A 101783-nucleotide genomic window follows, 5' to 3' on the forward strand; every position below is an offset into this window, starting at 1 on the left:
CACACCCCCCTATACTTTGTCAACACCTTTTTTCGGATTTTTTGACAAATTTTGAGGGAGGTATTTGGGCAAGGTGTATATTGCGGAGATGGGGAAGTATGACTACTAAATGTGGGTGCGGAGGGTTCAGTGGTTTACCGGTAACAGCAGATATTGGGAAACAACCGGGCCGGGCACGCCCGGCCCCTACCGGGGTGGCTATACGGCAAATTCTGCTTGCGGAAAAGCTGCGGGCCGGGCCCCTACGATGTGATAATGGGTTTACGGTATCTGCCATTTCATTGTGCTTCCAACAGTTGTTCCCTCATCCATTTCAAGATGCGGCGTTCGCGGCGGGAAATCTGTACCTGCGTTGTGCCGAGAACGCGGGCGGTTTCGCTTTGGGTGCGGCCCGCGAAAAAGCGCAGCCGGATAAGCTGGCGGTCGCGGGTATCCAGCCTGTCCATCACCTCGGCCAGTCCAATGCGGTCGGAGAGTGCCTCTTCCGGGGAATCCACCGGCACATCAAACTCCCGCAGGCCGTCCTCGTCATCGACCGGCGTCAGGCTCAGAGTGGGCAGTGCGGCGCGGATAGCCAGTGCAATCTGCTCCGGGGTTGTGCCCAGCGTCTCTGCCAACTCGGTCACAGCGGGCTCACGGCCGGTACGCTTCAGACAGCGTTCACGCTCGGCGTTTATCTTCAGGCTCAACTCCTTGAGTGACCGGCTCACCTTTACCGTGCCGCCGTCGCGGAACAGCTTTTTTATCTCCCCCAGTATGACCGGCACGGCATAGGTGGAAAAGCAGACACCGCGCCCGGTATCAAACCCATCGCAGGCCTTGACCAGGCCCAGACAGCCTGCGGCGTACAGCTCCTCGTACTCTATCCCCCGCCCCTTGAAGCGCCCGGCGCAGGCGTGCACCAAGCCCAGATTCCTCTCGATAAATTCTTCACGCGGCTGCAGCTCTGCGGGCATGACTGTCCCCTCCTTTTATATATGTAGGGCACTCACGTCCGCGCCTCCAGCCGTTTTGTCAGGGTCACACGGGTGCCGCGGCCCGGCGTGGAGGAAACCTTGACCTTGTCCATAAAACTCTGCATAACCGCAAAGCCAAGCCCGGCGCGCTCCTCGGCGTCCCCGGTGGTGAACATCGGCTCCATCGCTTTTTCGATATCCGGAATGCCGACACCGCGGTCGGTAATTGTGATGCGCACCACGCCGCCCTCATAGATGGCCGCCGTCATCGTGATGGGGCCCAGCCTGTCCGGGTAGGCGTGGACAATGCAGTTGGTCACGGCTTCTGACACAGCGGTCTTGATGTCGGCCAGCTGGGGGACGGTGGGGTCCAGCTGCACCAGAAACGCCGCCAGCGCGGCGCGGGCAAAGCTCTCGTTTACGGAGCGTCCCGCAAAGGTAATCTTGACCTGATTGAGCATTTTCATCGGTGGTTTCCTCCGTTTAGGCGTAGGTTATGTGTGCCAGATCCAGCATACGGCGCACAGCGCGGGGCGGGTTCTGCACCGTCAGCCGCCCGCCCAGCGCGTCAATATGACGACCGCGCCCCAGAATCAGCCCCACGCCGGAGGAATCCATAAAGGTCACACCGGAGAAATCCAGCGTCAGCAGCTCCGGCAGGCGGTCATCCACCTGTGCATCAATTTCCCGCCGCAGTGACTGGGCCGCGTGGTGGTCTATCTCGCCGCTGAGATAAGCCGCCAGCGTGCCGGTACCGGGCACAAAGGTTACTTTGGCCATAGGTTCGTCCCCTTTTACAAAATAAAAAGCCTGTATCGTCCATGATACAGGCTTCGGGGTGCATATTTTGTTGGAATGACGCCGACGGGCTTATTTTTCTGCTTCCTTTAAAAGAATGGGCCGGGCTTCGGCAGCGAGATAGAGCGAGCCGCAGACAACAACGCCCGCAAGGTTATTTTCGTCCGCGAAGTCAACGGCCTTGCGGATGGCATCCGCCACGCTGTCAGCTGCTTCCGCTTCGGTGTGAAAACGCGCCTCCTTCTGCAAATCCTCGGCACTCAGGGCGCGGGGGCAGTTGGGGGTGACAGTATAGACCTTGGCAAAGCAGGGTGCCAAATCGGACAGCATATCCTTATAATCTTTATCCGCCAGCACGCCCAGCACACCGACGAGGTTTTCCTCAAAGTCAGCGCGGGTCAGGGTCGCGGCCAGCATCTTGGTGCCGTCCGGGTTGTGGCAGCCGTCCAGCAGCAGCAGCGGATGGCGACGCATTACCTCAATGCGGGCGGGCATCCGGGCATTTTCCAGCCCCTGCAGAATGGCATCATCGGAGATGTCATACCCGAACTCCCGCCAAAGAGCCAGCGCAATCTCCACCGCCATGGCAGCGTGGTTGGCCTGGTGGGTGCCTGGCAGACCCAGTGCGACGCGGTAGCCGCCGTAGTCGATACGGTTTTCCAGCCGTTTGCCACGCAGCATCGTCAAATCATCCTTGTCCGGCGTGATGATGCTGGTGTGTGCCTCGTCGGCAGCGGTCAGAATCGGGCCCATTGCCTCCGCGGGCTGGTCGGGATAGTTGACAACCACAGTGCCCTCTTTGATGATACCGGCCTTTTCGGCGGCGATTTTGTCCAGCGTGTCCCCCAGAATCTCCATATGGTCATAGCCGATTTTTGTGATGGCCGCCACCAGCTTGTGGGGCACGATGTTTGTGGCATCGCAGCGGCCGCCCAGGCCGGTTTCCAGCACCACCAAATCACACTTTTCGCGGGCAAACCAGAGCAGTGCCAGCGCGGTGACAGCCTCAAACTCCACCGGCTTCTCGCCGCCCTCGGCCACGATGGCGTCAATGGCGTCCATCACCTTCTGGGTCAGGCCGGCCAGCGTGCGCGGGGGTATCATCTCGCCGTCAATCTGGAAACGCTCCCGGAAGTCCACCACATAGGGGCTGATGGTCAGGCCGGTCTTGTAGCCCGCCGCCGTCAGGATGGACGAGGTCATGGCCGCAAGGCTGCCCTTGCCGTTGGTGCCTGCAATGTGGATGCACTGCAGTTCTTTTTCAGGGTTGCCCAGATGGTCACAGAGGTTCTGCATCCGGGCCAGCCCCGGCTCTCCCTTGCCCATGCGCGGCAGGGCGTGCAGGGCCTCAATTGCCTGTTGGGTTGTCATTCTTCGTCCTCCTCATAGCTTTGCAGTTTCTGGTTTTCGCAGGCACGGCGGGCGGCGCGGCGGGCCAGGCGCTCATGCTCACGCTGGCGCAGTTCCTCACGTTCGGCACGCAAAGCACGGTTTTCCCGCGCCATCCGGGCATAGGCAGTTATGCCGCGGACAATCAGCAGGATGATGAGCGCCGCCAGCAGTCCTGCTACAACGCCGGACATATCAATCCAAACATCCACAACGGAAGAGGTGCGGCTGACGCTGCGCAGCTGGATGGTCTCGTCCATCAGGGCGGTGGTCATACCGCCCAGCAGCGGCCAGCTCATATGGCGCACGAAATGCCGTGTGTAGACGCGGATGCAGAGCATCAGCAGAAAGCCTTCCAGCGCAAATTCAGAGAAGTGCGCGAGCTTTCGTATTAAATGCTCCGACAGCGGGCCAAGGTGCAGCTTTGCAAGAAAGCTGTTCACCATCTGCATTACAGCCTGACTGCGGGCCGAGGATTCCGCGCCGGTCTCCAACGAATTGTGAAAAATAAACAGAATACAGCCAATCAGCGCCGCGGTGAACAGCACGCGGAACACAATCAGCAGCGGGCTTGTCTTTTCTCTTTCCATATTTTTCCTCACTGGTACTATACTCCTCTATGAATTGACATTATAGCACCCGCCGGACACAAGAGCAAGCGTCCGGCGCAAAAAACACGCCCGCAGGCGGCAAAACGGGCTTTTGGTGGCCGTTGCCAAGCCGGAGGGAATGTGCTATCCTTAAAGCAACACTGCAATTCCAGAGGAGGAAACGGTTTTGAACATCCAGATTTTCGGCACCAACAAGAGTTTTGATACCAAGAAGGCCCAGCGCTGGTTCAAGGAGCGCAATATCCGGTTCCAGATGGTGGATATGAAGGAAAAGGGCATGAGCCGCGGCGAATTTGACAATGTCTGCCGCGCCGTGGGCGGCTGGGAAAAGCTGGTCGATGAAAAAGCCCGGGACAAGGACACACTGGCGCTTCTGCGCTGGCTGGACGAGAGCCAGCAGGCCGACAAGCTATTTGAGAACCAGCAGCTGCTGCGCCAACCTGTTGTCCGCAATGGAAAGAAAGCCACCGTGGGGTATTGCCCGGAGGTCTGGCAGGGCTGGGAATGACCCCGCCCACTGTGCGGTGAGGCGCGATTGCCCCCTTGACAAATCCGCCCGCCTGCTGTACATTATAAGGTACAAATGCAGTGCGAAAGAGTGTGCCCGCATCGTACTTTTGCAGCAAGCCGGGGGTTGATGCAAGCCCGGCAGAGCGCGGCGGGTGCTGTCACTTTCAAGCAGGCGCGGTGAGAGGGGCTTCTCCCCTGCCAGCCGCGCCCGGGGTTGCCGCCGTTATCAGGGCAGGCGGGCTGTTCGGCCTGCCGCAAAGCGGCCCGGGAGGGCAACTTGGGTGGTACCGCGACTTGAATTTTTCAGGCCGTCCCATGATAAACTCATGGGGCGGCTTTTTCATTTGCAAAAAACGCCCCGCACATTCACTAGGAGGTCACAATATGCCGAAAGAACTCGCCAAGCAGTATGCCCCGCAGGGCACCGAGGACCGCATCTACCAGAACTGGTGCGACAAGGGGTATTTCCATACCCAGATTGACCGCAGCAAAAAGCCGTTTACCATCGTTATGCCGCCGCCGAACGTCACCGGCCAGCTGCACATGGGCCACGCGATGGACGAAACCTGGCAGGACATCCTGACCCGCTACAAGCGGATGCAGGGTTACGCCGCCCTGTGGGTGCCCGGCACCGACCACGCCTCGATTGCTACCGAGGCCAAGGTTGTGGCCAAAATGCGCGAGGAGGGCCTGACCAAGGAGATGGTGGGCCGCGACGGCTTTTTGGAGCGCGCCTGGGACTGGAAGAACACCTACGGCAACCGCATTGTCAGCCAGCTGAAGAAGCTGGGCTGCTCCTGCGACTGGCAGCGTGAGCGCTTCACGATGGACGAGGGCTGCTCCAACGCCGTCAAAGAGGTTTTTGTCCGCCTGTATGACCAGGGCCTGATTTACCGCGGCAACCGTATGGTCAACTGGTGCCCCCACTGCAACACCTCGATTTCCGATGCCGAGGTCGAGTACGAGGCCAAGGAGGGCAGCTTCTGGCATCTGCTCTACCCGGTCAAGGAGACCGGCGAGCTGCTGGAGCTGGCCACCACCCGCCCCGAGACGCTGCTTGGCGATACCGCCGTTGCCATCAACGTGGATGACCCGCGCTATAAGCATCTGCACGGCTGCCATGTTGTGCTGCCGCTGGTGGGCCGCGAGATTCCCATTGTCTGCGATGAGCACGCCGATATGGAAAAGGGCACCGGCGTTGTGAAGATCACCCCCGCCCATGACCCCAACGACTTTGAGGTCGGCAAACGCCACAATCTGCCGATGATTCGCGTGCTGACCTATGACGGCCATATGACCGGCGCCGCCGACAAGGCCGCCGTGGATGCCGAGAAGGCTGCCGGCCGCGCCGCTGCTGATGAGCCCGATGTGCTGGACTGCGGCAAGTATGCCGGCATGACCGCACTGGAGGCCCGCAAGGCCATTCTGGCCGATCTGGAGGCCTGCGGTGCCCTGAAGGAGACTGAGCCGCTGACCCATGACGTGGGCACCTGCTACCGCTGCCACTCCGTCATTGAGCCGATGGTCTCCAAGCAGTGGTTCGTCAAGATGGAGCCGCTGGCCAAGCCCGCCATTGAGAGCGTGGAGAAGGGCGAAATCAAGTTTGTGCCCGAGCGCTTCACCAAGAACTACATCAACTGGATGAAGGGCGGCCGCGACTGGTGCATCAGCCGTCAGCTCTGGTGGGGCCACCAGATTCCCGCCTGGTACTGCGATGACTGCGGCGAGACCGTGGTTGCCAAGGACGCCCCCGCCATCTGCCCCAAGTGCGGCAGCGCACATCTGACGCAGGATCCCGACACGCTGGATACCTGGTTCAGCTCCGCGCTGTGGCCGTTCTCCACCCTCGGCTGGCCCGATGAGAACGCTGCGGATTACAACTACTTCTACCCCACCAACACCCTGGTCACCGGTTATGACATCATCGGCTTCTGGGTGTCCCGCATGATTTTCTCCGGCCTTGCCTACACCGGCAAAGCGCCGTTTGACACCGTGCTGATTCACGGCATCGTCCGCGACAGCCAGGGCCGCAAGATGTCCAAGTCGCTGGGCAACGGCATTGACCCGCTGGAGGTCATTGAGCAGTACGGCGCGGACGCGCTGCGCATGATGCTGATTATCGGCTCCACCGCCGGCAACGATATGCGCTACAGCGACGAAAAGGTGCTGGCCTGCCGCAACTTTGCCAACAAGCTGTGGAACGCCTCCCGCTTTGTGCAGATGAACCTGCCCGAGGACTTCCAGCCCGGCCTGCCCGCCGAGGAACTGCTGGACATGAGCGACAAGTGGATTCTGTCCGAGCTGGCCAAGGTTGCCGCCGAAGCAACTGCCAACCTTGACAAGTATGAGCTGGGTCTGGCCGCCGAGAAGGTTGAGAACTTCATCTGGGAGGTCTACTGCGACTGGTATATCGAAATCTGCAAGACCCGCCTGAACGGCGAGGACGCAGCCGCCGCCGACACAGCTCGCAAGGTTCTGGTCTACGTGCTGGACAAGGCCCTGAAACTGCTGCATCCCTTTATGCCGTTCATCACCGAGGGAATCTATCAGGCTCTGCCTGGCAGCGCCGAGACTATTATGAACGAAAAGTGGCCCGGCGATGAGAATATGAAGGTCTGGGCCGAGGACTGCGCCGACTTTGAGAAGCTGGTGGACTACATCAAGGCTGTCCGCGCCATGCGTGCCGAGATGAACGTCCACCCCGCCAAAAAGACGAGCATGGTCATCGAGACCGCCAGCCCCGCCGCCTTTGAGAAGGGCGGTGCCTATCTGGCCCGCTTCGCCTTTGCCACCGATGTGACCGTGACCGCGAAGTATGAGGGCAGCACCGACGGCATGGTGAACGTGGCCACCCCCGACGCGAAGGGCTTTATCCCGATGATGGAGCTCATCGACCGCGAGAAGGAGCTGGCCCGCCTGAACAAGGAGCTGACGAAGGCCGAGAAGGAGCTGGGTATGTTCACGAACCAGCTGAACAATCCCAAATTCGTTGAGAAGGCCCCCGCCAAGCTGGTGGAGGAAACCCGCGCCAAGCTGGCCGCCGCGCAGGAGAAGGCCGCCAAAATCAGGGAGAGCATCGCCGCACTGGGCTAAACGCAGCGCCCCTGCCCTGCCGCGTGTAAGCACGCCTTACCCATAAAAACAACCCCGCCCCATCAAGTGAAGTGCTTGATGGGGCGGGGTTTTATCGTTACAGCATAAAAATTGCAGAGGTAAAATTACAAGTACCGATTACTTGCGGCGCTTGCCCTTGCCGCCCTTGCGGGCGTTGGTCTTGGCGGCGGCAGTCTTAGCGGCCTCCACAGTCTTTTCGACCACAGGCTTGGCAGCCTCGACAGCCTTCTCGACAACCGGCTTTGCGGCCTCGACGGTCTTTTCGACAACGGGCTCAGCGGCCTTGACGGCCTTCTCCACAACCGGCTTAGCAGCCTTGACAGTCTCCTCGACCACGGGCTTGGCGGCCTTGACGGTTTCCTCGACCACAGGCTCAGCGGCCTTGACGGCCTTCTCCACAACCGGCTTAGCAGCCTTGACGGCCTTCTCGGCAACAGGCTTGGCAGCCTTGGCAGCCTTCTCAACCACGGGCTTAGCGGCCTTGACGACCTCCTCAACAGCCTCGGTGGCGGCCTTCTCGGCAGCGGCCTTGGCCTTGACGGCGGAAGCCTTCACGCTGGTCTTAGGCTTGCGGGTGACCTCGTCGATGGTCCAGAACTGGTTGTCACCGTTGACATCAGCCCAGATCTGCAGCACGGTGCCGTTCTCGGTAGCCATACCGGGGTCCAGCAGCTTGCCGGCCAGGTTGGACTTAATCTTGACGCGGCCGTCATTGGTGGGCTCCACAACCCACAGCTGGCTGGAGGCCTGTGCGCCCTCCCACTGGTGGACGCGGGTGCCGTCGCTCACGCCGCCCATATCCAAGTCGAGCATCTTGCCGGTAAAGCGGTTCTGGATGCGGTAGACGCCGTCACCGGCGGCCACGAAGTTCCACTGCTGCCACTCGGCGTTCGCGTTGTCCCACAGCTGAATCTTGGCGCCGTTGTCGATATTATAATCGGCAACCTCCACAACCTTGCCATTGGCAGCGCTGATAGTGTAGAACTTACCCTCGGTAAGAACGGTCTGTGCGGTTTTCTTTCTGGGTGCCATAATGCAATCCCCTCCTGTTTATATTCAAAAAATAGCTTATGTAAGGCGGCCGGTTCTTCCCTCAGGCCGCAGGCAGGCACAGCTTTCTGCGTGTCTACGTATCCTATTATAACCATTTTTTCCCTGCGCGTCAACTTTTTCGCGCTGTTGCGGCGTTTTGCACAAAAACTGCCGGGACGGCAGATGCTATCCCAGCAGTTTTGATTGATTTTAAGCCCTTTTGCGGCTTTTTACGACTTGTGCGCTATCAGCTGTTCTCGGCAAAATTGCCGGTGTACAGGCGGTAGTAGCGGCCCTTCTGGGCAATCAGTTCATCGTGGGTGCCGCGCTCGATGATGCGGCCCTGCTCCAGAACCATAATGCAGTCAGAGTTGCGCACCGTGGACAGGCGGTGGGCAATCACAAAGGTGGTGCGGCCATACATCAGGCCGTCCATGCCGTCCTGCACCAGCTTCTCGGTGCGGGTATCGATGGAGGAAGTTGCCTCATCCAGAATCAGCACCGGCGGGTCAGCAACGGCAGCGCGGGCAATGGCCAGCAGCTGGCGCTGGCCCTGACTCAGGTTCGTGCCGTCGCCGGTCAGCATCGTGTTGTAGCCATCGGGCAGATGCTTGATGAAGGTATCGGCGTTTGCCAGCTTGGCGGCGGCCATACACTCCTCATCGGTGGCAGTCAGGCGGCCGTAGCGGATATTCTCCATAACCGTGCCGGTGAACAGGTGGGTATCCTGCAGCACGATGCCCAGCGAGGAGCGCAGCGCGTCCTTCTCAATCGCCTTGATGTCCAGACCGTCATACAGAATCCGGCCCTTCTGGATGTCATAGAAGCGGTTGATCAGGTTCGTGATGGTCGTCTTGCCGGCACCGGTGGAGCCGACAAAGGCAATCTTCTGGCCCGGGCGGCCGTACAGATTGATATCGTGCAGGACAATCTTCTTCTCGTCATAGCCGAAGTCCACGTCCTTAAAGACGATATCGCCCTTCAGCTCGGTGTAGGTGGGCTTGCCGTCCGCACCCACGTGCTTCCACGCCCAGGTACCGGTGGACTCGTTCGTCTCGGTGACGGTGTCATCCGCCTGATACTTGGCGTGCACCAGCGTGACATCGCCCTCGTTGACCTCGGGCTTCTCGTCCAGCAGGGCAAAGATACGGGAGCCGCCGGCCAGTGCCATAACCACGGAGTTCAGCTGCATGGAAATCTGGCTGATGGGCTGGTTGAACTGGCGGGTCAGCACAAGGAAGCTGGCCAGACCGCCCAGCGTCAGGCCACCGAAGCCGTTGATGGCCAGTGCACCGCCCAGAATGGCGCAGAGCACATAGGACAGGTTGCCCAGCTGGCCGTTGACCGGCATGGCCACCAGAGAGTAGGCGTTTGCCTTGTCGGCACTGTGGAACAGCTCATCGTTGAGCTTGTTGAATTCTTCAATGGCAATGTCCTCATGGCAGAAAACCTTGACGACCTTCTGGCCGTTCATCATTTCCTCAATATAGCCGTTGACCTTGCCCAGCTCCTGCTGCTGCTTGACGAAAAACTTGCCGGAGTTGCCAGTCAGGTATTTGGTGGCCAGCAACATCACGCCGACCATCGCCAGCGCCAGCAGCGTCAGGGGGATGCTGAGGTAAATCATCGAGGCCAGCACGCCGACCAGTGTGATAATCGTGTTGACCAGCTGGGGCAGGCTCTGGCTGATCATTTGGCGCAGGGTGTCGGTATCGTTGGTGTAAATCGACATAATATCGCCGTGGGCGTGGGTGTCGAAATACTTGATGGGCAGCGTCTGCATATGGGTAAACATCCCATCGCGGACGCTCTTCAGCGTGCCCTGCGTAATCTTAGCCATCAGGCGGTTTTGCACAAAGATGGCAATGATGCCCACCGCATAGAAGGCGGCCACCCGCATAATGGCGGCGGCAAGGCCGGAGAAGTCATTGCTGCCGTCCTTCAGAAGGGGCAGAATGTAGCCGTCAATCAGCGTCTGGGAGAACATGGTGCCCTGCAGCTGGGCAAAAACCGCCAGCAGAATACAGCAGAGCACAACAATGACCTGCACCTTGTACAGATTCATCACATAGGCAAGGATGCGCTTGAACACCTTGCCGGGGTTTTCGACCTTGGGGCGGGGGCCGTTGCTGCGCCCGCCGGGGCCAACTTTGACAACCTTAGGCTGCTGTGCCATTATGCCTCCCCTCCCTTCTCATCAAAATCGCCGGAGCCTTTGGTCTGGCTGTTGTAAACATCCTGATAAATGGCGTTGGTTGCCAGCAGGTTGGCGGGGGTGTCAAAGCCGCTGACATGGCCGTTGTCCAGCACCAGCACCTTGTCCGCATTTTCCACGGAGGAAATGCGCTGCGCCACGATAAAGACCGTGGTGCCGGGAATCTTCTCGGCAAAGGAGTGTCGGATTTTGGCGTCCGTGGCGGTATCGACCGCAGAGGTGGAGTCATCCAGAATCAGGATATGGGGCTTCTTCAGCAAAGCGCGGGCAATGCACAGGCGCTGCTTCTGGCCGCCGGAGACGTTGTTGCCGCCCTGCTCAATGTGGGTTTCGTACTTATCGGGGAAGCGCTCAATAAATTCATCGGCGCAGGCCTGCTTGCAGGCCTCCTCAATCTCGGCATCGGTTGCCTCGGGGTTGCCCCAGCGCAGGTTTTCTGCAATCGTGCCGCTGAACAGCTCGTTCTTCTGCAGCACCATGGCCACGTTGTTGCGCAGAGTTTCCAGGTCATACTTACGCACATCCACGCCGCCGATGGTCACGCTGCCCTCGGTCACATCGTAGAGGCGGGGCAGCAGCTGCACCAGGCTGGACTTTGCCGAGCCGGTGCCGCCGATGATGCCGATGGTCTCGCCGGATTTGATATCCAGATTGATATCCTCCAGCGCCTTCTCGCCGTCCTTCTTGTAGGCAAAGCTGACATGGTCAAACTTGACAGAGCCGTCCTTGACTTCCATGACGGGATTTTCGCCGTTCGTCAGGTCGGACTGCTCGTCCAGAACCTCGGCCACGCGCTTGGCGGAGGCCATGGACATCGTAATCATAACGAAAACCATCGAGAGCATCATCAAGCTCATCAGGATGTTCATGCAGTAGCTCAGCATACTCATCAGGTCGCCGGTGGTGAAGGTGGTTGCGCCGGAGCTGACAATGAGCTGTGCGCCCACCCACGAGATGATGAGGATGCAGCTGTACACCGTCAGCTGCATCAGCGGGGCGTTCCACGAAAGAATCAGCTCGGCGCGCATCAGCAGGTTGCGCACATCGCCGCTGGCCTTCTCAAACTTTTCGCTCTCGAATTTCTCACGCACATAGGCCTTGACCACGCGGATGGCGGAGACGTTCTCCTGCACACTCTCATTCAGGTCATCGTACTTGCGGAAGGCCTCGCCGAAGTACTTCGTGGCGCGGTTCATAATAAAGAACAGCGCGCAGCCCAGCAGGATAACGGCAATCAGATAGACGTTGGCCAGCTGGCGGTTGATGGTGTAGGACATAATCAGCGCCGCCACCATGCTGGCGGGGGCACGCACCGACATACGCAGCAGCATCTGGTAGGCGTTCTGGATGTTCGTCACGTCGGTGGTCATACGGGTGACAAGACCCGCGGTGGAATACTTATCAATGTTGGCAAAGCTGAAGGTCTGGATGTTTGCAAACATCGAACGGCGCAGATTACGGGCAAAGCCGGTGGCCGCATGGGAGCCGGACACCGCGCCCAGAATACCGAACAGCAGCCCGAACAGCGCCGCCACAAGCATCTGTGCACCGATGGTGTAGATGACCTGCATATTGCCCGGCGTAACGCCGTCATCAATGATGGAGGCCATGAGCTTCGGGATGATCATTTCCATGACGACTTCCATAATCATAAAGATGGGCGTCAGCACGGAGACCAGGCGAAAGCCCTTGGTTTCACGTCCAAGTGTTTTTAACAAGTGGTATTTCCCCTTTCCTGGTTGGTGTTTTCCGTTTTCAAGATATGCTGTGCATTTTTCAGCGTCAGCTCCAGCACTGCGCGGGCCGCGGCTGCCTGCTGCGGGTCAATCCCCGCCTGCAGGTCATCCTCAAACCGGGCAATGCAGGCTTCAATTTCTGCGTGGCAGGCGCGGCCCTTTTCGGTCGCCACCAGCCGCTTTAGGCGGGCGTCCTTCTCCACAGCACACCGGGTGATGAAGCCGTCCTGCTCCAGCCCCTGCAGCATGGCCGTCACGCTGGAACGGCGGATGTTGAACCACTGCTCAATATCCCGCTGGTAGACGTCCCGCCCGCTGCGGTTGGCGCGGACGATATCGCCCAGCACCATGCCGCGTGCGCCGGAAAGCTCCGGCGAAACATCCGCTGTAATGCGGGCATCGAGTGCGCGGCGCACAACCCGCGCGGTCTGATTGACCAGCGCGCCGAAATGCTCTGACGCACAGCTTCCACATTCATTTTGCAGTTTATCGCACATTTCTTCCCTCCTGTTCCGATTTTCTCTTCCGGGCCTGTTAGAATCCGGATTGTTCAGAATCTAACAGTTCGTTTGCGTACTTTACAAGTATAGCACCGAATGTGCGAATGTCAATAGTGCTTTTTTTGATATTTTTATGTCGATGTCTGCGGCGCGTACCCCAGATACGGCAGGGCCTTTTCCAGCACCTCGGCGCAGACCGGACCGGAGAGTGCGCCGCCGCTGGTGGTCCAGCTGTGGGGCTCATCCAGACAAATCAGCACCGCCAGCCGCGGCGCGTCTATGGGCGCCACCGACACAAAGCTGGCAATGCGCGCGCCCTCGTTGGCGCTGTCCAGCTTCTGGCTGGTGCCGCTTTTGCCGCCCACGCGGTAGCCCGCCAGCGCCGCATATTTTCCGGTGCCGTCCGTGACCACGCCCTCCATCAGGCGGCACATTGTGGCGGAGGTTTCGGCGCTGATGACCTGCCGCTTTACCGTGGGTTGTACCTCTTTTATGACTGTGCCGTCCGGGGCGGTGATTTTTGCCACCACATAGGGCTGCATCAGCCTGCCACCGTTGACCACCGCGCAGACCGCCGTGAGCATCTGCAGATAGCTGACCTTGCTGCTCTGCCCGAAGGAGCAGGACGCCAGCTCCACCGGGCCCATCCGGTCGGCGGTGTAATACTCGCTGCGCTTGATTTCGCCCGGCAGGTCTATGCCGGTGGCCTCCCGCAGGCCAAACGCCGCAAAATAATCGCAGAAGCGCTCCTTGCCCAGCCGCGCCCCGATTTGGATAAAGCAGGGGTTGCAGCTGACGGCCAGCCCCCGGGCGAAGGTCTCGCTGCCATGGATATGCCCGTTTGCGCAGTGGAACCGTGTACCGGCCACGGTGATTTTGCCCGCGCAGGTGAAGTAGTCGGTAGCCTTGCACGCACCGGAATCCAGCGCCGCCGCGGCCGTGATGAGCTTGAACACACTGCCCGGCTCATACAAATCGCTGATGGCCTTATTGCGCCACTGCGCCTGCTGGGCCTGCTGCAAAGCGGCGCTGCGCTCTGCGCCGGTCAGGGCATTCACGGCGTCGCGGACTTCCTTATTTATAAGGGTGCGCGGTGTGTTGGGGTTATAGTCCGGCTGGCAGGACATTGCCAGCACCGCCCCGGTCTGCACGTCCATCACAATGCCCACGCCGCGCTCGGCTACGTGGTGTTCAGCCACCGCCGCGGACAGGGCGCTTTCCAGCCAGTGCTGAATGTTGGCGTCAATTGTCAGTGTCAGCGTATTGCCGGGCACGGCGTCCACCAAGGTCTGGTAGTGGGTGGGCATATCATAGCCCCACGCATTTTTGGCGGTCAGGATGCGCCCATTTTCCCCTGTCAGCTCGTCATTGTAGCGCAGCTCCAGCCCCCACAGCCCGGCATTGTCCACATCGGTAAAGCCCAATATCCCGCCCATAAAGCTCCCTTCCGGGTAGACACGCTTTGTGTCCTGCCGTATCTGCACACCGCTGACGCCGTTTTCCCGGCACCAGTCGCGGACGGCATCGGCCATTTCGCGCCCCACGCGGCGGCGCAGCAGGCAGTCATTGGAGGTGCGCTGGCTAAATTTTGCCAGCGTATCGGCGTAGTCCAGCTCCAGAATTTCACTCAGTGCCCGGGCGGCAGGCTCCACATCCGCATCGGCCATCTCACGCGGGGCGGCGCGGATGGTCCAGCAGGTCTCACTGGCCGCCAGCAGTGTGCCATCCGCGGAATAGATTTCGCCGCGGGCGGCAGGCAGCGTGGCCCCGCGCAGCTGCTGGTCGGCGGCACGGGCCGCATAGCCGCCGGGGTCGCACAGTATCAGCACCGCCAGCCGCACGGCCAGCCCGCCCAGACATCCGGCCGCCAACACGGCGGCCAGCAGCCGCGTGCGCAGGCGCATGGCTGCATTTTGCTGCGGCGTGATGTGACGCATACCCCCGGCCCCCTTTCCCCTTCTCATAAGGCTATGCGGCAGCTCTTGGCAAAATGACGAATTATCGGCGTGAAATTCTCCGTATTGTCGATTGACCATTTAGACACATTGGGTGTATACTGTATATAGTCTGTTTTGACATTTAATTATCAAAGTCCTAAAAGAGCATTTTATTATATTAAGGAGGCATACCCTATGGCTAGATTTACTTTACCCCGTGACTTGTATCATGGTCCCAACGCGCTGGAGGCTTTAAAGACCCTGCCCGGCAAGCGCGCCATGATTTGCGTCGGTGGTGGTTCCATGAAGCGCTTCGGCTTCCTGGACCGTGCAGAAGCCTACTTAAAAGAGGCCGGCATGGAGGTCGAGCTGTTTGAAGGCATTGAGCCGGACCCGTCCGTGGAAACCGTCATGAAGGGCGCTGCCGCCATGGAAAAATTCCAGCCCGACTGGATTGTGGCAATCGGCGGTGGCTCCCCCATCGACGCAGCCAAGGCCATGTGGATTAAATATGAATATCCCGACATCACCTTTGAGGATATGTGCAAGGTGTTCGGCATCCCGCCGCTGCGCCGCAAGGCTCATTTCTGCGCCATCTCCTCCACCTCCGGCACGGCTACCGAGGTCACGGCCTTCTCCATCATCACCGATTATGAGAAGGGTATCAAGTACCCCATCGCCGACTTTGAAATCACCCCCGATGTCGCCATCGTTGACCCCGAGCTGGCCCACACCATGCCCAAGAAGCTGGTGGCCCACACCGGTATGGACGCCATGACCCATGCGATTGAGGCCTACGTCTCCACCGCCAACTGCGACTTCACCGACCCGCTGGCCCTGCACGCTATCGAGATGATTCAGGCTGACCTCGTCGGCAGCTACAACGGCGATATGGCCAAGCGTGACGCTATGCACAACGCGCAGTGTCTGGCCGGTATGGCCTTCTCCAACGCGCTGCTCGGCATCGTCCACAGCATGGCCCATAAGACCGGCGCAGCCTTTGCGGACTATGGTGCCCACATCATCCACGGTGCGGCCAACGCCATGTACCTGCCCAAGGTTATCGCCTTCAACGCCAAGGATCCCACCGCCAAGGCACGCTACGGCGTCATTGCCGACAAGATGCATCTGGGCGGCGAGAATGACGATGAGAAGGTTGCCCTGCTCATCCAGTATCTGCGCAGCATGAACGATGACCTGAACATCCCGCACTGCATCGGCCACTACGGCGCTGACTCCTACCCCACTGAGCAGGGCTTTGTGCCGGAGAATGTTTTCCTCGAGAGACTGCCCGAAATCGCCAAGAATGCGATTGCCGACGCCTGCACCGGCTCCAACCCGCGCCAGCCCAGTCAGGAAGAGATGGAAAAGCTGCTGAAGTGCTGCTACTATGACACCGAGGTTGACTTCTAAAATCAAACAAGCCCACAGCGTGTAAAACCGCTGTGCCCCTGCCCCGGCCGCGTCCCTCCGCGGCTGGGGCTTTTCTATACCGAAAAGTGCGCAATATCCTTGCGATTTGATTTTTTGCCATTTTGCCGCAAAACGCTTTTGTTATGCTCTTTTGCAGTCATTTTTGGACACGTGTCAAAACGTTGATTTCGTATAAATTTTGCTGTATACTATTGGTACATTCTATGGAAAGAGGCTTTTTACAATGGCAGTTAACACAACGCCGCAAGCACCCCTGTTTACCAAGCGGGCGCTGTTTACCCTGATTTGGCCCCTGCTGCTGGAGCAGACCCTCAGCGTCACCATGGGCATGGCCGACACGCTGATGGTAGCCGGTGTAGGCGAGGCCGCCGTCTCCAGCGTATCGCTGGTGGACACACTGAACGTTTTGATTATCCAGATTCTTTCTGCCCTTGCCACCGGCGGCGCGGTCATTGCCAGCCAGTATCTGGGCCGCCGGGACACCGAGAACGCCTGCCGCAGCGCCGCCCAGCTGTACAGCGTGCTTGGCATTTCCACCGTGGTGGTGGGCATTGTCTGTATGCTGCTTTCCCGCCCGATTCTGCGCGGCGTCTTTGGCAGCATTGATGAGGATGTTATGCGGTTTGCCCAACAATATTTCCTCATCAGCGCGGTGTCCTACCCCTTCATCGGGCTATACAACGGCGGTGCGGCGCTGTTCCGTGCGCAGGGCAACAGCCGCATCAGTATGCTGGCCAGCCTTGTGATGAACGTCATCAACATTGCGGGCAACGCGCTGTTGATTTACGGCTTTGGCATGGGGGTCATCGGCGCGGCGCTGGCCACGCTGATTGGCCGCGTGTTTGCCGCCGTCTTTATCCTGTGGCAGAACCAGAACCTGAGCAATCCCCTGCGCGTGCAGGAGCTGGCCGACCTGAAGCCCCGCAGCCAGCCCATCCGGCAGATTCTCTCCCTCGGCATCCCCTCTGGCCTTGAAAACGGTATGTTCCAGATTGGCAAGCTCTGTGTCAGCAGCCTGACCTCCACGCTGGGTACCTCGGCCATTGCGGCCAACGCCGTGGCCAACTCGGTCTCCACGCTGGCGAACATTCCCGGCAACACAATGAGCTTGGCCATGATTCCGGTTATCGGCCAGTGCCTGGGTGCAGGCGACAAAAAGCAGGCCAAGCACTACTCTGTCACCCTGCTGGGCATTGCCATCAGCGGCTTGGCCATTGCCAACGCCCTCGTTTTTGTGCTGATGCCCGAGATTGTAACGTGGTTCAACCTCTCGGCGGAGGCCTCGGTGCTCTGCACAACTGTGGTGCATATGTTTAACGTTGCCAGTGTGTTCTTCTGGGCCACCAGCTTTACCCTACCCAACGCCCTGCGGGCGGGCGGTGATGCCAAATACACCATGACGGTCAGCATCATCAGTATGTGGCTGTTCCGCGTGATTCTGAGCTATGTCTTTGTGCTGCAGTTCCAGCTGGGTCTGGCCGGTGTCTGGCTGGGTATGTTCTGCGACTGGGTTTTCCGCAGTATCTGCTTCCTGATTCGCTTCGTCCGCGGCAAGTGGATGAACCACAAGGTGATATAATAACAAGCACCCTGCCCATTGCGGGCAGGGTGCTTACTGTTTTCGGCGGAATTACTCGACCATATACTCAAAATCAATGCGGCCCAGCGCCACATCGGCGGCGGCGACCTGAATCTTCATGGAGGAGCCCAGCATCCAGCTCTTTCCGGTCAGCGGGTCCAGCATACTGACACCGTCAATCACCTGCGGCTCGCCCTTGCAGAGCTGCGCGGCGGGCACAAAGCCCTCCACCGTGTTGTCCAGCTCAACAAAGACACCGCGGGGCGTGATACCGGCCACCGTGCCGGTGTAGACCTCGCCCAGATGGTTGTGCATATACTCTGCCTTGTACAGATCCTCCACATCGCGCTCAATGCGCACGGCTGCAACCTCCTGCTTGCTGGACTTCTCGCTTGCCTGCTGGGCAAACTCGTTGAAGTCCTTCTGCAGCTGGCTGTTGGAAACACCCTGCAGCATCTCACTCAGGATGCGGTGGATGGCAAGGTCTGGATAGCGGCGGATGGGGCTGGTGAAGTGCGCGTAGTCCGCCAGCACCAGACCATAGTGGCCCAGCGGCTGCGGAGCGTAGCGGGCCTTCTGCATACTGCGCAGGATACCGGTGTGCACCGGAATCTGGATGGGCTGCCCGCGGGTCTCGTCCAGCAGGGCGGCCAGCTCCAGCTGGGTGGGGATGGGGTTCTTGAACTTGGCGTTCAGGCCGCAGGCCAGCAGCGTGGCGGACAGCTTCTCCATCTTCTCAGCATCGGGGGCCTCATGCACACGGTAGACGAACGGCACCTTGTTGGTGCGGCCCGCGTTGGCGGCGCACTGGTTGGCCAGCAGCATGAACTCCTCAATCATACACTCCGAGGTGCCGCGGTCGCGCTTGACGATGTCGACACAGCGGCCGTTCTCGTCCATGACGAGCTTAGCCTCGTTGGATTCAATCTCCATGCCGCCGCGGGCCTTGCGCAGCACCAGACGCTTGCGGTACAGCTCGTCCATCGTGGGCAGCTGCTCCAGCACAGCGGCGTACTTGGTCTGCAGCTCAGAGAGGTCTGCGCCCTCCTCCGGCTCCAGCAGGGCGTTGATTTCCTTGTACACACCCTTGACACGGCTGCAAATCACGCTCTTGACGAACTTGTAGCTGTGGATCTCGCCCTTCTCGTCCAACCGCATCAGGCAGGAGAACGCCAGACGATCCTCGCCCTCATTCAGAGAGCAGATACCGTTGGACAGCTGGGTGGGCAGCATCGGGATAACCTTGTCGGCATAGTAGATACTGGTGGCGCGCTCAAAGGCTTCCTCGTTCAAGGCAGAGCCGGGGCGGACATAGTGGCTGACATCCGCGATGTGAACGCCGAGCTCATAGCCGTCCTCCAGCTTCTGCAGACTGATGGCATCGTCAATGTCCTTCGTCTCGGCAGAGTCGATGGTGAAGATGGGAATACCGCGCAGATCCAGACGCTTGGCAACCTCAGCCGGGTCAACCACTGCGTTATCGTAGGCACGGGCCTCCTCCAGGACCTCGGGCGGGAACTCCTGACGGACATTGCGGCCGTACAGAATGGCCTTGGCGCACTCGGAGGCGTAATCCGAGGAGCCGAATTTTTCCACAACGGCGGCGCGGTGGTCGCTGTGGCGGTTGCCGCGGTGGGTAATCAGGAAACCGACCTTATCCCCCAGATGGACGCCCTCGCTCCCCTGCTTGGCCAGCAGGAACTTCACATCGCGGCAGCCGTCCGGCTCCACGGCCATACGGCCGTCCTCGGACAGGCAGACCGTGCCCGCAAAGCGGTTGTTCGGCACGGTGACCTCCACAACCTCACCCTCGGAGGAACCCTCCACGCGGGGATGGTCGAACAGTTTGACGTTGATTTTGTCATTGGGCATCGCGCCATGCAGCGCACGGCCCGGAATGAAGATATCGCCCTCTCCGTCATCACGGCTGGCAAAACCGAACCGTGCCGCCAGCTTGACCAGCGTGCAGGGAATCGTGTCCGGGGCGTTGGTGTTCTCATAGGTGGCAAAACCGGGCACATAGGTGCCGTTGCGCATCGACAGCTCGCCGGTGGCCACCATGGCAGAGACGGTGGTGCGCAGGCGGGAATTATCCACCTGCAGGTTGTTCTGCAGCTCGCGCAGCGTCATGGGGCGGCGCTTAACTGCATTCAAAATAGATTTCTGTAAGGGTGTCATATTTACTCCTTTAATTTACGTCGCACCGCCATCCGGCGGTGCCCTTCCTACAGCTTTCTTTATATCTTTCCACAAAAAACGGCCCGCCGGGGCGCTGCCTGCAAAGGCCTGAAGCGCTTGGCGGACCCTTTTGTTTTTAGCTTACGCTGTCAGCATCACAGACGTGCGCTGAGGACGCAGACGACCAGCGTAACGACGAAGAAAACAACGCCGCAAATCTTGGTCAGCTTGGCCAGCTTAGCGTCAACGCCGCGCTCACGCCCGGCAGCCATCGTTGCAGAGCTCTCGCCCATAATGGCACCGGAAAGGCCCTGACCCTTCTGCTCCTGTGCGAGGGTGAAAACGATAATCAGCACGGACACAACGACGAGGACAACGCCGAGAGCGATCTCATACCAGTTCATTGAATAGCACTCCTTCTATTTCTATCCACGCCGTCATAGACGTGAAAAGTCTCATGTGAGGTACAGTATAACATAGATTTCCCCGCGTTGCAAGGGCTTTTCCCACGTTTTGCGCATAAAATTTGCGTAGCGTGCGGGATTTTCCCCTTGCAATCCGGGTATAAAACAGGTATAATTAGGAAGATATTCACACGTTATATGTCTCAGTAGCTCAGCTGGATAGAGCACACGCCTCCTAAGCGGCAGATGGTTCGATTCCTTCGAGCAGTGAAAATTGCATAAATCTTAAAAATGTCTCAGTAGCTCAGCTGGATAGAGCACACGCCTCCTAAGCGTGGGGTCGGAGGTTCAAATCCTCTCTGGGACGCCACAGCAGCGCTGCAAGCCCTTTTTCGGGGCTTGCAACGCTTTTTGCTTCTCCTTCTCCCGGTAATTCCACTTCCATTACCGGGAGATTTTTATGCGCCGCATGATGTATATTTGCTAATTGGACTCGAACGCTTTTTAGAAATTTGCTAAGAAAATTCTGCGTTTTGCTAATTCGATTTTTCGGATCACTTTGCCGGGGCTTGCGCCGCTATCAGGGCTGCGAGCGCACTTGCAAGCTCCGGCGACTTCTGAAGCTGCTCCACAAGGCTTTCAAGGTCCAGGGTCGCAGGCTCCGATTTTGCCGGTTCTTCCGGCGGACGGACATTGCGAAGATCAGGCTTGGCATAGAAGGCTGTCTCAAATTTCTGAGCATTGACCTTTCTATCCTCGTCCAGAATGTGAGCATAGATACCGGTTATCATGTCGATCTCAGCATGGCCTGTATCGCCCTGGGTGGCTTTCAGATCGCCGTGGTTCAGTTTCAGCTTGTAGGTGGTACTGGAATGACGGAGAGAATGAAAGACCACCTTCGGCAGCCCTGCGTCCTCACGGAGCTTTGCAAACTCTTTGAGGATGATCCGATCCTCGCAGGGGCGGCCATTGGGAAGTGCCACCACCAGATCGAAGTCCTGATACTCGTCACCCAGGAAGCCTTTCAGCTCGTCCTGGGACTTCTTCCATTCCCGCAGGATGTAAGCCAGCGTTTTCGGCAGCCACACCTTACGGATGCTGGAATCGGTTTTCGGCTTTTTCAGAATAATTCTTGTGCTGGTGTTCGGCATGAGCGGAGTGAAGATGTAATAGATATCCTTCTCACCCAGCGTTTCAATCGCCCGTTTGGAAGCCCTCGTCAGCTCCTTGTCGATGTAGACATAGGCATTATCCGCCGCAATATCTTCATCGGAAATATGGACGTTCTCCCAGGTCAGCCCCAGGATTTCACCCATACGCAGAGAGCAGGCAAAGGAAAGGTTCATTGCCACATAGAGCTTGCTGTCCGTGCATTTGTCCAGGGCAAGACGGATCATATCCGCTGTCCAGATATCCCGTTTCGCATACTCCGTTTTAGGGAGGATCACATTGTCAAAGGGATTTCTTGCAATGATTTCCCATCGTACCGCCTGCTTAAACGCACACCGCAGGAGCTTGATGATCTTTTCAATGGTCTTGTCGCTGACATAGGTGGTAACAGCCTTTCGGGTCTTGGTAGACACCGACTTGGTTTTCTGCAAGGTCTGGATATAACCGTCAACCGCACGGGGAGTAACCGCCTGTACCTCCATATCACCGATGATCGGATTGATATAGTTCGCAATCAGCGCCGTTTGGCTGTCATACATAGACACGCCCCATTTCTTTTCTCCGTAAAGAGATACGAAGTCATAAAGGAACTCGGTAATCGTCTGATTGCTTGGCGGGAGAAAAGTTCCCGTGTGCTGCTGATTTTCGATTTCCGCCTTGCGCTTCAAGGCCTCTTTGTGGGTATGCCAGGTTTCCCACTTCTGTTTGGTTTCTCCGTTCTCGTCCACATAGTTGTAAACAACGGAATAGTTTTTCTTTCGCTTGATAATAGATGCCATATCGTTCTTCCTTTCTTGGATCACAGGTCGAGGGAGTCAAGCCACTCGTCAAATGACCGCTTGGAAATGCGTATGGCGTTACCAATTCGCACGATTTTGAAGTGCCCTTCTTTTACAAGGATATATGCGGAAGTTCTTCCGATGCCCAGAATTTGAGCAATATCGTCAACCGTATACGTCCTTCTTTCAGGGGTTTCTTTCTTCGTGCCGTTCCATGTTTGAGACATGAGAACCCCCTTTCAGTTATGAAAAGGAACAGCACGAATATGTGTGGGTAATATAACTTCCACCATCATTTTACCGTGCTGCTCCATGTTTGTCTGCTGCTAATTGAAAAGTTTACGATCTATCCATAAACTTTCAAAAAGGAAAAGTAGGCTTACGGACGGCTGCTGGCACAGCTCCACGGGAGTCTAACCCCGGCCCATGCTGATGGGTGCGGCGCACAATGCTTTGTGGGCGTTCAATGCGCGAGTATCTTTAACCCTGCCCGTGTGTCATCGCCCACAAGCTGCCACGCTTGCTTTGCGGTCTGGTGCTGTTCGCTCGCCCGTTACAGTGGTCCCGTCCTGCGGACTTGAAACGAGGTCATGGCGCACCGACCGTATGGCTCGGCACAAACAGGAATGTATCCGTTTGCCTTATACTGCGGCGTTGGCCTCCCAACGGGCTTTCTTTGTCAAGGTGCTATATAGGGGCGCCGCGTGGAAAGGGGGAAAACACGCAGCGCCCGGCCCTGGGTCAGTTCAGATCAAAGCCCAGGATGGAGATAATCAGCTTCGTTTCCAGCCGCCGGCGCAAATCTTCATCTACCTGGGGACGAGGAAAACCGTCAAGGTCATAGCTTGTCCTCGTAGACAGCGCGGCGATATAGCCGGAATAGTGCCGGACTACCCGGTTCACCGCTTCGGGGTTGCCCCCGACAGCGGCGGCGATCACCGGATAAGGGATCAGCGACGCCCGCGTGCACGCAGATTTAATCATCCGCTTCACCTCCCATCAGCTCCTTCAGCAGCCGATAGGCTTTCTGCCTGCGGGTGTTGACCGTCCGGCGGGCCATGTTCATGTACTCGGCGATCTCGCGGTCTGCCATGTCCAGGAACCAGTACATCAGGAAGATGTCCCGGTTATTCTGGGGCAGGGCGTTCAGCGCCTCGGCCAGCCGGTCATCCTCAATCAGGATCACAGCGCCTCCCACGGGGAAGGCCGTGTATTCCCAGGAGTAGCGGTCATAAACCGCAAGCTGGGCCAATTTCTCCTCCGACAGTTCGCTGAACAATGCCTCACACTTCTGGCGGCGGCTGATCTCACGATAGCCATTGTACGCCTCGTATTTCAGCACCTTCTTGCAGTAGCTGTCAAAGGCGTGCTGCTTGTGCTCGTAGTGGCGGTCAGGTTTCAAGTTCTCACCTCCCTTCGTGCCGGGAGGCAGTTCTTTTCTTCCCCTTTCGCTCACTACTCGTTCAGCGATAGGCCGTTTTGGCTTCGTTGCGGGGGGATTATATGTAATTTTCTTGCCGCTCATAGATAAGCTCCTTTCGTTTCGTTCAGGCCAGTGGGTCAGAGCGAAACGGGGCGGGGAGCGGCACCGGGGGCAAGGTTCGGGCCATGATGGCCCGATGTTCCAGCCCCATAGGTATGAAAAAGCGCCCGGACAGCGAAAAGCCATTCGAGCGCAAAAAATACGGTATTCAGTTACATTTTGAAAATTTTCGCGCTGCCTGCCAGACGGGGCCGGTTCGGTGGCCGGGCTTTTTTGTCGATAGTGCAAATATCGTCTGAATTTGTCGGTGGTCAGTGTGCTTCATGGCGGCTCCCTCCTAAAGCCGCCATGTCAGCGTATGGGCATCACTCCTTTGTTGAGGGCATAAAGAACGGCGGCCTTGATTTGTTCAAAGCCGCCGCAGCGATAAATAAGCATGGGTAGTGTCTGTCGAACGACGGCTTTTTTTCTTTTGCCGTCGTCCGGCAGATGAATGAAAAATTATTGGATTTCGAGTGTCACAGTCAATACATTGGATTTAATTTCAGCAGAAACATTGCCGCCTAGTTTATCCGTCAGTAACTTTACAACCGCAAGTCCTACTCCTGTACCACTGTTGTGTCTGGATGCGTCCCCTGTATAAAATCGTTCAAAGAGGCGGGCGGGATTTATTTCAGTTTTGCTATCTATCGGATTTTTAATCGTGAAAATAGCCCTATTTTTCCTTGTCTGCTTTAAGCCCATTTTTATGTCGCCGGATGAATAACGTATCGCATTTGTCAGTAGATTTTGTAAAATCCTTTCCACCATGCTGTAATCAGAATTGAGATAGACAGAATGGGGTGGCAAATCAATTTCAGGTGATATATTTTTTGCTTCCAATGCAGGAGCATTCTCTGTAATAAGATTTATCAGCAAATTAGACAGGTTAAAATCTTCTCGCCGGGGTGTTATCTGCTCGGCATCCAAAATAGACAGGTCATAAAAAGTCTGTACCAATTCTTTCATTCTTTCTGCTTTGTGAAAAATGGTTTCTATTCGCTGTTCCTGCTTGTCTGTCAGAGTTTCTTTTCTTAATAGCTGTAAATGTCCGAGTATAACGGTCAATGGTGTCCGTAGATCATGTGAAATATTTGCAATCGACTCTTTCAGATAGTTTTCGTGGCGAAGCGTACTGGCAATCAACTGCCTTTGATTATCGTTATACTGGTTTAGTATTCCTGCCAGTTGTTCCAAATCTTTGTCAATTAAAGAGATGTCCAGCATTTTCTCGGATTTGCCATTTACCAATTCAGCTATCTGTTTTGATAGATTGCGGATTTGCCGTTTTGTTTGAAGATATTTGAATAGCAAGATAAGCAACAGCAAAAATACAATCAATAGCAGTAGCTCTATTTTAGACACCTCCTTCTTTCCGTTTTCTAATTGAAATCTATTTTAATTCACATTTCCGAAAGCTGCACCATGATAAAATCAACAACGTAACAACCCAAACAATTCCAATCAAAATCGGGAATGGTTGGAAGATTGCTGTGCTGGTAACTGCCTCCCTTATTTGATAAGTTGGCAAAAAAGCTACTGGAAATTTCAACATCATTCCAAAACCCAGATAAAGACTAAGTACAAACGTTGTAACGGCTGTAACAGCAATCGCTTTTGCAGAATTACGCAGTGAAAAGCAAATCCAGATTGCAATGAAAAAAGTAGCACTGTTCAAAAGTAAAGAGTATAGAACCGCCTTAGCAGCCTGATAAATAAAGTTTCCTCCGTCAATAAATCCAAATCTGAAAAATTCTCTTATACACCCGGCAATGGGATAAACAAGAGCCATGACGTTAAACGCAATCAAATATGTGATTACCTTTGAAAAGAAGATTGATTTTCTGGAATGGCCCGCAGTTATTTCAAGATCTACTGTCCGATAAGAAAACTCCTGTCCTAAAATCAAAGCTAGAATACTGGACATCAGAATGAGAAGAAATGTAGAGTCATAAACCATTCCGTTAAAAATATCCGCAAGGGAAGTAGCCGCCCCGCCGGTTGTTCCCATAACTTCCGGGACATAAGTTTCTGCCGTAAAAAAGCCAATTAGAAAGATGCCTACCATGCCACACCAATACAAGAAATTATGTGATAATTGGTATCTTTCCATTTTTAATAGATTACTCATTTCGATACCTCCCTGTCACTTCAAATCGGAATGCCTAAATCCCAAATAAGCGCCAAAATATAAAATGAATATCCACAAAAAATCTGTGAAAACAAATTGTACCATAGATGGGGTAAATTGCTGCAATGCAATCAGTCGGAGCTGTCCCATTGGCAATATTCGCGAAATAAAGAGTGCCTGATCTCCATTCATCAAGAATATCATTAGGAAAAAGAGAACCATTGGGACAGCTAAAGTTTTTCCTATATCACGAAACAGAAGCGCAAAGAAGAACGGCAACAGGCACATTGCAAATAAAGAAACTACAACTGCCAAAACGGTATAGAGATTGCCGCTAACACTCACGAAACTTTCTTTGAAGCAAACCCTACCAATCAATCCATGTACCAGTAATGGTAAAGCTAAAATCGTTATGCAGGCTATTTGATAGGCAATCAGTTTTGCAAGTAATACTTGTCCTCGGTTATGGCCTGCAATGATATATGATTGCAGCGTTCTTTGTCCAAAGTCATTTCCAACAAACAACGCAGAAAAGACGATTGCCAGAAAAAAGAGAATAGGCACATTATATAGCGATGCAAAGAATAGACTGGATGTTTCTCCAATACTGTCTAACAGCAGCACACTGCTCAAAAAAAGATTAAACGTCACAATCCCCCAAAAGTACCGGCTATGAAACAGTTTATAAAACTCAGTATTTAGGAGATTTAACATTTTCTGAACCTCCTATCTTACTTAAAAAGTAATCTTCCAATGTATCGCCGGATACAGAAAGCCCTGTAACGAGAATATGCGCATCCGACAAAACAGCCGCGACTTTTTCCAAATCATCAAGATAATCGTACAGGCGAATTGTCCCATCCGGCATCAACTTGAAATTTTCTGTATGAAGTTTTTCTTCCAACACAAGCAGCGCCTTTTGCGGGTCGGTAGCCTTGATTGCAATATGCCGTTTACACCGTTCATTCAATTCTTGATCGGAGATTTCTTCAATGATTTTTCCTTTGTCAATTAAAATAAATTCTGTTGCAGTTTGGTATAATTCTTCCAAAATATGGCTGGACACCAAAATTGTCATTCCATATTCCTTGTTCAAGGATTTCAGCAAATTTCTGACTTCGACAATCCCGGCAGGGTCAAGTCCGTTGATCGGTTCATCGAGAATTAAAAATTCTGGCGTGTTCAAGAGAGCGATTGCAATTCCCAGCCGTTGCCTCATACCCAAAGAAAAATTGCGAACACTCTTTTTGCCAGTGTCCTTTAAGCCAACCACATTCAAAGTTTTTTCAATCACTGTTTTATCGGGGATGCCGCGTTGGATGCGTTGTATCTCCATATTTTGATAAGCTGTCATGGCCGGAAATAGTGCAGGTGTTTCAATCATGCAGCCAATCCGCTTTCTCTGTTCCTGCAAATCTTTTGCCGAACTCTTTCCCCATAAGCCTAAAGTACCGCTGGTCGGGAATGCCAGCCCTGTAACCAATCGCAGAAAAGTAGTTTTACCTGCTCCGTTCTGACCGATAAAACCGTAGATTTTCCCTTTCTCAATTTGCAAGTCAATATGATCTAAGGCAACAGTATGCCGGTATTTTTTTGTCAGACTATGTGCCTGTAAAATGATGGAACTCATGTTATCAACCTCCTTTATGATTGATTGTAAGAGGCAATCATAAAGAATTTCTTAAATCCAAACAGAAATCTCTAAAAAATGTCTAAAGCCAGAGGTCTAATCTCTGGCTTTGTGTAAACGGTATCCAATACCCCAAACAGTATCAATAAAGTCCTTGTCCGGGCAAACGGCTTTTAATTTGTTACGGAGATTACTTATATGAACATTTAATGTGTTATCCTCACTGATATACTCGGTGTTCCAAACACTTTGAAATAAATTTGCTTTTGAGAATATTTTATCCGGGTATTTCATCAGCAACTCTAAAATTGCAAATTCTTTTGCCGTCAAAGTCAATTCGCTGCCTTGCAAAAAGGCGGTATTATCGTTCAAATCCAAAATCAAATCGCCATGACGTAAATAGGTAGGAGTATCTTTTTGAAACTGCACTCGACGGAGATTACTTTCAATTCTGGCCAGAACTTCCTCCATATCAAACGGTTTTGTAATATAATCATCTGCACCGAGACGCAGTAAATCTATTTTGTTTTGCGTTGTTCCTTTGGCAGAAATAATGATGATTGGAACCGTAGAACATTCTCTTACCGCTGTAAGTACGGTATCACCATTTCGATATGGAAGCATAATATCAAGCAAAATCAAGTCGATATTATTTTCCCGCAGGCAATCCAATACATGAAGCCCGTCATATTGGCAAAAAACTTCATATCCATTTTCCTGCAAAAATTCAGCTAATAACTTGCTGATTTCCAAATCATCCTCAACCAACAGAATTTTCATTTTCGTTTTTCACCTGCTTTTTATATCGTCTATCAGCGGGTTTGTCTGTTTCCTTGGGGATCAACCAAACACCGGCCATTTTCACAGCGCTGGGAATACGGCCCTCGACGCAGTAATAGTTGACTTGACGGGACGAAACGCCCCATTTCTCGCTTGCCTCTTTGAGTGTCATATAGTCCATATTTGCACCTCCGACAACATTTCTTATTATATTTCATTTGTTCGAAGAATACAAGGCATGATATATCTATCATATATTTGTGCTCATATCTCGGTACAATGCAGCCAAAATCTCCGTTTCAAATTGTAGTATTGATAGAGGGGAAAACGAGGGAAGGGTTACGATAGCAAGCACAGCAAGCGAGTACCCGCTTGCGAATTTTGAGATTTTCAGGTCCCTTACCCGGAAATTCAAAATTGCTTGTTGGGATAGTCCCAAACCCTTATGAAGAACGGAGGCGGCGAATGGCAAACCGAAAGCGGAATATTCAAATGAAATTCTATGTCACGGAGGATGAAAAACGGCTCATAGACGAAAAAATGAGCCAGTTACCGACACGCAGATATGGCGCCTACCTCCGAAAGATGGCGATTGACGGGTATATCATCTACACCGACACCACGGAGATCAAAGCGTTTACCTCGGAACTGTCCGCCATCGGCAGGAACATCAACCAGATAGCCAAGCGGATCAACGCCGGAGGTCCTGCGTATCAGGCCGATATGGACGAGATACGGGAAAGGCTGGACGAGATATGGCAGTTACAAAGACGCATCCTATCAAGTCAACGCTGAAAGCCGCCATTGACTATATCTGCAACCCGGAAAAGACGGACGGAAAGCTGCTTGTATCCTCCTATGGCTGCGCCGCCGAAACGGCAGATATTGAATTTGCCTGGACCCGCCGCCATGCCATCGACAAGGGAACGAACCTGGGGCGCCACCTGATCCAAGCCTTTCAGCCTGGGGAGGTTACGCCGGAACAGGCCCATGAAATAGGCATGGAGCTTGCAAAAGAAATCCTGGGTGGCAAGTATGAATTTGTACTTACCACTCACATAGACAAAAATCATGTTCATAACCACCTGATTTTCAATGCGGTCAGTTTTGCGGATCATAAGCACTATCATTCCAACAAGCGGAGTTATCACTATATCCGCCGCACCTCGGATCGGCTTTGCAAGGAACACGGTCTGTCTGTCATCATCCCAGGACAGGACAAGGGCAAGAGCTATATTGAACATCAGGCTACGCAGAACGGCACCAGCTATAAGGCAAAGCTGAAAGCGGCCATTGACCGGCTCCTGCCAGCCTGTCCCGATTTAGAAGAACTGCTTCGCTGCCTGCAGAGAGAAGGCTATGAGATCAAGCGGGGCAAATATATCTCCGCCAGAGCGCCGGATCAGGAACGGTTTACCCGTCTGAAAACTTTGGGGATGGACTACACCGAAGAAGCCCTTGCCGCCCGAATTGCCGGACGCTCCAGACCTTCCCGCCAGCCGAAACAGCAAAACGGAAAAATCAGTCTGCTCATTGATATCCAGAACAATATCAAGGCACAGCAGAGCGCAGGCTTCACCCATTGGGCGAAGCTGAACAATCTGAAACAAGCCGCCAAGACCATGAATTTCCTGACCGAACACGGGATAAGCAGTTATGGAGAACTGGAAAGCAAATTGACCGCAATATCCGCACGCAGGGATACCGCTCATGCAGAGATCAAGCGGATAGAAAGTAGAAGTGCCGAACTTGCCCTTGTGATGAAGCATGCCGGAACTTACCGTCAGCTAAAGCCACTTTATGACCGATACCGTAAATCGAATGATAAAGAAAAGTTCCTGCGGGGGCATGAGAGCGAGATCATCCTTTTTGAAGCGGCCGCCAGAGAATTGAAACGGCTGGGGGCTGTACCGCTGCCGACAACGGAAAGCATGAAAACGGAGCTTGCCAATCTCAGCGCAGAAAAGGAACGCCTTCTTGCGGAGTACAAAACCGCAAGAACCGAAGCCCAGAAATACGAGACCGTCAAGCAAAATGTGGATGCACTGCTGGCCGTTCCAAAAGAATTAAACCATGCGCATGATTTTCAATTATAACAGAAATAATGGAAGCTATATTGACCTATCTTTCTAACCAAAGTATAATGATTATGGATTATTATATGTACTGGGGTGAGAAGATGTCGAACAAGGCTACTATTTCAAGGAGAGATGAGCGATTGCTACATACAAAAAGCGGAAATCGTTGTGCCATGTGCAAGACAATTTTGGTCGATGTTGGAAACCCTTCTGCTGCATGTGTTGGTGAAAACGCTCATATTTATGGTGAAAAGCCTGATGCTGCACGATATGACGCAACTAAAGATTCTTCTTTCGTAAATAGTGAACAAAATTTAATTTTTCTTTGCTGCAACTGTCACAAAAAGATTGATACGGATGTGGCTTCATATCCAGCAAATGAACTATTCGCTCTAAAAGCGCAACACGAACAATGGGTTACACAAAAATTAGAAGAAAAATCTATTTCTTACAGCTTTGCTGAATTAGAAGTACTGGCAAAGTATTTGGTATCATCAACAGCGTCTGCGCAAACAACATCATCTTTTTCTCTGTTGAAAATTGATGAGAAAATCAAGAAAAATTCTTTGATAGATGTTCAAGGATATATAACGATGGGGTTATCCAGCAATTTCACGATTGCAGATTACTTAAACAGACACCCGGACCCGTTATTTGCTGCAAAATTGACTAATATTATGGCTCAAAAGTATCGAGACCTGAAGTCGAGTGGATTAGATAACTATGAAATCTTTGATGAGCTTTGGACTTTTGCAAGCGGGAATAATTCTGATTTTTCCTATAAAGCGGCAGGTCTTGGCATACTAACCTACTTTTTCGAAAAGTGTGAGGTGTTCGAAAAATGATTTTGCCGGACAAAAATATAAAACTTGAGTATTCTTTATTAAACTGTGGTGCCATCGTATTAGATGAAATTTCTGAACCGCAGACCGTATCGTTACTATGGGATAAATCTAAAAATCATGAAACTTTAGCAAATTATGAGAAATTTTTGCTGACGTTAGATTTTCTGTATTTAATTGATGCCATTACTATAAAGGATGGTTTGATTGTGAGGTGTAAGAATGATTCACTCAGTTAGAAGCAATAATCCAAAATTCAAACCGGTAGTGTTTCATTCTGGTTTTAATGTTGTTTTGGCGGATCGTAAGCGTGGTAGTGATACCGAAGAAAAGCGTACACGAAATGGCGCTGGAAAAACAACATTAGTTGAGATCATACATTTTTGCTTGGGTTCTCAGGTGAATCGAAATTCCGTATTTAAGAATGAAAATCTTAAAGGCTGGTCTTTCATCTTAGAAATAGATATCAAAGGGAAAGCATATAGTATCGAACGCTTTACGGATTGTCCAGGAAAACTTTATATTGACGGAGATTTATCATCTCTCAACTTTGACTGTAAGTATGATAAATCCCAACATAGTTACTATGTTTCACCCGGCACTTTTAATAGAGCAATGCTATCTGAGTTCTATGGTATTGAAACAGTTGACAATAATCAGCAACATGTTCCATCCTTTCGAGAATTGATTTCTTATGCTATCCGCAAAAATGTTGAAGGATATAAAAGTGCATTTGAGTTTTTCTCCCGTCAAAAAGCTTCTAGCGTACAAGTATGCAATGCTTACTTTCTGAATCTAAGCATGGAATACGCCTCTCAATTTCAGAGTCTAAAGGAGAAGAAGAAAGGCATTGATGATTACAAACAAGCTGCAAAATCTGGTGTCATAGGAACATTTAGTCTAAACATTGGAGAACTAAGTACAGAAGTTATCACTCGCCAAAATGATGTCGATAAGCTCAAAGAACAGTTAGAATCTTTTCAAGTTCATCCCCAGTATGAGGATATTTCTAAGGATGCTAATAATTTGACTGAGCAGATTCATATATGCACAAATACGCTTGTTCTTCGCCAACAACTACTGGAAAGGTATCAGACAAGTTATAGTGATGAAACACCGAGCCTGCCCGTTGTTGATATTGAAAAAATATATGCTGAAGCGGGAGTCTTGTTTCAAGACTCAATTCTTCGACCACTTTCCGAAGTAATCAATTTTCACAAAGCGATTGTTACAAATCGTAAAGAATATCTCCATAGTGAAATTATGTCTCTGCGAAAAGAAATTGATGAGCTAAATGAAAAAATTGCGAATCTCAGTTCTCAGCGGGCGGAACGAATGAAAATACTGGAAACTCATGGTGCATTAGCTGAGTATATACTCATTCAAGATCGATATGCAAAAGCAAAGCAACTTTTGGAAGACGCAAAAAAGAGGCTCGAATCAGCAGAATATATTGAAGATAGTAAAAGCCACTTAAAAATTGAAAGTCAAGAGCTTTTGATAAAATCGCGCCAAGATTATAACGAAAGAATCCAAACTCGTGAACAAGCTATTTCTTTATTTAAGGCGAATACGGAATTTTTATATCGTGAAGCTGGTACACTGACGATTGATTTGAATGAAAATGGATATTCTTTTGGCGTTGATATTAAGAGCTCTCGAAGTCAAGGCGTAAACTACATGAAGGTTTTCTGCTATGATATGGTTCTTGCTGAACTTGGACATTCAAGGACTCAATATCCTGACTTTCTGGTGCATGATAGTACAATTTTTGATGGAGTAGATGAGCGGCAAGTTGCAAGAGCATTGATGCTTGCTCTGTTAAAAAGTAGTGAACTCGGATTTCAATATATATGCCTTATCAATTCTGATATGATACCATATCAGGAATTTGATGATGAGTTTACCCATCAATTCAACAGCAGTATTGTCCTTCGCATTTCAGACGAACAAGAGGATGGCGGTTTATTAGGAATTCGGTTCTGAAAATAAGCAAAAAAATGGGAGTACAGCTAGTCAGATGAATTGAGAAGCTGTACTCCCATTTTGCGTAATAAAAAGTGTTTGAATCGGGCTTTTTAGTATGGCAATAAAACGCATGAACATTCCAACAATACCCACTATGGCGAAATTTTCTTCTCATATGGAAATAGAAACACATTCATGTTAAAATTAAAATACATACTCTAAGGAGGTTGAAGCACATGGACGAGAATAATTCCATCCAGCTTTTTGAAGATAGAAAAATACGCACCGCATGGGACGAAGAACAAGAAGAATGGTATTTCTCTGTTGTGGATGTTATTGCTGTCCTGACAGATAGCTCTAATCCAACAGACTACCTCAAAAAAATGCGTAAGCGTGATGAACAGCTTGCAAGCTACCTGGGGACAAATTGTCCCCAGGTAGCAATGATGGGTGCAACAGGCAAAAAGCGTAAAGTGTTGGCGGCAACGGCTGAACAGATTTTACGCATTATTCAGTCCATCCCATCACCTAAGGCTGAACCGTTCAAACTCTGGCTTGCGCAGGTCGGCCGTGAACGCATTGAAGAAACGATTGACCCGGAACAGGCAATCGACCGTGCATTAGAGACCTATCAAAAAAAGGGATATGATACAGACTGGATTCATCAGCGACTTCTTTCTATCCGTGTCCGTAATGAGCTTACCGCGGAATGGCAGGAGCGCGGCGTACAGCAAGGCAAAGAATATGCCATTCTCACCGATGAGATTACGAAAGCATGGTCCGGCATGACTACTCGGCAATATAAGAAGCTGAAAGGTCTGAAAAAAGAAAACCTTCGTGATAATATGAGCACGATGGAAATTGTTCTGAATATGCTGGCAGAGGCAACAACCACAGAACTGTCAAAAGCACATCAGCCGGAAGGCTTTTCTGAAAGTCAAAAGATTGCCCGTCGCGGCGGCAGCTATGCCGGTCAGGTTCGACAGGATATTGAAAAGGATACCGGGCGACCAGTCATTACATCGCAGAGCGCCGCACAGCTTAATGCCGTAGTCGTTGACATGATAGAAAGTGTAGCGGAAACGGAAAAACCTGATAATGACGAAAACAAATAAAAAAAGTGGGAGTACAGCCAATCGGATGAACCGAAAAGTTGTACTCCCGTTTTGCGTGACAGAAAGTGTTTGAAATCAAGCCTTTTTCTTCATGTGCCAGCAAGCAGACCGACACATGAAAAATCATAAAGGCTCCCTTTGAAAATACGGATACAGGGGATTATTCTGCGGTTTCCCCACCCTTATCCTCACAAATTTTAGAGCGTTTGGAACTGTAATGCGGACAGACAACTATTCTATACCGGTCAAATTGCTGTTCTTAATGCGTAGAAATGGGCAAAAAAGAATGCCGGACGCAAGCGGGCATATGGCCGCCGTGCCCGGCGTCTGCTTTACCATTTGTCTATGAAATGGAACTTCTAACTGTCATAGTGTAAATATCAAATCCCATAAAATCAAACAAATCGGCATGCCAAAAAGAGGATATCCTCTATCTAGGATAGCATCTGCAAGTCATATAGGTTCTCTTTGAAACTGCGAATACAGGGGATTATTCTGTGGCTTTTCCACCCTTATTCTCACAGTTCTCAGCCCGTTTGGAACTGTAATGCGGGCAAGCGACCAGACACGCCCGGAAACTCTGCTTGCAGCCGTGAACACATTTTTTACAGATATGGTTATACTGCCGCCTGCCGTTCTCACCCAGGAAGAACGCCCATTCCAGCCGCCATTTCTTGCTTCGACTCATAGGCAGTCATGCTCCGGCACATCACGGCCGGTCTTCTTGCCCTCCGGGGGCTTGTGCTCGGCACACTCCCGTTTTGCGTCCTCCAACCTCTCACGGATGGAAGGCTTCTCCGGCGTTGTCCGCTCTGCATACTCCTGGGCTTTTTCCAATTCTTCGCCGCGTCTGCCGTTGTTGATAACGCCGTCGATCATGCCGTAGTCATCCTCCAGCGTCATTTCAGCGGTGCGGAGAGGATTGTCCTTTTCCGGCTGCTCCGCTGCCACGGCAAAGGCCCGTGTACCGTTTCCCATGATAAGATACTTTCCATCATCGGAAATATGGTGGACGCCATACCCGGCTGCCTCCATCTGCTCCCGGCTCATAGCCGTCACCTGAAAGCTGCCCCTCGGAGTCTGCACACGTTCGCCAGTTTCAAAACGGTCTGGCAGATAAGCGAGGTCTTGCTTCTCTGCCGGGACAGGGAGAACAACGATATTGCCATTGATCTGCATAAATCGTTCCGGCGTTTTGAACTGTTCCGTGTATTTCTGGATCAGTTCCGGGGACAGGGACGCAAAATCTTCCTCACCAAGTCCAACCACCAGGAAAGTCCCTGCTACGATATCATAAATTTCTCCATTTTCATCCCGCAGCCCACGGTTCAGATCAAGCCCTATGAGCTTTCCTTCATCATTGCAAACCAGCGCCACCGGGTCAGAATAGGGATAAGTTGCGCCAATGTCTCCGCCGACCTCCGCCTGCAGGGAATGAAGATCGGGGTTGATCTCCTTCACATAGGGTTCCTTCATAGGTTCCACTACAAGCACAGTCATCTTTTCCGAGGCAACCTTCTCCGCAGCGGACAGCATTTCATCCGCATGGGACTTCTCCGAGTCATCCAAAGCGGCCTTGACCTCCGCCGGATCAAAATCAAGAAATTCTTCATAGCCCGTGGCATCCTTGAACTTTTCAATCTCCGAAGGAAGATAGTCTTCCTGCGTCTGCCCCAGCGCCGCCAGCTTTTCATCCAGCGCAGAAATGCGTCCCACCATCAGGTTTTCGTAAAGTTCTTCCTTTGCGGCGTGCGCCTCTGGGTGCTCCGCTGCATACTGCGGATCGTTCTGACGGAAAAACTCATCCATGTCAAAGGCGATATCCATAGCCCACTCGGATTTTTCTTCTTCGGGAAGATCATCCTGGAAGGCCATCACCCGGTACTCGTCCGGGATACTGCCGCGATCGCCGTCATAATACTCATGGAAGCTATCGCCTGTATCACGCACATAGCCCTGATCCGTGAAGGTGCCGTTTTCCTCCAACGCAACGTCCCGGCCGTAGGCCTCATAGTCGATGTAATTCTGCAAATGCTCTGGCACCTGCATAACGTCCAGTTCTTCGATGTAATAGCGGCCCAGATCGTCATAGTCATGGATATCGGGGTAAACCTCATAGCAATCCAGATTCTCGGTGAGGTTGATGATCTCCTGCAGGCTGCCACAATGGTCGCCCATTTTCATACCGGCCTGAAACTGTGCGTATTCGCTTTCGCTCATTTCATCCAGCTTCGACGCCAGATAATTCAGTTCGTCCAGACTTTCATATTCACCCAGCTTGCTGTAAAGACCGTCTACATAGCAGTCATAGTCCGTGATGAACCATTCCTCATACGGCTGGCCGAAGTCATCCTTCTGGCCGATCCCGATGCGCTTGAACACTTCTTTCAGTTCCTCGGCGGTGGTGGGAAATTTCACCCATTCGCCCACAAGCTCGCCCTCGTTATATTTCCCAAGATTGGTGATAAAGGCGGCAAAGGGATAATCCTTGTCGTGATCGTAATATGGCATATCAGCACCTCCTTACAGTTCCGGCGCAGACTTTTCCTTGTGGGGCTGCGCCTTGTTTTTCTCCGCACATTCCTTCTTGCCCTGTTCCAGCCGTTCCCGGATGGAAGGCATTTTCTCCGGCTCCGCAGGGCGTTCATGGTTCCACTCGTCGCCGGAAAGAGAAATATATCCGTGTTCCGAAAAATGCCCCTGTTCCTCCTGCATGGCGTACTTGCCAAACGGAACAGGGTCGATTGCTTTCAGAAGTTCTGGGGGCAGCAGCATATCCATGTGCTGTGCCAGATACCGCCACCCCAGATCGTTCAGATCGTGGATATTGGGCTCAAATACGAAATAGTCAATGTTGTCCGCAAACTCCTTAAACTGCTCTGGTGTTGTCAGCTTGAAGGGCGAGGTCTGCACCGCCGCCAGCACCTCCCGGTCCTCCGGGGAGAGGACAGTCACCGCCGCCCTCACTTCGGGTAAATGTTCCAAAGTCTTATTTTCTGCCATTGACACCTTCCTTTCTTTTCGGAAATTCCAGTTTGAAGTTGATGTATTTGCCACCCGTGTCATCCAAGATCACCGCAGCGTCATAAGCAGCCTGTTTCTTTTCAGACCACATTCCCTTGACATTGGTACGTCCCTTTTTCAGAAGGTCCGTTGCCATCTTCTTTGTCAGCTCCTTCTTGCGGCTCGTCCAGAAGCGGTCATTTTTCCAGAGGACGAAACCGCAGGACCGATCCGAACACGCAAAGTTCTTCTTGCCCTCATAAACCGGCTGGCCGCAGCGGGGGCAGGTACCGATCACTTCCTTCTCCGGGGCAAACAGCTTTTTGCCATCCTCGGAAATGCAGGAATAGGTGGACACGATTTCCTGGACCATCGTACAGATACCGTCCATGAAAGTACCCGGATCAGCGCCGCCCCTTGCGATCTCCGTTAATTTCTGTTCCCATTCTGCGGTCAGCATGGGAGAGGTCAGCGGCTCCGGCAGGACCGTGACAAGGTTGATACCGGCTTTTGTGGGGATCAGGCTCTTGCCCTTGCGTTCCACAAATCCGGCTGCCACCAGCTTTTCGATGATTGCCGCCCTGGTCGCAGGCGTGCCAAGACCTTTTCGCTCCGCTTTATCGGGAATATCATCCTTGCCTGTGTTCTCCATAGCGGACAGGAGGGTATCTTCTGATACATATTGTCAAGGTGGTTTTAAGAAATTTTCCCGCAATCGTTCATAATGAGCCGCTTGATTTTATCGCTCATAGTTTCCTTGCTGGTGGTGCTGAAGTGGATTTTCACCCGATAGGTCGTGTTTCCGATTTTCTTCACAATATCGGGTTGCTCTGCTTCCTTTACGGTCAGAGGGGAAGCGTTTGCGGCGGTGCTGGTTTTATTGCTCATAGGCTCTCCTTTCCATGAAAAAAGCCCTTATGCTGCGGCGCACAAGGGCTTGTAGTCATTCTTCTAAAACTCTGAAAGCGCGAAAGTGCAAAGCGCAAAGGGTCTGCACTTTGCACTTTCAGCTTGCGGGTTCGGGTGGCTGCTTCCTCTTGATGAAGTTGTACCATTGACCGCCGACGCGCCTTGCGCCCAAAATGCCGCCCATGTTGCGCTTGGCGTTCTGCACCGTCCTTTCGGATATTCCGGCTTCGGCTGCGGCCTTTACAATGTCCTCGCTGGCAAGCTCTTTTCCGTCTGCCAACAGGTCAAGTATCAGCCGTTCCGCCTGTTCGGTCTTGGTGGCGGTGTTGCCGCCCGCGCCGGACAGCAGCTCATCGGCGGTAATGTCATACTCGCCTATCCACGAAAAGCCCGTTTCCGGGTCAAGGCAAAAGGCTATGGGCTTGCCCTCCGGCGCAAGGGAAGATTTGTCATGGACGATAACGCGCACATTCGGCTCCCGCTTCACGCGTCCGATCAGCAGGACGCTCCTTGCTGCGGCGCGGAAGTCGATAGAGCCTAAGCCCCGGTAGGCGCTTTGTCCTCCGGCGGCTTTGTTGAGGTGTCCGATTAGGATAACGGCGCACCCGGTACGCTCGGCAATCTCGGCAAGGCGGCGGAACATGGGGCGTATCTCATTGGCCTTGTTCATGTCGGTTTTCTCGCCCACATACGCCTGTATGGGGTCAAGGATAATCAGCCGCGCCCCGGTCTGCCGGATAGCCCTCTCTATGCGCTCGTCGGAAAGGGAAAGCCCCTGCTTGCTCTCGTCAATGACAAGAACGCGGTCAAGGTCTGCTTCGGCTTCCATAAGGCGGGGCTTGATTGTGTCGCCCAAACCGTCCTCGGCGGTCTGGTAAATCACATTGAACGGCTCATGCGCCGCCATGTGTGGGAACGGCTTGCGGTTGGTACAGGCGGCGGCAAGGCGTAGGGCAAAGGTGGTCTTGCCCTCGCCGGGGTTGCCCTGCACAATGGTTACTTTCCCAAAGGGGATATACGGCTCCCATAGCCATTCAACGGTCTGTGTGTCAACCTCGCTCATGCGGATAATCTCGACGGTTTTTTCCTGCGGCGGCTCTTTCAAGCCGTAAACCGCTTCCCGGATATACTTCCCGTCTGTGATTTCTGCCCGGTGCTGCAATACCTCGTTCCAGTCCTTAAACAGCGGCACAAGGCGGTGGACGGTATATCCCTCCGGCACAAGCTCCGCAAGGCGGCTGCAAGCGTCGTTTCCTGCTTGGTCGCTGTCAAGGCAGAGGTAAACGGTCTTGATGTTCGGGCGGTCAGAGAGGAAACGCAACAGGGCTTTTTCTCCCACGCCGCCCAATGACAAATAGCTCTGCTTCTGCCATGCCTTTTTGAACAGGCAGAGGAAAGAGAGCAGGTCAACGGGGGCTTCAAAGACAAAAAGCCTGTCGCCCTCGCCCCGGTAGCAGAAATTAAAGGCTTTGTCGCTGCTTTTCACATCAAGCCGGAAGTTTCCCGCCGTTCCTTTGCTGTGGGCGTAGCGCGGTATTCCGTCCTCGTCCCGCCCCACAAATACGGCGTTGTGGTGGGCTGCGTCCTCGTAAATATCGCCGCGGGCAAAGAAAAAGCCCGTCACATCTTCATCAATGTGGCGGGCTGCTGTAAGGTAGTTCCTCGCTGTTCGGTTGTCGCTGTTTGGGGGCGGTAGCCGGAAGTCGGAAAGGGACGCGGGGCAAGGTCTGTCCGGCGGCGGTGCGGCTCCCTTTTCTCCTGTGAGAAGTTCCACGGCTTCGGTAAAGCTCTTGCCGAAAAACTCCATGACAAAATCAACGGGGCCGCCGCCCTTACTCTGGCTGTGCCTGTACCATTTGTTTCCCCGGACGGTCAAGCTGTCGTGCCGTTTCCAGCGGTATTCATTCCCGGCGCGGGTAAGCTGCTCGCCCTGTGATTGCAGGAAGGAAACAAGGTCGGCTTGGTTCGCCCGGTCTATCTGTTCTTGGGTGTAATACATGGTTGATACCTCGCTTTCTTCGGTTGAATTGTTCATAGTTTCTAAGTATAATAAAAACAACAAATTGGAAGTTATCATAAAGATGGTGCGATATATGATTTTTAAGGGATTTCCATACTATTTGGGGGCAATTGCGACAACAAAATGTATAAGAGCGATTTTATTTGTGTTTGTGCCTGGCAAAAACGGAGATAGGGTTACCCTGGATTCTTGTACTGGATGGGTTAGGCACATGGGAAGATTTTACGAGAGCAGGACATATTCATTTTTGTTAGATACACAATTGTCGAAAGGGAATATAGAGGTCCTTTTGCTGGATAAGAAGAAGCACCCCATATTAAAACTCAATGAACACTCTCCATCCGGTACAATAGCCTTAGATGGAAAGAGCAGATATTATCTGCGTTGGGAATTTAGGAGTGCCTCTGGTAAATGTAAGCTACAATGGTAAAAGCAAATCCCGGTTTATCGGAAAGCATTTAGGACGGACAAGCTGGACAGCTTGCCCGTCCTTTTCCTTATCGCTCCTGTTCATGCCGCTTGGCGCGGGTCTGCTCCGGCTGGTCGGCTTTCAGCGCAATATCAACGCACTTGCGGATATTGTGCAGTTCGGCAACCTCGGCGCGGGTTTCTTTCAGCTTGGTATATTCCGCTGTTCTCTGCCCGCTGAGAGTGGCGTACTCTTTTTCCCATTCAGAGATAGGCAAGGTCTTTGTCCCTTTCGGCAGATTTGCATGGAGATAGCGGCTCGCTGCGTTCCATAGGGTCAACTCGGCGCGGTGGGCTTCCTCGTACTTGTCGCGCTTGTTTGTCCAGCCGTTTTGCAGCTTTTTCAGCTCATCGTGAACGGGCTTGTACTCGGTGTAGTTCTTCCCGTATTCAATCAGCTTTTGCAGCTTCTTCATGCGTTCCTCGGCGGTTTTCATTCCCGCCCGGATAGTGTCGGCCTGTTCGCTGACAGAGGAAAGGGCTGCGTCCAGCTCGTCAAGGGTCGAGATACCATGCTCGGAAAGATAGTTGACCGCTGCCGCTATGGTTTTCAGTTCATCGGCTGTGTGCTGTTGTTGCCAACGCTGCGAATACTTCCGGCTCTTTTCTCTCTGAACGCTCAAATACTTCATCAGCAGATTTGCAAGGCCGGGGGATTGTTGCGGCTGTTCCGGGGCGGTTTCCCGCGCTTTGAACAGGTCGGCAATCCACTCTTTGAGCTTCCCAACCTGCGCCCGGATTTCCCGGATAAGGCGGTTTGCCTTTTGGATATTTCGGTTCAGTTCGCCTTTCTCGGTGGCAATACCTTTCTTCTCCATCTGGCAAGCCGCCACGCCCATGTGGACGGTGGGTATCTCGTCAATGCCGCGCTCGGCGTTGCTGCGGTGGTCGATACGCTCCGGGCTTCCGTTCCTCTCCAAAAAGTCGTTGGTAAGGTCAGCCCATGCCTTTCGCCACAAGAGGGCGTTGCCCTTGTCGTTCCAGCCGGTCAGATCAACTTTGTGCGTCTTGTATCTGCCACTTGGCAAGCGAATACGCTCGCCGTTCCCGTCAAGGTCATATTCCTTTCTGGACTTCGCCGCCCACGCGCCGCGCTCGTCAAAGGGGCGCATGGTAAGCATGATGTGACAATGGGGATTGCCCTTGCCGGTGTCGTGAATGGCATAATCGACGCACATTCCTCTGGAAACAAATTGAGAGGAACAGTATTCCCGGACAAGCCGGATCTGTTCCTCTCTGGATAACTCTATGGGGAGCGCCGCGTCAATCTCTCTGGCAAGCTGGGCGTTCCCAGCTTTCTCGTAAAGCTCCACGCTGTTCCACAAGGTTGAACGGTCAGAGAAAGAGGGCGGGGCATGGGGCGGCAGCAGGATTTCGGTATGGACAACACCGCCTTTGCGGGTGTAGTCGTGGGTCATTCCGTCCCACTCGTTTGTCAGCTTTTCACCGCTTCGGTAGGCGGCTGCGGCAACGGCTGATTTGCCCTTGCCCCGGCTGACAATGCTGATGTTACAATGGTAAATGGCTATGGGTATCACCTCCCGGATAGGATAACAAAACCCGCAAAAATGGTACAGACGCCAAAGGCGGGTGTGCCGTTTTTGTGGGTGTGCAGGGATAGCCGCGTAAGCGGCGCAAGGGGTGCAGCCCCTTGTTGCGGCAAAGCCGCCATATCGGAGCGCGGGGAAAGTTCCCTGTGCGGAGATAAGCCCTCGGCAGAGCGCACACGCCCGCAAGGGTGTATAAGTGCGCCCTTGTTGCCAAGGGATTATTTAGCTTGTCGTTTTCTCGGCTCGTTTTTTCAAAAACTCCCGCGCTGGTTCACTCGTCAAAGCAAGTCGGAGAAGTGCTGTGGCTTCCTCGTCGGTCATGTTCTTTGCTTCCGGCACAATGCTCTCAAAGACTGCGCCCCGGACGATCAGCCGGTGGCTGCGCGTCCGGCGTTCCTCTTGAGACAGCTTTTGCCGTAGCACCTTTTCCCAGTTCTCAAACTGCAGGATTTTCTTCTTTCCGTCCTCAATCTCGGCGGTCAATTCCTCGCATGTTTTTTCTCTTGGTTTCGTCATAGCTGGTCGCTCCTTTCTGCTCATGGATATAGAAAAGGGGCAGTCGATTTCTCGGCTGCCCCTTGTTATATTTTTTGCCTTTATGGAAGTAAAGTAATATCCACAAATTGCTCTGCCCATATTGTTAGAATTGTTGCTGGCTCCCCTGTATATGTTACCTCTACACGGTCACCAAGCGAATATCCGTCAGCAGATTGTCCGTCTGGTAGATCAATCCCGTACCCGCGGCTGTATTCCGGGGCCTTATCCTCGTCCAAACGAATTCCTATATGATTTGCGTATGGGTCGATTGCCATAATTTCACCTGTGATAGTGTGGACAGAGTTACTGCTTTGCTGTGTTTTATTGACCAATGCTTGCAGGCATTTCGCATAATCCTCCGCAGATATATTTTCCGAACTGATTATGAAAGCAACATCATCTTGCAAGAATTCAGCATAATAACATTCTGCTCCGTTTTCATTTTTGTAGTGGAAAACAGCCAACTCCCTACCATTGATATCTGTAAACTTGAGTTCGTCATCACTTAAATCAAAAATATCATAAGTGTGCTTAAACACTTTTGACAGGACGATATTGACACTCTGCGTTCCATCGGAATTTTGGAACACAACAGAATTTCCATCATAATAAACATCACGATTTTCTGACTGGAAGATGCCAAAATCTTTGCTCTGGAGTGTAAGATAGGGGAGCGTTTCTGAAATCGGAAGAGATACATCAAAATAATTGAGCAGTTCTTCATAAGATATTGCGGTAAAATCGTCTCCGGAAAGATTGATATTACCAATTACGGTATCAGGAATGGCAATTTCATTGATATTAAGGCTTATAGCCTGTTCGGTATTGTCCGACTGTCCATTTGGGTTTGTAATGATTGGGGGATTATAATCTGGCTGTGGCATAGTTTGTCCCGGAAACTGTTTCCACAATGTCGCAAATGGTACTGCTAATACGATGGCGGCGCAAGCAGCTAAAGAGGCGAACTTTATCCACCTGTTTTTTGGGCAGTGGTAGTTTTCGGCTTCCTCATAATATTTGTCGTTGACTTCGCTCATGGCTTCGGAAAACAATTTAGCGTTCATACAAAAACCTCCTGTTCTATCAAGTATTGTTTCATCTTCTGACGGATCAGAGTGAGCCGGACGGATACATTTTTTTCAGAGATACCTACGCGCTTTGCTATGTCCGCATAGGTATCTGCATACGCATAGCGGCGCATGAAGATAATGCGCTGTTTTTCGGTCAGCGTATCCAAAAATGCCTCAATGATACGAGCTAACTCTCTGGCTTCAATTTCATCTTCCACAGTTTTCTGGTCTGCGATACAGCCCTCAATTTCGGCTAAGGCAATCGTATAGTGTCCGCTTCGTTTGGCCGCTTCCTTTCTCCAATAGATTTTGAGTGAAATGTTCCGAACGATTTTCACGATGTAGCTGAGCAGCGGGTTAGGGTGTACCGGGGGAATGGCGTTCCATGCGCCTAAGTAAGCGTCGTTGACACATTCCTCCGCGTCCTGCCTGCTGTTCACAATGTTGTACGAGAGATTGTGACAGATTTTTCCGTATTTAATGTCCAATTCCCGTATGGCTTGCTGGTCACGCTTAAAAAACAACTCGATAATTTTTTCATCATCAATCATCGCGCCACCTCCTTTCCGGCTTCACCTATATACTACGGTTTTAGCGGCAAATACTAAATGAAAGAGAAAAGTTTTTCAAAAAAATTATACCATGCCTTTGATAAAGCCGCTTGCGGCAGCTTTTGCCGCTTCACTGGCAGCTCTCCGGCGTTCCTCGCTGTATGGGGCGGTCAGACGGAAAGAGAAGCGGCCTTTCTCAATGTCAAACTCCATGCAGCCCGTTTCCGGGTCTGCGTCGGTCTGGCGGCACACATCGGGGTGCTGCTCGGCATAGGCGGCAAGCCGTTTCTTCAAGGCGGTGTTGTGGGTGCGGATATGGATAAGCGGGTCTTTCTCGTCAAACCAAATGTCGGTGGTCTTTTCCTGCTTGGTAAGCCCTGTTCGCATAAATGCTCCTTTCTGCGCCCTCGTTTGGAGAGAGGGGCATTTTTGATGGATTTTTCCCGGCTCTTGACTTTGGGAAAATGGGGATTTTCAAATAGAAACCGCCCCGGCGAACCATTCCTCGTCCGGGCGGCTCCTATCGTGTGATTTCCGTTTTTTCCGGCTCTTGACCGTCAAGCATGAATTAGCTCATGCTATGTGTTCTCCTTTCTGCTCGGCGGCAGGGGGCAGTTGCTTAGCTTGTTCCTGTTCCTGCTGTTCTTTCCATTGTCTGCGTTTCTTTTCCATATAGCGTCGATTGTATTCTGCTTTTTTTGCTCGGCGGCGTTCCTGTTCCGCTAACGCTGCCTTTTCTTCGTCGGTCAGTTCAACTGCCTTGTGAGGAATGTCCACCTTGCCAACGAAATTAAAGAAAATTTCAATTTCCTGTGTTCTGCTTGCTCCTTTGCCCTGGGCTTGGTGGACGAGGATTTTTTCTACAAACTCATTTATCATGGCAGGGGTCAACTCGGAAAAGTCTGTATATTTTCTGACAAGGGAAAGAAACTTTTCGGCGTTGATGGTTTCCCTGCTTATGCGTTCAAGTTCCTGCTGGTCTTGGGAAATGATTTCTGTCAAATCGCTTAACTCGGCTTCAAAATCGCAGAGCATTTGTTCAAAAAGGGTATCGGAAAGTCGGCCGCTTACATTGTCCTCATAGAGCTTTCGGATTAGGCGGGTCAGTTCATCGGTACGCTTCTCGTTGCGCTGCTTCCGCTGGCGAATGGCTCTTGCAGCTTTTTCCTGCCTGTCCTCGGAAGCGGAGCAGACCTGTGCCATAAACTCGGCTTCATTGTTCAACGCATAGTCGCAAACGCCCTTGATGGCTTCCAACAAAAGCTCGTTCACAACAGCAGTACGAATAAGGTGCGTCGTGCAGTATTTATCATAATGCTGGTTGCCCAAATCGTAACGGGAACAGTTGTACTCGTCACGATCAGGGCGCTTTTTCCCGTTGGGTCTGCCCGCCCAGTCACGCGCATTTCCGGCCTTGCCCCTGTGGTTATACATCTTTGCACCGCAATCCGCGCAAAACATCAAGCCGGTTAGTGGATTGGCCTTTCCTATGCTGTCTGTCCGGCGAATGGTTTTTCGTAGAGTTTGTACGCGTTCCCATGTTTCCTTGTCGATGATAGCTTCCTGTGTGTTCTCAAAAATGACTAAATCCTCTTTGGGGGTCATTTTGACGCGCTTATCTTTATAGCTCTCCTTGTAAGTCCTAAAGTTTACCGTATGCCCCATATATTCCTGCTTGGAGAGTATGTCGGCAACTGTACCGCCGCGCCATGTATAGGGGTCTGCGGCATTGTAGTTTGATTGATGGTTTCCCATGCCGCGTTGTGCAAGATAGTAAGAGGGGCGCTCAACCTTTTCCGTTGCCAATATGCGGGCAATTTCATACGGGCCTTTTCCCTCAATGGCCATGCGATAAATCCGGCGTACTACTTCGGCAGCTTCCTCGTCGATAATCCAATGGTCTTTGTCGTTGGGGTCTTTCTTGTAACCGTAGATACAATGGTTGCTTGTGTGCTTGCCGGACATACCTCTTGCCCGTAAAACAGTGGTTATCTTACGGCTGCAATCACGGATATACCATTCGTTCATAATGTTCAAAAAGGGTGCAAACTCGCTGCTTTCCCGTTTGTCGCTATCTACTCCGTTGGTAATGGCAACAAACCGCACACCTTTCTCTCTGAACATTACTTCGGTGTAAAAGCCCACCTGTAAATAATCTCTACCGACGCGGCTCAAATCTTTAACAAGGACAGCAGCGATTTCGCCTTTTTCAATGCCCTCAATCATGCGCTTCCAGCTTGGACGGTCAAAACTTCCACCAGACCAACCATCATCTGTGAAGTGGACGCAATTCGTAAAACCGTTGGCTTTCGCATAGTCCTCCAGCATTTTCTTTTGATTGATAATGCTGTTACTATCACCTGTAAGGTCATCGTCACGGCTCAATCTCTCATAAAGGGCGGTGATTTTTGCGTTGCCTAATTTCTTGGGTTTCATGGGAACGCTCCTTTCTATGGGTAATTTCTTATCCCCCTTTCACAGCATATATCTTCGGTGTAGGGCTTCGGCGGCTGGGTGAAATGCTCGGTAACAGCAACCTCCGCACCGTCAAAAGTCTGCCCTTCGGTGAAGTCCGGGAGCGTATCGCCGTCCCCATCCGCAGGCTTTTCCTTCAAGAAGGCACGGAAAATGCGGTCGATTTCCCGCCAGCCTTCGGAAATGACGCGCTTGCCCTTTGCGGTGAAGGAATGGCCGCAGCAGTCAAATGTGGCCGTGACCGTCTCATACACATACGGCTCTGCCGATGCACACAGCAGCTTGCAGCAGACCAGGAGGAACAAATTGCGCTCGCCCAAGGGCAGAGTCTTGATATCCGCTTTTTCAATCTCCATCGTGGGGATAATGGCGTGGTGATCGGATACATCTTTGTCGGAGATCATGGCCTCCACCAGCGGGAAGAAGTTGCCGCAGCCATCAAAAGGCGGCAGCTTTGCCGCCAGATGGATCACACAGGAGACCGTTTCTGCCATGTCGGAAGTCAGATATCGGCTGTCCGTGCGGGGATAGGTCAGCAGCTTCTTTTCGTAGAGGCTCTGGGCGTAGTCTAAGGTCTGCTTCGCCGTATATCCAAACAGGCGGTTTGCCTCACGCTGCAAGGTGGTGAGATCATAGAGCTTCGGCGGCTGTTCCTTCTTCTGCTCCTTCGTGACAGAGGTACAGGTGACGGTCGCACCCTTGCACATGGCCGCTGCCTGTTCCGCCGCTGCCGAATCGGTGAATTTCTCCGACACCGCCTCGGCTCCATCCAGCGTCAGGCGCAGCAAATGATATTTTTCCTTGTGAAACAGCGTGATCTTTGCGTCACGCTCCGCCAGCATTGCCAGCGTGGGTGTTTGCACACGCCCCACATTCAAGGTGCGGTGATAGAGAACGGAGAAAAGGCGCGTGGCATTGATCCCCACCAGCCAATCCGCTTTCTGACGGCAGAGGGCAGATTGATATAGGGTCTCATAATCGGCACCGGAGTGCAGGTCAGAAAAGCCCTCCCGGATAGCGCTGTCCTCCATTGAGGAAATCCAGAGACGAAGAACCGGCTTGCGGCATTCAGTCATTTCATACACCAGCCGGAAGATCAGTTCCCCTTCACGTCCGGCGTCGCAGGCATTGACAATGGTATCCACATCGGGGCGGTTCATCAGGGCGCGTAGATTTTCAAATGCGTCCTCCTTGCCCGGTGCCAGCACATAGCGGAACGGCTCCGGCAGAATGGGAAGATCGTCATAGCGCCACTTCTTGAAACGCTCGTCATAGCCCGCCGCATCCATGGGGGAAACAAGGTGCCCTACACACCAGGAAACGATCAGGGCGTTCCCCTGAAAATAACCATCGGCCCCAGATTTAGCACCCAGGGCCGACGCGATAGATTTTGCTACACTTGGTTTTTCTGTGATTATTAGCTTCATATTTTCTCCTTTTGTGGTATAATAATTACATGGGGTGATTGATTTGGTTCTGATGAATATGTATGGTAAGATACCGGAAACGATAATTTCTAAAAAATTAGGAATTGGTATTTGTAATCCTGCACCAGATTGGGTAGAAGGATTACAAGATGATTTTGAAGAAGAACTCTTAATTCATGAACATGAGATATCTTCATTCAAAAAATCAGGATATGATACTGCCTGGGTCGCTGACCATTATAATTTAGAACATTATAATTTAGAAAAGATAGTGTTCCAATTAGGTTGGCAAGAAGAAGGAAAAACTTCCATGCAGATTATTGCTGAACACTTAATTGAAATCCAAGTCTTAGACTTTGATAATTCGTTATTGCAGATGAAAAACGATCATTTAGATAGCCCGACATGCGAGCCTCAATATCCAAGAAAGTTTTTGAATTTATGTTGTAAAATACAGTCGTCACAATCGGCTCAAACAGTTATTCCAAATCGAATACCTTTCTCAACTTATAACTCCGATGATTTTCAGCAAAAGCCTTTGATACTTAATTTTTTAGGAGCAATGCTACATCCGCATCCTAATTATCCGATTTCAATACCTGACTATACAGCAGGAGGGATAAAGTCTCTAGAATATATAGGTAGTCTAATTGACAATTTCTTAGTCACAGATAAAGATTTTTGGCTGTTTGATTACATAGTCAATGCCGTGTTCAACGACGAATCTCATGATGCCTATCATATATTCAAAGTGATGTCCCTTATTGAAATGCTTATTATCACTCCTAAAGGAAACGGGAAAACTGTAGGAGAACTCGAACGTAAACTTCCGCAGTTCCTTCCAGATAGAATACCTGTCGAAGAACGCGCATTGTTCTCTGAAATTGTGCGTAAACTTAGAAATAAAATTGGACATGGTGATTTTGAGGCCGTACAGCAACTATTAGACCAGTATCGCAACTCTTTTATGCAAAACTTCTGGTACGATGAATTTGAATATAGCATTGAGAACTGGACATACGGCAACATATGTATTAATCTTGATTCGGCGTTAAATGAGATTTTATGGCTAATGTTATCTGATAGGGCGCAACTAGCATCAGTTCAAATGAGTTAATAATAGGCTCTCACCGTTAATGTTTGACGGTGAGAGCTATATTTTTTAACTATTTCGTTTCCTCGTCCTCGGTCAGATATTCTTCTTCATCCTCCAGGTCGAAATCATCCAGGTCAGCGGGAACTTTCTTGCCCTGCTTCGGTTTCAGCACCAGGAAATAGACCGCTGCGCCGCCTCCGGCTGCAAGAATCAGCAGCACCGCCAGGATTGCCCCGGCATTGCTTTTCTTTTCAGGTTCCGGATTCTCCGGTTCGGTGGGCTCCGCAGCTTTCTGTTCTGTGCCAACACATTCACTAAGATTTTTTACGCAGACCGGGCAAGCGGTATTGACCGCTCCGGCCTGGCACTTTTCCGTACAGGTGCAGACAATAGGTGTTTCCGCCTTTTCTCCATCCTCCGTGAGTGCCATGAGGTCGGCTTCATCCACCTGATTCAGAAAATGCACGGTTTCCTCGCCCTCGTCGTCACGGTCGATAATGAGATAGAACACATTGCCGTTCTTCGTTTCCACTGTAATAAACTGCTTGCCGCTGGCGGTCGGACTGCCAATATCGTCAATCAGCGAAAGGTTCCCGTTCGGAGTCAAGGCGGCACCGCCATTCAAACCACCGCCCAGCATACCCAGCAGATTTTCCAGTGTTTCCGCATCCAGAGAGAAAGAACCTTCCCCAGAGCCAGCCTCGCCGTCACTTACCGTCATGTAGCCGGAATAGACATAGCCAACTTTCTCCGGCAGGATGACCTTCAGCCAGTCGCCGTCCGTGCCGATCACCTTCACGGTCGTTCCATTGGGAAGCTGGGTGAAGGCGGTATAATCCATTCCAGCGCCCGTGCGGACATTCAGATTGCCGCCGCCCGTGGTGACGGTGCCGGTCTGCTCAGAGTCATTTTCGCCGGAACTGAACTGGATACCGTCCTCGGTGACGGATACCGTGACCTGGCTGCCTGCCAGAGCGGAAAGCAGATCAGAGACATCCCCAGCCGTTTCCTGTTCAGCCACGGACTCCGTGGTTTCCTCGCCGCTGCTGGCAAAGGCGGTGATAGAAAAAGCGGCAGTGCTGAGCACCACCGCCAAAAGAGCCGATACCATTTTTGTCATAAAGTTATGCTTCATCCTCGTATCCCTCCGTTTCCTCATTCTCGGTGCCATCCTCCGGCAGCATACCTTCCGGCAGGGAGATCATACCGCTGGCATAGGCTTTCAGGAAGGCGGTCAGTTCCTTGTTATCCATCTTCACGGCTTTCACCATGCGGACGATTTCCAGATTTTCTTCCTCCGCAAGCTGGGCCTCCAGCGCACGAAGGCGTTTCTGCTGTTCCGCGATCTTTTCTTTGGTTTTCGCAATGTCATTGCGAATCTTCTGTGTCGTTGCCATAATTCAAATTACCTCCATATCGTTTTTTAGTTGTAGGGCGGTCGCCCGAAAGCGTAAAAGTGGGATTGCCAGTAGCTTGTGTTGATATCTGCATACTGGATGGGGTCGCCGCAGTGCAGCATTTTTCCACCGCCCACATAGATACCCACATGGGAAACGCCCGGCGTATCGTAAGTGCCGATGAAAAAAATCAAGTCGCCGGGTCTTGCGTTGGCGGAGGATACCGGGGTGGAAATGTCGTAGAGCCCCTGGGCTCCCAGCCTTCCCGTATTGCAGACGCCGCTTTGCGTCAGCACCCAGGACACGAAGCCAGAGCAATCAAAAGAAGTGTTTGGATTGCTGCCGCCCCAGACATAGGGATAGCCAATGTACTTCTCCGCCTCAGTAATGAGCGCCGCAAAGGTTTCATCTTCCATTGCGGAAGGTGGGATATCATAGGTGGTGGGCGGTTTGGTGTACTTGTCTACATAGCCGGAGCCTGGGAATAAATCTTCCCGGTTCCCCAGCGTTGCCATATAGACCGCATACAGGGAAAGTGTTTCCTCGTCCATGATGTAGACCGGCACATGGGAAAGGTCAAAGTTTTCCAGCTTTACCTTGCAGATATAGTAATTGTACGGCACTTCCACATCATAGTCGTTTCCCTCACTGTCTGTCCGTGTCTCCGTCCGATAGCGTACCTCCACTTCCACGGTCTGCGTCAGGATATACTCCTTTTCAAAGAGCATTTGCAATTCAGCCTGAACCTCGTCGATGGTGAACACCCCTTCATGGAACGCTGTGAGAATGGAGGTCAGCACATAAGGGTCATGCTCGATCTCGTCCAGATCAAAACGGTATTCGTCATATCCGGGGTGCAGAGCCTCATAGTGGTCCAGCTTATATTGGAGCTCCTGCTCCAGTTCGCAGTAGGCCGCCTCCGCAGCCAGCATATCCTCATCCTCGGAAAGATAAGAGGAAGTAAATACGCTACCTATGCCGGAGCCCGCCATCATGGAACAAGAAGATACCCCGCCAAACAGCAGAGCAACACAGGCGCCAATGCCGATCACCAACAGCACCGCCCGGCTATGGTGTTTGATGTAGAGGAATGTTTCCTTGAAGGCGTCCTTTGCTTTCTGCGCCGCACTTTTCGCCGTGGCCGCTGTGTTCTTTGCGGTTTTCTCTGCCTGCCGCAGCTCCTTTGCGTAGTTCCGCTTGATCCGCTGTTTCTGCAGAAAGCGAGATACCGGGTTAGAAGCTGCCAATGCAGGATCATCATGCAGTGCCTTTTGGTAAAGGTACTCGGCGTTTGCCTTGACCGAAGCCTGCTCTGCCTTCGCCGCGTCACGCCAAGGCTTTGTGCGGTGATGGTGAACGGCGGCACGGACTTTGCCTTTTCCGTAGGCAAGCCCGCGTTCCGTCAGCACCTCGCCCTTGTGTCCGGTCTCAACACCCACATTTTCCTGTTCCACCTCATGCACCTTTGCATGGGCGGCGTGGACGATCTCATGAACCGGCCGGGAAAGCGGATTGTGCCGCAGGCGTCCGTTGGGGCGTTTCTCCACTTCTTCAAAGCGAAGCTGCGTTTTGCCTTTCCCGGCTGCCTCGTCAAAAACACGCTCGGTACGGAGAACTTTCTTTGTGGGGATAGCGGCCTTTGCCGCGTCCAGCCTATCCGCCGCACGGTCGGAATGGTCGATGTACTTTCCAAGTGCGGGATCGGCACGTTCTTCCTCGGTAAATTGCAGGCGGGAGGACGGGCGCTGCCTTGCGGCAGAACCATCCCGCACCGCCTGGGTGTCAGCCTTTTCCGCCTTTCGTGCGCTTTTCTTCTCATGGTGTTCCGCCGCACGCAGGGCAAGGTCAACCGCAGCGCCAGCGGATTCTTCCGAAGAAGCAGACAGTTCCGTTTCCGGCTCCCGGCTGCTGATATGTTCCACCTCGCCCGTGGCAAGGTTTTCCGATATCGCACCGTCACGGGTCATTTTCTGCGTGATCTTATCGGTTGCTTTCAGTTCCCTCATAGGCGGTCACCTTCCTTTCCATAGGGGCAAAAGCCGCCGCAGGTGCCATTTTCGATCATGGCGATATAGCGGAAAATGGGATAGGCCTGGGGCGGGCAGACCGCATTTCCCAATGTTTTCAGCCGCAGCGCCCGGTCATTCATGCGCTCGGTCATGCGGGGGATTCCTTCCGGTTCGGCGGCCCAGAGGATACGTCCGTCCATCCTTTCGGGAAGCCCATGAGCCATTCCACCCAATCCGGATTCAGCGCCGCCGTTTCGGACACCGGCCGCTCCTGGGAGATGATCTGCGCCGACAGGTTCCCGTCCTTCTTCGCCGGATCGAAGGCCGACGGCTTCAAGGTTGAGCGGAAACCGTCCGACGCCACCGGGGTCAGATAGAATACCGCCGCCGACAGGCTGAGGCTCCAGATCGCCCCGTTTCGGTTCCTCTTGCGGAATATCCCATTGTCCGACAGGAACACATCCAGGCTTGCCGCGTCCCTGGCGGTGTTGTTGTCGGAGGCAAGGGGTGTGGGAAACATCAGCCGCAACGATAAAAGTTCGCTGGCGCTCATGCCATGCGCCGACACCGCAAGCCGGAAATACGAATGGGAGAACAGCGTATCCCGCTTTTGCCAGGTCAAAGATCGTTTTGTCGAGCCCCATATTGATGAAGCCAGCAACATTTTCCCCAAGCACCCAACGGGGCCGCAGCTCGGTAATAACGCGGCACATTTCCGGCCACAGGTAGCGTTCATCCGCAAAGCCCTTCCGTTTTCCGGCGGTGGAGAAGGGCTGACAGGGAAAGCCGCCTGAGATAACGGTAACTGTTTCAAGTCCTGTTCTTTCAAAAAACGCCTCCTTCGTGAAAGTAGTAATATCCCGGAACCTGGGAACATCCGGCCATCGTGCGGAGAGGACGGAGTGCGGAAAATCCGCCCACTCACACTGGCAAACGGTTTCAAACCCGGCAGCCTCCGCCGCCAGGTCCAGACCGCCAATGCCGGAAAACAGGCTCACATGGGTCAGTTTATTCATGGTTTTTCGGCGCACGGAACGGTTCGATCTCACTTTCCAGCTCCGCAAGGACCGCCTCCATATCCGCCGTGACCGCCTTGTTTCTGGCGATCAGCCGGTTCATCACATCAAAGAAGGTTTCACCTTCCTGTTTTTCTTCTGTATGCAAATAGCGGGGATCATTCATGTTCGTTTTCTCCTTTCCCGGTTTCACCAAGTTTTGTTGTCATAATGCTGTAAAGTTCATTGTCCTTCGGGAAGTCATCCACAAAAGGCAGGATCACATTACCGAAGAAGATCAGCCCCTCGCCGGGGCCTGCGTTGCTGATATGCGCCGCCTGCTGGTTGGAGATATTCAGGCGCTCGCAGAGGATTTTCCTGTCTCCGCTGGCCTGGTTCAGAAGGTACACAAAATCGCTGTTTTCAAAGATGTTCTCGATCTCCGGGGAGGAAAGCAGGTCCTTAATATTCTGCGTGATCCCCGTGGGGATACCGCCCCATTTGCGAAAGCGTTTCCAAATTTCCACGCTCCAGGAACCAACCTCGCCCCGCAGCAGAAGGTGGAACTCGTCTACGAAGTACCAGGTGGATTTGCCCTGATCCCGGTTTTGGGAAACACGGTTCCATACCTGGTCCTGGATCACCAGCATACCCAGGCTTTTGAGCTGCTTTCCCAGCTCCTTGATATCGAAGCAGACAATGCGGTTGTTGATATCCACGTTGGTACGGTGGTTAAAAACATTCAGGCTGCCATGCACATACAGTTCCAGTGCCGCCGCGATCCGCTGTGCCTCCGGCTCCGGCTGCCGTTTGATCTCGTCATACAAATCTTCCAGCAGCGGCATATTCTCCGGGCGGGGGTCTGCAATATAGGGGCGGTACACGATCCGCACAGCACGGTCAATGACCGTTTTCTCCACCGGCTCCAGACCGTTCCGTCCGCCTGCCGCCAGTTCGCAGAACGACAGGATAAAGTCGGATTTCAGCGCCAGCGGGTTATCGTCCTCGCTATAATTGAGGTTGATATCCATAGGATTCACATACTGCGTGCTGGTAGGTGAGATTTTGATGACCTGTCCTTCCAGACGGTTCACCAACGGAAAATATTCAGCCTCCGGGTCGCAGATCAGGATATCGTCCTTTGTATTCAGGAACACACCCACGATGGAACGCTTTGCGGAAAAACTCTTGCCGCTGCCGGGCGTACCTAAGATCATGCCGTTGGGCGTTTTCAGCTTTTTGCGGTCAGCAAGGATCATATTACCGGAAGTGGCATTGAGCCCGTAGTAAAGAGCTTCGCCGCCGTGGAAAATCTCCTGTGTGGTGAAGGGAACGAACACCGCCACCGCCGAAGTGGTAAGCCCGCGCTGTATCTTAATGCGGTTGACACCCAGGGGCAGAGCCGACACAAAGCCGTCCTCCTGCTGAAAGTCCAGCCGCACCAGGGAGCAGTTATATTTCTGCGCCACGCTTGCCGCACGGAGAAGGTCATTTTCCAACTTTTGCTTGCTGTCCGCAAAGTTCACCACCAGAAAGGTCATCAGGAACATCCGCTCATTTCTGCTTTGCAGGTCACGGAGGATGTTCTTTGCCTCTCCTGCGTAGGTGGCAAGGTCGGTGGGGATGATATCCATATCGAAACCTTCCCGCACCGCCTTTTTCTGCGCGTCGATCTTCATACTGTCAATGTCGGTGATTTTCCGCTTGACCGTTTTGATCGCCTCGTTCTGATCCATGCTGCGGATATGGAGGCTGACAAGCAGCCCGCTGTCTGTATCCAGCAGTTCGGTGAGCATACGGTCATCCATTTCCGGTGCGCTGATCCGCAGAAAGGACACGGCGCAGAATTTATCTGCCATCGTGAACTTCCGTGCTTCACCGAAGCGGAAGGAAGATGGTGCGATAAAATCCTGGACCGACAGGCCGGAAGGGGCAAGCCAGTTCCATTCAAAGGCAAACCGTTCCCCGTCCGGGTGCAGGATGCCGTGGAGCATTTCCAGCCACTCCTTGCCGCCAAGCTCCTTTGCCAAAGCACCCATGACCTTGAAATGGTTAAGGGCGTCCATGACAATCCGGGAAAACCGTGCCCGTGCGGTTTTGCTGTCCCGTGCCTCGATGGTGAGGGTCAGATACTTCGTTTTGATAAGACCGTTGTTGCCCCGTTCAAGCTGCTTGCGGAGCATTTGCGTGTAAAGCTCACGGATATGGTCGAAGTGATCTCCCTGCGCCGCGATCTCGATACGCTTCACAAAATCCTCCCGGTTCATGCGGCGGCTCACAAGAGATAGCTGCATCCCGATAGAAGCGTCATGGGCGTTATACATATCGCAGAGGGCTTCAAAGATTGCCGTCTGGTCGTCAGGCTTTGCAAGCTGATAATTCACATCCTCGAACTCGATACACTTCGACCAGGTGTGGTCGTCCAGCTTGCACAGGCCGTCCGGGTACATCTGGCGGAACGGTAAGGTGTCCTGTGCGGAATGTACCTTGCCGTCGCCTCTGGCGGTTTCCAGGATACGGCTGATCTCACGCTTTTCTGCGGCGGTCAGTTTTACCGCGGCTTTTGCCGCCTGCCGTGCCTGCGGCTCTGGCTTTCGCTTTCTGAACAATGGCTTTCACCTCCTTTTCCGCCTGGGCCTGCCGCTCCAGGGCTACATAGAAATTGTTTGTCTGGTAAGGCCGTTCCTTCGTCCGCAGGAACATACAGCGGATGACTTGTCCGGCCACCACCTCCAGGGGTTGACCATGCCGCTCATACATGGCAAGCAGAAAGAACGGGAGCATGACGATAATCATGCAGAACGCGGCGGCGCTGTTGCTGGCCGTGCGTCTGAGCAAAAAGAAAAGCGGTACTCCGATGAGTGCCGCCGCTCCGAAACATATAAGCTGCCGTTTGGTAAGCCCAAACAGCACTTTGGATTTTACTTTCGTCAAATCCTTTGGAATGGTTACATACGCCAATTTATCAAGCCTCCTTAATGCGCTCCGAACAGGCTCTTAGAGAGGCTGCCGGTCTTGAACAGGGCGAAGCACAGCAGGACCGTGTAGCCCATGCAGGCCCATATCGCGCCTGAGATATTTCCGTCCGTGGCGATACTCTGTACCAAAACAGAGTAGATTCCCACGCACACCATGATTAGAAATGCCTGGAACGCCAATGCAAACAGGGATTTCAAGTAGTTCTGTCCTGTATGGCTCCAATCCCGGTTTGTCATAGTGGCAAGCGGAATCGGTCCAACGGAAGTTGTCAAATACACCTCAATCATGCGACCATAGATGACAAGCATGATACAGATGGAAAGGGCATTCATGGTAAGCCCCACGAAAAGGGACTGGAACCACAGCCCGAGCAGTTCTCCCGTGCCCAGGGCTTCAAGCTGCGCCTCCATATCCGTGATGACGCTGCTGATATCAATGGAGGTATTCCCAATGATGACGCCCGCGCTGCTGTTCACAACGCTTTGCCCCACATCGAAGATACCCATGACGATATTCCATGTGTTCGTCACAATGAGAACGGCACAGAAGGTCTTGAAAATCCACTTGAAGAACATCCAGGTGTCTACATCGTGCAGATTGTTTTTCTCTGTCACAAGCTGGATCAGCTCATAACACATTACGAATGTCAGGATAACCCCGGCGATTGGAACGATCACCGTTTCAGAGAGGTTTCGGATCATAGAAAAGACGCCGCTGTTCCATGCCAGCGGCGTCTGTCCCACTTCACCGGCGATCTCGCCTACTTTGGTATTGACCGTATCGAACATGCCCGACAGGTTTCCCGTGATCCCCTCGATGAGCAGCCCTCGGAGCCATTCATCGAGTTTGTCGAGTATGCCGCCCATAAGCGATCACCGCCGGACGATCAACCGAACAGTCCGGAGAGCAGAGGTACAAGGGTGATGCCGATGAGGGCGACACCGCCGCCGGCCATCAACTGTTTTATCCCCAATTAGGTGTAAAACTCTGCTCGATGGCGGGCGGCGGCGTACAAAAAATCTATATGGTATTTTTTAAGAGAACCGTCCCGGCGGGACAGGTCAGGCAGTGACCTGTTCCACCTCCGGGATGGGTTTGAGATTAAAATGAATTTCGATAGAAATGTGTCTTGTTTTATCTTCGTCAATGCGCTCATGCACGACGATTTCTTTGATTAAGCGGTTGAGGGTGGCTGCGTCCAGCTCTGTGATGTTGGCGTATTCCTGAATGGCTTCCACCCATTGTTTTGCGTCATTGGCAAGCTGGACTTCATCGGACAGCCGCTTTCTGCCCTCGGACACTTTTGTTTTAAGCTCCGTCTGCTCGGTCTGTGTCTTTTCCAGCATGGTGTTGAAATTCTGCTCACTGATACGCCCTGCAATCATATCCTCATAAAGCCGCATGACCATTTTGTCCAGAACCTCAATCCGTTCCTCGTCCCTTGTAAGGGAGCGTTCCATTGCTTCCCGCTGTTCCCGCTGCTCGGCTTCACAGGTATTGGTCAGGCGGTCAGCAACCGCTTCCCCGTCCATCAGGGCAGCTCTGGCACATTCCCGGATTTTCCGCAGCACATGGCTGTAAAGGGTGTCATAGTCAATCCGGTGCTGGGTGCAGTGGTTCTTTCCAAAGGCATTGTAGGTCTTGCAGGAGTAAATCCGCTGGGGATGTTTTGCGTTTGTGTAGCGTATCGTCAGCGACTTCCCACACTCGCCGCATTTTATCAGTCCGGCAAACAGGCTGATTTCATTGGTCTGCCCCGGACGCTGGCGGGATTTCAGCTTGTTCTGCACAATATCAAAGCTCATGCGGTCAATCAGCGGTTCGTGCTGTCCCTCAACCACAACCCAGTCCTCCGGTTTCTTTTCCCCAATCGTGCCGATTTTGAAGCGGTAGTCTTTTTTCTGGGAAGCAATCGCCCCGGTGTAGACGGGATTCATCAAAAGGTCTTTGATAACGGAGAAGTCCCACATATACCGCCCGTTTTCCGGGTCTTTCTTTTCCCATTTGGTGCGGGTATTGCGAAGCCCCCGTTCCCGGTTCCACCATGTGGGGCAGGGGATTTTTTCTTCCTCCAGCCGTCTGCGGATATAGTTCGGACCATGACCGTTTAGGGCATATCCGAAAATCAGCCGCACAATCGGGGCGGTTTCCTCGTCAATGAGCAGATGGTTTTTGTCCTCCGGGTCTTTCCGATACCCAAACGGGGCAAGACACCCGGTAAACTGTCCTTTCTGCGCTTTCAGAAGATAAGAGGAATGGACTTTCTTGGAAATATCCTTGCTGTACATCTCGTTCAGGATATTCTTGAACGGGGCAATGTCGTTGTTATCCCGTAAGGTGTCGATACCGTCATTCATGGCGATATAGCGCACCCCGTTTCTTGGGAAAAAGTCCTCAATCAAATGCCCGGTTTGCAGATAGTTACGCCCCAGTCGGCTGAGGTCTTTCGTGATAACAAGGTTGATTTGCCTGCGCTCAATGGATCTCAACATTCTCTGTAAATCAGGACGCTCCATATTAAGACCTGTGAAGCCATCGTCCTGATAGACTGCCACAACCTCCCATCCCTGCTTTTCGCAGTATTTTTCCAGCATATCACGCTGGTTTGCGATACTGGCACTTTCGCCTTGCAGGTCATCGTCCTTTGACAGTCTGCAATAGACCGCTGCACGATAGCCCCCGGCAAGTGCCGAACCGATTGTTCTGTATTCCATTTCGTTCATCATAGCCATTTACCCACACAATCCAGACGGTATCCGGCTCTTTTGAACCTCATCTTCATTATACTTCAATTCTTTCTTTTTAGCAAGATATTCTTTTGTATTTGACTTGCCGTATTTCTGGGAAATCAGGCTGACGAACACATCGGTGGCGTCCAGCTCCCCGTCAAATACAGTGGTCACATGAATCTCTGTTTTGTTTTTTGCCATAGGCAGTTATCCTCCATACATGAAAATAGCCAGACAGAGGGTGTCGGCAACGAAGTCCGGCAACGGGCTTCAAAAGACCTTGCAAACAATCTCAATCTGGCGGTGGTTACTATTTATACTTTTCTTTTATTTTTCTGTTGTTTTGGTTGTCATAGGGGAGAAAAGCCCGCAGTTATGGGTTTTTCCCCGGCAACCGGCTCGGCAACGGGATAGCAACGAAGTCGGCAACGGGCTGTCATTTTCAGAATGGAAGCTCCATCTGCTCCGTGACCTCCACAAAACCGTCCATAGATTTTTCGGGCGGGTTGTCGGTGTCCGTTGCCGGGATTTCACGCTCCCAGCCCTTTTGTCTGCCATATTCCGCAAACATTCTTGGATTGGAAAAGTAGTTCCACCCGGTAATGCACTGGTTCATTATCTCGTTGATTTCCCGGATTTCCCATTGCTTCGGCTCGTCAAAGGTGTGATTTAAGGCTTCCTTGTAGAGCTGCTTGGAACAGACCGTTTCCCCGGTGTACTTATCAAGGTAAGCCTGTATCATCCCGGCTTTGGTGTCCTCCGGCATAAAATCCCGCTGGTGTTCTTTGAGATACCGCTGCATGGCTGGGCTGAATGACAGCTTGTACCTGCCGCTTCGGTAAATCTCCATTGCTTCCGCCCACATCTGGCTGATATAGGCTCTGGAAGCGGCTTCGTCCTCCAAAATGTGAACCTCGGCTTGCTCCGGGTACACCATGACCGGGATAAATCGGCGGTTGCCGGAACGGTCAAGGGGGAGAAAGTCAAGGGCGTTGGAAGTACCGCCGAACACGCACTGACGGGGACGGTCTGCCGGGTGGGTTTCATAGGGTATCTTATAAACCTCTTTCTGTCGGCTTAGAAAAGACTTGATTTCCTCAATGCTCTTGGCATTGGCGGTTGCCATCATTTCCGACATTTCAATTATCCAGTGACCTTGCAGCTTGCGGTACACGTTATCATCGTCCAGCTTCCGCAAATCATCGGAAAACCACTCGTCCCGGACTGCCAGCAGACGGAAGAAGGTGGACTTGCCAGCCCCCTGACCGCCTACCAGACACAGCATGATTTCAAACTTGCTTCCGGGCTTAAATGCCCTTGTAATCGCCCCCAAAAGAAACAGCTTTAGGGCTTCATAGGTGTAATCGTCCACATCCGCCCCCAGAAAGTGCCGCAGACAGAAGCGGATGCGCTCCGTCCCGTCCCATGCAAGGCTGTTCAGAAAATCCCGGATGGGGTGGTACTTATTCTCATTCGCCACAATCCCGATGGCGGTTTCAATCTTTTTCTCACTGGTCAGCCCGTAGGTTTCCTCCAGATAGAGAAGCAGATACTTCATGTCTGTATCGGTCAGGGCTGTGCTTTCTCTGTGAAAACCGATGGGCTTTATGATGTCCTTTCGGTCGGTCAGGATGTTATAGGCGATTGCCCCGGCAAGCACCGGGTCACGCTGGAATACGGTCAGGCAGTTCCGTATGCTCTGGCGGACACCGCCTTTCTCGGTGGTTTCCAGAGTTGCCTTTACTTCCTCAACGCTCTGGGGCGGCTGCATGGCGTTCATGGTGTTTTTTAGTTCTTGCTGCGTCTGCGGCGGCAAGCTCTGCCATTCGCTGTTCAAGCTGTATCACATCCTTTCCATGTTCCGTAATCAGTGAAGCGATTTCCTCCGTATCCCCAAACAGCAGCACATCCAGCAGATATTCCACATGGGCTTGCTTCTGCAAGGCTTCCACGAACCGGGGATGAAACGCTTCCTCCGGGGAGTGCGGGGCATAGTCGGTTTTCCATACCCGTAAGAGGTGTAGATAATCGGCAAGGACACGGAAGCAATGTGCCTTTGCTTCCCGGAACTGTTCTTCCGGGGATTTCTGCCGGGGCTTGGGCTTCCTTGCCCTGCCCGGTGGCTTCCAGTCCTCATAGGCAAGCCCGAAGTCACTCGCCAACTGTGCGGCGGCTTCCTTTTTCCCCAGCCCGTACAGGGCAGCTACAAAATCAATCACATCCCCATCTGCACCACATCCGAAGCAGTGGAAACGCTTGTCCAGCTTCATGCTGGGGGTCTTATCGTTGTGGAACGGGCAGCAAGCCATCCCGTTTCTGTTTACCCGGATTCCGTAATGCTCCGCAGCCTGTCTTGTCGTAACGGACTGCTTCACAGCTTCAAATACATTCAAATCAATTCCTCCTTGTAAAAAAGAAAAGGCACTTATCATTCTCAATCTGAAAATGGCAAGTGCCTGTTAAAGTTCCATATCCTGTTGTTTGTGTTTCGTCTGCGCCGGGGCGTTTTTCTGTGCTCTCTTCTCGTCAGCCTTATCCTGCAAGACTTCTTTGAGGGGCTGCTTCTTGGGCGGCTCTTTGCTTTCCTCTGTGCCGGGTGTGGCTTTCCGTACCCAGTAGCGGATGTCCCACAGCTTCTTCAAATCTTCCTGCACCTCGGTCAACGGTACTTTCAAGTCTGCGATTTCGTCCACAAGCTTCGCCTGTTCCTGCAAAAGCTCCTTTTTCGTGCTGTCCTTATCGTCCGGGTGCTTGGCAAGGTAGGCACTGGCTTTCTCAAACCGGGCAACCTCCGGGTGTTCCAGCTTGAATTTTTCCTTAGTTTTCTTGAAAAATATCTTCTGGTATTTCTCATAAACGGGCTTACATTCCTTACAGTCCGTCCGGGCGGCAAGGATAGCGTCAATCACGTTGCTGCGGGTTTCCTTTGGCTTCATCTGCTTTCGGTAGTCGGCGGCAGATTTCCCGGACGTTTCTATAAAGTTTTCCAAATCCTCCACGGTGGAAAGTCCCTTTCTCTGGAGATAGGACAGGGCTTCGCTGACTGCCTTTAAGTCTTTGGAAGTCCCCCGGCTTTGTCCCGCCCGTGTCCAGCTGCTCCGTTCTGCCTTTCGTATCTCCATATACTTCATCAGCAGATTGGGAAGAAAGACCGCTTCCTCCGCAGCTTTTTGGGCAAGCAGTTCATTCCGCTTTTCGCTAAGCTCCGCAATCCAGCCTTTGAGATTTTTAATAAGCTGCCGGATGGACTTCATCAAACTATTGGCGGCTTTGATTTCTCGGTTCAGGTTGCCGATGTTCGTCTGAATCCCACGCTTTTCCATCTGCCGGACAGCAGCCCCTTCATGGACGGTAGGGATAATATCAAGCCCCTGTCTTTCGTAAGAACGGAGATCTACTCGTTCCGGGCGGTTGTTGGCTTCCAGATAGCGGTTTTGGATGACCTCCCATTCATGCCGCCAGATTTCGCCATATTTGCGGTCGTTCCAGTCAACCGTATCTTCCTTGTGGCTTTTCCACCTGCCGGACGGGAGCTTGATTCGTTCCCCGTTCTTATCAAGTTCATAGACCTTGCGGCTCTTGGGAAGCCATTTCCCACGCTCATCCATTGCCCGCATGGTCAGCATGACATGGGCGTGTGGGTTTCCGTCCCCTTTGTCATGGATGGCAAAATCCACGCACATTCCTTTGGAAACAAACTGCTGATTGCAGAAATCCCGGACAAGGGCGGCGTACTGGTCGGGCGGTATCTCTCTGGGAATGGAAAGCACCCACCGCCTTGCAAGCTGGGAGTTCCATTGCTTCTCAACAGCTTCGGCAGCGTTCCAGAGGGTGTTGCGGTCTGTGTACTCCAGGGGAGCGTTTGCCGGGAGCAGGATTTCATTGTGGACGATACCACGCTTTTCCGGGTAGTGTTTTACTTCCTGGTCATATTCACAGAACAGCTTTTCGCCGCTCTGGTAAGCAGCGGCGGCAACCGCAGACTGGCGGTGGCTGCGCTGCACAATAGAGATTTCGTTGTGTGGACAGGGCATTTTGTGTTCCTCCTTTCCGTTTTTGGACATAGAAAAAGCAGGATACCTTTTCAGATTTCCTGCTTGTTGTGCCGCTGGGGGCGGCGGGTATTTAGTAATACATTTACATAGTTTTGTGCAAGTACCAAAGTCGCACAATAAATACAATTTGTCCAATAGCATAAGCCCCAATAATAGTGAAACATGGGACTACTGTCATATATCCGGTGAAAATCAAAGCAAAAATAGAAACAGCAATCGTAACATTCATTACCTTGAAGCCACTTGCCATAGCAGCATTACTAAGCGAAATATTTCTCTCGTCATTTTCCTCTATTTCCATTTCTTTGGTTTTCTTAACGAACAAGTCGCACACACCAGATACAATCAGCAAAATTCCAATGAGAGATGTACCTACTACTATTAAGTCGGGACGTGGCACAGGTATTATTTCATGTACTCCCAAACCGTATGTTAGCAATCCTCCCAGTAGAATAATCATTCCTGTAACTGTCATTAAAATCAACAACCTTTTTTTCATAATCAATCCTCCTCGTAAATAAAAATTTCTTCAATACTCATGTTGAAATATCTGGCAATCTTAAATGCCAACTGAATAGATGGGTTATAGCGTCCGTTTTCCAAAGAGCCGATGGTCTGGCGTGATACTTCCAATGCATTTGCTAAATCTTCTTGCTTTATGCCTCGTTGCTTTCGTAATTCTTCCAGGCGATTTTTCATGTCATCCTCCTCTCTTATGGAAAGTTAACTTTCCATGCTTCCATTATATCACATAGTTCTTTTATGTCAAGTTAGCTTTCCATTTGCATTATATTTTATGAAACTTATCGGCTGGGAACAGCTTGCAACGCAAGGTGTCCCCAGATGGCAAGTCCACAAAAGGGTAGCTGGCGGCAGCCAGCGCAGGGGAAGCGTAGCGTCCCCTGTATGATTTGGAGCAGATCTTGACTGCGGAAAATCACAGCCCTCCGGCAAGGCGCCTTCGGAGAACGCAATGCACCAACCTCTGGGTGGTGTATAATTGCGCCCTTAGTAAACTAAGGGGTTTCCGGCTTCTCCCGTTCCAGCAGTTTTTTCAATAGTTCCTGCGTGTCCTGCCTGTGAAAAATGAGTTTCAACAACAGCATGACATCATCATCTGTCAGGCGTTCCGGCTCTTGCAGAAAACTTTCCAGCATACCGCCACGGGTACAGAGCCGGTGCGTTCGTTCCTTTCGGGTAAGCTGCTTTAACTGGTACTGCAATGCCTTTTCATCATTGATGGCTTTCTGCAGTTTCTTTTCGCTTTTCTCCAGCTCCCAGTTGAGTTTTTCCAGCTTTGAGGTCTCAGGCAAGGGCAGCGTCCTCCTTTCCCGGTATCAGCACATAAATCCGGTTTGGTTCTCCCACGCCCTGACGCACCCGCATGATAAGCCCAGCGGTTTCCAGTTCATTCAGAGAACGCTTGACCGTCATGGAGTTGCGGGACAGGACTGTAGCAATGGCTGTGACAGGGAAGCAGACAAACAGGATTCCGTTTTCGTCCTCCTGCCCTTTGGATAGCATAGCGTCCAGCATCCGGCAGTACATGACCTTTGCGGTGCTGCTGACTGGAAATCCTGTCAACGCTATGGGAAATGGCATACACGGCGGCAATGGTGTGTCTATCGTCATAAATTCAAAATTCATTCGGTGTGTTCCTCCTTTTTCTTTGCTCGTTTGGATAAATAACGGGGGCAGTCAACCACAACCGCCCGGAAGCTCTGCCTGCACCCATGCTGGCATTTCCGGCATAATTCGTTGTAAGTGACACGCCCCCGGTCATTGAGGTAAAAGGAAAGCTCATGCTTCCTCTTTTTGCTCATTCTCGGCATATTGCGCTTCCTCCCGTTTTTGTGTATGGTTTCGGGGCGATTTTCGGCAAAATTACGGTCATAGAGCCGCTTAAAATCTCCCGAAGTATCAGCGATAGGGTAGACTATCCCCCTATCAGATTGTCGTGTTTCGGTATCATTTCGGTGTCAGTTCGCCAGTTCTCCCCGGTGTCGTTCCTCCCCTGAATCTCACAGCGGCGTATCGCTCCCTTTGGTACGCTCGTTTCGGTCAGGGTTCCTCCATATCCCTGCCAAAATTCATGGCGCTACATCGCCGGGGAAGCATATCCCACACAGGCTGGTCATTCGATTGGAATAATCCATCGATGAACTACCTGTATCATAGAACATTTTTGTGCCCTGTGCCGTATGTCCACAAAGTAGGAATTAAGGGTAAAAATCAGAAATTTCCACGATTACGGAAAGTGTGATATAATCCAGATAAGCGGCAGCAATGAAACCGTTGGAAAGGAGCGTGTGCCCATGAAAGGAGCAACAAGCATACAGGAACGCCTTTGGGAACTCCGCAAGGACAAAGGCTTAAATCTGGAAGAACTATCAAAACTAACGGGTATTTCTAAATCAGCCCTTGGCAGTTATGAAAAAGAAGATTTTAAGGAAATCAATCATGGCAACCTTATCACGCTGGCAGACTTCTATGGGGTTTCCGTCGATTATCTGCTGTGCCGGACAGAGAACAGGGAGCAGATCAACACGCCACTGACGGAGCTGCATTTGAACGATGAAATGGTTGCACTTCTGAAAAGCGGACGGATCAACAACCGTCTGCTCTGCGAACTTGCCACCCATAAGGACTTTATCAAGTTTCTTGCGGACATTGAGATTTATGTGGATGGGATTGCCACCATGCAGATTCAAAACCTCAACACCCTTGTCGATACTGTCCGGCATGAAATCATAGAACGGTATCGCCCTGGCGAAGATGACCCACATTTGAAAGTGCTGCAAGCCGCCCATATCAGTGATGATGAATATTTCAGCCACATGGTTCTGGATGACCTAAACCTGATTATCCGGGATATTCGGGAAACCCATAAAAAGGATAGTGAGAGTGCGCCCCAGACCACTGTTGCCAATGAACTGAAAGAAAATCTGGAAGCGGTCGAAAATTTCAAGGGCAGCCGTTTGGAAAAACTGGCAGTGCTTTACTGCAAGCAGCTCGGTATCAACTATAAAAATCTGTCAGATGAAGAATTTCGCTGGCTTATTCGGATTCTCCAAAAATCAAAGAAAACGGGAACGCCTATCAACCAGAGGAAAAAACGGTAAAGGAAAACCGCTGTTGCATGGTTTGTTGGATTCCATGTAGCAGCGGTTTGTGCTGTGGTTATTACTTCATTCGTTTTCTTAATATTCGGCGATAATTTGTTTCTCCCTTTGGTGCGTCCTGTATAATTTCCAACACACCATCTTCAAGCATTTTATCAATGCGATTGGAAATCCATACATCACTAATTCCAAGTTGATATTTTCCTAAAACATTACCTATGACAATAGCCATTTTGAATTGCTCTGGCTGTTCCGCAATTTCACGAAGAATGAAACTATCATATATATCTTCTGAAACGCTTTGCAATTTACCATTTAACATTGCACGCAAAGGTGCATTTTCATTTTGAAGTTGATTCCATTTCATAGCACAAGCTGAAAGAAATACAGGATTAGCTTTCTCTTGTAGAGTTATATAGTTTCCCCATTCGCCAGGAGAGACCTCGCCCCATGCTATTTTGGATGTCATAGTATTTTCTTTTCCATATTCCCATGTAGGTAACTTAACCAAATAAATTGTTGTCTGGCAGTTTAAGGGTTGAAGTTGTTTCATAAGCCAATACATACCACAAAGCTCATCTGGATTATAGCTATACCAAATGCGAATTTCTTCCCCAGCTACATATCGTTCAATCACTGAGGTCAATGTAGTTTTAATTTTCTGTATTTTTTCTTCAACCTGATAATCTAAATCCTCTACAAAGCAGACAGACAGCATTTTCTTGAAAACATTTTTCCGCTGTTCGCCAATTCCATTATCAGAAATATCTCCCACACTAAGAGCCATATCAAAACAATAAACATCACAGCTCTTGCCTCCCAATGGAATAGCATTCTCCCAAGCAATGCGTTCTTGTTCCTGTGCTTGAAGCTGTGCTTTTTTCATTTCATCTGAAGATGGAACACTCCCGTCTTCATGCCTCATAAATATTGAAACAGCACTTCCTCTATACTTTCCCTTGCCGTAAGTTTGGGCAATTTTCAAACTTCCACAGGCACTTTCACCAAATACAATTTCAATCATCTTATATACCTCCGATTTAATTGCTCCCGTTATGAATAAATCATCTCATGCAAAACAATTTCTTCTGCCCGGTTATGAATGTTATTGCAACGCTGCACCCATTCCATTTGGTGGGTACGCTTCAATTCCTCGGTTACGCCCTCGGCAGTTTTCATCTGCTCCATGATGGTGTCTAACCGTTCCCGTGCCTGTTCGTTCAGGTCTGCAAGATATGTCCACAATTCCCCGGTCAGTATCAATGTATTCAATCTGGCTGGGTGGACTTCCCTTAAATATTCCCGGTGCATCCGTCCGTACTTTCCGATAGGGCGGTGTTCCTCCGGCAGTTTCAAGTCCGGGATGTAATAATCTCCGACAAGGATATAATCAATTCCGTTTTCCGTTATTCTTGGTTTCAATTCGCTCATGTTCCTTACCTCCTGTGGAAGCAGGCTCGTCTGGTACTAACTCAATCACATCAGTAATCTCACAATTCAGCGTTTCGCAGATACGGGCTAATGTATCCATGCTGATGTGCTTTCCCTCTTTGCTCATGTTGGCAATCATATTTGTTGTCATACCAGCGGCAAGCCTTAAATCCTCTTTTCTCATATCACGCTCTAACAGTGTGTGCCAGAGTGGTTTATAGCTGATGTGCATATTGTTTTCCTGCCTTTCTATCCATACCACCGGGGCGGCTGCCCCGGCAGGAACTTTTCTCTTATTATAGCACCAATCTTGTGAAATCACAATTTATTCTTGTAGCCTGCCGCTGATACCGTCTGGATTGTGCTCTTCCTTTCGTTTTTTGTTCCAACTAATTAGCCATGAACTGTTTCATACCCTGGCTTTTTGCTTATGTGTGATAAAGAAGCAATAGAAGTGCAAAAAATTTTGCCGTTCCTATCCGACACTTGGCCATTGTGTCGGATAGGTCGGGCGGTTATTCGGGCAAGTCAATCTTGCCGACAAAGCTGTAATAAATCTCAATGTCCTGCCTGCGGGTGCCGTTCTCATCATAGCTGCACTCATGCACCACAATTTTCTCGATCATTTCCCGCAAGAGAGTGGGGGTCAGTTCTTCAAAGGCAAGGTGCTTGCGGACAATGCCCATAAATTTCTCGGCGTTGACGGTAGCTGCCTGTGACTTGTCCAGTTCGGCTTGCAGGGCGGCGGCTCTCTTTTTCAGCTCCGCTTGCTCGGCTTCGTAGTCAGCCGACAGTTCCATGAAACGCTCATCGCTGATTTTGCCGTTTACATTGTCCTCATACAGCCGCTTGATAATGCGGCTGATTTCAGAAATGCGTTCCTGCGCCTGTTCAAGCTGCTTGATGGCTGCGGCGGTCTTTCGCTTGCCGCCGATCTCGTTCTGCTGGACAAGTAGTTTCACAAACCGGCTCTCATGCTTGGCTGCGTATTCGGTCACTTGCCGGAGATTTGCCAGGACACCAGCGGTCAACAGATCGGTGCGGATAAAGTGCGCCGTACAGTTGCGGGTGCGCTTCTTGTAGCTGCCGCAGATGTAGCAGTCCTGTTTGCGGTCTTTGTTCTGATACCGCTGCTGATACAGCACATGGCCGCAGTCGGCGCAGAACAAAATCCCGGAGAACAGCCCCACTTCATCGTAGCGGTTCGGGCGTTTGCGCTGTTTGCGTAACTCCTGCACCCGTTCCCATGTTTCCTTGTCGATGATCGGCTCATGGTGGTTCTCGAAAATGGCCTGCTTCTCGACGGGGTTCTCTATGCTGTGCTTGACCTTATAAGAAGGCTTTTCCGTTTTGAAGTTCACCAGACATCCGGTGTACTCTCGGTTTTCGAGGATATGAACGACGGTGTTGGTCGCCCATTTGCACTCATAGCCTGGGTGATAACGGCGGGTGCTGCCTGTCCGCTGATATTCCAGCGTCCCCGGCGTGGGGATTTGCTGCTCCGTCAGCATACGGGCAATCTTGGTCGGGCCGTTCCCGGCAAGGCAAAGCTGGTAAATCTGCTGCACCACCGGGGCGGCTTCCTCGTCTATAATAAAATTCTCGTCCTCGTCCATCACATAGCCGTAAACCGGCTTGCTGGTAACAGGCTTGCCGCTCATGCCTTTTGACTTTTTCACTGCCTTGATTTTCTTGCTCGTATCTCTCACCAGCCATTCATTGAACAGATTTCGCAGCGGGGTAAAATCGTTGTCCATGCCCTCGCTGGCACTGTCCACATTATCGTTGACAGCGATAAAACGCACACCCTTTTGAGGGAACAGCATTTCCGTGTAAAACCCTACCTGCAAGTAGTTTCGCCCTAACCGGCTCATGTCCTTGACGATGACCGTACCCACTTTCCCGGCTTCAATGTCCGCAAGCATGGCTTGAAATCCGGGCCGCTGGAAGTTCGCGCCGGAAAAACCGTCGTCGGTGTACCAGCGCAGATTGGTAAAGCCGTTCTGTTTTGCGTAGGTTTCGAGTATCCTTTTTTGGTTCGATATGGAATTACTCTCGCCTTGCAATTCATCCTCGTGGGACAATCTCGGATAAAGGGCGGTAATGAGGTTTTGGGTGGCTTGTCTTAACATAAAATCCTCCGTTTCCGACAGCCAGCCCCACTATTCCGTGGTTTCATTGTACCACGGAACGGCGGGGGCTGTACAGCGGCAAAAGCGTTAAATTTGCTTCTTTACAGCTTTTCAATTTTCCGATTTTTATGGTATGGGTTGTCGTCCCATATTTGCAGTAGAAAAGTTCATAACTCCGTGGTATACTCTGATTTAACAAAAAAATCAGAAGTTAAAGGAGAAAACATGAAGTATACAATAGATGAATTAACCGCGGCCAAAAGGCAAATTGATTCAACTCTGCACAAGCTAAGAGAAACAGTAAAAACATTTGAATCAAAGGATAATTCCGAGCGTTATAAATCACAAATCACATTGGCAAAGAGAAGAATAAAAGCCTTTGAAATTGCAAATTATTTTATAGAGAATGAGATTAAGAATTGCTAAAGCACTTCCGATTTTCGTTCCAGCGGTCATGCTCCCTGGCATGGCCGCTTTTCCATGCCCCGGTTCACGCCGGATAAGTCGGCTCCTGTGTAGCAGCGGCTTCCGCTTCCAGTACCCGCGCCATTTTGTCGGCGGCTGTGGTTGTGGTGTCTTTCTTGAAATAGCCGGACACGACAAGGACGGAATTGCCCATGCGGATTTCCGTCACACAGTCAGGGCGGCGGGTGGTGCGGGTGTCGTGCTGCTTGTTATCTGCCATAGGCAATACTCCTTTCAGTCGGTAATCAGTTTCTTCATGCTCTCCATTTTCCGCTTGGCGGTTTCCTGCCGGAAGTTGTCGCCGGTAAAGCGTACCGGGACGCACATGGAAAGCAGGCGGTCATAAATCCGGGAATGGGCGGTGTCCTCCGGGTTGTGCAGGTCGTCCAGCGTAAGGTTGGTCGTGACGATCAGCGGCTTGCCGCTGCGGTAACGGCTGTCAATCACATTGAACACCTGTTCCAGCCCGTATTCCGTCCCGCGTTCCATGCCGAAGTCGTCAAGGATCAGCAGCGGATAACGACAAAGGCGGGAAATGTACTCGTTGCGCCCCTCAAAGCTGGCGGCAAGGTCATTGAGGATAAGAGCAAAGTTCGTCATGCGGACGGGGATTTCTTTCTCCATGAGGGCGTTTGCGATACAGCCTGCAAGGTAGCTTTTGCCGGTGCCTACGCCGCCCCAGAACAGGCAGCCGATATTGTCTGTCCGCATATCTTCCCAATGCTCCACATACCGGCGGGCAAGCCCGGTCTGCGGGTTCCTGCCGTTGTCGTTCTCGAAAGTCCAGTCCCGCATGGTGGGGTCGGTAAAGCCCCGGCGTTTCAGTTCTTCCACGGTGTCAAGGTGTCTGCGCCGCTTTTCGGCGGCTTCCCGTTCCTCGCGGGCGGTTCTCTGGCAGTCGCACTCTGCCGGGTGGCGGTCGCGCCCGAAGATAGCGGCCTTATCCGGCGCAAAATAGGCTTCTTTCGGCTTGCGGCACTTGCCGCAGTACAGTAAACCGTCCTCGCCGGTGTAGTCCTCCGGCTCCGGGATGGTGGTCGTCATATTCTCCAAAACCGCGTTGATTTCATTCTTCATAAACTCTCGCCCTCCTTGCATGAGTAGTCTGGTATGCCCTTTTTAGGGGCTTCCTTTTTGTCGTTCCCCGCCCATATCCGCAGGGCGGCGGCATAGTTCTGGTAGCTTTTCCCGTTGGCGGCAAGGTAGCGGCTCATTTCCTCGATGAACCGTTCCAGCCTGTCAGGGTACTCTGCCTGCAACTCGTCGTATTCGGTCTGTGACAGAAAAATATTTCCATATCGGCCATAGGGCGCGGACGGCCCCCCACTCACTCCCTTTGTTTGGCTCTCTGTAAGGTTGTTTATAGTAGTTTGGTTAGGGGACGGTTTTCCGACCATCATAAGGTCGGTTTTCTGACCATCAGTAGGACGGTTTTCCGGCTCTATGAGGGGCGGACTTCCGGCCATCAGTTGGTCTGAAAACTGTACCTGTGGCACTGGCGGTACTTTGACATAAAGCCGGTTCGGTGCGGAGAAGCCGCCCCGTTCCCGTTCCAACAGCCCCGCCGTGTCCAGTTCATTAAGCGCCCCCTTGATGGTGGTGCTGCCTTTATCCAGTATTTCTGCTATCTCCGCGATGGGATAGATAATATAAATCCTGCCCTCGTCGTCCAGCCACTTGTTTTTCTGGGAGAGGGTGGAACGGTCTAACAGCAGCGAATACAGCAGCTTGGCGGTCTGTGAAATCTCCATTTTCAGCAGGAAACGGGGATACGGCAGATAGGCGGGCAGCCGCGTGTCTGCCCTGATATAATCAGCGATAGGATCACCTCCCTGTGTTCGGGTTGATTTTGGCGTATTGTCACGCATTAAAACGCCGTTTCCGGGGGAAAAGGATAAATGTATCGCGTACCCTTTGACACCCACGAAAAAAGCCTTGATTTATGCGGGTTTGAAAGGCTCTAAAGCGTGACATCTCTGCCTTTGTTTCCGCTTTCTCTCGGCGGCTTTGATTTTCTTCATGCGCCCGGCGCAGTCGGGGCAGTATTTTCCCCGGTTGGATTTGGGGACAAAGGCCGCCCCGCAGACGGCACACCGTTTCCGGCTTCCCCGGCACAAGAGGGCTGCGGCCAGCTCCCCGTCAAGGGGCAGGACAGCCACACGGAACCAGTGGCACATGAGGGAAAAGGAAATGCTCTGGACGCACACGCAAGGCTCCCCGTCGTCCAATAGCAGGCAGTTCCCCTCATCGTAGTTACAGCACTCATGTACCAGCCGCCGCGCCCGCCGGTGCTGGCGGTAGTCCATGTGGGGCAGGTTATCGCTCATGGCTCTGCTCCTTTCTGCGGTGCGGCTCGTCCCGGCGCAAAATCTGGTCGATGTTCCGCTTGACGGTCTGCAACTCCTTGAACCGCTGTTTCTGTTCGTGATAGGTGTTATACAGGCCGTCTTTCTCGGAGATAAGCTGCTCGATCTCGGCCTGCAACGCTTTCCGGGCGGGCAGCTTGGTAATGCCATGCGCCTTGAAATACCGGGCTGCTGCGTCGGCTATGATAAAATCGCTCTCATGGGCCTGCCGGTATGCGGCGCGGGCTTTCTCGGATTTCTGTGCCCGCAGCCCGTCGCGGGCGGCCTTGGTCTGGGCGTAGGCCAACACCTGCCGCTGCAACTTCTTTTTCCCTTGCAGCTTCGTTTCCAGTGCTTTCAGTTCGCCGCTGGTCTGGCGCATTTTCTGATAGGCGGTGTCAACGGCGGCTTCTAACTGCTCCGGGGAAGTAAAGCCGTATTGCTGGTAGACGGACAGCGTTTTGGCGGCCTGCTTCAGATTGTGTATCTTCGCCCAGCGTTCATAGCCCCGGCCTTTGCCCTCGGCCATTTTCTGCTCAATGTCCACAAGCCGCTGCACTCCGTCCTGTTTCGGGGCGGCTATCTCGGCTCTGGCAACCTGCAAGCGGTCTTTTATGGTGCGTGGGGGATCGGGGGATCTGGCTGGCGCTTCGGCTGCTCTGGCGGCGTTTTGCTCTAAAACGGCAAAGACAGCGGCGCGGTCAAAATCGTCGCCCAGCTTCCGGGCGGTAATTGGCTTTGTCCTGTCCGGCGTGAGGTAGGAAAGCCGCCCCCGGCTCTCCTTGACGGTCACACCCTCCTGCAGCAACAGAGAGGAAAACTCGTCAAAGCTGGCGGCGGTGGCAAGGGCTTTCCGTAGGGTCTGCCGCAGCTTCTCCTTGTTCGTTTCAAACTTGGTCTGCCGGGGCGTGATACTATCGGCAATCATGGGGGCGTTCTGCTTGTCCAGCGCGGCCTGTCCCTTTTTCTGCGCCCAATACTCCCGGTCGGTGACGCGGTTCTTGCTGCCGTTCAAGAGGTCGATTTGATAAAGCCCCTCCCGGTGGCACATCTCCATGACTTCGGATTTGAAGTAGCGCAGGGCAGCGTCGGTACATCGGTGCTTGCAGCCGACTTTCGTATCGGCCGGCCTGTCCATGTAGGGCAGGAACGGCACTTCCTCAATCCGCAGGCTGTTTATGACGATATGCACATGAATGTTGCCGCTGTGGTTATGCCCGTCCGGGTGGGTGCAGACAAGGGCCTGGTGGCCGGGAAAATGCTCTTTACAGAATTGTTCCCCCAACGCCTGCGCCCGGTCTACGGTCAGGCCGTTGTCCGGCCCGTCCCGCGGGTCAAAGCTGATGATGTAGTGGTGGCTTTTCACATCTTCCCGCCGCTGGTTTTTCTGATAGCGGAGATTGGCCCGCATACACGCAACGGCAAAATCCTCCCCGTCGCAGTTCAGCGTGGACAGCCGGTAGTCCTCGCGGGGGATAAGCCTGCCGGTTTCATCAAGGACGGGCTTCATGGTAAACTCGTCATGCTCAAAGAGAAGATATTGCTCGGCGGCTCCGTAGTCGGCGTTTTTAGAGTTGATATGCTTGAGTGTTGCCAACCGCGTCACCTACTTTCTTGAGGACTTCATACTTGAGGACGGCAAGGTCGGATATGGCGGCGCGTACCTCGCCGGAAAGGGTGTTGTAGGGTACGCCGTATTCGTTCAGATACCGGGCAATCTGATTGAGGTTGCCGCCGATCCTGCCGTACTCGGCTGTCAGCTTCCCGACAGCGGAAAGCAACTCGTCATTGACCGACGACACATGGACAACCGGGCGTATGGTCGCCCGCCGTATCGCCTGCCGGAGAAATTCGGACTGGCTGATACCATAGGGCGCAAGCCGCGCTGTGAAGTCGGCATACTCATCTTCGGACAGCCGGGTTTTCACAACGCGGCTGCGGTGGGGCGTGTTGTATTTCTTTCGCATGGTGTGACCTCCTTTCTCGCCCGTAAGGGCGCATGAGCAGGGTTTGGGGAAGGCACTCCCCAACAAGTTTCCCGCGAGGGGCAAAACTGCAGAATTGCGGATTTTGGCACCGTGGTAGAAACTTGCTCTCCGTGACTGCAAACTTTCTCTCACTTCCGTCCGCCACTTTTTTGGAAAACTGCAACCACAAAAGTTTGTTTCTCTTTTTCTGCTACTACTAATCCTGTAAAGGGCATTCCTGCCCGCTTTCGCTAAAATGACACCGGACGCAGTGGTTTCTACCCGGTGTTGGAGAAATCCTTTCTCTTTGCCCTCTACTACGGGTAAATGCTCCAAATGCCAAACACCAGGGCAGAAAAATTCCCTCCTCGCTTACTACTACAACCGGCAGGGGGCAAAATGGCCGGGAGCGGAGCCGGACAACAAAAAAAGCAGTAAATCTTTTTCAAGACTTACTGCTTTCGCTGGCCGCGTCGGTGGCGGCTGGTATTCAGTTTTTATGACTTGTCCGGTGGTTCGTCAAGCCGGAACTTGAATTGACAGTCAATTAACCGCTGCTTTACATAGTCCTCCACCTCGGCGTTGACCTGCCCGTTCACTTTTGAGAAATAGCGGATATATCCGGCGTAGTGGAGCAGGACAGCGTTCACGGCTTCTGGGTCGCCCTCACGGGCTTTGAGGATTGTTTCATAGGGGAGAAGTCTACTCATACCGGCTCACCCCCATTTCTTCGCGTAGCCGCTGCAAGGCAAGCTGGATATGCCGCCCCGCTGTGCTGCGTGACCGGCCAATACACGCGCCGATCACGCGCTGCGGCTGGCGCAGAAAGTAATAGCGCAGGATTTCTTCCCGCGTCTGCTCCGGCAAAACAGAGATCGCGTCGGCAAGGGCGGCGTTGCAGAGCAGGACGGTCTGACCGCAGACGGTAAATGGGTATTCCTCGTCCGGCTCCGACGCGGCAAACTGGACAAACTTCTCGTTCATCAGATAGTCAAGGGAAACTTGCCGTTCCCATTGCCGTTTAAGCTTCAAAATCTTGTCCAAGGCGGCACAGCGGATAACAGTCTTGCAAAAGGCGTTGTACCTGCGCTGGATATATTCTTGATAGGCTATCTGGTCGGTCATGGAAATTCCCCTTTCTGAATAATAGTGCGGGGCGGTGGCACTTCTTGCTGTCGCCCCTTGATTGCCTACCAGCAAAGGCGGGCGGGGCTGTCAACGGCTGCGCATATGCGCCGTTCATCTTGACCGTTGACTGGCTCGGCTGGGTTTGCTATTTACCCGACAAACTTGAATTTATTTTAAGCTATCACGTTTTACCTTCTTAAGCCTTACTATCATTACCATAGGAATTTCTTTGTTGGTTTTAAAACATTCTTCATAAAATCCATCAATGACAAATCCAGCTCTAAAACAAAGGTTAAAAATATCTTGTATGGAACGATGATAATAAATCTGCTCTTTCGGTTGCCCTTCAATCGCTATATCATAGTAACTGTGCGGTGTCATATATTTTTCAGTCAACGTGACAAAACAAGGGTGTTGCGTTGCAAAGACAAAAATTCCGCTTTCCTGCAACAGTTCATAAACAGCCATAAGAAGTGGTTCAATATCCGTAATATCCATAATTGCCATATTAGAAACTGCTTTCGTAAAGGCTCGATTTCTTTTTAATTCTAATATACTTTTTCTATCGGTCGCATCCGCCACACAAAATTCAATTTGTTTTGCATATTGTGATTGCCGTCTTTTAGCCAATTCTATCATTTTTTTGCTGTAATCAAAAGCGACAACCGAAGCGCCTCTTTGTGCAAGATACGAAGAATAATTTCCATTGCCACACGCAATATCCAAAATGTAATCCGCAGGATTAGGAGATAGAAGTTCCGTTACTTTGGGACGCACTACCTCTCTGTGAAATTCATTAGATTCGTCACCCATTGCATTATCCCAAAATTGTGCGTTCTCCTCCCAGATTTTTTTACTTTCCTCTGTTCCCATGTTCTCTCCCACTCCCCAAATTTGCTTTTTTGCTTCCATTAAATCTTCCTTACTATATTCCATTGTTACCCTCCATAACTTCTGATTGTTGCCGTCTTGACGATTATGTATCTTTACATTACCTTCTGAAACATATGGCGCACCTTGTCCAGGCGGCTGTTTGGACGGCGGGGCTGGATGACCGGCTGACCGACAGCGGCCTGATATCCTTTCAGCTCTGTAAGGCATACGCTCCGCCCGTTGGTGTAAAAGGCCAGATCAGTACGGTATGCCTGTATACAGCGGGCGGGAATCTCGCCAGTAAAGACAACTTCATCCTTTTTTACCTGGGCCGTTTCGATGGTGGCACAGTATTTCGGTGCATCATGATAAGCCCTGGAAAGGTATTCCTGGGGCGCATAGAGGATGAAGGAGAGATAAGGTTCCAGCAGCTGCGTCCCCGATTCCTTCAATGCCTGTTCCAATACAATCGGGGCCAATGAGCGGAAGTCCGCCGGCGTGCTGACCGGACTGTAATAAAGCCCGTATTCAAAGCAAATCTTACAGTCCGTTACGTTCCAGCCGAACAAGCCCTGCTCCAGCCCGTAACGGATACCATCCCTGACAGCGTTTTGAAAACTCTGGTTCAAGTATCCCAGCGAAACCCGGCTCTCGTATTGTACACCGGAGCCAAGCGAGAGTGGTGTAACAGACAGTCCTATGGATGCCCAAAACGGGTTGGGCGGCACCTCGATATGGATGGTGTGGCTGGCTGCTTTGAGCGGCCGCTCCATATAAATGACGGAGGGTTCCTTTACCACTGTTTCAAGCTTGTATTTTTCCGACAGCAAAGCGGAAACAACCTCCAACTGCACCCGGCCCAAAAAAGAAAGAATGATCTCATGGGTGATGGAATCCACTTCGCAACGCAAAAGCGGGTCAGTATCCGCAAGTTGCGTAAGAGCGTCCAGCAGCCGTTCTCTTTGCGCTGCCGTTTTCGGCGCAATCGTCGTCCGCAGCATGGGGAGGGGGTCCTCGCGCCACCTTTTACGAGGGAGCCGGGTTTGGTCCCCTAATACATCGTTTAACCTCACGCTGTCGCTGGGAAGGATAACAATTTCACCCGGATAAGCGGTGTCTGTCCGAACAATTTCCCCTTTGGATGGAATACGCATCTCTGTGATTTTCAGCTTTTCTCTCCCGGCCAGGGCCACCGTATCCCGCAGGCGCAGCGTTCCGCTGTATAGCCGTAGATAGACACGCCGCTGGCCGCAATCTGTATACTCCACCTTGAAAACGCTGCCGCATAGGGCGGCGCTCCCCTGTTCCCCAATCGGTTGGAACAGCCCTGTCACCGCATCCATCAACGGTTGAATGCCAAGGCCCTTTTTGGCGCTGCCATAATAGACCGGGAACAGGGAGGCGTCTTGAACCCGCCGCTGTTCCTCCCGCACAAGTTTTTCCCGGCTGATTGGTTCTCCTGCGATATACTTTTCCAATAATTTATCGTTATTTTCGATGACCGCATCCCATGCTTCTATGTCGGTATTTTCCTCCAGGACTATTTCCGGGGACAGCGACACCGTCTGCTTGATGATAATATCGGCGGAGAGCTTATCCCGAACAGACTGAACCACGCTCTGCAAATCAACGCCAGCCTGGTCGATCTTGTTGATAAAGATAACGGTGGGAATGTTCATTTTCCGCAGGGCATGGAACAGAATACGGGTCTGGGCCTGCACGCCATCTTTAGCGGAGATCACCAAGATGGCCCCATCTAAAACAGCCAAAGAGCGGTACACCTCCGCCAAAAAATCCATGTGGCCGGGCGTATCCACAATGTTGACTTTACATCTGTGCCACTGGAAGGAAGTGACTGCCGCTTGAATGGTAATCCCACGCTGCCGCTCCAAAAACATGGTGTCCGTCCTCGTTGTCCCTTTTTCGACGCTCCCCGGTTCTGAAATGGCTCCGCTGGCATATAGCAGGCTCTCCGTCAAGGTCGTCTTTCCAGCGTCTACATGGGCAAGAATTCCAATATTGATTATTTTCATGTGATTGTCCTCCCTTTACTGCCCCGAAGGGCATAAAAATCCCCAGCAGTAAAATACTTTTACCACTGGGGATGATAATTTGCGGACATACACATATACAGCATACACCTGTTTGTGAGTGCTGTTTTTGGGGATATGTCAAAATTGATAAGGCAAAAGTATTCTTAAATTGGGTACAAAAAACTAAGCCCCTACAAAAGGGACTATCATAATCCTTTGTTCCCACTATTTGATTATAGTTTTATTTAAGAATACCTTGCCGCATATTTTTTACTCCTTTTCTGGAATTGAATTATTATATCACATCAGTTTTAGGAAAACAAGTATCTAAAAGAAATTTTTCTTCCCCTTATATGTAACAATCATACCGGCTTCCTAGCGTTCAGAATGTTTTCTGCTGTCTGCTGTGGTGTTTGGTTGGAATTGTCCAACCAAAAGCCGATCCGTGGTGTTGTCTGCATTTTACTAAATACAAATTCAATGTATACAGAAAGATATAAGGAGTGGGAGGGATTCCGCCGTAGTTGGCATTGTAGGAAAATCCAAAAGTTTAGATTTTCCCACAATGCTTATCTTTTGGTCTTTGGTTCGGAATAGTGTAGTGCTGGCGGTCTATCTCTTGTTTTCGGTTGCTTGCTTCCTTACCGTACATGAGCATTGGAAGCAGGGTTGTCCTGGCCGTAACCTTCCAGAAGGTTGATAACGCCCCAGATACCAAGACCTGCGCCCAGGGCCACTACGAGAGTCTGCAAAACACCAACTGCACTGTTGAAAAATTCCATAAAATAATCCTCCTAAAAAATGTTTTTGATTTTGGGTTAAGTCGTTGCGTCAATCTCGTACACATCGAAGGTGTCCGTGGGTTTTACCACGGCACGCTGCTTCTTCATGTACCGTTCCATGTCAAAGACATTTTTAGGGTCGGCGTCGGCCGTGTATCTGTAATTCGGGTGTCGGGTGAGGTCGTACTTGTCCGAAAGGAATGGGCGCACGCCCCGCAGCATGAAGATACACTTGCCGCCGTCCATCACTGCCAATTCGTCCTGGGTCATCAACTCCTTTCCTAATTTCTGATAACTGAGGCCGTGGGAAACCTGGCTGCCCCGGTTTTCGGACTGGTTATAGAGATCAATGGTCTCTTTCCCCAGCAGCTCCGAAATTTCCTTGAGCGTGGATTTCTCTTTGCCTCCCAAAAACAAGGTGCTGTCACAGTTACCGACGATGGTATCTGCCGCGTCCTTGTAGATGGTCTTTAACTGGCTCTGCGACTGCAAAATAATAGAAGCCGATATCTCACGGCTTCGGATGGTGGCGATCAGCTTATCGAAGTTCGGTATCTGGCCGATGTTGGCAAACTCGTCCAGGATCAGACGAACATGGACAGGCAGCCGCCCGCCGTAGAAGTCATCCGCCTTGTCGCAGAGCAGATTGAAAAGCTGACTATACATGAGGGCGGCCACGAAATTGAAAGTGCTGTCCGTATCTGACAGGATCACAAACAGCGCCGTCTTTTGGTCGCCCAGGGTATCCAGTTCCAGTTCGTCATATTCCATCAGGTCCCGCAGCTCCTTGATATCGAAGGGAGCAAGCCGGGCACCGCAGGAAATGAGGATGGATTTTAAGGTCTTGCCAGAGACAAATTGTCAAGGACTTTTTAATCAAATTCACAGAAAACTCACAAAAGGTGCCAGAAGCACTGTATGGCTCCTGACACCTCATTTAACAGATTACATTTTTCCGTTCAGCAGGTCTTTGCAGAGATACGCATAGTCTGGCAGCTGGTTGATATATGGCTCCCAGAGCCGCTTGATTTCGGCTAACTCCAGCGGGTCGGCTGCTTCCAGTGCATGATCGTTGCCAGTCATATATAAAACATCCGTAGCAACATCATCCAAACACTTGCCGCAGAGATCGGCGGCAGATTCTATCCTGATACCGGTATCCACATAGACTGGATTTACGCCAATCGTCAGCCAGACATAGCCCACCTTGTCCGACCAGAGCAATTCAAAATCAGGGCTTTGCCGCAGATGTTCCGCAAAGACTTCCTTTACTCGCTCAATTTCATGTTTCTCTTTTTCTGTGTAAAGCATTTTCATGTCCTCCTTGACAAAAATTTTGGTGCGTACCATCATCAGTTTAGCACAAGGCGGCTTAGTTTATCAGTCTGTCACATCTGCTGAATTTCATTTTTGAGCATACGCTTGATTTTATCGCTCATGGTTTCTGTGCTGGTATTGCTGAAATGGACATGAACCTTGTAGGTCGTCTTGCCGATTTTCTTTACCATCGCTGGCGTGTTTTCCGGCGCTCTGGCCGCAGCAGCGGCGTCTGCCATCTGCATAGTACGGGGTTCTTTGTTCATAGCGCTCCTTTCTCCGAACGGGTCTGTGCCGCCCGGTAAAAAATCAATCGTGCTTACTGTTTACAATGTCTTTTGCTGCCTGTCGGGTGACACCGGCATTTTCTTCCCGGAAATTCTTCCCGTCAAAGAGGATCGGCGCACACCGTTCCAAAATACGGTCATAGATACGGGCGTGGGCCAGATCAGGCGGATTTTTCAGCTCGGACAGTTTCAAGTTTGTTGTGATAATCATGGGTCTTCGGCTGCGATAGCGGCTGTCGATGACGAAAAACATCTGCTCCATAGCATATTCGGTACTGCGCTCTACACCCAGATCGTCAATGATAAGCAGGTCATATTCGTCAAAGCTGGCAATAAACTCTGACCTGTCCTCAGAGAACATCCCTGTCAGGCGGTTCAGAATGGTGGGGAAGTTCGTCATCAGCACCGGCACATCCTGGTCAAGTAGAGCGTTGGCAATACATCCGGCGAAAAAAGACTTGCCGGTTCCCACATCTCCAAACAGTAAAAGCCCGATATTGCTCTTATATGCCTCTTTCCAGTTCTCCACATAGGCATGAGCCTTGTCCATCAATGGGTTTTGCCTGTTATCATTGGAAAATGTGTAGTCGTACAGATAACGGTCTTGCAGGCCCTGTGCCTTTCGGCGTTTGATACGCTCCATGCGGCGCTGCCGTTCTTCAGCAGCCTTGCGCTGCTCCTCAGCCTCCCGCTGGCACTGGCAGATGCAGTGCGGCATAAAGTAGCCGGATTTCCCGAAGCATGGCACAACGGTCTGCCTCTGGCCGCCGCATTTCTTACAGTGAATGAGCCCGTCTGACGGGTCTATATACTCGTCCTCAGCCAATTCCACACCGGCAGCTGCCTTGTCGATGAATGCCCGGATTTCTGCGGTAATCTCAATCATACAGTTTCATCCTCCTTTACGCTGTAATCCCGGTTGCGTGAGGGTGTGACCGTTTTTTTAGCGTCCTCACCGGCCCAACGCCGGATGGTCGCTGCATGGCTCTGATAACGCTTGCCAGTAGAAGCCATGTACTCGGACAGCTTTTCGATGTACTGTTCCCATACAGCAGGAAAGCTGACCTGCAAGTCTGCCAGTTCTTCATCCGTCAGGAAAACATTCTGGTAACGGCCATAGGTGTGGGAAGGGTGCCCCGTTTCAGGGCGTACCTTCTCTATCTCTCTCTTTATCTCTATCTCTTTCTCTAACTCTATCTCTATCTCTGGTGGACGAATGTCGGACAAATGTCCGCCACTTGTCCGGAGCGCAGAAAGAGCCTTATTTTGAAGCCTTGCAGCCCGCTTTCGCTCGGCCTCGGTAGAGGACTGGCCTATTAAAAGTTCGATGTTGCTCATGTAGAATGTGCCGCTGTCCAGCACTTCCACAAGACCCAGCTTCAAAAAGATCTGCAAGGCTCTCTCCACAGTGCCGATCTGCTGGCGGGTAATGGTAGCGATCATCTGCGCTGTGTAAGGGATGTCCTCGTCAAGCTGGAGCCGCCCGCCATGTTTCAGCGATTTCAGGTACAGCTTGAGCAGAATGTTGGAATACAGCACACCGTCCTGCATACTTTCCAGCAGCACGATGGAATCATCATCAAAATAGTTTTCTTTGAGTTTCAGGTAATAATATTTTCGATTGTCTGACATAGGGTTCCTCCTTAGGGGTTCTTTTGGGATTCTGTACGCATTTTAAGGCTATTTTAGGGGTCAGAGGATAAATCTATCAGACTGCCTTTGACACCCTCAAAAAAAGCCTTGATTTACAAGGGTTTTTCAGCCCCTAAAGCGTGACATTTCTCCCGTTGTTTCCGCTTGCGCTTTGCGGCGTTAATCCGCTTCATGCGTGCGGCACATTCCGGGCAGTATTTAGCCCGGTTAGAACCGGGGGTAAACAGCGCCCCGCATACGGCGCATTTCTTAGCATTCAGCCGGTGGAACAGCGCCGTTTCCAGTTCCTTATCCTGCGGCAATACCGCCGCCCGAAACCACCTGCACAACAGGGAGTAGGAAATGGACTGGACACAGATACATTCCTCCCCATCGTCCAGGGCGATACAGTTTCCGGCAATGTAGTTGCAGCACTCATGCACCAGTTTCCGCGCTCTGCGGTACTGGCGGTAATCCATGACAGGGATAGGTTCAGTCTTGTTGTTCTTCATAAATGATTTCTTTCATAAAGCAGGTAACCTCCTTGAATGAATTTATTGTTAAATATTCGTGCAAAGTATTGTTTTCTTCGTGCAAATGGCATATACTATAATTGCCAGCAGAAAGGGGTTGATCGTATGGCTGGAAATACCACAAACATCAGTATCCGCATGGACGCAGATTTGAAAGCGCAGGCGGACGCACTGTTTACGGAACTTGGCATGAACCTGACTACGGCGTTTAACATCTTTGTGCGCCAGTCGCTTCGTGAAGGCGGCATTCCCTTTGAAGTAAGGCTGGAACAGCCGAACAAAGAAACGGTTGCTGCCATGCTGGAAGCGGAAAGGATTGCAAAAGACCCGTCTGTAAAGGGCTACAATGACCTTGACGAGTTATTTGCTGACCTGAAAAGATGAAAGAAACCAAATATACCGTCAAGTACACGACCAGTTTCAAAAAGGACTACAAACGAGCCATCAAGCGTGGCTTGAAGATTGAGCTGCTGGAGCAGGTCGTAGCATTGCTGGCAATGGGCGAACCGCTGCCGGATAAGAACCGTGACCATGACCTGTCCGGCGATTGGGCAGGTCATCGGGAATGTCATATTCTCCCGGACTGGCTGCTTGTCTATCGCATAGAGGATGATGTTCTGGTGCTGACGCTGGCCCGCACCGGCACACACAGCGACTTGTTCGGCAAATAAACAGTCTGCCGCCGTATGGGGAAACCTGTACGGCGGTTTTTCTGTATGCAAAAGTATGTCGTGAAACGCGACGCACTTGACAGGGGTACGCCAAAACGCGGTAGCCTTTACCGCTCCGGCCCACGGTCGTGAGACTTGTCCCTTTCCTGTCGGGACAGCTGCTCGGCGGTTTTGCGGAGCCGTTCCACTGCTTTCAACTCCTCCCGCATGGATTTCATGGCAAGCGTGTCCGTCTGCTTTCCGGCGGCCAGCTGGTCGATTTCCCGCTGCCATGCCTTCGGGGTGATCCCCTCGCCGCTGTCTTTCAGTTCTTTCAGATACCGGGCTGCTGCATCATACAGGATCAGTTCCCGGCTGTGGCGCTGCTCAAACTGTTCCCGTTTTTCCGGTTTTACTTTGGCAAGCTGCTTGTGGATGGACTTGTACTGGTTGTACTGTTCCCACATCTCCCCGCGTTCGGTAAGAATGGCGATCCGGCGCTCAGCCTTGACGATCTTTCCCCGCAGGTCATAGTAACAGCTGTTCATATCAGCGATTTTTTCATGAAGCTGCTGCATAGACTGGATGCCGTTTACCTGCAAAAAGCTGAATAGTGCAGCGCTTTCCTGCAAAGCCCGGATTTTGCCGGTGCGGGTGCGGGGAGCGTTCAACTGCTGTTGGGCTTCCCACAAGGCGGTCAAGCTGCTTTGCTGCGTTTGTGGTTTTTCCGCTTCCGCTTTCGACCAGCGATAAAGACGGGTAATGCGAGCTTTGATTTCTTTCAGCAGCTTGTTGTCGGCGACGATCTGTCGGTTTACTTCCCCCTTGTCGGTGCGGATACCGCGCTTTTCCATTTGGCTGGCAGCTGGCCCCAGATGGACAGAGGGAATTTTATCAATGCCCTGCCGCTTGTAGCTGCGGTGGTCAATACGCTCCGGTCTACCGGCAGATTCCAGTGCCCGGTTGGTGTAGGCTGCCCACGCTGCCCGCCAAATCTCCACATTTCCTTTATCGTTCCAGTCGGTCGTATCCTCCCGATGATTTTTCCAGCCGCCTTTCCCATCCGGGATACGCTGTCCATTCTCGTCCAGATCGTATGCCTTGCGGCACTTTGCGCCCCACTGTCCATTTTCTTTCAACGGCCGGAGCGTCAGCATGATATGGACATGAGGGTTGCCGGTTCCCTTGTCATGGATAGCAAAGTCGGCGCACATTCCTTTGTCTACAAAGTTGTCCTTCACATAGGCACGCACAAGGGCAAGCTGTTGTTCGCCGGACAGTTCACGGGGTAAAGCTGCCTCAATCTCGCGGGCAAGCTGGCTGTCTCTTGCTTTCTCGATTTGCTCCACGCTGTTCCAGAGGATAGAACGGTCTGCAAATTCCGGCGGGGCGTGGGCAGGCAGCATGATCTCCGCATGGACAATGCCGCCTTTCCGGGTGTAGTCGTGGATCATTCCGTCCCATTCATTTGTCAGCTTGGTTCCACTGCGGTAAGCAGCTGCGGCAACGGCTGAACGGCCTGCGCTGCGCTTGATGATACTGACGGGGATATGACAGAAATCTATGGGGAACACCTCCTTTCAGTGAGGGGATAACAGGCTCTGTGGAGCCGGACAAACGCAAAGCGGGTGTTTGGCTGCGCAGAGCACACAAGGGGTTTGGGGAGCGTAGCTTCCCATCGCGGACGAAGTACGCAACGCCCCCGGCAGGGCGCACAGCACCGGCAACGGTGTATAAGTGCGCCCTTGTAAACAAGGGACTTATGGCATATCCCCGGATTTTGGCAGGTTTGCAGTCAATTCCGCAGCCCCCGGAAGATAGGACAGGGCAATCAGAAATGCTTTGACCTCTGCGCCGGAAAGGCTGGAAGCCAGCGGGAAAATCCCCTCCAAAATGGCTCCGCGCTCAATCAGGCGGCGGGTGCGAACCCTGCGTTCTTCGTTTCGTTGCTTGTTCTCCAAAATCTTCTTGCGGTTTTCAAGCTGCCGGATCTCCTTCAGGACTTCCTGCCGTTCTTCTTTTGGGGGTTGGGCTGTAATTTTTTCGTTCATGTCATGCACCTCTTTTCTTTGGAAACGCTTATAGATTGACCGTCCATTTCTGACGCGCAAAGTACCGGCGCAGCCTCCGCAGTGCAGCGTGGATGGATTTTCCCGCCTGTGATGGTGTGATACCCTCCATTGCGGCAATATCTTTCACTTTCATACCCAGCATATAGCGGGCGTGGACACGGCGAGCCTGCATAGGCGGCAGGGAAGAAATGGCTTCATACAATCGCCGTATCAGTTCTTCGTATTCGGCTAATTCTTCTTTTTCTATCAGATGATCCTCCGGCGATGGCTGCGCCCAGCCGATTGCAGCATTTTCGATTCCATCGTTACAATCGAGGGAGTAAAACGCCTTATACCGGAACATCTTGCGTTCTCTGGCGGCCTCGGCTCTCTTATCCAGAAGAAACGCTTCGACGATCTCATCGGACACCTCCACAAAAATGTCCTCTTTGCAAAATGGATAATATTGTTTGAGATTGATGGTCTGCATAGGCACGCCCTCACTCTGTTTGAAAAAGGTCATCATAGCAGCGGCGCATATTCCGCAGACCCCGACGGATGGAAACGCTGACCTTGCTGCTGTGGACGCCCTCTCTCCGGGAGATTTCCGGCTGCTTGATACCGGCAATGTAGTAGGCGTGAACACGGCGGGCCTGTGTCGGAGTGGCATGAGCCAGAGCCACCGGCAGAGCTGCTATCAGGTGCAGGCGGGTGGTCATTTCTTCTCGTTCCAGCAAAATATCTTCCGGCGATCTGCTGTGTTCCAGTGCGTAATTTTCCAGCCAGCTGTATGCGTCCAGAGAGTAGTAGGCGCGGTGGTAGACTTTCCGACGCTCATAGTTCTCCATCTCCCGCTGGGCCTGATACATCGCTGCCCATACCTCGTCCGTAACATCCACAAACTCGTCATGCCGGTAGTGGGGATACATCCACCGCAGATTGATTGTTTTCATAGGCTTACCTCCTGAAAATCGGAGAGGCGGGCAGCTCGTCCGCTGTCCGCCCCTCGCTGAGATAAGGGAAATGATCCCTTTCACTTGGTAGCCAGAAAACAGGTCATTCGTTAAGCCTGCTCTCAAAGAAATTTATAAATTTTTTTCTGACCGCCTCCACACTTTGATACACAGCCACTTTGGAGCAGCCGCACAGCACACCGATCTCTGCAAGGCTCAGCCCGTCAAGCGCATAGAGCAGGAACCGGCGGCGCTGGGCCTCGGTACAGGTGTCCAGAACTGCCATCAGCTCATGTAGCGTTTCCATGCGGCAAAGGTATTCTTCCGGCGTTTCGCCGTAGGCTCCTACACCCTCGGTGGTAATGATGTACTCGTCAAACTCCCGGCCATCCCAATGCCGCCGCTGTTCATGGAACAGGTTCTCCGTTTTGTGATCTGCCCGATCAAGAAATTCATAGACTTCCAGCGTGACCTCCACGGCCACAGCTTGTCCGTTATAATTGATGGTAACTTCCATCTGTCCTTCCTCCATTCAGACTTTTTTGGGAAAATCTGAATGGGGTGGTGGGGCGCGGCACCGGGGATAAAGTTCGGGCCATGCTGACCCGATGTTCCGGCTCCATAGGGACAAAAAAGCGCCCGGACGGCATAAAGCCATACGAGCGTCATGGAATATATTTTGCTGTTTAATTACATGGTATAGTGCATACTTCTGACCGCATTGCTCCGCTGCTGGGAACAGGCTTTTTTTAGCTGGTGCAGGTCATGGGTACTGTGAAAAAAGGCAAACATAGACACGGCGGCATCCTCCTATGTGCCGCCGTGGATTTACACGGTGTTAGGTCGTCGTTGGTTTAGGATAAACGAAAAGAAACGGCGGCTCTGAAATCAAAGCCACCGCTTCATAGGCGCGTGGAAATGTGTCTGCTTTACGACGGCTTTTTTTCTTTTGCCGTCGTCCGGCAGAATGTTACTCCATATTCAATTCAATGCTTCCAGTGAAATTTTCACATTCAATGCCGATATAGTTTCCACCTTCAGGGAGTGTAATTGTATCACTATATGTTCCGGTTGTTTCAAGCAAAGTGACTTCTTCATCAGCTCCAGAAATCCAAAATACTTTTGCAGTTCCATCCGTAACCTCCAGCGCGCAGTCAATAGACAGATCCTTACCCGCTTCACGCTTTATGGAAGTTCCGCCGAACAAATACTCTGTATCTGAAAAATCCTCATAGTTGGCTGTATAGCTTCCTGTATAATCATCAATTCCTTTTTCTTTCGTACCTTGTAAGGATGAATTTCCGGTAAGTGCTATGGAACCAGCAGACTGAACAATATTGTTATACTGATCGAGAACTTCATCTTTTGTACAACCGGAAAGCACAGAAGCGCCCAACAGTATCAAGCATAATGATAGAACTATTTTCTTCACAGGTATCACCTTCCTTTCCTGCGTACAGCACGCTTTCCTTTTCCCTTGGAATTTGCCTGTTTACGGGATTTTATTTCTTTTTTGTTACTGGACATCAGTAACAACAGCACCGCCCAGAGAACCATGATGCCAACCCCAATGACTGCCAGCAAAGGATTCGGGGCTGTGGTTGTTCCGGCATATCCACTCATGTCAAAGCCCACTAAAATCAGCGCAGCAGAAAACGGATAGATGCTGGCAAGGATACCGCCTTTGAAGAACAGCATGCTATATCCAAGGAAAAACGCCAGAATGGAACCTCCCAGATATGCCCCTCGGATCTGCCCAAAAATCAAGATCAGCGGCATACAGACCAAATAGGTCGTCAGAGCTGCCAACACGATCTGTGTACCTCCATGAAAAAACACTTCCACTGTCAGTCCCGATAATCCAACCGTCAATCCAGTAATCAAGGTAACGCCAACGCTGTATATTCCCAGCAGGACTGCAAAAATCCCGACCCAAAAGAGCTTAGCTCCCAGCATTTTCGGCATGGAAACAGGAATTGTCATGATGTTTTTCAGCGTATCATGGGTGGATTCTCTGTCAATCAGCCAGCTGCCAATCATCACCAGTGAAATCGGAAAAAACATCTGCGTATTGCCCCAGACAACATTCTCAAACAGAGTGGAAAAATCATAGTTTGGATTTCGGTACTCCGCCTCCACAATCAGCTGGCTCCCATATTGCACCAACGGACAGAGTGCAAGCGCCACCAGCCCCACCCAAAGTATTTGGCACCGGCGTAGCTTGAGCAATTCTGCTTTTAATAAATTCCACATAATTACACCCCCTTAGATTTCCTGGCGCCGGTAAACCAACGCAATCAGCGCAAGAAATACAACGGCTTCCCCAACAATCACACCGAACACCTGAACACCATTCAGAAAATACGGACTGATCCGTTCCAACAAGTCTGCCAATTCCGCACTGGTCTGGCTTTGGTCATAAAATTGGAAGGTCCAGCGGAAAGCCAGCGGTCCCGGAAACAGGGTTCCGATATTCAAACCAAAAGGCTGTGTGAGGAACGCATCGCTCATCGAAAGGATATAATTTGCAGTCGTATAGAAAAAGGTAATCACGACCGACACGATATAGTTTTTATTAAGAAGAACAACGAGCAGGATACATGGAAGTGCGCCTACCCACATAATCAGCCCTTCTTCTATCCCAACGCCAAACAAGGTCCAAAACCCAACCGGCTCCCAGCCCTGAAACAGCAAAACCGCAAGATTTACCAATCCTCCAACTGCCATAAAGCCAACGGCAAACAATAGCAAAACCAGCATCTTGGACAGCACCAACTTGGTTCTGTTTATCGGTATGGTAACAAGGTTTTTTAGTGTGTCATTGTCCAGCTCCTCAAACAGCAGATTGGAAGCCAGTATCACAAGGAGCGGCATCAAAAGCAAATAAGCACTGAGCTGGAACAGGCTGGACATCACTCCATTTACAGCATCCACATCAGTGTTTACATCTGCCAGAAAGAAAGCATAAGCCAATGGCATGAAAACAGAAAGCAGCAGAGAAATAAATACCAAGGGCTTCCGTTTTAATTTCAAAAATTCGCATTTGATTAGTTTAAGCAATTCCTTCGCCCCCTGTCACACGCTTGAAGTAATCTTCAAGACTTTCTTCACAAGTATGCGCCTCCGATACCTCCAATCCGTTTTCTACAAAGGCAGTTACAATTTTCCCCACAGGCAGATCAAGGTTGTGCAGGCGCAGATTGTGGTCGTCCTGTATGGAAAAATGGTTTTCATGGAAATTGCGTTCCAAAATTCTTGCCGCCTGTGCAGTATCAGAGAGTGTAAACCGGATATGCTTACTGCTTTTTTGCTCCAGTTCAGCAAGGCTTTCTTCTTCCAGCAATGCGCCGTGGTCGATAATTCCAATATCGTCAGCCAGCAAGGAAATCTCCGAAAGAATGTGACTGGAAATCAAAATGGTTTTTCCTCTTGCGTCGCAAAGCTCCCGAATAAAGGAGCGTACTTCTGCAATACCGATAGGATCGAGACCGTTGATCGGCTCATCCAAAATTAAAAGTTCTGGATCGTGCATAACGGCAAGGGCGATGGCAAGCCGCTGCTTCATACCAAGAGAATACTGTGAAAAGAGCTTTTTATCTTTGTAAGGCAGTCCTACCAGATCCAGAGCATCTTTGATGGCATGATTGTTTGGTACGCCCCGCAGGGTAGCAAAGATACGCAGGTTCTCTGTGCCGGTCAGATTGGGATAAAAGCCGGGAGACTCAATCAAGCTACCAATACGGGGCAGCAATTTCTTTTCATTCCCCTGCAAGGGTTTCCCCCAGATTTTGACCTCCCCGGAAGTCGGCTTCGTTAAGCCCAACAGCATTTTCATGGTAGTGGTTTTTCCGGCTCCGTTTCTGCCCAGCAGACCATAAATTCTCCCACGCTTCACATGGATATTTAAGTCAGCCACACTCTTTTGTGAGCCATATTGCTTCGTCAGATTTTTTGTTTCAATGATGTAATTTGTATCCATATTCAAAACCTCCTGTTCTGTAAGGTATTCTATCACGCCAACCTTGCATTAACCTTGCCGCAACCTTGCATTAACCTTGCAATTTGAAATCCGGCAAAAATGACAAAGGTTCCCGCCATAAAGACGGGAACCCGCTTAAATCTCCAAAGGAAAAAGCAACATAAATTCAGTTCCTTCTCCCGGAAAGCTTTCAACTGTTATGCTTCCACCCATCTTTTCTACAAGCTGATGGACAATAGAAAGACCAAGTCCGCTTCCTTTTTCGGAGCGTCCTTTATCACACTTATAAAGCCGTTCAAATATGTGTTTCAAATCGTCTTTCTCAATTCCTACTCCATTATCCGCCAGCAGCAGCTCCATGTTATTTTCCTTCTTTGACAGGACAATTTTGATTTTGTCTGCATGGCTGTGAGCGATTACATTTTGAATGAGATTGTTGACGATCCTCATATAGCTGTCCATATCCAATCTTACCCGGACAGGCTGTTCGGGAATATCAATGTCATAATCAACCTGTTTATCCTCAAAAATCGGTATCCAGTCAATCAGGATATTTCTTGTCAGCTCTGCGGCCTCAACGCTCTGGATTTCCAAAGCAAACTCATTGGAATTTAACTTGAACCAGTCAAAGAGCACATCAATATATTCTTTCAGATCATGGGCTTTCCGTCGGGCGGTTTCAATATAATCATCCCGGTCTTTTCCTGTGACCAGTCCTTTGTGTGCAGCGTCAAGATACCCAATCAGAGTGGTAAGGGGTGTCCGAACATCATGGGAAAGGCTCGTCATAAGCTGGCGGTTGGTTTCTTCTGTCTGCCGTACAGTTGAAAGTCTGCTTTCATAGGACACAACAATCTCATTGATTTCATAGGCAAGAGGTGCTGTCAATTCATTTGTTGCAGACAGAATACGCCGGTTGCCATTTCCGTTTTTCACATCAACCAGCACATCGGTCATTTCTGCGATTTGTTTTTTTACGCGCCGAACGAGAACGATGGAAGTCAGCACAGCCACAACAGCAATCACAATGGACAAGAAAACGATGATTTCCATATTGGCTATACCTCCTTATTAAAGCGGTAGCCAATCCCTTTGACCGTTTGGATATACTTTGGGCTTGAAGGATTGACTTCTAATTTTTTACGAAGCCGGCTGATAATCGCCATAATGTTACTGTCATCATAGAAATATTCTTCGCCCCAAACTTCCTCATAAATCTGCTGTTTTGTCAAAATTTTTCCTTGATGCTTTGCGCAGTACAGGAGCAGATCAAATTCCTTTGGTGGAAGTTCAAAAGTGCCATTTTCCGTCGTAACAGAACGATTTTCAAGGTCAATTTGCAATCCATCAAAATCCAGTTTTTGCACAGCTCCGGCTTGATGATTAAAGCGGGTGTAGCGGCGAATGAGGGACGCAATACGGGCAATCAGTTCGTCCATATCAAACGGTTTTGTCAGATAATCGTCCGCCCCGGCCCGTAAGCCCCGCACTTTAGAAATGCTGTCATTTTTGGATGTAAACATCAAAATCGGCAGGCTGTTCTCTTTGCGGATTTCTTCCAGCGTTTCAAAGCCATCCATACCGGGCATCATCACATCCAGCACCACAAGCTGATACTCCTGCTCTTTTAATTTCTGCAAGCCCTCTTTTCCGGTATTACAAAAATCGGCTTCTATATGTTCCGATTGTACGCTGCGTTTAATCAAAGCGCACAGTTCTCTGTCATCATCTATAATCAAAATTTTATTCATGGCGTAGTTCCTTTCCTTGTTTTGTCCGGCCATCAAGCGGCTTCTCCGCAGTTTTAGGGAGCAGCCAAACACCGGCCATTTTCACAGCGCCGGGGATACGCCCACCGGCACAATAATAATTTACCCTACGAGGTGTCACGCCCCATTTCTCGGCGGCCTCTTTCAATGTCATATAGTCCATTTCGCACCTCCACAGAGTACATTATAGTTCTCTTTCTCGAACAATGCAAGAAACGGAATGTGAATTATAAACTTCAACCAACCTGCATATAGCAACATTCCACAGGCAAAGTATGAATTATACAATGTAACTGGGTGATGTTATATGGCGAAAGTTGAAGATTGTCCCGGTTTTGAAACCTTCGGCGCAGATGTCAAAGCCGCACGAGAGGCAAAGCGTCTGGCACGAAAAACATTGGCAGAAATGGTTGGGATTGAATGGCGGTATCTTGCCAACATTGAGAATCAAGGTGCGATTCCGAGCCTGCCTGTGATGATCCAGTTGATTAAGGTCTGCGGACTTCCCGTGGAACGGTATTTTAACCCGGAGATCATGCGGGAAGAAAGCGAACAGCGGCAACGAGTCAGCCACAAGCTGAAGCTTTGCCCTGAAGAATACCTGCCGATTATCGAAGGTGCCATAGACGGGGCGCTCAAAATGGAACAGACTGCGAAGCAGAAGGAGGACGCATAATCGCGGCCTCCTTCTGGCGTTTCTATATCAAGTTTCCCGGCACTTTTCCCAAAGTTCCCGGCACCTCTGCTGGATTTCTCCGGTTTCTGTCACAGTCAGATCGCGGTCATTTCCGGTAATCTTATCTTCCAGAAAGTTGGCGTATGTATCCAGCAAGGCGTTTCGCAAATCCTCCGGAGTTTTCTGTATTTCGGCGCTGTACCAGTCATTCCGGTGAGGTTCCCATGCCATCAATGTATAACCGTGGCTGGTCTGCACCACCTCATACAGAGGATCATCATCCAGATATGCCTGAAACACTTCCAGAACCTTTTCAAAGGTCAGCATTTCCCACACCTCCCATTCAACTGCAAATCAGTTCCCTGATTAAAATTTCCTCAATCTGTGCCGTTAATGTGTTCATCAGTCCTACCCAGCGCATAGGATCACAGGCTTTCAGTTCCTCAGTGACGCCCGCAGCCTCCATCATGTGAGGCAACATGGTGTCCACGCGCTCCTGCGCTGTCCAATCAATCTCTAACAGGTGCGGATACAGTTTCTCGCTCATCAGCAGTTGGTTGTAGAGAATAGGACGGTGTTCCTTCAGGTAGGACTTTCGCATCCTGCCGTACTTGCCGATAGAAGTTTCCGGCTGTTCAGAAAGTTTTAGGTTGGGTATATCATAATCTCCACAACGAATGTAAGTCAACTTACTCATATTCATGCTCCTTTGCTCCGTGATGATTAGACTGCTGCGCTGGCTGCTATGCTGCCTTTGCGCGGTTCTTCTTTTGGTAGCTGCCCGATAGTAGAAAAAACACCTTTTTTCATATCCTCAGCCCGGATCAGGGCTTTCTTAGCGTCCATTTCCGCTTTTTTCTTCGCCTTGATTTTGTCCTCATACCGTTTCTGTGCGCCGCTGGCTTTCCGCTTCAAATAGTTCTGATGGAGCCTGTCCTTGCGTTCTTCTCTTTTCCGCAATTCTTCCTGTTCCTCTGGGGTTAAAGGAACCGGCTGTAAGGATGGTGGAATATAGCGTCCTAAAAAATTAAAGTAGATTTCAATTTCCTGCGTGGTATCCTGACTGCCTTTTCGGGAGCGTTCATGGACAAGGATTTTCTCTACAAACTCGTTGAGCATGGTATTTGTCAGCGTGTCAAAATTCTCGTACTTATCAATCAGGGCTATAAATTTCTCTGCTGATTTCTGGCTCTGCTCATAGCCGGTAACAGCCTTTTCCAACTCCGCAATTTCAATCTCAAGTGCGTCCTGCTCTTTGGCATACTGTGCATCAAGCGCCTTATATCGTGTATCCGGCAGCTTGCCGAGGGCGTTATCCTCATAGATTTTGCAAATCAGTTTTTCCAGTTCTCCGGCTCTCTTTTGGGCAGTAGCCAGATGCCTGCGCTTTTTCGATATATCGGCACTCTGTTGAGCAACCTGCGTCTCCTGAACAGTGTGAATAAATTCCGTCCGGTCATTTCTCGAATATTCAGCGATAGCCCGGAGTGTGTCGGAAACCAATGTCAGAACAGCACTCTCATTGATACGGTGTTGTGTAAGGCATAGTGTCCCACACGGAACTTTGGTATAATTGGAACAGGTATATTGAGAAATCCGCTTGCCATTGTTGGTGCGGTGGACATACATCTTGCCGCCACAATCGGCACAATAGAGTAAGCCTGTGAGGGGAGCTGCTTCGCCCCAGCCGTTTGGATAACGCCGTACATTGCTGCGGATTTTCTGCACCAGATCAAAGGTCTGCTGGTCGATAATGGCTTCATGGGTATTCTCAAAGATCGTCCACTCGTCCTCAGAAACATAGTGGCTTTTCTTGTCCTTAAAGTGCTTGCGGGTCTTGAAATTGATGGTGTGCCCCAAATACTCTCGTTTTTTCAAAATGTTCACGATGGTAGATGATCCCCATCCATAGGGGTCTTTGACCGGCTTTGAACGGTTCACACCCTCGTTGAAGCGGGCAAGGTGTACGACGGGAATTTCAATCCGATCTGCGGATAATTTGCAGGCAATCTGATAAGGCCCATATCCCTCCAGCGTGAGGGAGAAGATACGGCGTACCACTTCGGCGGCTTCCTCATCTACCAGCCAATGCTCCCGTTTTTCGTCCCATAAGTAGCCGTAAATCACAGTGCCGGTCAGGTGCTTGCCGCTCATACCTTTTGCCTTAAACACAGAACGGATTTTCCTGCTGGTATCACGGGCGTAAAATTCATTCATGATGTTGCGGAATGGGGTAAAATCGTCATCGCCTTTCAGACTGTCCACACCGTCGTTGATGGCGATCAGACGAACACCGCGTTGCCGCAAAACCTCCATGACCTGACCGACCTTCAGATAGTCGCGCCCCAACCGGCTCATGTCCTTGATGACGATTGCCTCTACACGCCCTGCCTCCACTTCCTCCATCATCGCCAAAAATCCGGGGCGGTCAAAACGGGTGCCTGAGATACCATCATCTGTAAAGTGCGTAGGGTTTGGCAGCCCATTCCGGCGGGCAAAATCCTCTAACATCTGTTTTTGGTTGGATATGGAATTGCTCTCGCCCTGTAACTCGTCGTCCCGGCTCAGGCGCTCGTACAGTGGGGTAATTTTTTCATTTCTCATGGCTGTACCTCCTGAAACAAAAATGCTCTAAGTGATTGCTTCACTAACCATGACAAAATCATGATTAAGAAGTCACTTAGAGCATATATCACCCGCCGCCATCTTGAATTTGCGGTACTGCTTTACGGCAAAGTGGTCCGGCTCCCGTTCCTCCAACTGAGAAAAGAGCAGGTCCACCGGGCTTTGATAAGTTTCGTCATCCTCTCTGGCTTCACTGGCATTGATAAGGTCCAGAAGTGTGATGAAGTTCTTTTCTTCCTCCGTGGCCTCATACCAGATGTAGCCGATCAGTGCGGAATAATAGAGGCGTTCTGCTTTGACCCAGAAATCTTCCGAAGATTTTTCGCCTTCGCCCTTCGTGTTCATAATCAGGGCGTTCACCAGCTTTAAGATATCTTTCTCTGATCGGATATAAGCCAGCGGATTGTATTTCATGGATTTTCGGAAGTTTATCAGGTTGAGGCACTTGATACGGTATTTCTTCCGTTCCAGGAAAGCGCCGATCTCCGGCAGCAAGGTTCCTTTCGGATCAGTGCAGACATAGGACGAATGAGCTTGCAGCAGCGACGGCTTACAGAAGAACCGCGTCTTGCCGCTGCCGGAACCGCCGATCACCAGAATGTTTTTATTTCTGGCATACTTCGGCTGCTTTGGACGGCTCGCCATCGTAATCCGTTCCGTCTGCGTCATGGGGATGTTCTGGAAAAAGTCCTTGTCCATGTAGGGAGCAATATCTGCCGCCGTACCCCATGAAGCGTTTTGTCAAGTGCTTTTTTGAGTTATTGACGCAAATTATCGTGAAAGTGCGAAAGTGCAAAGTGCAAAGGGTCTGCGTTTTGCACTTTCAGCTTGCGGGTTCGGGTGGCTGCTTCTTCTTGATGAAGTTGTACCATTGACCGCCGACACGCCTTGCGCCTAAAATGCCGCCCATGTTGCGCTTGGCGTTCTGTACCGTCCTCTCGGATATTCCGGCTTCGGCTGCGGCTTTTACAATGTCCTCGCTGGCAAGCTCTTTCCCGTCTGCAAGCAGGTCAAGTATCAGCCTTTCGGCTTGCTCGGTTTTGGTGGCGTTGTTGCCGCCCGCGCCGGACAGCAGTTCGTCGGCGGTGATGTCGTATTCGCCTATCCACGAAAAGCCCGTTTCCGGGTCAAGGCAAAAGGCAACGGGCTTGCCCTCCGGCGCAAGGGAAGATTTGTCATGGACGATAACGCGCACATTCGGTTCTCGCTTCACGCGCCCGATCAGCAGGACGCTCCTTGCTGCGGCGCGGAAGTCGATAGACCCTAAGCCCCGGTATGCGCTCTGCCCTCCGGCAGCTTTGTTGAGATGTCCGATAAGGATAACGGCGCACCCGGTACGCTCGGCAACATCGGCAAGGCGGCGGAACATGGGGCGCACTTCGTTTGCCCGGTTCATGTCGGTCTTTTCGCCCATGTACGCCTGTATGGGGTCAAGGATAATCAGACGCGCCCCGTTCTGCGTGATTGCCTTTTCTATGCGCTCGTCGGAGAGGGTAAGCTCCCGCTTGGCTTCATCAATCACAAGTACGCGGTCAAGGTCGGCTTCTGCTTCCATCAAGCGGGGCTTGACGGTATCGCCCAGCCCGTCCTCGGCGGTCTGGTAAATCACATTGAACGGCGGCAGGGGCTTCATGTTCGGAAGCTCCCGCCCGGTGGTGCAGGCGGCGGCAAGGCGTAGGGCAAAGGTGGTCTTGCCCTCGCCGGGATTGCCTTGCACAATGGTTACTTTCCCAAAGGGAATATACGGCTCCCATAGCCATTCAACGGTCTGTGTGTCCACCTCGCTCATACGGATAATCTCAACGGTTTCTTCCTGCGGCGGCTCTTTCAAGCCGTAAATCGCTTCCCGGATATACTTCCCGTCCGCGATTTCTCCCCGGCGCGTCTGCACCTCGTTCCAATCTTTGAAAAGGGGAATAAGACGGTGGACGGTCAAGCCCTCCGGCATAAGCTCCACAAGGCGGCTGCAAGCGTCGTTTCCGGCTTGGTCGCTGTCAAGGCAGAGGTAAACGGTCTTGATGTTCGGACGGTCAGAGAGGAAACGCAGCAGGGCTTTTTCTCCCACGCCGCCCAGTGCAAGGTAGCTTTGTTTCTGCCATTCCTTTTTGAACAGGCAGAGGAAAGATAAAAGGTCAATCGGTGCTTCAAAGACAAACAGCCTTTCGCCCTCGCCCCGGTAGCAGAAGTTAAAGGCTTTGTCGCTGCCTTTCACATCAAGCCGGAAGCTCCTGGCTGTGCCGCGCTGGTGGGCGTATCTCGGTATGCCGCTTTCATCTCTGCCGACGAATACGGCGTTGTGATGGGCGGCTTCCTCGTAAATATCGCCGCTGGAAATGAAAAAGCCCGTCACATCTTCATCAATGCGGCGGGCTTCGGTAAGATACCTTTTCACTTGTTCGGCGGTGGGGCTGCGGGGCGGCAATCGGAAGTCGGAGAGGGGCGCGGGGCTGTCCGGCGGTGGGGCTGCGCCTTTCTCTCCTGTGAGAAGTTCAACGGCTTCGGTAAAGCTCTTTCCGAAAAACTCCATGAGGAAGTCAACGGGGCCGCCGCCCTTGCTCTGGCTGTGCCTGTACCATTTGTTTCCCCGGACGGTCAAGCTGTCGTGCCGTTTCCAGCGGTACTCGTTCCCGGCGCGGGTAAGCTGCTCGCCCTGTGATTGCAGGAAAGAAACAAGGTCGGCTTGGTTGGCGTGGTCTATCTGTTCTTGGGTGTAATACATGGCTGATACCTCTCTTTCTGTGGTTGAATTGTTCATAGTTTTGATGTAGAATGAAACCGAAAAATCGGAAGTTAGTGAGGTGCTGGATTGTGAATGAAAGAGAAAAAAATATTCACTTATGGTTTGAAATGTGGCTTACAAAACAGGATTTAGGTATTGATAATATTTTTGCAGAAGATGTAATTTATACTGAAAGTTGGGGTCCAAAATATAATAACCGTCAAATCGTAAAACACTGGTTTCAGGAATGGAATACTCGTGGCAAAGTCGTTGCTTGGGAAATCAAACAATTTTTCCACAAAGGAAATCAGACGATTGTGGAGTGGTATTTCAAAAATGAAATGAACAATGGGAGCATAGAGGAATTTGATGGAATTTCCCTGGTTGAATGGACAAAGGATAATAAAATAAAATCATTGAAAGAGTTTGGCTGCAATTTGAATAATTATAATCCTTATGAGCATAGTGACCTGCCCGAATTTAGGGACGAAAGAGCAAGTTGGTTTTAATATTAGGAATCAATAGCGTCCATTTTATCGGAAAACATTTAGGACGGACAGGCAAAACCGCTTGCCCGTCCTTTCCTTTATCGCTCCTGTTCATGCCGCTTGGCGCGGTTCTGTGTCTGTTCCGGCTGGTCGGCGCGGAGTGCAATATCCACGCATTTGCGGATTTTTTGAAGCTCGGCAACCTCGGCGCGGGTATCTTTCAGTTTGGTATAATCGCTGTCCCTCTGCGTTTTGAGGTCAGCATATTCCTGTTCCCATTCCGCAATAGGCAAGGTCTTTGTTCCTTTCGGCAGATTTGCATGGAGATAGCGGTTTGCCGCGTCCCATAGGGTAAGCTCGGCGCGGCGGGCTTCCGCAAACTTCTCCTGTTTTCCTTTCCAGCGGATTTGCCGATACTCGTCCTGTATGGGCTTGTAGGTTTGATAATTTCTGCCGTACTCCATGAGCTTTTGCAGTTCTTTCATGCGCTGCTCGGCGGTTTTCATTCCCTCCCGGATTGAATAGGCTTTATCACTGACAGAGGAAAGAGAAGCGTCCAGCTCGTCAAGATTAGAGATACCATGCTCGGAAAGATAGTTGACCGCTGCCGCTATGGTTTTCAGTTCGTCGGCTGCGTGTTGGTGCTGCCAACGCTGCGAATACTTCCGGCTCTTTTCTCTCTGAACGCTCAAATACTTCATCAACAGATTTGCGAGGTTGGGAGATTGCGGCGGCTGTTCTGGGGCGGTTTCCCACGCTTTGAACAGGTCGGCAATCCATTCCTTGAGTTTCCCAATCTGCGCCCGGATTTCCCGGATAAGGCGGTTTGCCTTTTGGATATTTCGGTTCAGTTCGCCTTTCTCGGTGGCGATGCCTTTCTTCTCCATCTGGCAAGCCGCCACGCCCATGTGGACGGTGGGCAGCTCGTCAATTCCTCTCTCGGCGTTGCTGCGGTGGTCGATACGCTCCGGGCTTCCGTTCCTCTCCAAAAAGTCGTTGGTAAAGTCAGCCCATGCCTTGCGCCACAAGAGGGTGTTGTCCTTGTCGTTCCAGCCTGTAAGGTCAACTTTGTGGGTCTTGTATCTGCCGCTTGGCAAGCGAATACGCTCGCCGTTCTCGTCAAGGTCATATTCCTTTTTGGATTTCGCTGCCCATGTGCCGCGCTCGTCAAGGGGGCGCATGGTAAGCATGATGTGACAATGGGGGTTGCCGCTGTCGGTGTCGTGAATGGCATAATCAACGCACATTCCTCTGGAAACAAATTGAGAGGAACAGTATTCCCGGACAAGCCGGATCTGTTCCTCTCTGGATAACTCAATGGGGAGTGCTGCGTCAATCTCTCTGGCAAGCTGGGCGTTCCCGGCTTTCTCGTAAAGCTCCACGCTGTTCCACAAGGTTGAACGGTCAGAGAAAGAGGGCGGGGCGTGGGACGGCAGCATGATTTCTGTATGGACAACACCGCCTTTGCGGGTGTAGTCGTGGGTCATTCCGTCCCACTCGTTTGTCAGCTTTTCGCCGCTTCGGTAGGCGGCTGCGGCAACGGCTGATTTGCCTTTTCCTCGGCTCACAATGCCGATGTTCCAATGGTAAATGGCTATGGGTATCACCTCCCGGATAGGATAATAAAACCCGCAAAAATGGTACAGGCGCCAACGGCGGGTGTACCGTTTTTGTGGGTGTGCAGGGATAGCCGCGTAAGCGGCGCAAGGGGTGCAGCCCCTTGTTGCGGCAAAGCCGCCAATGTCGGTCAGAGAGGGAAGCAAGCGGCTTTCTCTCTGTGCCGACAAGCCCTCGGCAGAGCGCACACGCCCGCAAGGGTGTATAAGTGCGCCCTTAGTTCCTAAGGGATTTTCAGCTTGTCGTTTCCTCGGCTCGTTTTCTCAAAAACTCCCGCGCTGGTTCACTCGTCAAAGCAAGTCTGAAAAAGGTCTGCGCATCCTCGTCCGGCATGGCAATAAGCTCCGGCACAAGGCTTTCCATGAAGCCGCCGCGCTTGCAAAGCCTGTGGTTTCTCGCCTTGCGTTCCTCGACGGATAGCTTCTGCTTGATGATTTTCTCCCGGTTCTCAAGCTGCCGGATTTTCTTCTTTCCGCCCTCAATCTCGGCTTGCAACTCCTCGCGGGTTTTCTCTCTCGTTTTCGTCATGGT

Annotated in this window: 106 protein-coding genes, 2 tRNA genes and 5 pseudogenes; 20 read left to right on the top strand and 93 right to left on the bottom strand. The window is 51.5% G+C overall.

Annotated features, from left to right (window positions below):
- Positions 1 to 278 precede the first annotated feature (278 nt).
- From NE623_RS09895 to NE623_RS09915, 5 genes are all read right to left on the bottom strand, one after another.
- Positions 279 to 956: a sigma-70 family RNA polymerase sigma factor gene (locus tag NE623_RS09895; RefSeq protein ID WP_256272318.1), complete on the bottom strand. Its 678-nt coding sequence runs from the start codon at positions 954 to 956 to the stop codon at positions 279 to 281.
- A gap of 32 nt (positions 957 to 988) precedes the next feature.
- Positions 989 to 1423 (bottom strand): anti-sigma F factor, encoded by a 435-nt coding sequence (spoIIAB, locus tag NE623_RS09900; RefSeq protein WP_256272317.1) that lies wholly within the window; start codon positions 1421 to 1423, stop codon positions 989 to 991.
- Positions 1424 to 1439: 16 nt separating this feature from the next.
- Positions 1440 to 1736: an anti-sigma factor antagonist gene (locus NE623_RS09905; RefSeq protein WP_256272316.1), complete on the bottom strand. Its 297-nt coding sequence runs from the start codon at positions 1734 to 1736 to the stop codon at positions 1440 to 1442.
- A gap of 90 nt (positions 1737 to 1826) precedes the next feature.
- Complete coding sequence (locus NE623_RS09910) at positions 1827 to 3125, bottom strand: bifunctional folylpolyglutamate synthase/dihydrofolate synthase (RefSeq protein ID WP_256272315.1); 1299 nt, start codon at positions 3123 to 3125, stop codon at positions 1827 to 1829.
- Positions 3122 to 3733: a VanZ family protein gene (locus NE623_RS09915; RefSeq protein WP_256272314.1), complete on the bottom strand. Its 612-nt coding sequence runs from the start codon at positions 3731 to 3733 to the stop codon at positions 3122 to 3124. Before NE623_RS09915 ends, NE623_RS09910 begins: the two co-directional genes overlap by 4 nt.
- Positions 3734 to 3920: 187 nt before the next feature.
- Between NE623_RS09915 and NE623_RS09920 the strand changes: the two genes are divergently transcribed.
- Together NE623_RS09920 and NE623_RS09925 are read left to right on the top strand one after the other, a co-directional pair.
- The gene (locus NE623_RS09920) at positions 3921 to 4262 is read left to right on the top strand and encodes an arsenate reductase family protein (protein WP_256272313.1); all 342 of its coding nucleotides are present in this window, start codon (positions 3921 to 3923) and stop codon (positions 4260 to 4262) included.
- A gap of 386 nt (positions 4263 to 4648) precedes the next feature.
- Positions 4649 to 7357 (top strand): valine--tRNA ligase, encoded by a 2709-nt coding sequence (locus NE623_RS09925; protein ID WP_256272312.1) that lies wholly within the window; start codon positions 4649 to 4651, stop codon positions 7355 to 7357.
- A gap of 138 nt (positions 7358 to 7495) precedes the next feature.
- On the opposite strand, the gene NE623_RS09930 is transcribed toward NE623_RS09925, so the two are convergent.
- The 5 genes from NE623_RS09930 to NE623_RS09950 form a co-directional block, all read right to left on the bottom strand.
- Complete coding sequence (locus tag NE623_RS09930; RefSeq protein WP_256272311.1) at positions 7496 to 8410, bottom strand: RICIN domain-containing protein; 915 nt, start codon at positions 8408 to 8410, stop codon at positions 7496 to 7498.
- A gap of 247 nt (positions 8411 to 8657) precedes the next feature.
- Complete coding sequence (locus tag NE623_RS09935) at positions 8658 to 10586, bottom strand: ABC transporter ATP-binding protein (RefSeq protein ID WP_256272310.1); 1929 nt, start codon at positions 10584 to 10586, stop codon at positions 8658 to 8660.
- Positions 10586 to 12343: an ABC transporter ATP-binding protein gene (locus NE623_RS09940; protein ID WP_256272309.1), complete on the bottom strand. Its 1758-nt coding sequence runs from the start codon at positions 12341 to 12343 to the stop codon at positions 10586 to 10588. Before NE623_RS09940 ends, NE623_RS09935 begins: the two co-directional genes overlap by 1 nt.
- Positions 12337 to 12858: a MarR family winged helix-turn-helix transcriptional regulator gene (locus NE623_RS09945; protein WP_256272307.1), complete on the bottom strand. Its 522-nt coding sequence runs from the start codon at positions 12856 to 12858 to the stop codon at positions 12337 to 12339. The genes NE623_RS09940 and NE623_RS09945 overlap by 7 nt, the downstream gene beginning before the upstream one ends.
- Before the next feature lie 134 nt (positions 12859 to 12992).
- On the bottom strand, positions 12993 to 14798 hold the full coding sequence (locus tag NE623_RS09950; protein ID WP_256272306.1) for a peptidoglycan D,D-transpeptidase FtsI family protein: 1806 nt from the start codon (positions 14796 to 14798) through the stop codon (positions 12993 to 12995).
- Between the two features lie 195 nt (positions 14799 to 14993).
- Here NE623_RS09950 and NE623_RS09955 point away from each other — a divergent pair, with 195 nt between their 5' ends.
- Together NE623_RS09955 and NE623_RS09960 are read left to right on the top strand one after the other, a co-directional pair.
- A complete protein-coding gene (locus NE623_RS09955; RefSeq protein ID WP_256272305.1) occupies positions 14994 to 16211 on the top strand; it encodes an iron-containing alcohol dehydrogenase in 1218 nt (405 codons plus the stop codon).
- 244 nt (positions 16212 to 16455) lie between these two features.
- Positions 16456 to 17811, top strand: coding sequence for an MATE family efflux transporter (locus NE623_RS09960; protein WP_256272304.1), 1356 nt, complete (start codon positions 16456 to 16458; stop codon positions 17809 to 17811).
- Between the two features lie 51 nt (positions 17812 to 17862).
- Here NE623_RS09960 and rnr read toward each other — a convergent pair whose 3' ends face one another.
- Together rnr and secG are read right to left on the bottom strand one after the other, a co-directional pair.
- On the bottom strand, positions 17863 to 19989 hold the full coding sequence (gene rnr, locus NE623_RS09965; protein ID WP_256272303.1) for a ribonuclease R: 2127 nt from the start codon (positions 19987 to 19989) through the stop codon (positions 17863 to 17865).
- Positions 19990 to 20144: 155 nt separating this feature from the next.
- Complete coding sequence (secG, locus tag NE623_RS09970) at positions 20145 to 20393, bottom strand: preprotein translocase subunit SecG (RefSeq protein ID WP_256272302.1); 249 nt, start codon at positions 20391 to 20393, stop codon at positions 20145 to 20147.
- A gap of 207 nt (positions 20394 to 20600) precedes the next feature.
- Here secG and NE623_RS09975 point away from each other — a divergent pair.
- Together NE623_RS09975 and NE623_RS09980 are read left to right on the top strand one after the other, a co-directional pair.
- Positions 20601 to 20656: transfer RNA gene (locus NE623_RS09975), tRNA-Arg, on the top strand.
- A 30-nt stretch (positions 20657 to 20686) separates the two neighbouring features.
- Positions 20687 to 20763, top strand: a tRNA-Arg gene (locus tag NE623_RS09980).
- A 184-nt stretch (positions 20764 to 20947) separates the two neighbouring features.
- Here NE623_RS09980 and NE623_RS09985 read toward each other — a convergent pair.
- From NE623_RS09985 to NE623_RS10030, 10 genes are all read right to left on the bottom strand, one after another.
- Positions 20948 to 22342, bottom strand: a complete 1395-nt coding sequence (locus NE623_RS09985; RefSeq protein ID WP_181986014.1) for a site-specific integrase — start codon at positions 22340 to 22342, stop codon at positions 20948 to 20950.
- Positions 22343 to 22362: 20 nt separating this feature from the next.
- Positions 22363 to 22569 carry a helix-turn-helix domain-containing protein gene (locus NE623_RS09990; RefSeq protein WP_005541444.1) on the bottom strand — a complete coding sequence of 69 codons (207 nt, stop codon included), beginning with the start codon at positions 22567 to 22569 and terminating at the stop codon, positions 22363 to 22365.
- 514 nt (positions 22570 to 23083) lie between these two features.
- A complete protein-coding gene (locus NE623_RS09995; protein ID WP_025654191.1) occupies positions 23084 to 23326 on the bottom strand; it encodes a helix-turn-helix domain-containing protein in 243 nt (80 codons plus the stop codon).
- Positions 23319 to 23744, bottom strand: a complete 426-nt coding sequence (locus NE623_RS10000; RefSeq protein WP_256272301.1) for an RNA polymerase sigma factor — start codon at positions 23742 to 23744, stop codon at positions 23319 to 23321. Before NE623_RS10000 ends, NE623_RS09995 begins: the two co-directional genes overlap by 8 nt.
- A gap of 582 nt (positions 23745 to 24326) precedes the next feature.
- Positions 24327 to 25229 (bottom strand): sensor histidine kinase, encoded by a 903-nt coding sequence (locus NE623_RS10005; protein ID WP_256272300.1) that lies wholly within the window; start codon positions 25227 to 25229, stop codon positions 24327 to 24329.
- 28 nt (positions 25230 to 25257) lie between these two features.
- Positions 25258 to 25995 (bottom strand): ABC transporter permease, encoded by a 738-nt coding sequence (locus tag NE623_RS10010; RefSeq protein WP_249249756.1) that lies wholly within the window; start codon positions 25993 to 25995, stop codon positions 25258 to 25260.
- 15 nt (positions 25996 to 26010) lie between these two features.
- Positions 26011 to 26709, bottom strand: coding sequence for an ABC transporter permease (locus NE623_RS10015; RefSeq protein WP_256272299.1), 699 nt, complete (start codon positions 26707 to 26709; stop codon positions 26011 to 26013).
- On the bottom strand, positions 26687 to 27625 hold the full coding sequence (locus NE623_RS10020) for an ATP-binding cassette domain-containing protein (protein WP_256272298.1): 939 nt from the start codon (positions 27623 to 27625) through the stop codon (positions 26687 to 26689). Before NE623_RS10020 ends, NE623_RS10015 begins: the two co-directional genes overlap by 23 nt.
- Before the next feature lie 96 nt (positions 27626 to 27721).
- Complete coding sequence (locus NE623_RS10025; RefSeq protein ID WP_256272297.1) at positions 27722 to 28405, bottom strand: response regulator transcription factor; 684 nt, start codon at positions 28403 to 28405, stop codon at positions 27722 to 27724.
- Complete coding sequence (locus tag NE623_RS10030) at positions 28386 to 28586, bottom strand: helix-turn-helix domain-containing protein (RefSeq protein WP_256272296.1); 201 nt, start codon at positions 28584 to 28586, stop codon at positions 28386 to 28388. Before NE623_RS10030 ends, NE623_RS10025 begins: the two co-directional genes overlap by 20 nt.
- 284 nt (positions 28587 to 28870) lie before the next feature.
- Between NE623_RS10030 and NE623_RS10035 the strand changes: the two genes are divergently transcribed.
- The 6 genes from NE623_RS10035 (at position 28871) to NE623_RS10060 (ending at position 34408) form a co-directional block, all read left to right on the top strand.
- Positions 28871 to 29200, top strand: a complete 330-nt coding sequence (locus tag NE623_RS10035) for a MobC family plasmid mobilization relaxosome protein (protein ID WP_256272295.1) — start codon at positions 28871 to 28873, stop codon at positions 29198 to 29200.
- On the top strand, positions 29161 to 30501 hold the full coding sequence (locus NE623_RS10040) for a relaxase/mobilization nuclease domain-containing protein (RefSeq protein ID WP_256272294.1): 1341 nt from the start codon (positions 29161 to 29163) through the stop codon (positions 30499 to 30501). Before NE623_RS10035 ends, NE623_RS10040 begins: the two co-directional genes overlap by 40 nt.
- Before the next feature lie 53 nt (positions 30502 to 30554).
- Positions 30555 to 31328 carry an HNH endonuclease gene (locus tag NE623_RS10045; RefSeq protein WP_256272293.1) on the top strand — a complete coding sequence of 258 codons (774 nt, stop codon included), beginning with the start codon at positions 30555 to 30557 and terminating at the stop codon, positions 31326 to 31328.
- Positions 31325 to 31564, top strand: a complete 240-nt coding sequence (locus NE623_RS10050) for an ABC-three component system middle component 6 (RefSeq protein ID WP_256272292.1) — start codon at positions 31325 to 31327, stop codon at positions 31562 to 31564. Before NE623_RS10045 ends, NE623_RS10050 begins: the two co-directional genes overlap by 4 nt.
- The gene (locus NE623_RS10055) at positions 31548 to 33311 is read left to right on the top strand and encodes a DUF2326 domain-containing protein (protein WP_256272291.1); all 1764 of its coding nucleotides are present in this window, start codon (positions 31548 to 31550) and stop codon (positions 33309 to 33311) included. Before NE623_RS10050 ends, NE623_RS10055 begins: the two co-directional genes overlap by 17 nt.
- A gap of 209 nt (positions 33312 to 33520) precedes the next feature.
- A complete protein-coding gene (locus tag NE623_RS10060) occupies positions 33521 to 34408 on the top strand; it encodes a BRO-N domain-containing protein (protein WP_442490237.1) in 888 nt (295 codons plus the stop codon).
- Positions 34409 to 35092: 684 nt separating this feature from the next.
- Here the strand turns inward: NE623_RS10060 and NE623_RS10070 are convergent.
- The 5 genes and pseudogenes from NE623_RS10070 to NE623_RS10090 form a co-directional block, all read right to left on the bottom strand.
- On the bottom strand, positions 35093 to 36919 hold the full coding sequence (locus NE623_RS10070; RefSeq protein ID WP_256272288.1) for an antirestriction protein ArdA: 1827 nt from the start codon (positions 36917 to 36919) through the stop codon (positions 35093 to 35095).
- Between the two features lie 12 nt (positions 36920 to 36931).
- Positions 36932 to 37411: a hypothetical protein gene (locus tag NE623_RS10075; protein ID WP_256272287.1), complete on the bottom strand. Its 480-nt coding sequence runs from the start codon at positions 37409 to 37411 to the stop codon at positions 36932 to 36934.
- Positions 37398 to 38087 (bottom strand): annotated as a pseudogene (locus NE623_RS10080) (DNA topoisomerase); the annotation flags it as partial. The pseudogene NE623_RS10080 and the gene NE623_RS10075, both read right to left, overlap by 14 nt.
- 20 nt (positions 38088 to 38107) lie before the next feature.
- Complete coding sequence (locus NE623_RS10085; protein WP_256272286.1) at positions 38108 to 38299, bottom strand: transposon-encoded TnpW family protein; 192 nt, start codon at positions 38297 to 38299, stop codon at positions 38108 to 38110.
- Positions 38300 to 38417: 118 nt separating this feature from the next.
- Entirely contained in the window at positions 38418 to 40319 is a 1902-nt protein-coding gene (locus tag NE623_RS10090; protein ID WP_256272285.1) for an AAA family ATPase, read from the bottom strand.
- Between NE623_RS10090 and NE623_RS10095 the strand changes: the two genes are divergently transcribed.
- Positions 40318 to 40770 (top strand): hypothetical protein, encoded by a 453-nt coding sequence (locus NE623_RS10095; RefSeq protein WP_256272284.1) that lies wholly within the window; start codon positions 40318 to 40320, stop codon positions 40768 to 40770. The two genes, NE623_RS10090 and NE623_RS10095, sit on opposite strands and share 2 nt — an antisense overlap.
- Before the next feature lie 67 nt (positions 40771 to 40837).
- On the opposite strand, the gene mobQ (NE623_RS10100) is transcribed toward NE623_RS10095, so the two are convergent.
- From mobQ (NE623_RS10100) to NE623_RS10130, 7 genes are all read right to left on the bottom strand, one after another.
- The gene (mobQ, locus tag NE623_RS10100) at positions 40838 to 42346 is read right to left on the bottom strand and encodes a MobQ family relaxase (protein ID WP_256272283.1); all 1509 of its coding nucleotides are present in this window, start codon (positions 42344 to 42346) and stop codon (positions 40838 to 40840) included.
- A gap of 234 nt (positions 42347 to 42580) precedes the next feature.
- A complete protein-coding gene (locus tag NE623_RS10105) occupies positions 42581 to 42874 on the bottom strand; it encodes a DUF3847 domain-containing protein (protein WP_256272282.1) in 294 nt (97 codons plus the stop codon).
- Between the two features lie 80 nt (positions 42875 to 42954).
- Positions 42955 to 43959, bottom strand: coding sequence for a hypothetical protein (locus NE623_RS10110; RefSeq protein WP_256272281.1), 1005 nt, complete (start codon positions 43957 to 43959; stop codon positions 42955 to 42957).
- Positions 43956 to 44516, bottom strand: coding sequence for an RNA polymerase sigma factor (locus NE623_RS10115; protein ID WP_256272280.1), 561 nt, complete (start codon positions 44514 to 44516; stop codon positions 43956 to 43958). Before NE623_RS10115 ends, NE623_RS10110 begins: the two co-directional genes overlap by 4 nt.
- 84 nt (positions 44517 to 44600) lie before the next feature.
- Positions 44601 to 44903, bottom strand: a complete 303-nt coding sequence (locus tag NE623_RS10120) for a hypothetical protein (RefSeq protein ID WP_256272279.1) — start codon at positions 44901 to 44903, stop codon at positions 44601 to 44603.
- A gap of 186 nt (positions 44904 to 45089) precedes the next feature.
- A complete protein-coding gene (locus tag NE623_RS10125) occupies positions 45090 to 46952 on the bottom strand; it encodes a recombinase family protein (protein WP_256272278.1) in 1863 nt (620 codons plus the stop codon).
- 14 nt (positions 46953 to 46966) lie between these two features.
- Complete coding sequence (locus NE623_RS10130; protein WP_442490238.1) at positions 46967 to 48418, bottom strand: DNA topoisomerase; 1452 nt, start codon at positions 48416 to 48418, stop codon at positions 46967 to 46969.
- A gap of 43 nt (positions 48419 to 48461) precedes the next feature.
- Between NE623_RS10130 and NE623_RS10135 the strand changes: the two genes are divergently transcribed.
- Positions 48462 to 49535, top strand: a complete 1074-nt coding sequence (locus NE623_RS10135) for a hypothetical protein (protein ID WP_256272277.1) — start codon at positions 48462 to 48464, stop codon at positions 49533 to 49535.
- A 49-nt stretch (positions 49536 to 49584) separates the two neighbouring features.
- Here NE623_RS10135 and NE623_RS10140 read toward each other — a convergent pair whose 3' ends face one another.
- The 19 genes and pseudogenes from NE623_RS10140 to NE623_RS10230 form a co-directional block, all read right to left on the bottom strand.
- On the bottom strand, positions 49585 to 50649 hold the full coding sequence (locus tag NE623_RS10140) for a CD1107 family mobile element protein (protein WP_256272276.1): 1065 nt from the start codon (positions 50647 to 50649) through the stop codon (positions 49585 to 49587).
- Complete coding sequence (locus tag NE623_RS10145; RefSeq protein ID WP_256272275.1) at positions 50639 to 50911, bottom strand: DUF4315 family protein; 273 nt, start codon at positions 50909 to 50911, stop codon at positions 50639 to 50641. Before NE623_RS10145 ends, NE623_RS10140 begins: the two co-directional genes overlap by 11 nt.
- Positions 50912 to 50937: 26 nt before the next feature.
- On the bottom strand, positions 50938 to 52917 hold the full coding sequence (locus tag NE623_RS10150; RefSeq protein ID WP_256272274.1) for a C40 family peptidase: 1980 nt from the start codon (positions 52915 to 52917) through the stop codon (positions 50938 to 50940).
- On the bottom strand, positions 52914 to 53936 hold the full coding sequence (locus tag NE623_RS10155) for a DNA cytosine methyltransferase (protein WP_256272273.1): 1023 nt from the start codon (positions 53934 to 53936) through the stop codon (positions 52914 to 52916). Before NE623_RS10155 ends, NE623_RS10150 begins: the two co-directional genes overlap by 4 nt.
- Positions 53929 to 54102 carry a hypothetical protein gene (locus NE623_RS10160; RefSeq protein WP_173011349.1) on the bottom strand — a complete coding sequence of 58 codons (174 nt, stop codon included), beginning with the start codon at positions 54100 to 54102 and terminating at the stop codon, positions 53929 to 53931. Before NE623_RS10160 ends, NE623_RS10155 begins: the two co-directional genes overlap by 8 nt.
- The gene (locus NE623_RS10165) at positions 54095 to 56524 is read right to left on the bottom strand and encodes a VirB4-like conjugal transfer ATPase, CD1110 family (protein ID WP_370866732.1); all 2430 of its coding nucleotides are present in this window, start codon (positions 56522 to 56524) and stop codon (positions 54095 to 54097) included. The genes NE623_RS10160 and NE623_RS10165 overlap by 8 nt, the downstream gene beginning before the upstream one ends.
- A complete protein-coding gene (locus NE623_RS10170; RefSeq protein WP_007705950.1) occupies positions 56442 to 56876 on the bottom strand; it encodes a PrgI family protein in 435 nt (144 codons plus the stop codon). The genes NE623_RS10165 and NE623_RS10170 overlap by 83 nt, the downstream gene beginning before the upstream one ends.
- Positions 56877 to 56890: 14 nt before the next feature.
- Entirely contained in the window at positions 56891 to 57760 is an 870-nt protein-coding gene (locus tag NE623_RS10175) for a VirB6/TrbL-like conjugal transfer protein, CD1112 family (RefSeq protein ID WP_256272272.1), read from the bottom strand.
- A 20-nt stretch (positions 57761 to 57780) separates the two neighbouring features.
- Positions 57781 to 57864 (bottom strand): annotated as a pseudogene (locus tag NE623_RS10180) (Maff2 family mobile element protein); the annotation flags it as partial.
- A 91-nt stretch (positions 57865 to 57955) separates the two neighbouring features.
- Positions 57956 to 59626 (bottom strand): recombinase family protein, encoded by a 1671-nt coding sequence (locus NE623_RS10185; protein ID WP_005335872.1) that lies wholly within the window; start codon positions 59624 to 59626, stop codon positions 57956 to 57958.
- Positions 59627 to 59824 (bottom strand): hypothetical protein, encoded by a 198-nt coding sequence (locus NE623_RS10190; protein ID WP_007047419.1) that lies wholly within the window; start codon positions 59822 to 59824, stop codon positions 59627 to 59629.
- A gap of 241 nt (positions 59825 to 60065) precedes the next feature.
- The gene (locus NE623_RS10195; RefSeq protein WP_007047420.1) at positions 60066 to 61403 is read right to left on the bottom strand and encodes a virulence-associated E family protein; all 1338 of its coding nucleotides are present in this window, start codon (positions 61401 to 61403) and stop codon (positions 60066 to 60068) included.
- Positions 61372 to 62016 carry a CHC2 zinc finger domain-containing protein gene (locus tag NE623_RS10200; protein ID WP_002595104.1) on the bottom strand — a complete coding sequence of 215 codons (645 nt, stop codon included), beginning with the start codon at positions 62014 to 62016 and terminating at the stop codon, positions 61372 to 61374. Before NE623_RS10200 ends, NE623_RS10195 begins: the two co-directional genes overlap by 32 nt.
- Before the next feature lie 66 nt (positions 62017 to 62082).
- On the bottom strand, positions 62083 to 63657 hold the full coding sequence (gene mobQ / locus NE623_RS10205; RefSeq protein ID WP_256272271.1) for a MobQ family relaxase: 1575 nt from the start codon (positions 63655 to 63657) through the stop codon (positions 62083 to 62085).
- Between the two features lie 103 nt (positions 63658 to 63760).
- On the bottom strand, positions 63761 to 64177 hold the full coding sequence (locus NE623_RS10210; RefSeq protein ID WP_002595106.1) for a hypothetical protein: 417 nt from the start codon (positions 64175 to 64177) through the stop codon (positions 63761 to 63763).
- A gap of 2 nt (positions 64178 to 64179) precedes the next feature.
- The gene (locus tag NE623_RS10215; protein WP_002595107.1) at positions 64180 to 64377 is read right to left on the bottom strand and encodes a helix-turn-helix transcriptional regulator; all 198 of its coding nucleotides are present in this window, start codon (positions 64375 to 64377) and stop codon (positions 64180 to 64182) included.
- A gap of 317 nt (positions 64378 to 64694) precedes the next feature.
- A complete protein-coding gene (locus NE623_RS10220) occupies positions 64695 to 64991 on the bottom strand; it encodes a DUF3847 domain-containing protein (protein ID WP_227064846.1) in 297 nt (98 codons plus the stop codon).
- Complete coding sequence (locus NE623_RS10225) at positions 64984 to 65325, bottom strand: hypothetical protein (protein WP_002595108.1); 342 nt, start codon at positions 65323 to 65325, stop codon at positions 64984 to 64986. The genes NE623_RS10220 and NE623_RS10225 overlap by 8 nt, the downstream gene beginning before the upstream one ends.
- A complete protein-coding gene (locus NE623_RS10230; protein WP_002592123.1) occupies positions 65322 to 65510 on the bottom strand; it encodes a hypothetical protein in 189 nt (62 codons plus the stop codon). Before NE623_RS10230 ends, NE623_RS10225 begins: the two co-directional genes overlap by 4 nt.
- A gap of 483 nt (positions 65511 to 65993) precedes the next feature.
- Between NE623_RS10230 and NE623_RS10235 the strand changes: the two genes are divergently transcribed.
- On the top strand, positions 65994 to 66800 hold the full coding sequence (locus NE623_RS10235) for a helix-turn-helix domain-containing protein (protein ID WP_005924756.1): 807 nt from the start codon (positions 65994 to 65996) through the stop codon (positions 66798 to 66800).
- A gap of 61 nt (positions 66801 to 66861) precedes the next feature.
- Here the strand turns inward: NE623_RS10235 and NE623_RS10240 are convergent, their stop codons facing one another.
- The 4 genes from NE623_RS10240 to NE623_RS10255 all read right to left on the bottom strand — a co-directional run bounded on the left by NE623_RS10240 (position 66862) and on the right by NE623_RS10255 (position 70363).
- Positions 66862 to 67824 (bottom strand): DUF3658 domain-containing protein, encoded by a 963-nt coding sequence (locus NE623_RS10240; RefSeq protein WP_005927687.1) that lies wholly within the window; start codon positions 67822 to 67824, stop codon positions 66862 to 66864.
- 29 nt (positions 67825 to 67853) lie between these two features.
- Positions 67854 to 68231: a TnpV protein gene (locus tag NE623_RS10245; RefSeq protein WP_256272270.1), complete on the bottom strand. Its 378-nt coding sequence runs from the start codon at positions 68229 to 68231 to the stop codon at positions 67854 to 67856.
- A complete protein-coding gene (locus NE623_RS10250) occupies positions 68191 to 68553 on the bottom strand; it encodes a helix-turn-helix domain-containing protein (RefSeq protein ID WP_022742028.1) in 363 nt (120 codons plus the stop codon). The genes NE623_RS10245 and NE623_RS10250 overlap by 41 nt, the downstream gene beginning before the upstream one ends.
- Before the next feature lie 193 nt (positions 68554 to 68746).
- Positions 68747 to 70363, bottom strand: coding sequence for a recombinase family protein (locus NE623_RS10255; RefSeq protein ID WP_002596236.1), 1617 nt, complete (start codon positions 70361 to 70363; stop codon positions 68747 to 68749).
- A gap of 225 nt (positions 70364 to 70588) precedes the next feature.
- On the opposite strand from NE623_RS10255, the gene NE623_RS10260 reads away from it, so the two are divergent.
- Positions 70589 to 70789, top strand: coding sequence for a hypothetical protein (locus NE623_RS10260; RefSeq protein ID WP_002596235.1), 201 nt, complete (start codon positions 70589 to 70591; stop codon positions 70787 to 70789).
- 64 nt (positions 70790 to 70853) lie between these two features.
- Here the strand turns inward: NE623_RS10260 and NE623_RS10265 are convergent, their stop codons facing one another.
- From NE623_RS10265 to NE623_RS10345, 17 genes and pseudogenes are all read right to left on the bottom strand, one after another.
- On the bottom strand, positions 70854 to 71048 hold the full coding sequence (locus NE623_RS10265) for a transposon-encoded TnpW family protein (protein WP_002596234.1): 195 nt from the start codon (positions 71046 to 71048) through the stop codon (positions 70854 to 70856).
- A gap of 14 nt (positions 71049 to 71062) precedes the next feature.
- The gene (locus NE623_RS10270; protein WP_002596233.1) at positions 71063 to 71905 is read right to left on the bottom strand and encodes an ATP-binding protein; all 843 of its coding nucleotides are present in this window, start codon (positions 71903 to 71905) and stop codon (positions 71063 to 71065) included.
- Positions 71902 to 72753, bottom strand: a complete 852-nt coding sequence (locus NE623_RS10275) for a replication initiator protein A (protein ID WP_002596232.1) — start codon at positions 72751 to 72753, stop codon at positions 71902 to 71904. The genes NE623_RS10270 and NE623_RS10275 overlap by 4 nt, the downstream gene beginning before the upstream one ends.
- Positions 72754 to 72768: 15 nt before the next feature.
- Positions 72769 to 73155: a cysteine-rich VLP domain-containing protein gene (locus NE623_RS10280; RefSeq protein ID WP_002596231.1), complete on the bottom strand. Its 387-nt coding sequence runs from the start codon at positions 73153 to 73155 to the stop codon at positions 72769 to 72771.
- Positions 73145 to 74770 (bottom strand): relaxase/mobilization nuclease domain-containing protein, encoded by a 1626-nt coding sequence (locus NE623_RS10285; protein ID WP_002596230.1) that lies wholly within the window; start codon positions 74768 to 74770, stop codon positions 73145 to 73147. Before NE623_RS10285 ends, NE623_RS10280 begins: the two co-directional genes overlap by 11 nt.
- On the bottom strand, positions 74742 to 75140 hold the full coding sequence (locus tag NE623_RS10290; RefSeq protein ID WP_002596229.1) for a plasmid mobilization protein: 399 nt from the start codon (positions 75138 to 75140) through the stop codon (positions 74742 to 74744). The genes NE623_RS10285 and NE623_RS10290 overlap by 29 nt, the downstream gene beginning before the upstream one ends.
- Positions 75141 to 75637: 497 nt before the next feature.
- Positions 75638 to 75850 (bottom strand): helix-turn-helix domain-containing protein, encoded by a 213-nt coding sequence (locus NE623_RS10295; RefSeq protein ID WP_002586615.1) that lies wholly within the window; start codon positions 75848 to 75850, stop codon positions 75638 to 75640.
- A complete protein-coding gene (locus NE623_RS10300) occupies positions 75843 to 76265 on the bottom strand; it encodes a sigma-70 family RNA polymerase sigma factor (protein WP_002586616.1) in 423 nt (140 codons plus the stop codon). Before NE623_RS10300 ends, NE623_RS10295 begins: the two co-directional genes overlap by 8 nt.
- Positions 76266 to 76436: 171 nt before the next feature.
- Positions 76437 to 77204 carry a class I SAM-dependent methyltransferase gene (locus NE623_RS10305; RefSeq protein WP_002586626.1) on the bottom strand — a complete coding sequence of 256 codons (768 nt, stop codon included), beginning with the start codon at positions 77202 to 77204 and terminating at the stop codon, positions 76437 to 76439.
- 50 nt (positions 77205 to 77254) lie between these two features.
- A complete protein-coding gene (tet(W), locus tag NE623_RS10310; RefSeq protein WP_087325445.1) occupies positions 77255 to 79174 on the bottom strand; it encodes a tetracycline resistance ribosomal protection protein Tet(W) in 1920 nt (639 codons plus the stop codon).
- Between the two features lie 653 nt (positions 79175 to 79827).
- Positions 79828 to 79956, bottom strand: a pseudogene (locus NE623_RS10315) (Maff2 family mobile element protein); the annotation flags it as partial.
- Between the two features lie 36 nt (positions 79957 to 79992).
- Positions 79993 to 80817 (bottom strand): annotated as a pseudogene (locus NE623_RS10320) (VirD4-like conjugal transfer protein, CD1115 family); the annotation flags it as partial.
- An 84-nt stretch (positions 80818 to 80901) separates the two neighbouring features.
- Positions 80902 to 81267 carry a hypothetical protein gene (locus NE623_RS10325; RefSeq protein WP_014080225.1) on the bottom strand — a complete coding sequence of 122 codons (366 nt, stop codon included), beginning with the start codon at positions 81265 to 81267 and terminating at the stop codon, positions 80902 to 80904.
- A 77-nt stretch (positions 81268 to 81344) separates the two neighbouring features.
- Positions 81345 to 81518: a transposon-encoded TnpW family protein gene (locus NE623_RS10330; protein WP_015521917.1), complete on the bottom strand. Its 174-nt coding sequence runs from the start codon at positions 81516 to 81518 to the stop codon at positions 81345 to 81347.
- 64 nt (positions 81519 to 81582) lie between these two features.
- Positions 81583 to 82446, bottom strand: coding sequence for an ATP-binding protein (locus NE623_RS10335; protein WP_005933545.1), 864 nt, complete (start codon positions 82444 to 82446; stop codon positions 81583 to 81585).
- Entirely contained in the window at positions 82443 to 83192 is a 750-nt protein-coding gene (locus NE623_RS10340; protein ID WP_005933547.1) for a phage replisome organizer N-terminal domain-containing protein, read from the bottom strand. The genes NE623_RS10335 and NE623_RS10340 overlap by 4 nt, the downstream gene beginning before the upstream one ends.
- Before the next feature lie 113 nt (positions 83193 to 83305).
- On the bottom strand, positions 83306 to 83704 hold the full coding sequence (locus NE623_RS10345; RefSeq protein ID WP_005933550.1) for a cysteine-rich VLP domain-containing protein: 399 nt from the start codon (positions 83702 to 83704) through the stop codon (positions 83306 to 83308).
- A 126-nt stretch (positions 83705 to 83830) separates the two neighbouring features.
- Here NE623_RS10345 and NE623_RS10350 point away from each other — a divergent pair, with 126 nt between their 5' ends.
- Complete coding sequence (locus tag NE623_RS10350) at positions 83831 to 84109, top strand: type II toxin-antitoxin system RelB/DinJ family antitoxin (protein ID WP_005924829.1); 279 nt, start codon at positions 83831 to 83833, stop codon at positions 84107 to 84109.
- Positions 84106 to 84396 carry a type II toxin-antitoxin system YafQ family toxin gene (locus tag NE623_RS10355; protein WP_002596328.1) on the top strand — a complete coding sequence of 97 codons (291 nt, stop codon included), beginning with the start codon at positions 84106 to 84108 and terminating at the stop codon, positions 84394 to 84396. The genes NE623_RS10350 and NE623_RS10355 overlap by 4 nt, the downstream gene beginning before the upstream one ends.
- A 107-nt stretch (positions 84397 to 84503) precedes the next feature.
- Here the strand turns inward: NE623_RS10355 and mobQ (NE623_RS10360) are convergent, their stop codons facing one another.
- The 12 genes from mobQ (NE623_RS10360) to NE623_RS10415 all read right to left on the bottom strand — a co-directional run bounded on the left by mobQ (NE623_RS10360) (position 84504) and on the right by NE623_RS10415 (position 93290).
- Positions 84504 to 85949: a MobQ family relaxase gene (gene mobQ / locus NE623_RS10360; protein ID WP_007037415.1), complete on the bottom strand. Its 1446-nt coding sequence runs from the start codon at positions 85947 to 85949 to the stop codon at positions 84504 to 84506.
- A gap of 186 nt (positions 85950 to 86135) precedes the next feature.
- On the bottom strand, positions 86136 to 86426 hold the full coding sequence (locus NE623_RS10365) for a DUF3847 domain-containing protein (protein WP_005933556.1): 291 nt from the start codon (positions 86424 to 86426) through the stop codon (positions 86136 to 86138).
- 28 nt (positions 86427 to 86454) lie between these two features.
- Entirely contained in the window at positions 86455 to 86916 is a 462-nt protein-coding gene (locus tag NE623_RS10370) for an RNA polymerase sigma factor (protein WP_035394327.1), read from the bottom strand.
- 10 nt (positions 86917 to 86926) lie between these two features.
- A complete protein-coding gene (locus NE623_RS10375) occupies positions 86927 to 87379 on the bottom strand; it encodes a hypothetical protein (RefSeq protein ID WP_055265730.1) in 453 nt (150 codons plus the stop codon).
- A 103-nt stretch (positions 87380 to 87482) separates the two neighbouring features.
- Positions 87483 to 87896 (bottom strand): RNA polymerase sigma factor, encoded by a 414-nt coding sequence (locus NE623_RS10380; protein ID WP_035394329.1) that lies wholly within the window; start codon positions 87894 to 87896, stop codon positions 87483 to 87485.
- A gap of 453 nt (positions 87897 to 88349) precedes the next feature.
- Positions 88350 to 88811 carry a hypothetical protein gene (locus NE623_RS10385; RefSeq protein ID WP_038259777.1) on the bottom strand — a complete coding sequence of 154 codons (462 nt, stop codon included), beginning with the start codon at positions 88809 to 88811 and terminating at the stop codon, positions 88350 to 88352.
- A 5-nt stretch (positions 88812 to 88816) separates the two neighbouring features.
- Positions 88817 to 89632, bottom strand: a complete 816-nt coding sequence (locus NE623_RS10390) for an ABC transporter permease (protein ID WP_002596321.1) — start codon at positions 89630 to 89632, stop codon at positions 88817 to 88819.
- 12 nt (positions 89633 to 89644) lie between these two features.
- Positions 89645 to 90439 carry an ABC transporter permease gene (locus NE623_RS10395; protein WP_002596320.1) on the bottom strand — a complete coding sequence of 265 codons (795 nt, stop codon included), beginning with the start codon at positions 90437 to 90439 and terminating at the stop codon, positions 89645 to 89647.
- A complete protein-coding gene (locus tag NE623_RS10400; RefSeq protein ID WP_002594743.1) occupies positions 90432 to 91358 on the bottom strand; it encodes an ABC transporter ATP-binding protein in 927 nt (308 codons plus the stop codon). The genes NE623_RS10395 and NE623_RS10400 overlap by 8 nt, the downstream gene beginning before the upstream one ends.
- Before the next feature lie 135 nt (positions 91359 to 91493).
- Complete coding sequence (locus NE623_RS10405; RefSeq protein ID WP_002596319.1) at positions 91494 to 92411, bottom strand: sensor histidine kinase; 918 nt, start codon at positions 92409 to 92411, stop codon at positions 91494 to 91496.
- Between the two features lie 5 nt (positions 92412 to 92416).
- Positions 92417 to 93109: a response regulator transcription factor gene (locus NE623_RS10410; protein WP_007037412.1), complete on the bottom strand. Its 693-nt coding sequence runs from the start codon at positions 93107 to 93109 to the stop codon at positions 92417 to 92419.
- Complete coding sequence (locus NE623_RS10415; RefSeq protein WP_005933662.1) at positions 93102 to 93290, bottom strand: helix-turn-helix domain-containing protein; 189 nt, start codon at positions 93288 to 93290, stop codon at positions 93102 to 93104. The genes NE623_RS10410 and NE623_RS10415 overlap by 8 nt, the downstream gene beginning before the upstream one ends.
- 144 nt (positions 93291 to 93434) lie before the next feature.
- Between NE623_RS10415 and NE623_RS10420 the strand changes: the two genes are divergently transcribed.
- Positions 93435 to 93803, top strand: coding sequence for a helix-turn-helix transcriptional regulator (locus tag NE623_RS10420; RefSeq protein WP_005933665.1), 369 nt, complete (start codon positions 93435 to 93437; stop codon positions 93801 to 93803).
- 27 nt (positions 93804 to 93830) lie between these two features.
- Here the strand turns inward: NE623_RS10420 and NE623_RS10425 are convergent, their stop codons facing one another.
- From NE623_RS10425 to NE623_RS10445, 5 genes and pseudogenes are all read right to left on the bottom strand, one after another.
- Positions 93831 to 94130, bottom strand: a complete 300-nt coding sequence (locus NE623_RS10425; protein WP_005933668.1) for a hypothetical protein — start codon at positions 94128 to 94130, stop codon at positions 93831 to 93833.
- Positions 94131 to 94146: 16 nt separating this feature from the next.
- Positions 94147 to 94500 (bottom strand): TnpV protein, encoded by a 354-nt coding sequence (locus tag NE623_RS10430; protein WP_035394338.1) that lies wholly within the window; start codon positions 94498 to 94500, stop codon positions 94147 to 94149.
- Positions 94501 to 94526: 26 nt separating this feature from the next.
- The gene (locus tag NE623_RS10435) at positions 94527 to 96407 is read right to left on the bottom strand and encodes a recombinase family protein (RefSeq protein ID WP_005933672.1); all 1881 of its coding nucleotides are present in this window, start codon (positions 96405 to 96407) and stop codon (positions 94527 to 94529) included.
- Positions 96408 to 96497: 90 nt separating this feature from the next.
- Positions 96498 to 97166 (bottom strand): annotated as a pseudogene (locus NE623_RS10440) (type IV secretory system conjugative DNA transfer family protein); the annotation flags it as partial.
- Positions 97167 to 97251: 85 nt separating this feature from the next.
- Positions 97252 to 99147: an AAA family ATPase gene (locus tag NE623_RS10445; protein ID WP_256272268.1), complete on the bottom strand. Its 1896-nt coding sequence runs from the start codon at positions 99145 to 99147 to the stop codon at positions 97252 to 97254.
- An 89-nt stretch (positions 99148 to 99236) separates the two neighbouring features.
- Between NE623_RS10445 and NE623_RS10450 the strand changes: the two genes are divergently transcribed.
- The gene (locus tag NE623_RS10450; protein WP_055059684.1) at positions 99237 to 99656 is read left to right on the top strand and encodes a nuclear transport factor 2 family protein; all 420 of its coding nucleotides are present in this window, start codon (positions 99237 to 99239) and stop codon (positions 99654 to 99656) included.
- Between the two features lie 77 nt (positions 99657 to 99733).
- On the opposite strand, the gene mobQ (NE623_RS10455) is transcribed toward NE623_RS10450, so the two are convergent.
- Entirely contained in the window at positions 99734 to 101242 is a 1509-nt protein-coding gene (gene mobQ / locus NE623_RS10455) for a MobQ family relaxase (protein WP_256272267.1), read from the bottom strand.
- 244 nt (positions 101243 to 101486) lie between these two features.
- On the bottom strand, positions 101487 to 101783 hold a 297-nt coding region (locus NE623_RS10460), incomplete at its 5' end, for a DUF3847 domain-containing protein (RefSeq protein ID WP_442490239.1).

Origin of the sequence: Gemmiger formicilis (genome assembly GCF_024462815.1) — a bacterium.
Classification (GTDB): domain Bacteria; phylum Bacillota; class Clostridia; order Oscillospirales; family Ruminococcaceae; genus Gemmiger.

What these genes read in the sequence shown, in the direction of transcription:
- NE623_RS09895 (WP_256272318.1), bottom strand. Translation starts at nt 956, where the DNA reads ATGCCCGCAGAGCTGCAGCCGCGTGAAGAATTTATCGAGAGGAATCTG.
- spoIIAB (WP_256272317.1), bottom strand. Translation starts at nt 1,423, where the DNA reads ATGAAAATGCTCAATCAGGTCAAGATTACCTTTGCGGGACGCTCCGTA.
- NE623_RS09905 (WP_256272316.1), bottom strand. Translation starts at nt 1,736, where the DNA reads ATGGCCAAAGTAACCTTTGTGCCCGGTACCGGCACGCTGGCGGCTTAT.
- NE623_RS09910 (WP_256272315.1), bottom strand. Translation starts at nt 3,125, where the DNA reads ATGACAACCCAACAGGCAATTGAGGCCCTGCACGCCCTGCCGCGCATG.
- NE623_RS09915 (WP_256272314.1), bottom strand. Translation starts at nt 3,733, where the DNA reads ATGGAAAGAGAAAAGACAAGCCCGCTGCTGATTGTGTTCCGCGTGCTG.
- NE623_RS09925 (WP_256272312.1), top strand. Translation starts at nt 4,649, where the DNA reads ATGCCGAAAGAACTCGCCAAGCAGTATGCCCCGCAGGGCACCGAGGAC.
- NE623_RS09930 (WP_256272311.1), bottom strand. Translation starts at nt 8,410, where the DNA reads ATGGCACCCAGAAAGAAAACCGCACAGACCGTTCTTACCGAGGGTAAG.
- NE623_RS09935 (WP_256272310.1), bottom strand. Translation starts at nt 10,586, where the DNA reads ATGGCACAGCAGCCTAAGGTTGTCAAAGTTGGCCCCGGCGGGCGCAGC.
- NE623_RS09945 (WP_256272307.1), bottom strand. Translation starts at nt 12,858, where the DNA reads ATGTGCGATAAACTGCAAAATGAATGTGGAAGCTGTGCGTCAGAGCAT.
- NE623_RS09950 (WP_256272306.1), bottom strand. Translation starts at nt 14,798, where the DNA reads ATGCGTCACATCACGCCGCAGCAAAATGCAGCCATGCGCCTGCGCACG.
- NE623_RS09955 (WP_256272305.1), top strand. Translation starts at nt 14,994, where the DNA reads ATGGCTAGATTTACTTTACCCCGTGACTTGTATCATGGTCCCAACGCG.
- NE623_RS09960 (WP_256272304.1), top strand. Translation starts at nt 16,456, where the DNA reads ATGGCAGTTAACACAACGCCGCAAGCACCCCTGTTTACCAAGCGGGCG.
- rnr (WP_256272303.1), bottom strand. Translation starts at nt 19,989, where the DNA reads ATGACACCCTTACAGAAATCTATTTTGAATGCAGTTAAGCGCCGCCCC.
- secG (WP_256272302.1), bottom strand. Translation starts at nt 20,393, where the DNA reads ATGAACTGGTATGAGATCGCTCTCGGCGTTGTCCTCGTCGTTGTGTCC.
- NE623_RS09985 (WP_181986014.1), bottom strand. Translation starts at nt 22,342, where the DNA reads ATGGCATCTATTATCAAGCGAAAGAAAAACTATTCCGTTGTTTACAAC.
- NE623_RS09990 (WP_005541444.1), bottom strand. Translation starts at nt 22,569, where the DNA reads ATGTCTCAAACATGGAACGGCACGAAGAAAGAAACCCCTGAAAGAAGG.
- NE623_RS09995 (WP_025654191.1), bottom strand. Translation starts at nt 23,326, where the DNA reads ATGATTAAATCTGCGTGCACGCGGGCGTCGCTGATCCCTTATCCGGTG.
- NE623_RS10010 (WP_249249756.1), bottom strand. Translation starts at nt 25,995, where the DNA reads ATGAGTAATCTATTAAAAATGGAAAGATACCAATTATCACATAATTTC.
- NE623_RS10015 (WP_256272299.1), bottom strand. Translation starts at nt 26,709, where the DNA reads ATGTTAAATCTCCTAAATACTGAGTTTTATAAACTGTTTCATAGCCGG.
- NE623_RS10020 (WP_256272298.1), bottom strand. Translation starts at nt 27,625, where the DNA reads ATGAGTTCCATCATTTTACAGGCACATAGTCTGACAAAAAAATACCGG.
- NE623_RS10025 (WP_256272297.1), bottom strand. Translation starts at nt 28,405, where the DNA reads ATGAAAATTCTGTTGGTTGAGGATGATTTGGAAATCAGCAAGTTATTA.
- NE623_RS10030 (WP_256272296.1), bottom strand. Translation starts at nt 28,586, where the DNA reads ATGGACTATATGACACTCAAAGAGGCAAGCGAGAAATGGGGCGTTTCG.
- NE623_RS10035 (WP_256272295.1), top strand. Translation starts at nt 28,871, where the DNA reads ATGGCAAACCGAAAGCGGAATATTCAAATGAAATTCTATGTCACGGAG.
- NE623_RS10040 (WP_256272294.1), top strand. Translation starts at nt 29,161, where the DNA reads ATGGCAGTTACAAAGACGCATCCTATCAAGTCAACGCTGAAAGCCGCC.
- NE623_RS10045 (WP_256272293.1), top strand. Translation starts at nt 30,555, where the DNA reads ATGGATTATTATATGTACTGGGGTGAGAAGATGTCGAACAAGGCTACT.
- NE623_RS10050 (WP_256272292.1), top strand. Translation starts at nt 31,325, where the DNA reads ATGATTTTGCCGGACAAAAATATAAAACTTGAGTATTCTTTATTAAAC.
- NE623_RS10055 (WP_256272291.1), top strand. Translation starts at nt 31,548, where the DNA reads ATGATTCACTCAGTTAGAAGCAATAATCCAAAATTCAAACCGGTAGTG.
- NE623_RS10070 (WP_256272288.1), bottom strand. Translation starts at nt 36,919, where the DNA reads ATGCCATATTACGATCACGACAAGGATTATCCCTTTGCCGCCTTTATC.
- NE623_RS10075 (WP_256272287.1), bottom strand. Translation starts at nt 37,411, where the DNA reads ATGGCAGAAAATAAGACTTTGGAACATTTACCCGAAGTGAGGGCGGCG.
- NE623_RS10085 (WP_256272286.1), bottom strand. Translation starts at nt 38,299, where the DNA reads ATGAGCAATAAAACCAGCACCGCCGCAAACGCTTCCCCTCTGACCGTA.
- NE623_RS10095 (WP_256272284.1), top strand. Translation starts at nt 40,318, where the DNA reads ATGGTTGATACCTCGCTTTCTTCGGTTGAATTGTTCATAGTTTCTAAG.
- NE623_RS10090 (WP_256272285.1), bottom strand. Translation starts at nt 40,319, where the DNA reads ATGTATTACACCCAAGAACAGATAGACCGGGCGAACCAAGCCGACCTT.
- NE623_RS10105 (WP_256272282.1), bottom strand. Translation starts at nt 42,874, where the DNA reads ATGACGAAACCAAGAGAAAAAACATGCGAGGAATTGACCGCCGAGATT.
- NE623_RS10110 (WP_256272281.1), bottom strand. Translation starts at nt 43,959, where the DNA reads ATGAACGCTAAATTGTTTTCCGAAGCCATGAGCGAAGTCAACGACAAA.
- NE623_RS10115 (WP_256272280.1), bottom strand. Translation starts at nt 44,516, where the DNA reads ATGATTGATGATGAAAAAATTATCGAGTTGTTTTTTAAGCGTGACCAG.
- NE623_RS10120 (WP_256272279.1), bottom strand. Translation starts at nt 44,903, where the DNA reads ATGCGAACAGGGCTTACCAAGCAGGAAAAGACCACCGACATTTGGTTT.
- NE623_RS10125 (WP_256272278.1), bottom strand. Translation starts at nt 46,952, where the DNA reads ATGAAACCCAAGAAATTAGGCAACGCAAAAATCACCGCCCTTTATGAG.
- NE623_RS10130 (WP_442490238.1), bottom strand. Translation starts at nt 48,418, where the DNA reads ATGAAGCTAATAATCACAGAAAAACCAAGTGTAGCAAAATCTATCGCG.
- NE623_RS10140 (WP_256272276.1), bottom strand. Translation starts at nt 50,649, where the DNA reads ATGAAGCATAACTTTATGACAAAAATGGTATCGGCTCTTTTGGCGGTG.
- NE623_RS10145 (WP_256272275.1), bottom strand. Translation starts at nt 50,911, where the DNA reads ATGGCAACGACACAGAAGATTCGCAATGACATTGCGAAAACCAAAGAA.
- NE623_RS10150 (WP_256272274.1), bottom strand. Translation starts at nt 52,917, where the DNA reads ATGAGGGAACTGAAAGCAACCGATAAGATCACGCAGAAAATGACCCGT.
- NE623_RS10155 (WP_256272273.1), bottom strand. Translation starts at nt 53,936, where the DNA reads ATGAATAAACTGACCCATGTGAGCCTGTTTTCCGGCATTGGCGGTCTG.
- NE623_RS10160 (WP_173011349.1), bottom strand. Translation starts at nt 54,102, where the DNA reads ATGAATGATCCCCGCTATTTGCATACAGAAGAAAAACAGGAAGGTGAA.
- NE623_RS10175 (WP_256272272.1), bottom strand. Translation starts at nt 57,760, where the DNA reads ATGGGCGGCATACTCGACAAACTCGATGAATGGCTCCGAGGGCTGCTC.
- NE623_RS10185 (WP_005335872.1), bottom strand. Translation starts at nt 59,626, where the DNA reads ATGGCTATGATGAACGAAATGGAATACAGAACAATCGGTTCGGCACTT.
- NE623_RS10190 (WP_007047419.1), bottom strand. Translation starts at nt 59,824, where the DNA reads ATGGCAAAAAACAAAACAGAGATTCATGTGACCACTGTATTTGACGGG.
- NE623_RS10195 (WP_007047420.1), bottom strand. Translation starts at nt 61,403, where the DNA reads ATGAACGCCATGCAGCCGCCCCAGAGCGTTGAGGAAGTAAAGGCAACT.
- mobQ (WP_256272271.1), bottom strand. Translation starts at nt 63,657, where the DNA reads ATGCCCTGTCCACACAACGAAATCTCTATTGTGCAGCGCAGCCACCGC.
- NE623_RS10210 (WP_002595106.1), bottom strand. Translation starts at nt 64,177, where the DNA reads ATGAAAAAAAGGTTGTTGATTTTAATGACAGTTACAGGAATGATTATT.
- NE623_RS10215 (WP_002595107.1), bottom strand. Translation starts at nt 64,377, where the DNA reads ATGAAAAATCGCCTGGAAGAATTACGAAAGCAACGAGGCATAAAGCAA.
- NE623_RS10225 (WP_002595108.1), bottom strand. Translation starts at nt 65,325, where the DNA reads ATGAATTTTGAATTTATGACGATAGACACACCATTGCCGCCGTGTATG.
- NE623_RS10230 (WP_002592123.1), bottom strand. Translation starts at nt 65,510, where the DNA reads ATGCCGAGAATGAGCAAAAAGAGGAAGCATGAGCTTTCCTTTTACCTC.
- NE623_RS10235 (WP_005924756.1), top strand. Translation starts at nt 65,994, where the DNA reads ATGAAAGGAGCAACAAGCATACAGGAACGCCTTTGGGAACTCCGCAAG.
- NE623_RS10240 (WP_005927687.1), bottom strand. Translation starts at nt 67,824, where the DNA reads ATGATTGAAATTGTATTTGGTGAAAGTGCCTGTGGAAGTTTGAAAATT.
- NE623_RS10245 (WP_256272270.1), bottom strand. Translation starts at nt 68,231, where the DNA reads ATGAGCGAATTGAAACCAAGAATAACGGAAAACGGAATTGATTATATC.
- NE623_RS10255 (WP_002596236.1), bottom strand. Translation starts at nt 70,363, where the DNA reads ATGTTAAGACAAGCCACCCAAAACCTCATTACCGCCCTTTATCCGAGA.
- NE623_RS10260 (WP_002596235.1), top strand. Translation starts at nt 70,589, where the DNA reads ATGAAGTATACAATAGATGAATTAACCGCGGCCAAAAGGCAAATTGAT.
- NE623_RS10265 (WP_002596234.1), bottom strand. Translation starts at nt 71,048, where the DNA reads ATGGCAGATAACAAGCAGCACGACACCCGCACCACCCGCCGCCCTGAC.
- NE623_RS10270 (WP_002596233.1), bottom strand. Translation starts at nt 71,905, where the DNA reads ATGAAGAATGAAATCAACGCGGTTTTGGAGAATATGACGACCACCATC.
- NE623_RS10280 (WP_002596231.1), bottom strand. Translation starts at nt 73,155, where the DNA reads ATGAGCGATAACCTGCCCCACATGGACTACCGCCAGCACCGGCGGGCG.
- NE623_RS10290 (WP_002596229.1), bottom strand. Translation starts at nt 75,140, where the DNA reads ATGCGAAAGAAATACAACACGCCCCACCGCAGCCGCGTTGTGAAAACC.
- NE623_RS10295 (WP_002586615.1), bottom strand. Translation starts at nt 75,850, where the DNA reads ATGAGTAGACTTCTCCCCTATGAAACAATCCTCAAAGCCCGTGAGGGC.
- NE623_RS10300 (WP_002586616.1), bottom strand. Translation starts at nt 76,265, where the DNA reads ATGACCGACCAGATAGCCTATCAAGAATATATCCAGCGCAGGTACAAC.
- NE623_RS10305 (WP_002586626.1), bottom strand. Translation starts at nt 77,204, where the DNA reads ATGGAATATAGTAAGGAAGATTTAATGGAAGCAAAAAAGCAAATTTGG.
- NE623_RS10325 (WP_014080225.1), bottom strand. Translation starts at nt 81,267, where the DNA reads ATGCTTTACACAGAAAAAGAGAAACATGAAATTGAGCGAGTAAAGGAA.
- NE623_RS10330 (WP_015521917.1), bottom strand. Translation starts at nt 81,518, where the DNA reads ATGCAGATGGCAGACGCCGCTGCTGCGGCCAGAGCGCCGGAAAACACG.
- NE623_RS10335 (WP_005933545.1), bottom strand. Translation starts at nt 82,446, where the DNA reads ATGATTGAGATTACCGCAGAAATCCGGGCATTCATCGACAAGGCAGCT.
- NE623_RS10340 (WP_005933547.1), bottom strand. Translation starts at nt 83,192, where the DNA reads ATGTCAGACAATCGAAAATATTATTACCTGAAACTCAAAGAAAACTAT.
- NE623_RS10345 (WP_005933550.1), bottom strand. Translation starts at nt 83,704, where the DNA reads ATGAAGAACAACAAGACTGAACCTATCCCTGTCATGGATTACCGCCAG.
- NE623_RS10350 (WP_005924829.1), top strand. Translation starts at nt 83,831, where the DNA reads ATGGCTGGAAATACCACAAACATCAGTATCCGCATGGACGCAGATTTG.
- NE623_RS10355 (WP_002596328.1), top strand. Translation starts at nt 84,106, where the DNA reads ATGAAAGAAACCAAATATACCGTCAAGTACACGACCAGTTTCAAAAAG.
- NE623_RS10365 (WP_005933556.1), bottom strand. Translation starts at nt 86,426, where the DNA reads ATGAACGAAAAAATTACAGCCCAACCCCCAAAAGAAGAACGGCAGGAA.
- NE623_RS10370 (WP_035394327.1), bottom strand. Translation starts at nt 86,916, where the DNA reads ATGCAGACCATCAATCTCAAACAATATTATCCATTTTGCAAAGAGGAC.
- NE623_RS10375 (WP_055265730.1), bottom strand. Translation starts at nt 87,379, where the DNA reads ATGAAAACAATCAATCTGCGGTGGATGTATCCCCACTACCGGCATGAC.
- NE623_RS10380 (WP_035394329.1), bottom strand. Translation starts at nt 87,896, where the DNA reads ATGGAAGTTACCATCAATTATAACGGACAAGCTGTGGCCGTGGAGGTC.
- NE623_RS10390 (WP_002596321.1), bottom strand. Translation starts at nt 89,632, where the DNA reads ATGTGGAATTTATTAAAAGCAGAATTGCTCAAGCTACGCCGGTGCCAA.
- NE623_RS10400 (WP_002594743.1), bottom strand. Translation starts at nt 91,358, where the DNA reads ATGGATACAAATTACATCATTGAAACAAAAAATCTGACGAAGCAATAT.
- NE623_RS10405 (WP_002596319.1), bottom strand. Translation starts at nt 92,411, where the DNA reads ATGGAAATCATCGTTTTCTTGTCCATTGTGATTGCTGTTGTGGCTGTG.
- NE623_RS10410 (WP_007037412.1), bottom strand. Translation starts at nt 93,109, where the DNA reads ATGAATAAAATTTTGATTATAGATGATGACAGAGAACTGTGCGCTTTG.
- NE623_RS10415 (WP_005933662.1), bottom strand. Translation starts at nt 93,290, where the DNA reads ATGGACTATATGACATTGAAAGAGGCCGCCGAGAAATGGGGCGTGACA.
- NE623_RS10420 (WP_005933665.1), top strand. Translation starts at nt 93,435, where the DNA reads ATGGCGAAAGTTGAAGATTGTCCCGGTTTTGAAACCTTCGGCGCAGAT.
- NE623_RS10425 (WP_005933668.1), bottom strand. Translation starts at nt 94,130, where the DNA reads ATGCTGACCTTTGAAAAGGTTCTGGAAGTGTTTCAGGCATATCTGGAT.
- NE623_RS10430 (WP_035394338.1), bottom strand. Translation starts at nt 94,500, where the DNA reads ATGAGTAAGTTGACTTACATTCGTTGTGGAGATTATGATATACCCAAC.
- NE623_RS10435 (WP_005933672.1), bottom strand. Translation starts at nt 96,407, where the DNA reads ATGAGAAATGAAAAAATTACCCCACTGTACGAGCGCCTGAGCCGGGAC.
- NE623_RS10445 (WP_256272268.1), bottom strand. Translation starts at nt 99,147, where the DNA reads ATGTATTACACCCAAGAACAGATAGACCACGCCAACCAAGCCGACCTT.